The organism is Burkholderia singularis, from assembly GCF_900176645.1.
GTDB classification, from domain to species: domain Bacteria; phylum Pseudomonadota; class Gammaproteobacteria; order Burkholderiales; family Burkholderiaceae; genus Burkholderia; species Burkholderia singularis.
Genome location: NZ_FXAN01000032.1, coordinates 1 through 115,343 on the forward strand (window position 1 = coordinate 1; position 115,343 = coordinate 115,343).

Consider the following 115,343-nt stretch of genomic DNA (forward strand, 5'->3'; position numbering starts at 1 on the left):
CAGCGTACTGGATCAGCGGCTTGTCGACGACGGGCAGCATTTCCTTCGGGCTCGCCTTGGTGGCGGGCAGGAATCGCGTGCCCAGACCCGCGACCGGGAATACCGCCTTAGTGACTTTCAACATGATCGAACCCTTGTTCCTCTTTTGATTCCATTGAATCAAATGGTGATTGTTGCACGATAGCTGGCGCAAGCGACCTTACGGTTTGTTACGCCAGAATGCACGATCAAGCCGGCAGACGAGCGAGCTGCGCGCTGAGCTTCGACAGCGTGTTGCGAAACTCCGCGAGCCGCTTCTGCTCCTGTTCGACGACGGCGGGCGGCGCTTTCGCGACGAACGCCTCGTTGCCGAGCTTTGCATTGCATTTCACGATTTCTCCTTCGAGACGGGCAATCTCCTTCGACAAACGTTCGCGTTCGGCCGCGACGTCGATCTCGACCTTCAGCACCAGCTTGTTCTCGCCGACGATAGCAATCGGCGCGCCGTGCGCTTCGCTGTCGAGCGACGCCTCGTCGGCGAGCACGCGCACCTCGGACAGCCGCGCGAGCGCCTGTACGTAAGGCGCGAACGCCGTGAGCCGAGCGACGTTGCCCGCCGCGAGCAGCGGCACTTTGGTCGCAGGAGAAAGATTCATCTCACCACGCAGATTACGACATGCATCGACCACTGCCTTCAGTTCGGCCGCCCACTGTTCGGAAGCCTCATCGATCTTTGCGGGTTCGGCGATCGGATACGGCTGCACCATCAGCGATGCGTCGCCCTCGGCGCAGCCGGCGGGGTAGCGGCCTGCGAGCGGCGCGACCTTTTGCCAGAGCGCTTCGGTGATGAACGGGATGACCGGATGCGCGAGGCGCAGCACCGTCTCCAGCACGCGCAGCAGCGTGCGGCGCGTCGCGCGCTGCTGTTCGGGCGTGCCGTTCTGGATCTGTACTTTCGCAAGTTCGAGATACCAGTCGCAGTACTCGTCCCAAACAAATTTATAGATTGCGTTCGCGATATTGTCGAATCGGTAGTCGGCGAAGCCCTTCGCGATGTCCGCCTCGACCCGCTGCAACTGCGACACGATCCAGCGGTCGGCCGCGGAGAAATCCAGATAGCCGCCGGGGCCGCATTCGCCCGCGCCGCACGCTTGCGGCTTGTCGAAGCCGCAGTCGTGGCCCTCGCAGTTCATCAGCACGAAACGCGTCGCGTTCCACAGCTTGTTGCAGAAATTGCGGTAGCCCTCGCAGCGCGCGAGATCGAAATTCACGTTGCGCCCGAGCGTGGCCATCGACGCCATCGTGAAGCGCAGCGCGTCGGTGCCGAACGCGGGAATGCCGTCGGGGAATTCCTTGCGCGTTTTCTTCTCGATGGTGGCGGCCTGCTTCGGATTCATCAGGCCCGTCGTGCGCTTCGCGACGAGCGCATCGAGGCCGATGCCGTCGACGATGTCGATCGGATCGAGCGTGTTGCCCTTGCTCTTGGACATTTTCTGGCCTTCGGCGTCGCGCACGAGGCCATGCACGTAGACCGTCTCGAACGGCACCTTGCCGGTGAAGTGTGTCGTCATCATCACCATCCGCGCGACCCAGAAGAAGATGATGTCGAAACCGGTGACGAGCACCGACGACGGCAGGAAATGCTTGAGTTCCGGCGTGTCGTTCGGCCAGCCGAGCGACGAGAACGGCACGAGCGCCGACGAGAACCACGTGTCGAGCACGTCTTCGTCGCGCTTGAGCGGCCCCGTGTAGCCCTTCGCGGCGGCCTGCTCGCGCGCGGCCTGCTCGCTCCTGGCGACGAACACCTCGCCGTTCTCGCCGTACCAGGCGGGAATCTGATGGCCCCACCACAGCTGCCGCGAGATGCACCAGTCCTGGATGTTCTCGAGCCATTGGTAGTAAGTGGCCGTCCAGTTTTCCGGCACGAACTTGATCTGCCCGCTGCGCACGGCGTCGAGCGACACTTCGGTGATCGACTTGCCCGGATGGAACGTGTGTTGCGGCGCGGGCTTCGTCATTGCCACGAACCACTGGTCGGTGAGCATCGGCTCCAGCACGACGCCCGTGCGATCGCCGCGCGGCACCATCAGCTTGTGCGGCTGCACGGCTTCGAGCAGGCCGGCTGCGTCGAGATCGGCGACGATCGTGCGGCGCGCGTCGAAGCGATCGAGGCCGCGGTACGGCTCGGGCGCGTTGTCGTTGATCTTCGCATCGAGCGTCAGCACGTCGATCATCGGCAGGTGGTGGCGCACGCCGACCTGGTAGTCGTTGAAGTCGTGCGCGGGCGTGACCTTGACGACGCCCGTGCCGAACTCTCGGTCGACGTAGTCGTCGGCGATCACCGGGATTTCGCGGTCGGTCAGCGGCAGCTTCACGCGCTGGCCGACGAGATGCGCATAGCGCTCGTCTTGCGGATGCACCATCAGCGCGACGTCGCCGAGCATCGTCTCGGGGCGCGTCGTCGCGACGCACAGGTGGCCCGAGCCGTCGGCGAGCGGATAGCGGATGTGCCACAAATGGCCGTTTTCCTCTTCGCTCGCGACTTCGAGATCGGACACCGCGGTCATCAGCACCGGGTCCCAGTTGACGAGCCGCTTGCCGCGATAGATGAGACCTTGCTCGTACAGGCGCACGAACACCTCGCGCACGACTTCGGACATCGTGTCGTTCATCGTGAAGTACTCGCGCGACCAGTCGGTCGACGCGCCGAGGCGGCGCATCTGGCGCGTGATCGTCGAGCCGGACTGCTTCTTCCATTTCCACACGCGCTCGACGAACGCGTCGCGGCCGAGATCGTGGCGCGATACGCCTTGCGCATCGAGCTGGCGCTCGACGACGATTTGCGTCGCGATGCCCGCGTGATCGGTGCCGGGCATCCACAGCGTGTTGTGGCCGAGCATCCGGTGATAGCGCACCAGCCCGTCCATGATCGTCTGGTTGAACGCGTGGCCCATGTGCAGCGTGCCCGTCACGTTCGGGGGCGGCAACTGGATCGAGAAGTCCGGGCGGTTGGGATCGAGCGCGGGCGTTGCGTAACCGCGCTTTTCCCATTCCGGCCCCCAATGGGATTCGATTGTCTGGGGCTCGAAACTTTTCGCAAGCGTGCTGTCGCTCATGGTGGGAATTCGCCGAAAGAGAGGGAAGATTGATGCGGAAACCCATCATTATAAATGGATGCGTATCGCGCCAAGCGGCGTTCCGTCGACTGCGATTTATAATGTCCGGCCCGCGCTCATGCCGTTTTTTTCGCTTCGTCCTCTATGCCTGATCTGCTCGCGAACCTGAACCCCGAACAACTCGCCGCTGTCACCTTGCCGAACGAGCCGGCGCTGATCCTCGCCGGGGCGGGCAGCGGCAAGACCCGGGTGCTGATCACGCGGATTGCGTGGCTGATCCAGCAGGGCTATGCGTCGCCGCCGACCGTGCTTGCCGTCACGTTCACGAACAAGGCCGCGCGCGAAATGATGGCGCGCCTGTCGGCGATGATGCCGATCGACACGCGCGGGATGTGGATCGGCACGTTTCACGGCCTCTGCAACCGGATGCTGCGCGCGCATTACCGCGACGCGGGCCTGCCGCAGACGTTCCAGATTCTCGACACCGCCGACCAGCTTTCCGCGATCAAGCGGTTGATGAAGGCCGCGAACATCGACGACGAGAAATATCCGCCGAAGAACGTCCAATACTTCATCAACAACGCGAAGGAGCAAGGGCTGCGCCCGGACAAGGTCGATGCGACCGACAACTTCAACCGCAAGTTCGTCGAGCTTTACCACGCTTACGAGCAGCAGTGTCAGCGCGAGGGCGTCGTCGATTTCGCCGAGCTGCTGCTGCGCTGCTACGAACTGCTCGCGCACAATCCGCCGCTGCGCGCGCATTATCAGGCGCGCTTCAAGCAGATCCTCGTCGACGAATTCCAGGATACGAACAAGCTGCAATATGTATGGCTCAAGCTGCTTGCGGGCGGCCAGAACGCGATCTTCGCGGTCGGCGACGACGATCAGTCGATCTACGCGTTTCGCGGCGCGAACGTCGGCAACATGCGTGACTTCGAAGACGAATTCCGCGTGCGCAACCTGATCAAGCTCGAGCAGAATTACCGGTCGCACGGCAATATCCTCGATGCGGCGAATCACCTGATCTCGCACAACGCGCATCGGCTCGGCAAGAATCTGCGCACCGATGCCGGCCACGGCGAGCCGGTGCGCGTCTATGAGGCCGCTACCGATGCGCAGGAGGCGGCGTGGATCATCGAGGAGATCCGCTCGCTCGTGAACACGGGGCTGGCGCGCAGCGAAATCGCGGTGCTGTACCGGAGCAACGCGCAGTCGCGCTCGATCGAACATACGCTGATGACGGCGGGCATTGCGTACCGCGTGTATGGCGGCCTGCGCTTCTTCGAGCGGCAGGAGGTGAAGCACGCGCTCGCGTATCTGCGCCTCATCGACAATCCGAACGACGATACCGCGTTCGCGCGCGTCGTCAATTTTCCGACGCGCGGCATCGGCGCGCGCTCGATCGAGCAACTCGCCGACGCCGCACGTCTGTACGATTGCTCGATGGCCGCCGCGATTCCATACGTGACGGGCAAGGCGGGCACGAGCCTGGGCGCGTTCGCGAACCTGATCGCGAAAATGCGCGCCGAGACCGCGCAGATGAGCTTGCCCGAGACGGTCGAATATGTGGTGCGCGCGAGCGGCCTCGCCGATTTCTATCAAGGCGAGCGCGAAGGCCAGGACCGCCTCGAAAACTTGCAGGAACTGGAGAACGCGGCCACCGCGTTCGTTGCCGAGGAGGGGTACGGGCTCGACACGCCCGCCCGTTCGATTCCGCTCAACGCACGCGCGAGCGCGGCGCCGGAGCTTGCGTCGCCGGACGCGGGCGATGCGGTGCTCGAACCCGCGAGCTTGGCCGATCCGGCGCAGAACCCCGATGCGATGACGCCGCTCGCCGGTTTTTTGTCGCATGCGTCGCTCGAGGCGGGAGACAACCAGGCGCAGGCGGGTCAGGACGCGGTGCAACTGATGACGGTGCACGCGGCGAAGGGGCTGGAATTCACGGCGGTGTTCATCACCGGCCTCGAGGAGGGGCTGTTTCCGCACGAGAACAGCGCGCTCGAGGCCGACGGCCTCGAGGAGGAGCGCCGGCTAATGTATGTGGCGATCACGCGTGCGAAGGAGCGGCTTTATCTGTCGTTTGCGCAGAGCCGGATGTTGCACGGCCAGACGCGCTACAACATTCGCTCGCGCTTTTTCGACGAACTGCCGCAGCACGTGCTCAAATGGCTCACGCCGAAGGCCGAGGCAGGCGCGCGCTGGGGCGGCCGCTCGGACAACGCCGGCTGGGGGCGCGACTGGTTCGCGCGGCCGGGCGCGGCGCGCGACAGTGTGGTCGACGCGGCGGTGTCCGCGCCGCTGCCCGCGTTCGCGAATCAGCAGCGCGCGGCCGAGAACGGCTTCAGGATCGGCCAGCAGGTGTTCCACACGAAGTTTGGAGAGGGCACGGTGACGGCGCTCGAGGGCAGTGGCGCGGATGCGAAGGCGCAAGTCAAATTCAAGCGGCACGGCGAGAAGTGGCTCGCGCTCGCGGTAGCGAAGTTGCAAGCCGTCGAGTGAGCGGGCTGGCGTTTCGAATGGCCGCCGGCGATCCGGCGTGCCCGGCGCAGCCGGCACGGCCGCCGATTAGCCGCCGATGAGCCGCCCCTCGACCGGACGCCTTCGCGCCGGCCAGGTGCCCCGCATGTCAGGAGATCGAATGAAGCAGTGGATGGACGCGGACCGGCCGCTCGGCATTCTTGCCGCGCTGCCGGAGGAGCTGGGCGACCTCGTCGCCGCGATGCGCGCGAGCGGGCCTGTCGACGCGGTGCGGCTTGGCCCGCGCGATTATCACGTCGGGCTGGCATACGGCGTGCCGTGTGTCGTCACGCTTGCGCGCGTCGGCAAGGTCGCGGCCGCCGCGACCGCGAGCGCGCTGATCCATCGCTTCGACGTGCGCGGGATCGTGTTTACGGGCGTGGCGGGTGGCATTGCGCGTGACGTGTCGGTCGGCGACATCGTGGTGGCCGATGCGCTGCTGCAACATGATCTCGACGCGTCGCCGCTCTTTGCGCGTTTCGAGGTGCCGCTGCTCGGCGTGACGCGCTTTGCGGCCGATGCCGCGCTTGCCGGCCAATTGAAGGCGGCTTGCGAGCGCTTCGTGGCCGACCACGGCGCCGCGCTGAACGCGCGCTTCGGGCTGCGCGGCGCGCGCGTGCACGAAGGGCTGATCGCGAGCGGCGACCGTTTCGTGTCGAGCGACCGCGAGGTGAGTGCGTTGCGCGACGCGCTGCCGGACGCGTTGGCCGTCGAGATGGAGGGCGCGGCGCTCGCGCAGGTCTGCTATGAATACGGCGTGCCGTGTGCGATCGTGCGCACGATCTCCGATGCCGCGGACGATCATGCGAGCGCTTCGTTTGTGACGTTTCTCGCCGATATCGCCAGCACGTATTCGTCGGGGATTTTGCGGCAATTCCTGCTCGCGCACGCGAACGGGATGTGATGCGCCGGCATGCTTGTCGGTGCGTGCCGGCATAGGGGCGCGGCGCATGAGTCGCCAAGCGAGATGGGCGGGCGAGCAATGTCGTTTGCGGCGTTGCGCATCGGCGAAAACCGGGCATCGCAAACGGGGCGCCGAGCAACGACGTTGAATCCCGCAAGGGGGAAGCGGCGCATCGCGAACGCGGCCGCCGCCCCGAGGGCTGCGCCCAGCGCCGCGCCCGGTCCCCTCGCACTAGGCGCGGCTGCCGTCACCAGCGCGCTTCGCGCCGCCGCTTACGCGCCGCGCCGGCTGCGCCGCATGCTGCTCTCGAGATCCGGCAGAAACACCGTCAACACGCCGATCAACGGCAGGAACGAGCAGACCTTGTAGACGAACGCGATGCTCGTCACGTCGGCAAGCTGGCCAAGCACCGCCGCGCCGACGCCGCCCAGCCCGAACGACAGCCCGAAGAACAGGCCGGCGACCGTGCCGACCTTGCCGGGAATCAGCTCCTGCCCATAGACGATGATCGCCGCGAACGCCGATGCGAGCACCACGCCGATCACGACCGTCAGCACCGTGGTCCAGAACAGGTTCGCGTAAGGCAGCAGCAACGTGAACGGCGCGACGCCGAGAATCGATACCCAGATCACGTATTTGCGGCCGATCCGGTCGCCGACCGGCCCGCCGATCAGCGTGCCTGCCGCGACGGCGGCAAGGAACACGAACAGGTGGATTTGCGCGGCCTGCACGCTCAGATGGAACTTGTCGATCAGATAGAACGTGAAGTAGCTGTTCAGGCTCGCGAGATACAGATATTTCGAGAACACCAGCATCACGAGCACGCCGAGCGCGAGGGCGACCCGGCGCGGCGGCAGCGTGGCGGGCGACGCCTGCGCGGCTTTTTTCTTCGACGCCGGATGACGCTTGTACCAGCGGCCGATCTGCGTGAGCACGACGATCGCGACGAGCGCCGCCGCGGAGAACCACGCGATGCTGCGCTGCCCGTGCGGGATCACGATCAGCGCGGCGAGCAGCGGGCCGAGCGACGAGCCGGCGTTGCCGCCCACCTGGAACAGCGATTGCGCGAGCCCGTGTTGACCGCCCGAGGCCATGCGCGCGACCCGCGACGATTCCGGATGGAACACCGACGATCCGCAGCCGACGAGCGCGGCGGCGGCAAGCAGCAGCGGAAAATTCGGTGCGACCGACATCAGCAGCAGGCCGGACAGCGTGAAGCCCATGCCGATCGGCAGCGAGTACGGTTGCGGCCGCTTGTCGGTATAGCTGCCGATGATCGGCTGCAGCAGCGACGCGGTGATCTGATAGGTCAGTGTAATCAGGCCGATTTGCGTGAACGACAGCGAGAACGTCGCTTTGAGCATCGGATAGATCGCGAGGATCAACGATTGGATCATGTCGTTGAGCAGATGCGCGAAGCTGATGGCGCCGAGCACCGGATAGGCGGTGCGCGCGGCGGTAGCGCGCACCGGGGCGGGGGGACGATGGTCGAGGCTGGTTTGCATGGTGATTCGGAGGTCTCTGAAGGGGCGCCGCGTGCAGTGCTGCCGCGTGCGATTCGTTGAATGTGTCGTCGGAGTGTAATGTGGCTTCTAAAAAGTGTCAGGACAATTTTTGTCGCAAAGCGGACAAATCTGGGCAGGCCAGGGATAAGTCCGGGGGCGCGGCCGGACAGCGGCCGTTCAGGCCGAACGGCCCAACGTTGCCGCCGGGCCCGAACGGCCAATCAGCGCTTGCGGGCGGCGCAGCGGTGAGAAGGTGTCGGGGGGCGGCGGCATGACTGGGCGTTGCCGCGCTGGCGCATGAGTTGATCCGCTAAAGCCGCCCGATCGGCGCGCGGCGACACGGAATAGAAAGCGCGGCACGGAAAGGCGGCCGGAAATGGACAAAAGGAACGGTTCTTCGCTCCGACACTGAGGGGGCGGGTGCGGCCGGCGTTCCCCTTTACGCTCGGAGGGCGGCGTTCGACGCTCGCCAATGGAGGCGCGCGGCGCTCCGGTGCGGCACCGAGCGGTTACCGAACCCCGCCTTCAATCAGGAGAGAAACGCGATGAATTTCCAAGAAACGCCTCAGGCGCTGCAAGTTCATCTGCAACGCAGGCTCGAGACATTCGCTGCCCGCGCGGGCGCAACGGCCAATGCCCGAGCAAACCGCGCAGAGGCCCCAGGGCCGGGCCGTTGGGTATCCGCCGGCACGCTAGGAGAGCCGGGCGCCTTTGGCAACTATCGGGCGGTATGTCTGGAAAGCGGCAAGATACTGGCGGTTGCCGGCAACGCGTATCGAGGCGATCCCGACCAGGCGCAGTGGGTTCCGGCCGGCAACTTTCCGCAGGGCACGTTCTTGACCGATGGCCTGACTTTATTGCGGGACGGCACGGCGCTGGCAATCGGCTTCGACCGCACGGCGATGCAATTCCGAGGCATTGTCTACGATCCCGCGAGTCCCGCCGATAGCGCGTGGCAGTTCACCGGTTATCTGATCGAAGCCCGCAGGGATTTCGCCCTGGCCTCGTTGCACGACGGCAAAGCGCTCGCGGCCGGCGGCGTGCATATGCATTACCTCGCGTCCGCCGAACTCTACGATCCGGTTTCGATGCAATGGCACGCCACGGTGCCGATGGCGGTCGCCAGGGCGAGCACCACGGCAGCCTGTCTTCGGCACGGCACAGCCGTTTTGGTTGCCGGTGGGATAACGCAAAGCGGCGATACCCTGCAACTGGTGGAGCGGTACGATGCCGATCCGGTCTCGCCAAGATGGACGACCGTTGCGCCGATGACGCACCCGCGCCAGGGCGCCAGCGCGATCGTCCTGCCTGACGGCAAAGTCGTGGTGGCGGGCGGCGTCCCCGCAAGCGGCACGCTCGAAGTATACGACCCGGACGGCGACCGCTGGGAAGCGCCCGTCCCGTTGAAGTACGACAGGCTTTACTATCCTGCGATGGCAATCGTGGACGGCGGAAAAGTGCTGATCGCGGCCGGCGGGAACGACAAAGCCGCTGAAATATACGATCCGGTGAAAGGCGAGTCGCAGCCGGCGGCCGCGATGAGCGAACTGCGGTATTTCCCTGGGTACTGCTCGACGAAAGGCGGCAGCCTTGTCGTGGTTGGGGGGCTCGATCCGACGCAGAATTACCGGTCGCTCGACACTGTCGAACGGTTCATCGCCGAATAAGCGCTGCCGCTTCTTCGTGCCTGGCCGGTCGCCAGGTGGCACCGGCCAGGCACGCTTCCGTATTTTCATTCCGCGCCGGAAATCATTGCGCCTGCTGATCATGCTCGGGTGGCGAGGGTTGTTCCTCGATTCCGCCAGTCCGTCCCCGGGCGGGCGACGCTTGCGCCGCGGCGAATTGAAAGCGGCAAACTGCTGCATGAACGCAAAAGCATTGGACCGACCTTCCATGCTCGACATCAGCCGCCCAAGCTCTCGGCGCAGTGCCTGGGCGCCCTGCTTCATGCGGGGCGAACTCGGGCGGGTGCCAACGGCGTCGCGCCACGGCCGGCTTTTCGCTGATGCGCGGGCCATTGCGTGTACGACGCAGACCGAAAAGTCAGACCATTGCATCATGTCCCCCTGTCTTTTTAATTTTCACGGTGATGCCATCATGCGCAGTTCTCTCAATTTTCCCGCTGGCCAATCGAGTTCTGCCGCTTCGAGCACTACCGACGGTGCGTCCGAGCCCAACGCCGGCGGTTCAGGCTCCTCCCCCGCGCGCGGGGCGGCGGAACCTGCCGAGGCGGGGCGTCAGCGGGATCCGGCAGACGTGCTGCCGCTTGCCGGTCAGGTGGTGCGCATATCCAGCCCCGCGCGGGCTTCGTTCCTTGCGGCTGCCTCCGCGCTGGCGGGGCTGCGCGGGGCGCGCCCGGGGCCATCCGGCGTGCAGATGGCGCAACGCAATCTGGAAGCGTTCAAGCGGCAGGTGGATCAGCTGCATCAAGACGCGCGGCGGCAGGCGGGGCAGCCGTTGCCGCAGCCCGAATTGATGGCCGATTTCATCATTTCGGTCGGTCAGGGGATAGGGCGGATGAGCCGGGAGGCTTTCGCAATGAAACACGGTATTTCCACGCATTTCGCCAGAGCCATCGGAAACGAGGATGGCACGCTGACGCAATTCGGGCGATGGCTGTTGCGGAACGATTCGTCCAACTAAGCGATGCGTTTGCGTGCGTTGTGCACGCAAACGCACGCAGAACCGGCGCGACGCGCGATCGGACGTCGAGCGGGCGCGCGCTGCCGGGCCGATGCGATCCGGCCGGCCCGGTTTGGCGCGGCGGCGCGGTAGCGGCGCACGGGATGCCGGCCGGCTTCTCAGGATTTCTTCCGCTGGCCGCCGTCGGGCTGGACGATCACCGTGCAGGTCGTGCCGGCCGACAGCACGAGATCCTTCGGCACCTCGTCTATATGGATGCGCACCGGCACGCGCTGCGCGAGCCGCACCCAGTTGAACGTCGGATTCACGTCGGCGACGAGATCGCGGCTTTGCGGGTTGTCGCGGTCGTAAATCCCGCGCGAGATGCTTTCGACGTGGCCTTTCAGCACTTCGCCGCTCATCAGCCGCATCTGCGCCTTCGCGCCGATCTTCACGTGCGGCAGCTTGGTTTCCTCGAAGTAGCCGTAGACCCAGAACGAATGGCTGTCGACGATCGCGAGCTTCGCCTGGCCGGCGTTCGCGTAATCGCCCTTGAACACCTGGAGATTCGTCACGTAGCCGTCCACCGGCGAGATCACGCGCGTGCGTTGCAGATTGAGCTTCGCGGCGTCGAGCGCGGCGAGTGCCTGCTGGTACTGCGCCTCGGCGCTCGATGCGGTGTGCGCGGCGTTCTCGCGGCTTTCCTTCGATACGACGAGCGCGTCGAGATCCGCGCGGCGCGCCGCGTCGTCGCGGCGCATCTGCAACTCGGCGCGGCGGGCGGCGACGGCGGCCTGCGCCTGCTCGACCGCGATCTGGTAGTGCGACGGGTCGATCTGCATGATCAGATCGCCTTTCTTTACGAACTGGTTGTCGCGCACCGGCAACTCGACCACCGCGCCCGACACGTCCGGCGCGACGTTGACGATCTCGGCGCGCACACGTCCGTCGCGCGTCCACGGCTCGTCCATGTAATGGACCCACAGCGCGCGCCCGATCAGGATCGCGACGATCAGGATGGCGGCTGTCGCGACGAAGCCGAAAAGTTTTCGCAAGAGCATGGTTCGATTCATATCAACGATAGACGGCGAGACTGAGCGCCCCGCAAATGCAGACGAGCAGGCTGGCCCGGAACAGCGACGGGTGCCAGACGACGCGGTAGAGCCCGGTGTACGCGAGCAGGCGGTCGAGCAGCCAGGTCGCGAAGCCGCCGATGACGAACATCAGCACGACAGTCGGGATGTACGCGTCGAATATCGCGAGGTCGCGCGGCATCATGACGAAGCTCCTTCGGCGGGTGGAACGGGCGCGCCGCCCAGCGCGGCGAGCGGCGATTCGGGGTCGAGCAGCGCGGTGCGCACGAAATGCAGGTAGGACAGGATGCGCTGCAATTGATGGCGCGTCTCGCGCGGCGGCGCGAACGTGGCGAGTGCCTGCTGGGCCGCGGCGATCGCGTCGACCGTCGCGGCGAGCGCCGCGTCCAGGCGCGTCGGCGCGGGCCGCGAGAACAGCGCGGCGAGTGCGTCGCGCGCGGTGTCGATCGTGCGCCGCCATGGCATCGTCGGCGCATAGCGCGGATCGTCCGGCAGCGCCGCGAGCGTTTCGCGCAGGTCGATCACCGCATTGCCGGTTTCGAGCACCGCGAACATCCAGCGCAACGCTTCGCGCTGCGCGCCCGGCTGATCGGCCGACAGCGCGTGCGCCTGGAACATCAGATCGCGCGCGCCGCTCTCGAAGCGCGAGCGCAGGCCGGCAACGCGCGCATGGCAGGCGGCCACCACCTGGTGGCGCAGGTCCGCGAACAAGCGCTTCTTGAGCCACGGCGCGCTCGGCGGGAACAGCACCGCAAACGCGATCGCCGATACGATCATCGACAGCACGAGCGCGATTGCATCGTTCATGAAGCCGACCGGATCGTAATGCGTGAGATTTTCCGGGCCGGCGAGCGTGCAGAAGAAGATCAGATAGCCGGCGCCGACGCCTGCGTATTTCGGCGAGATCGACATGAACACGCCAGGCAGCAGGAACGGCGCGAGCGACGCGCACAGCAGCACGAAGCCGTCGATGTGCGGATAGACGCCGAACATCAGAGCGAAGCCCGTGATTACCGCGAACGCCGTGCCGATCGCCATTTGCGCGGCCATCTTCGTCGGCTGCGGCGACGACGACGCGAGCGCGCACACGGCCGCCGAGTTCAGCACGAGCGTCACGCCGCTCGGCCACGCGCTGTAGATCCAGAACACGCTGAGCAGCAGCATCACGGCGGCGGTGCGGATGCCCGCGATCAGCGCGGCCGTCGCATTCGTGCGCGGCTCGTAGCGCTCGATCCAACGCTCGCGCTCGTGCGTGCTCGCGGCGAGCGAGCCGTAGGTGGCCGCATACGCGTGCAGGTCCGTGATGAAGCGGTACAGCAGTTCGGCCGCGGTATCGAAATCGAGCAACGCGGCGTCCGGTTGCGTCTCGAGCGTGGCGCGCGTCGCGCGAATCCGGCGCGGCAGCGCGTCGCGGTACGCGAGCAGTTGCTCGGCCGCGAACACGGCGTCGGCTGCCGTGCGCACGTGTTCGCCGTTGCGTGACAACAGCGGCGCGATCTCGCGGAAATACGGCTCGAGCGCTTCGACGGCCGGCGCGTTGGCCGCGTGCAGCCGGTTCATCAACTGATGCAGCGCGTGAAAGCGGCTTGCCGCCGTCATGAATTCGCTGTTCAACCGCGACAGCCGGCCGCTCCTCATCCGGGTGTCCGGGTTTTCGAACACGGCGATGCTGCGCGCCGCCTCGAAGCCGACCACGTCCGCGACGAAGCGCGTGTGGACGCTCTCGATCTTCGAACGATCGAGCGTGCCCGCGAGCGTCGATGCGACGTAGTCGACGAACGCGCCGAAGCGCTGGCGCACGGTGGTGCGCATCTGCTCGCCGGCGTAACGCGGAAACACCAGCGCGCTGACGATGCCGGCCGACAGAATGCCGATCGAGATTTCGGACACGCGCGTCATCGCGGTCATGAACGCGCCGCCGGGCGCCTGCGACGCGGGCAGGCCGATCAGCGCGGCGGTGTAGCCGGCGAGCAGAAAGCCGTAGCTGCGGAAATTGCGGTTGCGCGCGGCGCCCGCCGTGCAGAGCGCGACCCACAGCGCGACCGCGAGCACGAACAGCAGCGGCTGTTGCGGAAACAAGCCGACGAGCGTGAGTGTCGCGCTCAAGCCGACGAATGTGCCGATCAGCCGGTAGAAGCTTTTGGCGAACACCGCGCCGCTTTGCGGCTGCATCACGATGAACACGGTCGTCATCGCGGTTTTCGGTGCGGGCAGGTCGAGCACCATCGAGACGCCGAGCGCGACGAACGCGGCAGCGAGCGCTTTCACGAGATAGAGCCAAGCGGCGCCATCGGTGCGCGCCCAATCGCGCATCGCGTTGGCGAGCGGGGCGGCGGACGATGCGCTGGAGGCGGCTGGGGCGGCGGACATGATCGGCTGGCTCCGTGATCAGGGCGCCGCGGTTGCGGCGGGCGGCGTGAGCGGTACGCGCGGCGCGGCAGCGGGCGCGGGCCTGGCAGCGGGTATATGGGTGGCGGGCATGGCGGACGTGGCGGATACAGCCGATGACGTCGCCGTCGCCGTCGCCGCGGGCGCCGGGGCCGCTGCCGTCGGCGTGGCTGCCGATGCGTGCGGCATCGCGACTGACGCCGCTGCCGCCGGGCCCGCGAGCGCATTCGCCGCCGGCGCGTCGCTGTCGCTGTCGCGCGCCGCGTCGCCCTGCGGCTCGATTCCGCCGCCGAGCGCGACCATCAGCGACGCATGCGCGGCGAGCCGCTGCGCGTCGATGCGCGTCTGATTCTCCTGCGCGCTCAGCAACTGGCTTTGCGCGAGCAGCACGTTCACGTAATCGGTCAGCCCGCGGCTGAAGCCGGTATGAGACAGATCGTAGGTGCGCTGGGTGAGCGCAACCGCGCGCGCCGCGTCCTTGCGTTGGGTGTCGAGCGAGCGCAGCCGCACGATGCTGTCGGCGATATCCTTTAGCGCGCCGACGAGCGTCTGGTTGTACTGCTCGACCGCCATGTCGTAGCCCGCGGCCGCCGCGCCGAGCTGCGCGCGCAACCGGCCGCCCTCGAAGATCGGCAGCGTCAGCGCCGGGCCGGCGGACCAGCCGCCGTTCATCGCGCGCAAAAAGGTGGTGAACGCGCCGCCGACGGCCAGGCCGCCGAGCGATGCGATCAGGTTGACGTTCGGGTAGAACGCGGCCTTCGCGATGTCGATGCCGCGCGCCTGCGCATCGACCGTCCAGCGCGCGGCGACGACGTCCGGCCGCCGGCCGATCAATTCGGCCGGCAGCGCGGACGGCAGCCCCGCGCGCGCATTCAGCGCGAGCGTGGGCCGCGTGAGCGCGTCGCCCGCGCCGGGGCCCTTGCCCGCGAGCGCGGCGAGCTGATGGCGGCCGAGCTGAATCGCCTCCTCATAGCTGTCGATCTGCCGCGCGTAGTCGGGCAGCGGCGCCTCGGCCTGGCTGACTTCGAGCTGCGTGCCGATGCCTGCTTGCAGACGCTTGCGCGCGAGCGTGGCGAGTTCGTGCTGGCGTTCGTAGGCCGCGTGCGCGATGTCGAGCAGCGCGTAATTCTTCGCGAAATCGATATAGGCGAGCGTCACGTGCGTCTCGAGCGCGAGCTGCGCGGCGCGCGCGTCGGCTGCTCTCGCGTGCGCCGCGTCGAGCGCGCGCTGCGTGTTGTTCTTGTCTTCGCCCCACAAGTCGAGGTGATACGACAGGTTGAGCCCGCCCGTATTGTTCCAGGTGTTCGAATCGGCAAGCGGGCCGGGGCCGTAATAGACGTTGTCCGGCCAGTGCTGGCGCATCAGCGACAGCGAGCCGTTCAGTTGCGGCAGCTCGCCCGCGTGCGCTTCGCGCACGAGCGCCTGCGCTTCGCGCACGCGCGCCTGGGCGGCCGCGAGCGACGGGTTGCCGGCGAGCGCCGCGGCGATCCATGTATCGAGCTGAGGGTCGCCATACGCGTGCCACCAGTCGGCCGCAGGCCAGCCCGCGTCGCGCTCGGCCGCGGCGATTGCGGTGCCTGCGTCGAGCAGCGCCGGATCGAGCCGTCTTGCCTGAGGGGTTGCGTCTCCCATGCTCGCGCAACCGGTCATTATTAATGACATTGCAAGAACCGACAGTGCAAGCGCCCCACTGATTGCCGGAGACCGCACGATTTTCTCCCTTTTGAATAAAGATGAGTCGAGCGAAATTATATTTTTTTGCGAATTCTAGAATAAGCCAACAAGAATGCAACGCATTCTTACGGAATCCGAGATAATATTGTTGGGCGTATGTGCAACAATCTGGCCGGATTCGATAGGGAAACACCATGGATACGCTCCAAAACATGCGCGTGTTCGTCCGTGTGGTTGATGCGGGCAGCTTCACGGCGGCAGCGCAGCAGCTCAATACGACGACGGCCTACGCGTCGCGGGCGATCTCCGATCTGGAAGCGCATCTGCGCACGCGCCTGCTGAACCGGACGACCCGCCGCATCGCGCTTACCGAGGCGGGCGAGCGATATCTGCAACGCTGCGAGCAGATCCTCGCATATGTCGAGCAGGCCGAGGCGGAGGCAAGCGACGCGCACGCGCGCCCGTCGGGCAAGCTGAAAGTCCATTGCATGACGAGCCTCGGTCAGCATTACACGGTGCCCGCCGTGTCGCGCTACCAGCGGCGCTATCCCGACGTCCACGTCGATTTGACGCTCGCGCAGCGCTTTCCCGATCTGCTCGAGGAAGGCTTCGACGTGTCGCTCGTGGTCGGCCGCGATCTGCCGGATTCGGGGCTCGTGTCGCAGCGGCTCGGCGTGACGTTCAGCGTCGTATGCGCGTCGCGCGCGTATCTCGACAAGCACGGCGCGCCGCAGCGCCCGCAGGATCTCGCGAGCCACGTGTGCCTCGCGATGGTCGCGCCGGGTTTGTACTGGGACGAATGGAAGCTGACGGGGCCGAATGGCGACGAAGCCGTCACGCTGTCATCGCCGCCGTTTCGCGTCAATGTCGCCGAGGCGCTGGCGGTCGGCGTGCGCGAAGGGATGGGAATCGGCGTGCTGCCGCTTTATTCGGCGATCGCGGGGCTGCGCAACGGCGACTTCGTCCGCGTGATGCCCGAATACCGGTCGCACGTGATGAACATTTACGCGCTATACGCTTCGCGCCAATATCTCGACGCGAAAATCCGCACGTGGGTCGATTTTCTGCGTGACGAACTGCCGTTGGTTCTCGAAGCCGACGAGGCCGAACTCGAACGATTCACCCTTCAGACCTGAACGCCGAATGGGCGCGCGAAACGGGAAAAAAGCAAAAGGGCAATTCATGTCGCCAATCGGCGGAATTGACCGTGTTTGACGCTGGCGCAACATTTTTTAACGGTCGTTCGGCAATGGGTTTGCTACTGTCTTTTTTAGGCACTCGTTCAACACATTCGACGAATCGGGGAGAAATCGATGAATACGCAACTGCTGATGGGCCTGGGCGCGCTCGCACTGCTCGGCGTGGTGGGCGTTGCCGCATCGCGCGAGTTGCTGCGCGCGCTCGATGCGCAAATGCGCCGTGCGCCGGTGCCGGTGCCGGTGCGTGCGCGCCGCGTGCACCGCGACGGCCGGCGGACCGTGCTGTGAGCGGCATCGTTTCCCGTTGCGGCGAACGTGGCTTTCGTCGCTGCGAGCGCGGTTCCCGCCGAGGCGTGCGTCGCGCTTACCGCCGCATTCACCGCCGTGCGCTGAATGCGCGGGTCATCCGAGCGTGACGACTTTGTTCCATTCGAACGCCGGGTTTTCGTGTTCGCCGGTGCGCCGGCTCACGTAGCCGTGCGGGTTGCAGACGACGCGCGTGCCGTTTGCCGTCGTGTAATCGAAGGATGTGTGCGTGTGGCCGTGAATCCATAGCGAGACGGGCGGCCGCACGAGCGCGGGGAGATCATTGACGAAGCCGGACGACACGAGATCGCCGGCGTAGCGGGCGGCAAGGCTCGCGCGATGTGGCGCGTGATGCGTGACGACGATCGTTGCGCCTGCCCACGGCTTCGCGAGTTCGCGCTCGAGCCACGCGCGCGCGGTGCGGTGCAGCGCCAGCGCGTCGCGCGGCGTGAAGCAGCGGGGAGGCGGCGTGGCGGCGCACGGTAGCGTGGCGCCGGAAGCGGTCGCGGCGGATGCGCTCGGATGGAGCGTGCCGGGAACGCGGGCGATTGCCGGTTCGGCGGTCGTATCCGTGCCCGGCGGTTGCCGAGCGGCAAGCTTCGCGCCGTTCGCGCCGTCCGGCCAGTCGACCTGAATCAAGCCCCTGAAATCGAGCATCGCGCGCTCGCAAGCGGCGATCGCTTGCGTGTGCGTATCGGCGTCGGCGCCGAACAGCGCGAAATCGGTCCAGAGCGTCGTGCCGAGCACCCGGAAGCGTCCGGCGGGGTCGATATACGTATCGTTGTTCAGATAGTGCACGTGATCGAGCGCCGATGCGGTATCGCGCATCGCGGTTTCGAGCGCGCCGAATTCGCCGTCGTAGTACTCGTGATTGCCGGGCACGTAGACGACCGGCACGTCGGGGGCGAACGTCTGGGCCGCCCAGAGCAAGCCTTGCGCATGATTGTGAATATCGCCCGCGAGGACGACGAGATCCGCGTGCGCGAATGGGATCGTATCGGGCTCATGGTGTTCGAGATGCAGATCGGACAGCACACGGATCTTCACGGGCGGCTCCTTCGCGGCGCGGCGCCGACGCGTCGCGTCAGTGCAGCACCTTGCCGGGGTTCATCAGGTTCAGCGGATCGAGCGCGGCTTTCAGCGCGCGCATCATGTCGATTTCGACGGCCGGCTTGTAGCGCTGCGCGTCGTCGATCTTGAGCTGGCCGATACCGTGCTCGGCGCTGATCGTGCCCTGGTACTTATGGACGTTGTCGTAGACGATCCGGTTGATCGGCGCTTGATATTCGGCGAGAAAGGCCTTCGGATCGCCGCCTGCGGGCGCCTGCACGTTGTAATGCAGGTTGCCGTCGCCTAGATGTCCGAACGTGACCATCCGCGAGCCGGGCGCGGCGGCCTGGATCGCCGCGTCGGTTTCGTCGACGAAGCGCGCGATTGCCGAGATCGGCAGCGCGATGTCATGCTTGATGTTGAGCCCTTCGTCGGCCTGCGCGAGCGGGATGTGCTCGCGCAGATCCCAGAACGCGCGCGACTGCGCGAGATTTTCGGCGACCACCGCATCGACGACGAGCCCGGCCTCGAACGCGTCTTCCATCATCTTCTCGAACAGCGTTCGCGCGTGCGCTTCGCTCTCGTTGTCGGACAGTTCGAGCAGCACGGTCTGCGGGTGCGGCGCGTCGAACGGGTAGCGCAACTGCGGATAGTGCTGGCCGACCAGGCGCATGCAGAAATCCGACATCAGCTCGAACCCCGTCAGCAGCGGGCCGGCTGCGCGCTGCGCGAGCGCGAGGAAGTCGATTGCCGCGTGCGGCGATTCGAGCGCGGCCAGCGCGGTGACCTGGGCGGCGGGGCGCGGATGCAGCTTCATCACGGCGGCAGTGATGATGCCGAGCGTGCCTTCCGCGCCGATGAAGAGATCGCGCAGATCGTAGCCGGTGTTGTCCTTGCGCAGCCCGCGCAAGCCGTCCCAAATTTCGCCTTGTGGCGTCACCACCTCGAGCCCGAGGCACAGCTCGCGCGTGTTGCCGTAGCGCAGTACCGCGGTGCCGCCCGCGTTCGTCGCGAGATTGCCGCCGATCGTGCAGCTTCCCTCGGCGGCGAGGCTCAGCGCGAACAGGCGGTCGGCCTGCTGCGCGTGCGCCTGCACGTCGGCGAGGATCACGCCGGCTTCGACGGTGATCGTATTGTTGTACGGATCGAGCGCGCGCACGCGGTTCAGGCGCGCCAGGCTCAGCACGGCCTGTTGGCCGCTCGTGTCAGGCGTCGCGCCGCCGGCGAGCCCGGTGTTGCCGCCTTGCGGCACCAGCGCGACGCGATGCGCGAGCGCGAGCTTGACGATCGCAGCGACCTCGGCGGTGTTCGCCGGGCGCAGCACCGCGCACGCCGCGCCTTGATAGCGGCGGCGCCAGTCGGTAAGGAATGCGGCGGTATCGTGCGCATCGGTCAGTACGTGATCCGCGCCGATTGCGTCGCGGCAGGCGTCGATGAAAGCGGAGGAAGCGGTCATGGCGATGGTTCGAACTCGAAAGAGGAACGCGGTCGAAGAAATCAGGAGCGCGGGCGGCTGGGGGGCGGCGGGCATTGCGGCCGGATCGGCCGCCTGCTTGGCCGCTTGCTTCGCGACGCGCTTGAACGGCGCGACATAAGCGAGCGCGGCCCCGAAAAAGCCGAACGCGAGCGCGGCCTCGGCCCAGCCCAGCCGAGCGGACAGCCCGACGTCCGTCATCCCGCGCACGATGCCTTCCGCAAGATAGATCAAAATCAGCATCGACGCCCACTGCAGTGTATAGACATTGCGCCGCCATACGCCGGGCAGCGCAAGCGCGAGCGGCACGGCCTTCAGCATCAGCGCGGAGCCGCCGGGGCGCAGCGGCGCGAGCCGGGCCTCCCATGCGAAGCACAGCACGATCAGCAACGCTGCGCATAGCGCGGCAGCGCGCGCCGCGCGCGGGTTGGCCGCCGCCGCGCGCGCGCTCATGCCGATGCCGCGTCGAGCCGCGCCGCGATGCGCGCGAGCCGTGCGCCGAGCGCGATCGCGAGCGTTTTTTCGTCGACGGAGATAGACGCGTGCACGGCGTCGGCGGCGCGCGCGAAGTGCGACGCGCCATACGGCGTGCCGCCCGTTTGCGTGACAGTCAGCGTGCTTTCGGTGTACGGGATGCCGACGATCAGCATCCCGTGATGGAGTAGCGGCAGCATCATCGACAGCAGCGTCGATTCCTGCCCGCCGTGCAGGCTGCCCGTGGACGTGAACACACACGCCGGCTTGCCCGCGAGCGCGCCCGAGAGCCATTGCGGCGTCGTGCCGTCGAGAAAGTACTTGAGCGGCGCGGCCATGTTGCCGAAACGGGTCGGCGAGCCGAGCGCGAGGCCCACGCACTCGTCGAGATCGCGCGGCTCCGCATACGGGGGGCCGTCGTCGGGAATGTCGGGCTGGGTGGCTTCGCAGAGAGTCGATACCGGCGGCACGGTGCGGATGCGCGCCTGCATGCCGGGCACGCCGTCGATGCCCGTCGCGATCGCGCGCGCGAGTTCGCGCGTCGCGCCGTGACGGCTGTAATAGAGCACGAGGATGTCTTTCATAGGCCTCTTGAATGAGCGGCTATTATAGGGGCTGAAGCTGGCGCGCCGCGTGGGGGTTTGTCCCGCCGCGCGGCACAGGCCGTTCCCCAGTCGTAATAGGAGATAGGAGAGTCCGCCGTTGCTGAAGAAGTTGAGCGTCGATCTCGATGCCGTCAAGCGTCTCGCGCGCTTTGCCGCGAAGCGCAGCGCCGAAGACCGCATCCCGCAAGTCGCGGGCAGCCTCACGTTCACGACCATGCTCGCGCTCGTGCCGCTCGTGACGGTTGCGTTCGCGCTGTTCACCGCGTTTCCGATGTTCGCGTCGTTCCAGAACTCGCTGCAGGGATTTCTCGCCGATCACCTGATGCCCGCGCAGTTCAACAGCCAGATTTTCAAGTACCTGAACCAGTTCGCGTCGAAGGCGAAAGGGCTGACGACCGCTGGCCTGATCGTGCTGGTCTTCACCGCGGTGATGACGATGATGACGGTCGAATCGGCATTCAACGTGATCTGGCGGGTGCGCAAGCCGCGGCCGCTCGCGCAGCGCGTGCTCGCGTATTGGGCGCTGATCACGCTCGGGCCGTTGCTGTTCGGCGTGAGCTTGTCGATTTCGTCATATCTGTTCACGCAGTCGCTTGCATTCACGGGCTCGACGGGCGCGACGACCGTGTTCGAATGGCTGCTGACCGCGGCCTCGCTGCCGCTCACGGTGCTCGCCTTCACGCTGCTTTACGTTTATTTGCCGAACTGCACGGTGGCGTGGCGCGACGCGGTGGTGGGCGGAATTTGCGCGGCGGTCGCGTTCGAGCTGGCAAAGCGCGGCTTCGGCTACTACGTGCGGCGCATCCCGACCTATACCGCGGTGTATGGCGCGTTCGCCGCGCTGCCGATGTTTCTGCTATGGATGTATCTGAGCTGGTTCATCGCGCTCGCGGGCGCGATGATCGCATCGTCGCTGCCGGCGATCCGGGTCGGCCAGTTCCACCGGATCCACTATCCGGGCAGCGATCTGCTCGATTCGCTCGAATTGCTCGCGCGGCTTGCCGATGCGCAGAACGCCGGCAAGCGCGGCTATACGGCCGCGCGGCTCGCGCTGTTGACGCGCTGCGACATGGAAACCGCGCAGCGGTTGCTGTCGACGCTCGAGGAGCGCGGCTGGATCGCGCGGCTGCAAAACGGCAACGATGCGATGCCGCGTTACGTGCTGCTCGTCAATCCCGAGCGGCTGAGCGTCGCGGATTTGTTCGACGTGCTCGTGATCGACCGTTCGGAGTTGATTTACCAGGCGCAGCGCGGCAAGACCCAGATCGATTGCGCGACACTCGTCGATGCGCTGGCCACCGACAAGCTGAGCGTCTCGCTTGCCGAATTGATCGCGCGCCGCAAGGCGGGCGCGGCGCGAGGCGCTCAACCCGCGGCGCAACCCGCGCCCGCGCTGCCGCCGCGCACCGCCTGAGGCGGGCGGCAGGCAGCGTCGGGCGGCCGGTCAGATCGGCAGCTTGCCGGTGCAGATGTCCTTGAACATGACCCAGTCGCCCATCAGGCTGTAGAGCGGGTGCCGGAATGTCGCGGGGCGGTTTTTTTCGAAGAAAAAATGGCCGACCCACGCGAAAGCATAGCCGCAGACGACGGCGGCGGGCAGCCACGCCCACCGGCCGGTGGCGAGCGCCATCGCGACGCAGCCGATCACGCCGAGCGAGCCGATGAAGTGCAGCCGCCGTGACACGAGATTGCGATGTTCGCCGAGATAGAACGGGTAGAACTCGGAGAAATTCGCGAAATGCTCGGTAGGGGAGGAATCGGAGTGTGTCATCGTGATCTCCTGTGTCGATCGGAGTGCGTGCTTCGGCACTTACTCCGGTCCCATGCCGCGGCCGCAAGCAGTTGATACTGCCGCGCCCATGCCGGCCGGAATGCGCGCGTGAGCGTTTGCCCGGAGCTTTTGCCCCATCTTCTCCGAACTGACGCCCGGTCCTGCGCTGCGGCCCATGCGCCCGCCCGACGCGCCCGCACCGAGCCTCGCACGGCGCGGCGTGCATGCCGTTCATTTTGCGGCGAGCCGTGCCAGGCTGCAACTGCGACCCGGGCGCGGCGCACGCGCTTTCTTTTTGACAGGCTTTCCGTTAGGATCGAAAGCCAGTCTTGCACGAAGCAAGTTGCAATAGGGGACAACGATGCGCGTCAGCGATATTCTGAAAGTCAAGGGCAACACGCTTTTCACCGTGACGCCCGATACGCCGCTGCGCAGTGCGGTCGATACGATGGCCGAGCACGATATCGGCTCGCTCGTCGTCATGGAATACGGCGATCTCGTCGGGATTTTGACGTTTCGCGAAATCATCCTGCGCTTGAAGGCAAACGGTGGCAACCTGGGCGACGCGCTCGTGCGCAAGGTGATGGACGACGAACCGCTCACCTGCACGCCGGAGACCGATCTCGACGAAGTGCGCCGGATGATGCTCGAGCGCCATGCGCGTTACATGCCGGTGCTCGACAAGCGGGTGCTGATGGGCGTGATCTCGTTCTACGACGTCGCGAAAACGGTGGTTGAGGCGCAGAGCTTCGAGAACCGGATGCTCAAGGCCTATATCCGCGACTGGCCGGAGCCCGACGGCGAAGAACACAAGCCGCTGGCGAGCTGAGTTTCGTGCGACGCGCGTGCCGGCCGCGGCCGGGTGCGCCGCACAGCCGGCCCGGCATTTCCGTTTATTTTCATTCGCCCGCTTACGCGATCGTATCGATGCGTCGAGCGGGCGTTTTTATGTATGAGTGATCCGTCGGTGGTATCCGCTGCGCGTCGTGAGCCGCGCCGCACGCACGCGTCGCAGTTCGATCTGTTGCGCGAGCGCCGTTTCGCGCCGTTTTTCGCGACGCAGTTTCTCGGCGCGCTGAACGACAATGTTTTCAAAATCGGTTTCACGTCGCTCGTCACGTATCAGACGGCGAAATTCAGCGGCGTCGATCCGAAAACGGCCGCGTTCCTGATCTCGGCGGTCTTCATCTTGCCGTTCGTGCTGTTTTCGGCAACGGCGGGCCAGATCGCCGATAAATACGATAAGGCGCGGCTCACGCGTTTCGTGAAATCGTTCGAGATCGTGCTGATGGCAATCGGCGCGGCGGGCTTCGTCACGCATAGCGCGCCGCTGCTCTATTTATGCACGTTCATGATGGGCATGCATTCGACGCTGTTCGGGCCCGTCAAATACTCATACCTGCCGCAGCATTTGAGCGATCGCGAACTCGTCGGCGGCAACGGATTGGTCGAGATGGGAACGTTCGTCGCCATCCTGATCGGCACGATCATCGGCGGGGCGGCGGCGGGTATCGCGGGGCGCGGCGAATGGCTGCTCGCCGTTAGCTGCGTGGCCATCGCGGTCGCCGGGCGCGGCGCGGCGGCTTGCGTGCCGATCACGCCCGCGCCGCAGCCCGATCTGATGATCAACTGGAATCCGTTCTCGGAGACGGCGCGCAACCTGAGGCTCGCGCGCGAGAACCGCACGGTGTTTCTCAGCCTGCTCGGCATCTCGTGGCTGTGGTTTGTCGGCGCGACATTCCTCACGTCGTTTTTCGGCTTTGCGAAGGATGTGCTGTCGGCGAATCCGGACGTCGTCACCGTGCTGCTCGCCACCTTCTCGATCGGTATCGGCTTGGGCTCGCTATTGTGCGAGCGATTGTCACGGCGGCGCGTGGAAATCGGGCTCGTGCCGCTCGGCTCGCTCGGCATCAGCGCGTTCGCGATCGAGCTGTACTTCGCGAGCCACGCATTGCCGGCGCAAGCGCATCTGTTGACGATCGGCGAGTTTCTCGGCGCTGCCGCGCATTGGCGCATCCTCGCCGATCTGTTTCTGCTCGCGATGTTCGGCGGCTTCTATAGCGTGCCGCTCTACGCGCTGATCCAGAGCCGCAGCGCGCCGACGCATCGCGCGCGGATCATTGCCGCCAACAATATCCTCAATGCGCTGTTCATGATCGTGTCGGCATTGATGGCGATGTTGCTGACCAAGGCGGGCGTCAGCATTCCGGGCATTTTTCTGGTGACCGGGCTGTTGAACGTCATCGTCGCGGGCTACATCTATTCGCTCGTGCCGGAATTTCTGCTTCGCTTCGTTGCATGGGTGCTGGTGCACACGTTTTACCGCATCCGTCTGGTGCATCCGGAGCGGCTGCCGGAACAAGGCGCGGCGCTTCTCGTGTGCAATCATGTGAGCTATGTCGACGCGCTTGTGCTTGCGGCGGCAAGTCCGCGACCGATCCGTTTCGTGATGGATCACCGGATTTTCCACACGCGCGTCGCGAACTGGGCGTTTCGTCATGCGAAGGCGATACCGATCGCACCGCGCCACGAGGATCCGGCATTGCTCGAGCGTGCCTACGATGCGTGCGAGGCCGCGCTGCGCGAAGGCGAACTCGTCTGCATTTTTCCGGAAGGCAAGCTCACGCGAACGGGCGAGATCAACCCATTCCATCACGGGCTCACCGAGATCCTGCAGCGCGTGAGCGTGCCCGTTCTGCCGATGGCGTTGCGCGGGTTGTGGGGCAGCGTGTTTTCGCGGCATGAGGATGCGCACTGGCCGCGTCCCGTCAGGCGTGGGGTGATGAGCCGGTTGACGCTCGCGGTCGGCGAACCGATTCCTGCCGCGGCGGCAACGCCACAGGCTTTGCAGGAGGCGGTGGCCGCGCTGCGCGGTGCGCGCAAGTAGGCGCGCAAACAGGCACGGTTTGCTTCGTTTTGATGGCGCAAAGCGTGCACGGCGGTCCGCGGCCGTGCGCGGAGCCAGCCGCTCGTTACGGCCATGCGCGGCGCAAGCTCGCGAGCCGCTGGCATAATGACGGTTTCCGCGAATTTCTTTCTTTTGGACGGCATTATGTCCGGCAATACCCTCGGTACGCTTTTCACTGTCACGACCTTCGGCGAGTCGCATGGCCCCGCGATCGGCTGCGTGGTCGACGGTTGCCCGCCGGGCCTCGCGCTCTCGCAAAACGACGTGCAGCTCGAACTCGACCGTCGCAAGCCCGGCACGTCGCGGCACGTCACGCAGCGCCAGGAGCCCGACGAAGTCGAAATTCTGTCGGGCGTGTTCGACGGCGTGACGACAGGCGCGCCGATCGCGTTATTGATTCGCAATACCGATCAGCGCAGCAAGGACTACGGCAATATCGCGGAGACTTTCCGCCCAGGCCACGCTGACTACACGTACTGGCAGAAGTATGGCGTGCGCGATTACCGGGGCGGCGGCCGGTCGTCCGCGCGATTGACCGCGCCCGTCGTCGGCGCGGGCGCGATTGCGAAGAAATGGCTGCGCGAGCGTTTCGGCGTCGAGGTTCGTGGCTACATGAGCGCGCTGGGCGGGATCGAGATTCCGTTCGTCGATTGGGTGCACGTGCGCGGGAATCCGTTTTTCGCGCCGAATGCGGACATCGTCCCGCAACTCGAGGCGTATATGGACGAGTTGCGCAAAGACGGCGATTCGATTGGTGCGCGGATCGACGTCGTCGCGTCCGGCGTGCCGGCCGGGTGGGGCGAGCCGCTTTTCGACCGGCTCGATGCCGACATCGCGCACGCGATGATGGGGATCAATGCGGTGAAGGGCGTGGAGATCGGCGCGGGCTTCGCCAGCGTCGCGCAGCGCGGCTCGGTCCACGGCGACGAACTGACGCCCGAAGGTTTCGTCGGCAATCACGCGGGCGGTGTGCTCGGCGGGATATCGACCGGGCAGGACATCACCGTATCGATCGCGATCAAGCCGACGTCAAGCATCCGCACGCCGCGCCGTTCGATTACGAAGACGGGCGAGGCCGCTGTCGTGGAGACGTTCGGGCGTCACGATCCATGTGTCGGGATTCGCGCGACGCCGATTGCCGAAGCAATGCTCGCGCTCGTGCTGATCGATCACGCGTTGCGCCACCGCGCACAGTGCGGCGACGTTGCGACCGCGACGCCGAAGATTGCGGCCCGCGCGCCGGATACGAAATAAGCCTCGCGCGGAAACGGCGGCAGCGCGCGCCGGGCGGTTCGCTCCTCGCAGCAGGCGGGGCTGCCCCGGCCGGTTGCGGTACAAAAAAACGGGCGCCCAAAGGCGCCCGTTTCGTTTGAATGCCGGGGCCGGACGCCCAAGTCCGGGGCCGGACCCGGCACACGGCGCGTTCGTGCGCCCCTGCGTTACATGTTCGGATAATTCGGCCCGCCGCCGCCTTCGGGCGTGACCCAGACGATGTTCTGCGTCGGATCCTTGATGTCGCAGGTCTTGCAGTGCACGCAGTTCTGCGCATTGATCACCAGTCGCTCGCCATTTTCGTCGTTGACGAATTCGTACACCGCCGCCGGGCAAAACCGGCTTTCCGGGCCCGCGTACTTGTGCAGGTTGACGTTCACCGGCACGCTTGCGTCTTTGAGCGTCAAGTGCGCCGGCTGATTCTCCTCGTGATTCGTGTTCGAAATAAACACCGACGACAGGCGATCGAAAGTCAGCTTGCCGTCCGGCTTCGGATAATCGATCGGCTGACATTGCGACGCGGGTTTCAGCATTTCGTGGTCCGCGTGCTGATGGTGCAGCGTCCACGGCACGTTGCCGTTCATCAGCTTCTGCTCGACGCCGACCATCAACGTGCCGAGGTACAGCCCTTTGCTCATCCATTGCTTGAAGTTACGCGCGCGGTACAGCTCGGTGTGCAGCCACGAAGTCTTGAACGCGTCCGGATACGCGTTCAGTTCGTCGTTCTGGCGGCCTGCCTGCACCGCGTCGAACGCGGCTTCGGCGGCGAGCATCCCGGTCTTGATCGCCGCATGGCTGCCCTTGATTCGCGATGCGTTCAGGAAGCCCGCGTCGTCGCCGACGAGCGCGCCACCAGGAAACACGGTCTTCGGCAGCGACAGCAGCCCGCCCGCCGTGATCGCCCGCGCGCCGTATGACACGCGTTTGCCGCCCTCGAGGAACGGCCGGATCGACGGATGGGTCTTGTAGCGCTGGAACTCCTCGAACGGCGACAAATATGGGTTCGAGTACGCCAGCCCGACGACGAAGCCGACCACGACCTGGTTGTTGTCCAGGTGATAGAGGAACGAGCCGCCATAGGTATCGGACGACAGCGGCCAGCCCGCCGTATGGATCACGAGGCCCGGCTTGTGCTTGACGGGGTCGATCTCCCACAGCTCCTTGATGCCGATCCCGTAGGCTTGCGGGTCGCTCTGCGCGTTCAGCTTGAACTTGTCGATCAACTGGCGCCCGAGGTTTCCGCGGCAGCCTTCCGCGAACAGCGTGTACTTCGCGTGCAATTCCATGCCCAGCTGGAAGTTCTCGGTCGGCTCGCCGTTCTTGCCGATACCCATGTTGCCCGTCGCGACGCCCTTGACCGAGCCGTCGTCGTTGTACAGGATCTCGGCGGCGGGAAAGCCCGGGAAGATCTCGACGCCGAGCGCCTCGGCCTGCTGGCCCAGCCAGCGCGTGACGTTGCCGAGACTGATCACGTAGTTGCCATGGTTCTTGAAGTTGTCCGGCAGCGCCCAGTTCGGCACCTGGAACGCGCTTTTCTCGGTCAGGAACAGGAAGCGGTCTTCAGTCACCTCGACGTCGAGCGGCGCGCCTTGCGCTTTCCAGTCGGGAATCAGCTCGTTGAGCGCGCGCGGGTCCATCACTGCGCCCGACAGAATGTGCGCACCGATTTCCGAGCCTTTTTCGAGCACGCAGACGCCGATTTCCGTGCCTTTTTCCGCGGCCAGCTGCTTGAGCCGGATGGCCGCCGACAGGCCCGCCGGGCCGCCGCCGACGATCACGACGTCGTATTCCATCGATTCGCGAGGGCCGTATTGCTCGATGAGGCTTGCGGGGGTCATGAACGCTCCTCTAACCATTAGAATGCTTTTATTCGGGACCGTATTGTCGGCTAAATAAAACGCTTGCCGCAACAGCGAACCTGTAGATTAGCACGATCGTTCTATTTTTGAGGTTGGGATGCGTGCCGGAACGCATGATACTGTTGCGGCATTGCATCATTGAAAACAATAGGAGTCGGCATGGGCCGATCGATCAATCTGGAAGGAAAAGTTGCGCTCGTCACGGGCGCATCGAGCGGCCTCGGCCAGCGTTTTGCGCAGGTGCTGTCGCAGGCGGGCGCGAAAGTGGTGCTCGCGAGCCGCCGCGTCGAACGGCTCAAGGAGCTGCGCGCGGAGATCGAGGCGGCGGGCGGTGCCGCGCATGTGGTGTCGCTCGACGTCACTGACTATCCAAGCATCAAGGCGGCCGTCGCGCATGCGGAAACCGAGGCGGGCACGATCGATATCCTCGTCAACAATTCGGGCGTATCGACGATGCAGAAGCTCGTCGACGTGACGCCCGCCGATTTCGAATATGTATTCGATACGAACACGCGCGGCGCCTTCTTCGTCGCGCAGGAAGTCGCCAAGCGAATGATCATGCGCGCGGGCAGCGGCAATGGGAAGCCGGCGTTCCGGATCATCAACATCGCGTCGGTGGCGGGTTTGCGGCCGTTTGCGCAAATCGGCCTCTATGCGATGAGCAAGGCGGCCGTCGTCCACATGACGCGCGCGATGGCGCTCGAATGGGGGCGCTACGGGATCAACGTGAATGCGATCTGCCCAGGCTATATCGATACCGAGATCAATCATTACCTGTGGGAAACCGAGCAGGGCCAGAAGCTGCAGTCGGCGTTGCCGCGCCGGCGGGTCGGCAAGCCTCAGGATCTCGACGGTCTGCTGTTGCTGCTCGCGGCCGACGAATCGCAATTCATCAACGGCTCGATCATTTCGGCCGACGACGGTCACGGGCTCGCGTGAGCAGGCGCCCCGCCGGATAGTCATTTTGTAGAAAAGAAGCGTGCAATGAGCGATTACACCCCTGTTTTCGAGATGTCGATGCCGATTCGTTGGGGCGACATGGATGCCTTCGGCCATGTGAACAACACGGTCTATTTCCGCTACATGGAGCAGGCGCGAATCTCGTGGTTCGAGACCCTCGGCATCGCAGGCGGCAACGGCGAGGGGCAGGGGCCCGTGATCGTCAATGCGTCGATGGAGTTTTTGAAGCAATTGCACTATCCGGGCGATGTGGTGGCGCGCATGTCGGCGGCAAAGCCCGGGCGCAGCAGCTTCGACACCGGTTTCGAACTGACCCGCGCGGACGATCCCGAGCACCTGTACGCGCGCGGCAATGCACGCTGTGTGTGGATCGATTACGCGCTGGGTAAATCGGTGCCGCTGCCGGATGCGCTGCGTCAGATGATCGAAAGCGCGCTGGCGAAAACAGCGGGAATAGAGGGGCGCTGATTTCGGCCTGGCGGCGTATTTGCCGCACGGTGGGCTGTTCGTGCAACCGGCGCTCGTCCGTTCGTCGGCGCTTGCCGCCCAGCATGCGGCGGGATTCCGGCTTGCGGGGCGGCATTTGCGTCGATCAAGCGGCAAGCGTGGCGGGTTCCCGCGAATGCCGCCGGCTAGTGCATGCAAGGCAGCGAGCGCCGCGCGTGCGGCTGCCCGCCTTTGCCTCGATGTTTCGAGATGTTTACCAACCCGGACCAACCGGCGCGTAACCCGGCGTCTGGCTGGCGGCCGCCTTGGCGGCGGCGCCGAAGTTGGGCCACGCCGGATAGTAAGGGCTCGACGTGGCTTGGTACGTCCCGGCGATCTTGGGCGCGCCCACCGTGCCTGTCGCGCCCGTCGACGAGGTGATCGTCACCAGGCCGAAATACGGTTCATAGATATCCCCGCTGTACGGCGACGACAGGGCCATGTCCGAATACGAATACGCATACACGGGCCCGTACTGGCCATAGGGCTGATTGCTGATCCACGCCATCAACTCCCGGTACTCGCGCGCCTGATTGGCTTGCGTCAGGTACGGCGGCGCCATCGTCTGAAAATTGGCGTTCGTATATTGCTGCGGGCTGCCGCCCAGTTGGCCGGTGAAATTGGTCGCGCCGTCCGACGCCGTGGTCGGCGCGCCGAATTCGGTGATCGCGATGGACTTTCCTGCATCGCCGTTCGCGTTCATCAGGTCGCGCAGGCTGGTGCCGGTGTAGCTCGCGAAAGTCTTGCCGGTGGGCGACGGCCACGCATAGGACGGCGACGAGAACGTGTGCCACATGATGTTGAACGCGTTCGAGTAATCCGGGTACTGCGAATTGAGCGTGGTGTTCGGGCACTGATTGCCTGGCGCCTGCCAGTCGTCACTGTGGCAGTGCGGATGATGGGCGAGCGCGTCGAAGTACCCGTGCGCGCCGTTCGCATACATAACGGCCAGCCAATCGCGCGGCTCCCATTGCACCGGAGCCGGATATTGCGGATTCGTGGAATTGACCAGGCCCGCCACGCCGTTCGCCGGCAGGGCGCCAGTGCCGTTGTTCGGCGCGGTGATGCAGCTCGAGCTGCCACCCGCGTAGACATAAGCGGACGGATTGACCTGCTTGATCGCCGGATAGACGCTTTTCAGAATTTGCGTGTACGCCACGGGATCGTGCGGGATGAAGTCGGGGCCGCAATTCGGTTCGTTCCAGATTTCCCATGCGTCGATTCGCCCGCCGTAGCTGTCGTTGCCGTAGTGGCTGGCGGCCGCCTTCGCGAAATTGGTATAGGACGTGGGGTCGGGCGCGCACAGCGTGTACATGCCGCTGCGATAGCTGCTCGGACATTGCGCGCCGACTGCCCATTTTGGCGTGGACGTGATCACGCCGAGAATTCGCAGGCCATTGTTCCGGGCGGCCCGGACGACGGCGTCCGTGACGCCCCAGTATAGGCCGCTGGTCGGGCCGGGATTGGGGTCGCCGGGGATGATCCAGGTCTTCGCCAACTGGATGTTTGCCCAATTGATATGAATACGGACCCAGCGCACGTTCATTGCCGCAATGCCAGCCATATAGTTATTGATGGCTTGTGTCGGGTTCTTGGAGTTCTGATTGATAATATCGAGGATTTCGCCGCCTACATCGACTCCGGTTACCGGCGTATTGGTTTGGGCGAAAGAGGAGCGGCAGCCAATCAAACCCAATATCAAAATAAGGAGGAAGGGTCTTATTCTCGCGATAATCATGAAAGCACCTGGTCTTAAGGTTTGGTTGTAGTTGATTGGAAAATCGTTGTTGTTTGATTTATGCGAGAAAACATGCCGCGGCCCCGCGCTGACGCACGGTCGCTTTTGTCGCGTGATTGCTCGACTGTTCGGTTGCTTCGTCGCTCAGCGTTGCGCGATATCCGCGCGCCATGCCGGCGGTCCTGCCGCAGGCATGGCACGGCTGAGTCCGGCGTCAGCCGCGAAGCGGCGCCACCGGATCGCGAGTCGGTCCGATCGAAGGATGGACGCGGTCGAAGCGTCCGGCAGAAAGGTTGGCATCCTCGTTCAACTATCTATTAAATATTATTACCCGGACAATGCAGATGCATTGCTTTTCGTCTGATATTACTGTGCGCTTGTTCTAGGTCTGGTTACCGGGCATAAGGGTAAATAAATTCCGCGGAAAAGTGTAGACCCGAATTTTGATTGAATCGGTTTTCAGAGATGGGATTATTGAATTTTGGATGTGAATTAATTTGAGATGAATAATGGGATAGGCCGATTCCATTATTTTTCGAATTTTGACCGCGGCTAATGGCGGTCCGGTTGTTTTGCGTTTTCTTTTTCCGCTGCTGCGGCCGATTTTGCGGGCCGCTTACCGCCCGAGCAGGCGTTGCACCAACTCGGCTGTATTGCCCGTTTCGTATTTGCGCATCAGCCGTGCGCGGTAGATATCGACCGTGCGGGAGCTGATGTCGAGCAGGCGGCCGATTTGCTTGCTCGTTTTGCCTGTCACGAGCTGTGCGGCGATTTCTCGCTCGCGCGGCGTAAGCTCGATCGCGACTCGCCGCGTCGCGCTCAAATCCTCGAATGTCCATACGCCGGCGGCAAGTGGCGCGGTGCGCTCGAGCGCGCGGCCCGTCACGTGGCACCAGAATAGTTCGCCGCTTGCGCGTTTCATGATTCGGTCGTCGGCGTAGCTGCCGTGCGCGATCATTGCCGGCGCGATCCGCTCCGCGATCCGCTCGAACTCGTCGGACGACGGATAGAGCGCTTCGAACGATTGCCCGATCAGGTCAGTGCGCGCCGCGCAGCGGAAGATGGCGGCCAGCGCGTCGTTACAGTCCTCGATCACCCGGTCGCGAGACAGGACGAGGCCGATCGGCGCGAGGTGGAATGCGGTCTGATAGTCGATGGCAGGCATGGAAGCGGGTGGGCGGTGGCGGGACGCCGTGCGGGCTACGGTGAACACTTATGCATTTTTGCGTATTGTGCCCCATGTCGAGCGCATCGTACCCTTTCGGGCAGGTCGCGGCTCTCGGGCTGCGGCGATGAGAACAAGCGCATCGCGGCAGCATGGGCCGCGCGTGCCTAGAATGTGGTGTGACGGAGCAGGCGGACGGGCGCGCCGCATGAGCCGTCGAACCGTTTTCCATAGAGGAAGGGACACAGATGAACAAAATCTACCCCAGTGCGGCTGCCGCGCTCGAGGGCATCGTGAGCGATGGACAGACCTTTGCGGTGGGCGGCTTCGGCTTGTGCGGGATTCCCGAGGCGCTGATCACCGCGCTGCGCGATTCCGGCGTGAAGGGTATTACCTGTATCAGCAACAATGCGGGCGTTGACGGCTTCGGTCTTGGCCTGCTGCTCGAAACCCGGCAGATCAAGAAAATGGTTTCGTCATACGTCGGCGAGAACAAGGAATTCGAGCGTCAGTATCTGGCCGGCGAACTCGAGCTTGAATTCACGCCACAAGGCACGCTTGCCGAAAAGCTGCGCGCGGGCGGCGCGGGCATCCCGGCGTTCTTCACGCAGACGGGCTACGGCACCGTGATCGCCGAAGGCAAGGAGACGCGCGAGTTCGGCGGCAAGCAGTATGTGCTGGAGCCGTCGCTGACCGCCGATGTCGCGCTCGTGAAGGCGTGGAAGGCCGACAAGTCGGGCAATCTGATTTATCGCCGCACCGCTCGCAACTTCAACCCGATGTGCGCGATGGCGGGGCGCATCACGGTCGCCGAGGTCGAGGAGATCGTCGAGAACGGCGAATTCGATCCGGATCAGATCCATACGCCGGGCATCTTCGTGCAGCGGCTCGTACTCAATGCGACGCCGGAAAAACGCATCGAACAACGCGTCGTGCGCGCGAAAGGAGACTGAGATGGCTTGGAATCGTGATCAGATGGCCGCGCGCGCGGCGCAGGAACTGCAGGACGGTTTTTATGTGAATCTCGGTATCGGGTTGCCGACGCTCGTCGCGAATCACGTGCCGGCGGGCATCGAAGTCTGGCTGCAATCGGAGAACGGTCTGCTCGGCATCGGGCCGTCGCCGACCGAGGACGAAGTCGACGCCGATCTCATCAACGCGGGCAAGCAGACCGTGACGACGCTGCCGGGCTCGTCGATTTTCTCGTCGGCCGATTCGTTCGCGATGATTCGCGGCGGCCACATCAACCTCGCGATCCTCGGCGCGATGCAGGTCAGCAAGAACGGCGATCTCGCGAACTGGATGATCCCGGGCAAGATGATCAAGGGGATGGGCGGCGCGATGGATCTCGTCGCGGGCGTCAAGCGCGTGATCGTATTGATGGAACATGTTGCGAAGGGCGACCAGCACAAGATTCTCGATACATGTTCGCTGCCGTTGACGGGCGTTGGCGTCGTCGACCGGATCATCACCGATCTTGGCGTGATCGATGTGACGAAGGACGGGCTGAAGCTCGTCGAACTGGCCGACGGCGTGAGCGTCGACGAGATCCAGGCGAAAACCGGCGCGCCGCTCGACGTGAGCGCGTTCGCGTAGTGGATATGGTGGGCGGCCGGCGCGGTGCGGCGGCAGTCTTGTTTGTGTTGCCGAGTAGCCGTTGCCTGGCGGGCATGCGCTGAAACCCGGCCGCCGGCCCATGCCGTAAAACGCGGGGCGTTTTGCTGTGCGCGGCCGTGCTGGCCCAGGACGGCCGCGCGCTCGCTTGCGGTTGACATTGCCGCTGTGGCCGGCAAAGGGGGCTCATGCCGGTATGAATGACGTCAGGCTTCGCATGAAGGGCGTCGACGGGGGGGGGCGCAACGTGCCGCATCGGCCGAATGGCCGATCTGCGGATCAAGCCGGCGCAACGCGGATTACAATCGATCCGTGTGCCCGGTGGCCCGTCTCCTTCGGCGCGACGGGCGTTCTTCATGCCGATTGTTCGTCAGGATGCGCAGATGTCATCGAACCTTGCCCCTTCCTCTTTGCGGCGGCCTCGCGAGCGCCGTGTCCAATGCGCGAGCCCCGTGGGTCTGCACCATGTCGCCTATACCGAATGGGGCGAGCCGGACAATCCCCGCGTGCTCGTCTGCGTGCACGGCCTGACCCGCTCGGGGCGCGATTTCGACCGGCTTGCCGCGGCGCTCGCCGATGTCTACCGCGTCGTGTGTCCCGACGTCGTTGGGCGTGGCCGCTCCGACTGGCTGGCCGACCCGAAGCTCTACGGCATACCGCAATACGTCGCCGACATGGTGACGCTGATCGCGCGGCTCGACGTCGAACGGGTCGACTGGTTCGGCACGTCGATGGGCGGCTTGATCGGGCTCGCGCTTGGCGGGTTGCCGGGCACGCCGATCGGCAGGATGCTCGTCAACGATATCGGCCCGCATATCGAGCCGCCGGCGCTGGCGCGGATCGGCGAATATCTCGGGCTCGACAAGCGTTTTGCGACCGAGCAGGAAGGGGTCGATTATTTGACTTCGCTGTCGCTGCCGTTCGGCCCGCTCACGCCTGACGAGTGGCGCGAGATCAACCGGCCGCTGCTCAAGCAGGACACGGACGGCGGTTGGCGCACACGCTACGATCCGCGGATCGTCGAGCCGTTCGCCGCCGCGACGCCCGAGGCGAATGCGCTAGGCGAAGCGCTGCTGTGGTGTGCACTCGAAGCGTTCGGCGGCCCGCTGTTGGTCGTGCGCGGCGCGCAGTCGGATTTGCTGTCGAGCGAGACGGTGGCTGCGATGAAGGCGCGCGGGCGCGAGGTGTCGAGCGTCGAGATCGCGCAAGCGGGCCATGCGCCGGCGTTCGTGAGCGCCGATCAAATTGCGATTGCGCGTCGATTCTTCATCGCATAAGCGCGGCACGCGTCATAATATGCGGTTCGGCGCAGCTTGGCCGTCAGCGTGCGCGGTTCATCCGGATGCGGGCCGCGCCGTGTTTCGATCAACTTTCCAACCGGGATTTCTCATGGCAGTCATTCGTCACCACGTCGGCCCCCGTCTTTCCGAAATTGCTATCCACAACGGCACGGTCTATCTCGCGGGCCAGATCGCTGAGGACACCGCCCAGGACATCAAGGGCCAGACGCGCGAAGTGCTCGGCCATATCGATCGCCTGCTCGCCGAGGCGGGCAGCGACAAGTCGCATCTGCTGTCGGTGCAGATTTTCATCTCCGACATGGCGAACTTCCCGGGCATGAATGAAGTGTGGGACGCATGGGTCGCGCCGGGCGCGACGCCGCCGCGCGCAACCGTCGAGGCGAAGCTGGCCGATCCGGCCTGCCTCGTCGAAGTCGTGGTCGTCGCCGCGCAACGGAGCTGAAGCCCAAGCCGCGTGGTTGGGCAATACGACGTACCGATGAAGCAGGGCACGCCAATGACAGCCGAATCGGCTTCTGCCGCCGTTGCGGCGCCGTCGTTCGACGACGCGCTCGCATTCGTGCGCGAGCACGCGGGCGATGCGCGGCTGTCGTCGGGCGAGCCGCTCGTCGAGCATGCGGCGGGCACGGCGTCGATCATGCAGCGGCTGAACGTCGATCCGCCCGCGGTGAGCGCGGCCGCGCTCTTCGCGCTGACGCCGCATTTGAACGATCCCGAGACGCAGATCGCCGCGCATTTCGGCAACGAGGTCGTGCAACTCGTCAACGACGTGCGCAAGCTGTTGCGCCTGGGCACCGTCAGTCTGCGCGCCGCGCAGAATGCGGGGGCCGATGCAGGCCGCGACGCGCAGGCGCAGCGGCGCGCGCAGATCGAGGCGCTGCGCAAGATGCTGCTCGCGTTCGCGCAGGACATTCGCGTCGTGCTGATCCGGCTCGCGTCGCGGTTGCAGTCGATGCGCTACTACGCCGCCGCGAAGATCGCGCCGCCGCCGGATTTGGCGCGCGAGACGCTCGAGATCTATGCGCCGCTCGCGAACCGGCTCGGTATCTGGCAGCTCAAGTGGGAACTGGAGGATCTCGCGTTTCGCTTCGAGGACCCCGTTACCTATAAACGCATCGCGAAACTGCTCGACGAGAAGCGCGCCGAGCGCGAAGCATACGTCGCGGAAGCAATCGGGCGTCTCGAGCGCGAGCTGGCCGCCGCGCAGATCCACGCCGACGTGAGCGGCCGGCCCAAGCATATCTACAGCATCTGGCGCAAGATGCGCGGCAAGGAACTCGATTTCTCCGAGCTTTACGACGTGCGCGCGTTTCGCGTGATCGTGCCGGACATCAAGGATTGCTACACGGTGCTCGGCATCGTCCATCACCTGTGGCAGCCGGTGCCGAAGGAGTTCGACGATTACATCTCGCGGCCCAAGCCGAACGGTTATAAATCGCTGCACACGGTCGTCATCGGCGACGACGGCCGCGCATTCGAAGTGCAGATCCGCACGCAGGAGATGCACAACTTCGCCGAATACGGCGTTGCCGCGCACTGGCGCTACAAGGAAGCGGGCGCGCGCGGTTACGGCGGTCAGTTCGAGGCGAGTGACAAATACGACGAGAAGATCGCATGGCTGCGCCAACTGCTCGCGTGGAAGGACGACGTCGCGGAAAGCGGCGGCGAGGCGAGCGGTCGCGACGCGTGGGCGCAATTGCGCGAAACGTCGCTCGCCGACGATCACATCTACGTGCTGACGCCGCAGGCGCGCGTGATCGCGCTGCCGCAGGGCGCGACGCCGGTCGACTTCGCGTATCACCTGCACAGCGAGCTTGGCCACCGCTGCCGCGGCGCGCACGTCGACGGGGCGATGGTGCCGCTCAACACGCCGCTTGCGAACGGGCAGACGGTCGAGATCGTCACGGTGAAGGAGGGTGGTCCGTCGCGCGACTGGCTCAATCCGCAGCTTGGTTATCTGCGCAGCGCGCGGGCACGTCAGAAGGTGCGCGCATGGTTCAACCTGATCGACCAGCAAGAGAACGTTGCGCGCGGCCGCGCGCTTGTCGAGAAGACGCTACAGCGCGAAGGCAAGACGTCGGTGAATCTCGAGCAGCTTGCGGCGAAGCTCGGCTTCAAGTCGTCCGACGAACTGTTCTCGGCGGTCGGCAAGGAAGAGTTCAGCCTGCGCAACGTCGAGCAGGCGCTTTCCGATGCGCCGCAACCGGAGCCCGAGCCCGAAGCGCCCGAGAATTTCGAGAAGCGCAGCAGCGGCGCGAGCGTCACGCAAGGCGCGTCGACGGGCGTACTCGTCGTCGGTGTCGACGCGCTTCTCACGCAGCTCGCGCGCTGCTGCCGTCCGGCACCGCCGGACGCGATCAGCGGTTTCGTCACGCGTGGTAAGGGAATGTCGATTCACCGCAGCGATTGCGCGATGTTCCGGCGGATGGCCGAACGCGCGCCCGAGCGCGTGCTGCAGACGACGTGGTCCGCCGACGTGCTGGGCGGGCGCGGCGTGTCGGTCTATCCGGTCGATCTGATGATCGAGGCAACCGACCGGCAGGGGCTGTTGCGCGATATCTCCGAAGTGTTCGCGCGCGAGAAGATGAACGTGACCGGCGTGAAGACGCAGAGCCGCCGGAACACGGCGTTCATGCAATTTACGGTCGAAGTGTCGAGTTCGTCGCAGGTGCAGCGCGCGTGCACGTTGCTCGGTGAGGTGGCGGGCGTCGTGCGGGCGGCGCGCAAGGCATGAACGCCGCCGAGGGGCGGCTGGCGATAGCAATGGGGTGCGAATTTTTCTGAACAAAATGCACGAAAGCTATTGCCAAGCCTAAAAAAGCTCCATATAATCTCAGCTTCTTCAGGCTCGTAGCTCAGTTGGTTAGAGCACCACCTTGACATGGTGGGGGTCGTTGGTTCGAATCCAATCGAGCCTACCAATGACACATCGCAAAAGGCGAATACGGTTATGACACCGCGAACGTTGACCGAAATTCATTCGGAGCGGCGCTAGTCGAGGAACGTTTTCGCCTTGTGGTTTTGAAGTATCAGAATGCGGCCCCTCGAAAGCGGGGCCGCATTTTTTTTGTCGCGCGTTCGGGGCATTTCCTCGTGCGCGGCTCAATCCGCCGCTCACTGTCGGCATCACGGAGATTGCCAATATGGTTTCGATACGCCTGCCCGACGGCTCGATTCGCCAGTACGAGCATCCGGTGACGGTCGCCGAAGTCGCGGCGTCGATCGGTCCCGGCCTCGCGAAGGCTGCGCTCGGCGGCAAGCTGGACGGCGAACTCGTCGATATGTCCGCGCTGATCGATCGCGACGCATCGCTTGCGATCGTCACGGACAAGGATGCGGACGGTCTCGACATCATCCGTCACTCGACGGCCCACCTGCTCGCCTATGCGGTCAAGGAACTGTATCCGGAAGCCCAGGTAACGATCGGCCCCGTGATCGACAGCGGTTTCTATTATGACTTCTCGTACAGCCGGCCTTTCACGCCGGAGGATCTCGAGAAGATCGAAAAGCGGATGCAGGAGCTCGCGAAGAAGGACGAACCGGTCACGCGCCGCGTCGTGTCGCGCGACGAGGCCGTTGCGTACTTCCGGGGCATCGGCGAGAAATACAAGGCCGAGATCATTGAATCGATTCCGTCGAGCGACGAGATCAAACTGTATTCGCACGGCGGCTTCACCGATTTGTGCCGCGGCCCTCACGTGCCGTCGACCGGCAAGTTGAAGGTCTTCAAGCTGATGAAGGTGGCGGGCGCGTACTGGCGCGGCGATTCGAGGAACGAGCAGTTGCAGCGGATCTACGGCACCGCGTGGACGAAAAAGGAAGACCAGGACGCGTATCTGCACATGCTCGAAGAGGCGGAAAAGCGCGATCACCGCAAGCTCGGCAAGCAGCTCGATCTGTTCCATATTCAGGAAGAGTCGCCCGGCATGGTGTTCTGGCATCCGAAGGGATGGACGCTGTGGCAGCAGGTCGAACAGTACATGCGCCGCCGGCTGAATGACGCGGGCTATCTCGAGATCAAGACGCCGATGATCATGGACCGCTCGCTGTGGGAGGCGTCGGGCCATTGGCAGAACTATCGCGACAACATGTTTACGACAGAGTCGGAGAAGCGCGACTACGCGATCAAGCCGATGAACTGTCCGGGGCACGTGCAGGTGTTCAAGCACGGGTTGCGTTCGTACCGCGATCTGCCGCTGCGTTACGCGGAATTCGGCTCGTGCCATCGCAACGAGGCGTCGGGCGCGCTGCACGGGCTGATGCGCGTGCGCGGCTTCGTGCAGGACGATGCGCACATCTTTTGCACGGAAGGCCAGATCAATGCCGAGGCGATCGCGTTCAACAAGCTTGCGATGAGCGTCTACGACGATTTCGGCTTCGAGCGCATCGACATCAAGCTGTCGCTGCGTCCGGAGCAGCGGATGGGCTCGGACGAGACTTGGGATCACGCGGAAGAAGGCCTGCGCAACGCGCTGAAGGCGTGCGGCCTCGAGTGGGAGGAGCTGCCGGGCGAGGGCGCGTTCTATGGCCCGAAGATCGAGTACCACATCAAGGACGCGCTTGGCCGTTCGTGGCAGTGCGGCACGCTGCAGCTCGACATGCTGCTGCCGGAGCGGCTCGGCGCGGAGTACGTCGCCGAGGACAATAGCCGCCGCCGGCCGGTGATGCTGCATCGGGCGATTGTCGGTTCGATGGAGCGTTTTCTCGGCATTCTGATTGAGCACCATGCTGGTGCAATGCCGATTTGGCTTGCCCCGGTGCAGGCGGTTGTGCTGAATATCGCTGAAAGTCAGGCTGAATATGCGCAATCTGTTGCTCAAACATTGCAAAAACAAGGGGTTAGAGCGTCGGTTGATTTGCGCAACGAGAAAATTAGCTATAAAATACGCGAGCACACGCTCGAAAAAGTTCCCTACCTGCTCGTCGTAGGCGATAAGGAGCGTGAAGCGCAAACGGTAGCCGTGCGTGCCCGTGGCGGCGTCGATCTGGGGGTTCTCCCGGTCGAGGCCTTTGTTGAGCGCCTGCGTGGAGAAATCCAGGCGTTCAAGTAACCGCCCTGGCAGCGCGGCTCGTTTTTTTAATTTTTAGAGGAAACGTAACATCGCTACTGATAAGTCGTCGCATCGCATCAACGGTGAAATTACTGCGCCGGAAGTGCGTCTGGTCGGAATCGAGAACGAACCGCTCGGTATCGTAAAGCTCGCCGATGCTTTCCGTAAATCGGAGGAACTGGATGTTGATCTGGTGGAAATCGCGCCGCAGGCGGTTCCGCCAGTTTGCCGCTTGATGGATTACGGCAAGTTCAAGTACCAGGAAGCCAAGAAGCAGCATGAGGCGAAGCTGAAGCAGAAGGTCATCCAGGTCAAGGAAGTCAAATTCCGCCCGGGTACCGATGACGGTGATTACAACGTCAAGCTTCGCAACCTCGTGCGCTTCCTCGAGGAAGGCGACAAGACGAAGATCACGTTGCGTTTCCGCGGCCGCGAAATGGCTCACCAGGAAATCGGCATGCGCATGCTCGAGCGTTTGCGCACCGATCTCGAGGAAGTGGGCCAGGTCGAGCAGATGCCGAAGATGGAAGGGCGCCAGATGATCATGGTGCTCTCGCCGAAGAAGAAGAAGTAACCGGCCTGCGCGCGACATGCGCGCGGCTTTGCAGTGGTTCGGCGTGTCGCCCTGTCGGGGCGGCACGCTAGAAACGACGGCGGCTGCTTGCAGCGCGCCGTACACAAGTGGACTGGGTTTCGAAGGGCGGGTCAGGGGCGAAGAGCCAACCGCACACCCATCTCCATCAAATAAACTGGAGTTGTTCGTCATGCCTAAGATGAAGACCAAGAAGAGCGCTGCCAAGCGCTTCGTGGTGCGTCCGGGCGGCACCGTCAAGCGCGGTCAAGCCTTCAAGCGCCACATCCTGACCAAGAAAACCACGAAGAACAAGCGCCATCTGCGCGGCGCCACGGCAGTTCATGATTCCGATCTGAACTCCGTCCGCGCGATGCTCCCGTTCGCGTAAGCCCTCAACCGATACTCACAGGAGAGAAACATGCCTCGAGTCAAACGTGGGGTAACCGCACGGGCCCGCCACAAGAAGATCATCAACCTGGCCAAGGGTTATCGCGGCCGCCGCAATAACGTCTACCGCATCGCCAAGCAGGCGGTGATGCGCGCGGGCCAGTATGCGTATCGCGATCGCCGCAACAAGAAGCGTGTGTTCCGCGCACTGTGGATCACGCGTATCAATGCGGCCGTGCGTCAGCACGACATGACCTACAGCGTGTTCATCAACGGCCTGAAGAAGGCGTCGATCGAACTCGACCGCAAGGTGCTGGCCGACATGGCGGTGTTCGACAAGGCTGCTTTTGCCGCGATCGTCAAGCAGGTGAAAGCCGCCGTTGCAGCCTAATTGCGAGATTAGCACTGCGTGGTCAGTTGCAGCGATGCTCCGGTAATCTCGGCCGCTGCAGCGAAAACGGGGCTCTTCCGAGCCCCTTTTTTGTTGGGTCGGGCGCTTTCGTGTCGTCGCGGATGCGCGCTGAACCCTTGACGTGGGAAGTGAAGGGACCAATGGATCTGGATCAGATTGTCGCCGATGCGAAGCAGTCGTTCGAAGGGGCTGCCGATATCACCACGCTCGAGAACGAAAAGGCGCGCTTCCTCGGTAAGTCGGGCGTGTTGACCGAGCGGCTGAAGAACCTCGGCAAGCTCGATCCCGACGCGCGCAAGGCGGAAGGCGCGCGAATCAACGTCGCGAAGCAGCAGGTCGAGGCCGCGCTCAACGCGCGCCGCCAAGCGCTCGCCGATGCGCTGTTGAATCAGCGTCTTGCCGCCGAGGCGATCGACGTCACGCTGCCCGGCCGCGGCGCGGGCACGGGCAGCCTGCATCCGGTGATGCGCACCTGGGAGCGCGTCGAGCAGATTTTCCGCTCGATCGGCTTCGACGTGGCCGACGGCCCCGAGATCGAAACGGATTGGTACAACTTTACTGCGCTGAACAGCCCGGAGAACCATCCAGCGCGTTCGATGCAGGATACGTTTTACATCGACGGCAAGGACGCCGACGGCCGTCCGCTGCTGCTGCGTACCCATACGAGTCCGATGCAGGTCCGCTACGCGCGGATGAACCGGCCGCCGATCAAGGTGATTGCGCCGGGCCGCACGTATCGCGTCGACAGCGACGCGACGCACTCGCCGATGTTCAACCAGGTCGAAGGGCTGTGGATTGACGAGAACGTCAGCTTCGCGGATCTAAAAGGCGTCTACACCGATTTTCTGAAGAAATTCTTCGAGCGCGACGATATTCTCGTGCGTTTTCGCCCGTCGTACTTTCCCTTTACCGAGCCGTCGGCCGAGATCGACATGATGTTCGAGCACGGCAAGAACGCGGGCAAATGGCTTGAGATCTCCGGTTCGGGGCAGGTGCATCCGACCGTGATCCGCAACATGGGCTTCGATCCCGAGCGCTACATCGGCTTTGCGTTCGGCAGCGGCCTCGAGCGGCTGACGATGCTGCGCTACGGTGTGCAGGATCTGCGTCTGTTCTTCGAGAACGATCTGCGTTTCCTGCGGCAATTCGCCTGACCCGCGCGACCGCCTCGCTCCGCGCCCGGCGGACCGCGCCGAATGCCGCGCCGGGCCTCGATCCAACCTGTTTCGAACGTGGACTTCCATGCAATTCCCTGAATCCTGGCTGAGAACCTTTGTCGATCCGCAACTGACGACGGACGAACTGTCGCATGCGCTGACGATGGCGGGGCTCGAGGTCGAATCGCAGCGCCGCGCGGCGCCGCCGACCGAGAAAATCGTCGTCGGCCGCGTGCTCGAGGTGGTCAAGCATCCGGATGCCGATAAGCTCAACGTCTGTCAGGTCGATGCGGGCACCGGCACGGCGCTGCAGATCGTCTGTGGTGCGCCGAACGTCGCGCCCGGCATCAAGGTGCCGGTCGCGCTGGTCGGCGCGAAGCTGCCGCCCGCCGAAGACGGCGGCGCGCCATTCGCGATCAAGCTGTCGAAGCTGCGCGGCGTCGAAAGCCAGGGGATGCTGTGCTCGGCGCGCGAACTCAAGCTCTCCGAGGATCACAGCGGCCTCATGATCCTGCCGGAAGACACGCCGATCGGCCAGGACATCCGCGACGCGCTGAATCTCGACGACACGATCTTCGAAATCAAGCTGACGCCGAACAAGGCGGATTGCCTGTCGGTGTTCGGCATCGCGCGCGAGACAGCCGCGATCACCGGCGCGCCGCTCACGGCGCTCGAGATTCGTCCGGCTCCGGTGGCGCTTGCCGAGACGCTGCCCGTCACGATTTCCGCCCCCGATCTGTGCGGCCGCTTCTCCGGCCGCGTGATCCGCGGCGTGAACGCGCGCGCGAAAACGCCACAATGGATGGTCGAGCGTCTCGAACGCTCGGGGCAGCGCAGCGTGTCCGCGCTCGTCGATATTTCGAACTACGTGATGTTCGAGCTTGGCCGCCCGTCGCACGTGTTCGATCTCGACAAGATTCACGGCAGCATCGACGTGCGCTGGGGCAAGCGCGGCGAGTCGCTGAAGCTCTTGAACGGCAATACGGTCGAGCTCGACGAGACGGTCGGCGTGATTGCCGACGAGCGGCAGGTCGAGAGCCTCGCGGGCATCATGGGCGGCGACAGCACGGCCGTCACGCTCGACACGACCAACATCTATGTCGAAGCCGCGTTCTGGTGGCCGGACAGCATCCGCGGCCGGGCGCGCAAGTACAACTTCTCGACCGACGCCGCGCACCGCTTCGAGCGTGGCGTCGATTACTCGACGACCGCCGAGCATCTCGAGCGGATCACGCAGTTGATTCTCGACATTTGCGGCGGCGAGGCGGGCCCGGTCGACGACCAGGTCATCAACGTGCCGCAGCGCGCGCCGGTGTCGATGCGCGTGTCGCGCGCGAACAAGATCATCGGCGTCGAGATCGGTGCCGATGAAGTCGCGCAGATTTTCACGCGCCTGGGGCTTGCGTTCGAGCGCGACGGCGACGTGTTTCGCGTGAGCCCGCCGCCGCACCGCTTCGACATCGAGATCGAGGAGGATCTGATCGAGGAGGTCGCGCGCATTCATGGCTTCGAGAATATTCCCGCGCGGCCGCCCATCGCGAGAAACGAGATGCGTGCGACCGACGAGACGCGCCGCTCGATTCACGCGCTTCGCCACGCGCTTGCCGCGCGCGATTACGCGGAAACCGTCAATTTCAGCTTCGTCGATGACGAATGGGAGCGCGATTTCGCCGGCAACGCCAATCCCGTGCGGCTGCTGAATCCGATCGCGAGTCAGCTGTCGGTGATGCGCTCGACGCTGTTCGGCAGCCTCGTTGGCGTGCTGCGCCATAACCTGAACCGCCGTGCGGATCGCGTGCGGGTATTCGAGGCGGGGCGCGTGTTCGCGGCGGAGCCGGCCGCGCAGGCGGGCGAGCTGGCGCTTGCTGGTTATGCGCAGCCCAAGCGTATCGGCGCACTGGCCTACGGCCCGGTGCTCGACGAGCAATGGGGCGCGGCAACGCGTCAGGTGGATTTCTTCGACGTGAAGGGCGATCTCGAGGCGCTGCTCGCGCCGGCCGTGGCGCGCTTCGTGAAGGCCGAGCATCCGGCGCTGCATCCGGGGCGCAGCGCGCGGATCGAACTCGATGGCCGGGCGGTCGGTTGGATCGGCGAGCTGCATCCTCGTTTGATGCAGAAGTACGAGCTGCCTCATCCGCCGGTCATGTTCGAGATCGACGCCGATGCGCTCGTGCCGCGGGCGCTGCCAGCACTGTCCGAAGTCTCCAAATTCCCGCCGGTGCGGCGTGATATCGCGGTTGTCGTCGACCAACAGGTCGAAGTGCAAGCGCTCTTCGACGAGATCGACAAAGTGCTTGCGGAGGATGCGTGCAAGTTTGTCCAGAAGGTTGCGCTCTTCGATGAATTTCGTGCAAAATCAAATACTTCTGGTGGGTTGTCCGCCCACGAGAAAAGCCTCGCGTTTCGCGTGACGCTCCAGGATGCGGCCGGAACCTTGCAGGACGAGACGGTTGATCAGGCGATCCAGACCCTCGTGGACCGCATGGCTCGAGCTTATGGCGCGCGTTTGCGCGGATAGTGCGCAGGAAGTGGCGTGTAGCCGCTTTCGGCCGATGTTTTATCCCAGTTTGACGCGCTGGTTTTGCAGAATATGAACGACATGAACTCGAGTGAATTCGAAGCCCTTCTGACGGCGCAACGCAGCGCCATGACCCGCGACGTGCCTGCGCCGTCGGCGCCGGGCGATACGCCCACGCTGACGAAGGCCGAGCTGGCCGAACTGCTGTTCGACAGCGTCGGCCTCAACAAGCGCGAAGCGAAGGACATGGTCGAAGCGTTCTTCGAGGTGATCCGCGATGCGCTTGAAAACGGCGAAAGCGTGAAGTTGTCGGGCTTCGGTAATTTTCAGCTCCGCGACAAGCCGCAGCGGCCGGGGCGCAATCCGAAGACGGGCGAAGCGATTCCGATCGCCGCGCGCCGCGTCGTGACGTTTCATGCGAGCCAGAAGCTGAAGGCGCTCGTCGAAAACGGCGCCGAGTCGAATCTAGTGCGCTGAAACTGGCGCTTCGCCCACGCGCGACGCGCCCGCGCGCCCTTACCGACGGTTAACTGACGATGACGTCGACGGTTGAAAAAGTCGTGTTGCCACCGATTCCCGCGAAGCGCTATTTCACGATCGGGGAAGTGAGCGAACTGTGCGGCGTCAAGCCGCACGTGCTGCGGTATTGGGAGCAGGAGTTTACGCAGTTGCGTCCGGTGAAGCGGCGCGGAAATCGCCGCTATTATCAGCATCACGAGGTATTGCTGATCCGGCGGATTCGCGAACTGCTCTACGAACAAGGGTTCACGATCAACGGGGCGCGCAACCGCCTCGACACCGTCGGCAGCGGGCGTGGCGCGAGCGATTCGGCCGCGGCGGAGGGGCAGCCGGAGTCGCCGGTGCACCATGCGCCGGCGGCGGATGAAACGGTCGATGTCGCGCAGTTGCGCAATGCGCTGCTCGACGTGATCGAGAGTCTGAAGCGCGGCAGCTGATCCCATCGATCCGATCCGCCCCCGGTACGATTGACCGGCCCGCCGCCACGGTTACGGCGCGAGCGGGTCCTTCTTGCCGAGGTCGACGAGCAGCGTGCCGTCTGCCGCCATCTGCACCGAACCCTGTGAAACCTGATCGCGATAGCCGTAAAGATCGAAGCGCACACGCGCTTGCGTCGAGTTCCGGATCAGTGCGCGCGCGTTCAGCTCGAGCACGTTGAACATTTTCATGTCGCCGTTTTCCAGCCACATATAGCTTGCCGGCAACGAGGCGGGCGGGTGCAAGACGGGAGTGTCGGTTGCCGGGCTGAACGTCAGGCGCAGCCCATCGGGCTCGACCGTCGCTTGCGACATGCGGCCGGCCAGCACAGGGGGCGGAAACACCATGTATTGGTCCAGCACGAGCTGATCGCCGCGCAACTCGGCGCCGCGGCGCTTGAGCGGCGCGAGCGTCGACAACTCGATGCCGAGCGCCCGCAACAGCTTCGCCTGCGGCACGCCGAGCACGCTTACCTGCGACGGCGTGAACGCGAGATGGCGTTCGTCGACGAGCGTCAATGTGCCCTCCATATCAGCCGGCAGCCACACACCGGGCGGCACCTGGTTCCACAGCTTGAGGCCGCCTTGCACGCGCAGGTTGCCGCCGTTGGCGCTCAGCTTCAGATCGTTCAGCGAGCGCGGCGAATAGTCGAGCAGATACCGGTTGAAGAGATCCGACATCGCTTGCCACGGCGCGAGCACCGAGCCGCTCAGAATCCGGATGTCGTATTGATTCGGATCGTCGAGGTCGACCGGTTCGCCGGCACGTTTTGCGGTGAGCTGTACGACGAGATCGTCGACGCGAAAGCCGATGTTGTCGGCGATGTAGAAATCGGCGTTGTGCAGATGGATGGTGGTCGGGCGGCTCGATACGCGGCGCTCGGTCGGCCGCGCCGGTGCGCCGGCGTTGCGGTTGACGGCGATTTTGCGAAAACCCGGTTGCGCGGCGGGGCCGCGCGCGTCGACGAGCGCGAACGCCTGCCATTGCCGGCGCGCGGCTTCGAGGTCCGTTTGCTGATCGGCCAGCAGGCTGTCATTGAGCCGGGCGGACGCGGCGCCGAACGTCGGCGCGCTGCCCGGCCGGTTGAGTTTCGCGTAGGACGGCATCCGGATGGTTATTGCCCCCGTATTGTCGAAATTGAAATACCCAGCGCTGACCTGGTCGCGATAGTGATAAAGATCCAGTACGAACGGCTCGTTTGCGCTGGCGTCGCGCATCGGGCCGATCACCAGGTTCGCGTTCATCGGCATCGAGCGCATGAATTTCACGTCGCCGCCGCGGATATACATCGCCTGCTTGGGGGCGGAATCGGGTAAGGCGAAGCCGGCCCGCGAGCCGTCGTCGAGCGAGAGATCGACGCCGCCCGGCGTGATCCTGAGCGCGGTGATCGTGAGGTTCAGGCGCGGCGGCGGCATCAGTTTGCCGATGTCGAGCACGAGATCGTCCCCGGTCAGCCGCGCGATCGGCGTATCGATCTTCAGCAGATCCGACATCTTCACGTTCGCGGCGCGCATCACAGGATTCGCGTTGATTCCCGACACGCGGATCGAGACCGGACGGAACACGAGCTTGGTTCGATCCACGATGTCGAGGCGGCCCGTCAACGAGAACGGCACCCAGCCGTTGCGCTGCATTTCGCCCTGCAGGTGGATGACGCCGTCGCCGGCCGATACGTGCAGCTTACGCAGCGGCGCGTTGCGGTAGCCGAAGATGTAGCCGTTGAAGAGCGTGGTGAGTTTGGCGTCGTCGAGCGTGACGGCGCCGCGATGCACGTCGATCTCGAAGCTGGTCGGATCGTCGAGCACGATCGGCGCGCCGGCCTGCGTCGGCACGAGCGTTGCCGACAATCGATGCACATAGAAGCCGATGTCGCCGACGATGCGCAAATCGATGTCGCGCAGGAACGTCAGCGCTGCGCTTTGGCCGGAGTCGCGTAACGTCAGCGGACGCGGTTGGGTGAGCTTGATGGATGCGAGCGATGGCACGGTGCGGGCGATTTGTTGCTCGCGTGCAAGGCGATCGGCTTTCGCGCGTTCGATCGACGTGGCCGCCTGCGTGCCGTTGCCGTCGCTCGTCGCGGATTGGGCGCATCCGGTGCTGAGCAACGCGAGTGCGGCCGCCGTTGCCGCGCATGAGCGTAAGAATCCGTGAGAAACCGAAACGGCGCTGCGCGGCATGCGCGGTGGATGCACAGTGCGAAAGACGTGCGTGCGCTCGACGCACTGGACCGATGTGCGCATGGTTGCTGTCTCCCTGTATTTGTCGTGGCGGCCGTCGCGCGGGTGCGCGCATCGGCCGCCCTGTGGGGCAAGTGTGACACGATGGGGTAGAGGAGCAGCACCAAACGTGGGGGCGTCGTGTTGCATTGCGCAAAGGGCGCGCCGCGGCGGAGCATGCCGGAACTCTGTCTAGGCAGCTTAAACACGCGGCCGATGCGGGGCGAATCGTCGTGCGTTTAGCGGGCGAAGCTCCCGCCGGGCGGCTCGCGCGCATGACTGGGGCATGCGATTTGGCACGCGTTATCGTCCAGTTCTTCGCACGTCGTTTTGCAAGAATGTCTCACGCGCGCATGCTTTAACATAACGACTATTCGCCCCCGACATTTGATGCCGCATTCCCTCTACCGTCTAAAGAGCAGACGCTGTTTTTCTGAATGATCGTGTTTTGTTTCTCTTTCATTTTTCTTGTAATTGATAAATGAATTTCTGAAATCCCACGTCGAATGCGATATCGGCGGCGTATGACGCGCGACGGGCCGTGACTGAATGCGGGCGAGCGCGCGGGATATGCCGCGGACGGCCGTGTTGTACGGATCGCGGAAACCTTATAATCTCTCCCCGGTGAGTGGCGGCACCTCTCGTAGCAGTTTCATTGAAACGTAACAAGAGCGAGGATGCAGCATGGCCCGCATTACCGAATCCGAAGTGCTCAGCGCTTACCGCGCTATTTTGAAGCGCGACCCCGAAAGCCGGGAAGTGATCGATTATTGGACGGGCAGCCGCTTTCCGTTGGAACGGCTGCTCGAACATCTCGTGAACTCAGCGGAATTCGCGATGAGTTTTACGCCGATGCCTGCCACTGCCGTTTCCGACTTCAGGCAGCACAACAACCGGTTCTACACGATACCGCAGGATTTGCGCCGCACCGATTCCAAGCTCGGCCGCGTCCTGCTGCAGGGCTCGTGTCTGATGGAGGCATGGATACCGGCGCTGCGCAAACATGGCATCGAGACGCCGATCGACCTCGTGTTGTTCGCCTCCGATATGCCGGACACGCTGCCTCATCCGTTCGACGCCTACTCGTTCCATATCGCGCAGATTCCGCTGCGCGGCGTCCTGCTGGAGGGAAGCTACGCGGAGTGGCTGCGCGCGCCGTACTCAGATGAGCAGGCAACCGACAGGCTGCTCAACGAAGCCTGTGAGATCATCGATTTCTGGATCGAGCGCATTTTGCGTTGGGCGCGTGAAATTCCGACGTTCGTCGTCAATTACATGACGCCGCAGTACAACGTGAACGGCCGGCATTTCCACCGCTCGGATGCGACGAGCAACCTTTATCTGATGGAGCAGATCAACCGTCACATCGAGCGCCGGGTGTTCGAGCATCCGAATCTGTACCTGATGGATATGAATCATCTCGCGTCCATTTACGGGCGCCGTTTCATTCAGGACGACAGCATCTGGCATTACGCGCACGGCGGCTTCATCGGCGACCATGATTTCACGCTGGATCAGGACCGCATCGTCAGGGTGCCCGCGCCTTCGGCCCACTATTCACACCAGGTGGGCGAATTCATTTGCGGGCTGTGGCTCGAGGCGGAGGCGATGTATCGCAGCCTGCGGTCGATCGACAGCGTCAAGATGGTCTGTGTCGATCTCGACGATACTCTTTGGCGCGGTGTGCTGGCAGAGGCCGACAATCCCGACTATCAAAGCGCCGTCGAAGGATGGCCGCTTGGCATCGCGGAGGCGTTGCTGTCGCTGCGAAGGCGCGGCGTGATTCTCGCGCTGGTCAGCAAGAACGATCTCGAGCGCATCAAGGCGATCTGGCCTCGCGTCTTCCAGCGCCGGCTGCTTCTGGAGGATTTCGCGATCCTGAAGGTCTCGTGGAACAACAAGGTGCAGAGCATCAACGAGGCCATGCAAGAAGCGAATTTGTTGCCGCGAAACGTGATCTTCGTCGACGACAATCCGCGCGAGCGCGAAACCGTCGAGGAGGCGATTCCCGATCTTCGCGTGGTGCATGCGTCGCACTACTACTGGAAGCGCATCCTGATGTGGAGCGCCGAAACGCAGGGCGTGACGATTACCGCCGAATCCACGCGGCGCACGGAGATGATCAAATCGCAAATTCAGCGTGAGACGGAGCGCAAGACATTGTCGCGCGAGGAATTTCTGGCGAGGTTGAATCTGAAGGCCGCATTCGGCCGGATTACGGGGCAGAGCGATCCGCGTTTTCCGCGAACGCTCGAGTTGTTGAACAAGACCAACCAGTTCAATACGACCGGCCGCCGCTGGAGCACGCAGGAACTCGACGACATCTGCAGCAGCGGGCTGGTGCTCGTCGGCGAGGTGACCGACCGGCATGCGGAATATGGTCTCGTCGTGATTGGCATCGCATCCGCGCAGCGCATCGAGCAAGTGGTGATGAGTTGCCGTGTGGTCGGCCTGGACGTGGAAATCGCGATGGTCTCTTTGCTGACTGAAGCCTTGTTGCGGGACAACGCTGCTGCCGTTGCGGTTTCGAAGCATACCGATGCGAATCTGTTGTCGCGCGATCTGTTCGAGAAATGCGGTTGGTCGGTTGACGGCGACTTGTGGCGCACGACTCGGGCGGTTCCGCTGCCCGCGCATGTCGAGGTTGCGTATCCGGGGGCGATCGCGTAACGCGTGTCGCGGCAATTGCGCTTCAACTGTTCTCTTGAGAGAAAGTGTCTGTTATACTTTAACGCTTTCGGGGCGTAGCGCAGCCTGGTAGCGTACCTGCATGGGGTGCAGGTGGTCGGAGGTTCAAATCCTCTCGCCCCGACCAGATCAAAACCCGCACAGCGTAGGGCTGTGCGGGTTTTTTAATGGGCGCTTGATTGTTGAGTAAATCGAAAACCATATTGGTGGAAACTTTCTCATATCGAGCCTGGGCGCCACGCCGATTTGCGCACAGACAGGTGACGACCAACATTCGCGCGCAGCGTGTCGCGCGACTGACTTGACGAATGTACGCGCTTCGATCATCGCCGTGTCGGCGTCTTTCTTGTTCCGGCTCACCGGGTTTCTCCGGCAGCAACGAGATGTCGGCCGAGGATGGGGTGTTGCGCATTTCCGGTTTTTTACGGCAACTCCACGGCATGGATTCGTCCGCATTCGCTTCTTGCAAGCCTCATGTCGACGCTTCAACGCCGTCCGTGACGATACCGATGTTTGCTTTTTGCACGGTCTTGCGCTGGACCGGTAAAATGGAAAGTTGACTCACGGAAAAGTCGCCGTGAGCGACCTAGCGGAAGGATTCCCTGAACATGACTGATCTTCGTCTTACCACGCGGTTTGCGGTATTGCTCGCGACTGGCGCGTTCGTCGCCGGTTGCAGTTCGCCGTCGCCTACGAAAATCGACTATAAGAGCGACTCGAAATCGAAGGAGGTGTCGCTCGCGGTGCCGCCCAATATGCTGGACGAGACGCCTGATCAGCGTTCGCTGCCGCCGCAGGGGGGCGCGACCTCGCTTTCGAGCCTGCAGCAGGTGCAGCAGGCTGCGCCCGCGACCGATACGGTCGTGCCTGCCGTACCTGGGATGCACATTCAGCGTGACGGCACCGAAAGCTGGCTCGTGATCGACGACAAGACGCCGGCCCAAATCTGGCCGCAGATTCGCCGGTTCTGGCAAGAGCAGGGTTTTCTGCTCGTGGTCGAGCAGCGCGACAAGGGCGTGATGGAAACGGACTGGAACGAAACGCACCCGCAGATCAACGATGGTCTGATTCGCGGCGTGATTTCGAAGGCGATGGGCAATTCCTATGTGACGGCGGAGCGCAACAAGTACCGCACGCGCCTCGACGCCGCGCCGAATGGCGGCACCTATGTGTTCGTCAGCCAGAAGGGGATGCGCGAGGCACTCACCGGGCCGGGCAATGATTCGAGCAAATGGGAGCCGAAGCCTAATGATCCTGGACTCGAAACCGAATACTTGAAGCGTCTGATGGCGGTGCTTGCGCAAAACGATGCGCGCGTGAAGGCCGGCGGCGTGCCGATCGTCGACGATGCCGCGCCGAGCAATTCAAAATCCGCGAGCGACAAGAGCAAGGCGGCTGCCGCGGCGATCGCTGCGCAGAATGTGGCGAACGCGTCGGCGTCGCGCAGCCCGGCCGAACCGGCGGCGGATGTGCCGTCGGAGGTGACGCTTCCCGAGTCGTATGACCGCTCGTGGCTACGTGTCGGTATCGCGCTAGATCGTGCGAATTTCACGGTGGACGACCGCGATCGGGCGAAGGGGCTGTACTACGTTCGTTATGTTGATCCGAAGGATTTCAGCGCCGAGGAGCAGGGCTTCTGGAATCAGCTTTTCCACGGCAAGAAGGAAAAGAAGGCGAAGCAATATCTTGTCAACGTGAAGGCGCTTGCCGAAGATCAAACCCGTGTCGCGATTGTCGACGACAAGGGGGCAGTCGATACGTCGGCGCCTGCGCGGCAGATCATGGCGCTTCTCGTCAGCCAGATGCGTTGACGCGTGCATCCTGCGGCATTCGCCGCATCAAGCATCACCGGGCCCGCCTTTCGGCGGGCTTTTTTTTGCGCTGCGGACGGCGGACGTCGCACATTCGGCGTCTGCGGCCGCGTGCCGGCTAGTGGCGGCGTTACGTAACGTCACCCCCGTAACGGATAGCTCGAAATCGCACTTTCCGCAGACCGCGGATGATTAATCTTTTTAAATCAAATATTTAAAAAATATTTCCAGATTGGCACGAAAACTGCTCCCATTTCCGGGGGTAATCAGGGAGGGTATTTCGAATACAGCGAGGTTCGGTCTCGCATACCCCCTGCCTGATGGGATGTCGACGCATCGGGTGGCTGCCGGCGATCGGCGCGCTACCCAGTCTGAACGATGATCCGCGTTTGCGCGGATCTCGGTGGCCCCGTCGCCTATCCTCGTAGGGCGACGGTTTTGCCCGCGCTTCGTATGAAGCGCGGGCTATTTTTTTGCTGCGCCGGCCGACGCCTGGGGGCACGCCGACAGTCAGTGCGAGGCGTTCGGGACGTCGAGAATCAGAATGATGGTCCAGTCTGCGTCGCCGTCGTGGTGATATTGCCGTTCCGCGACGATGAACGGGTGCTGCTTGCCTTGCGGGCCAAGGAAAAGCACGTCGCCCTCCATCGGCAGGCATTCGATCGGCGGCAGTGCGAGAAACGCCTCGTCGGAGCCGCGCGGCATCAATTGCTTGATTTTGCGGGTTGCGGCGTCAGTCCATTCGATATCCAACTGGATGTTGCTCATTCAGTCCTCCGCACCAGGGTGCGCACGGGTGGAAAAGTTCGGTGCGCGACTTTAGCACAACGCACGGCGCGCTCATCGGGACACACGAATGAAAAAGCCGAATCCGGCAACCCGGATTCGGCTTTGCGTGCAGCGAGATGAGCCGGACTTACTGAGCTTTCTTTGCGGCCTTATGGTGTCCCTTCTTGCCGTGATGCTTGCGCTCATGAGCCGGCTGCGCTTCGGTTGCCGGCGGTTGCGCGGCTTGCTGCTGTTGCAGCGCTTGCGCGCGCTGCTCGATTTCAGCGATTTTTGCCGGATCGGTGATCGTCTTGATTTCGGTGCTTTCTTGAGCGTATGCCGCGCCAGCCAGAGCCGACATCGAAACCAGGATAGCCATGGTCATTTTCTTCATTGCTTACCTCCGCTAAGTGGTGATGGACCCGAGTGTTGCCGATTTGTCTGGCGTCTGCAATCGAGTGAGCCGAGTTTATCAAAAGTGACGGATCAGTGCATTCGATTGCATCGCGGCGATCGGCCGCGTGGATCGGGCGCAACAGTCGTTTGCCCCGTCATGCCGCCGCCACACGCTTGCCCGGAAAGGCTCGGGCGTCGGATCGGTTCGCCGGGGCGGCACCTTGCGGTGCGCGAAAGACAGTCGAGCATTGATCAAAACCAGCCGAGCTGACGATACACGTAAAACTGCGCGATGCCGAGAATTTCGTGCAGCGCCTGCTCCGCGTTGGCAAGATTGTCGAAGCGCGGCAGCCACCCGAGCTGCGCGTCGCGGCGGTTCGAGTAGACGGGCTGCGGCGCGATGCCGAAGTGGTCGAAGTCCAGGAGCGCGCGCCGCATCTGGTATGACGTCGTCACGAGGATCAGCGCGTCGTAATGTTGAGCGCGTAATATGGAAGCGGTGAAGCGCGCGTTTTCGTAGGTGGTGTGACTGCGCGCTTCGCGAATCAGCGCGTCGTTCGCCACGCCGCGTGCGAGCAGATAAGGCGTGTATGTAGCGGCTTCGCTGACACCGGGCCGCTGCGGATCGCCCCCCGATACGATCACGGTGCAGTGCGCGGCCGTTCGTATGCACGTCGAATAGAGTTCGGCCGTTTTTGCGATGCGGGCGAGGGCGTCGCGCGTGGGGACGGCGGCGCCGTTGCGCTGCTCGATGCCTGCGCCCAGCATCACGATCGTGGTGTCGCCTGTCATGGCCGGATGCTCGACTGGCCGCACGCCCAATTCAGCGAGTGCGACAAGTGGCGCCGCGAGCCATCCGGATGCGATGAGCCAGAAGAGCGCGGCTATCGTAATGGCGATGGCGCGCGCGCCACGGTGCTTGCGGTAGAGCACCAAAGTCGCAAAGAGTAGGGCAAATGAATTGAACAGAATCAATTTGATTGGGGTAAGGTAGCTTTTCGGGAATGGAGAATGATCCGCCCCTGTTTCGTAAGAACAAAACGGCCGGGTACGGGTCGGAAGAGACTGGGGAGGGACAATCAAAGATCCCTCATGAGCTGCGTGGTGGCGTCGGTGGGCGGAGATCTCGGCCGGCGAGGCCGCTTTGCAATGTCGCTGCCCTTTAAGAAAGAATCGAGATGGCCACGTATTCCAACGAAGCAGTACTCGACGCGCTCAGGCGTGTCCAGTACCGTCAAGTTCCGTGGGCGAGGCGTCCGGGCGTGTTCGAATACCTGCGTTCGCTGGGGTTGATGGATACGGTTCGGCAGAAGACCGTCGCGCCCGCGCCGGGCTTTCACGCGCCTGTCGACATCGCAGTGCTGACTGACAATGGCCGTGCTGAATTCGCGCGGCTCGAGCGGGATGAGAAGCGCGCCGATTGGGAGGATCGCAAGATGGCGGACTACGCGCTCAGCGAGGCAAGCGCCGTATCGATCCTGGAGAGTCGTCTGTAGCACAGATTGCATGAGTTGGGCCCAAAAAAAAGCCCGTATCACGAGGATACGGGCGGTACCGGGTTCATTGCTGCTGCCACGCTGTGCTCATGGCAATGCTGAGACTCGGCCAGTGCCGCGCAGTTCCCGATCTGACCGATTTTTCCTGGTACCGGCGATTTATTGACGATTCGGATTGCGTGGCCGCTGCGCGTCGTCACGTTCGCGCGCATTGCTCGCAATGTCGCCGCGCAGGTCGCCGCGCGGCACGCTGGACTGATTGCGATGCGCCGCTGCGTCTGCCGGAGAAAGCGCGACCTGATCCCGCCGTTCGTGCGGCTTCGATAAAGGTGGGCCGGCTCGCGCAGCAGTGGCGAGCGCCAGCGAAACGACAACGCCGCATGCCGCGAGAAGTGGCAAGGGTTTCATCGTTGAAGGCTCCCTTCGAACCGATAGACGGCTCGTTCCGTGTACCGGTAAAGGTATGCGGGAGAGCGAAAGTGCGCTGTAAATATTGGTAAGCGGATGTGTCGCCCAATCGCATCGTCGGCACGGCGTGCGAAAGGGAAGCCGGCATCCCGGCGCGTTGTCCGGGCGGCGCTGCGGGCCGCCCGGAGACAGGATTCACGCCATTTTGACGGGCGCGCGCCAGGATTCCGGATTGGTCCAGAATGCGCCGCGCAGGCGGTCGCGGCTCGGCGGGGCGGGCGGCTTGACCGCGCTTGCGCCGATACGGCCGCGCAGCGAGATCTGGCGGCCGTTCGAGCCGAGACGCTTCACCACCTCGGCGAGCGTGCCGTCGGCCTGCCATTCGTCGAAGCGTCGACGGCAAGTCGGCGGCGACGGATAGCGGCCAGGCAGTTTCGACCAGCCTTCGCCCGTCGACAGCACCCAAAGAACGGCGTTCACGACCGAACGCGCCTCCACACGAGGGCGGCCGCGGCGCTCGTTGCGCGCAGGCTCGGCGCAGAACAGCCCCTCGAGCAGCGCCCACTCGTTATCTCTCAAATCGTCGAACAGCATCATGTCCTCACCTCAGCGAAGCTATTTCCGGTGCGCCGCCCCGCGCTGCGCACTCCACACGTCGGGCACTCGTTGAGCGAGTGCCGGGTGAGGGCGCCGGCTTCACGCGACGGCGGATGCGGTGTAATCCGCCGCGGGAAGGCCAACCCCCGCAGCCCTGTGCGCCTGCTTATGCAGGAAGCGTGCCATGTCAACGGCAATCGCTGCAGAGCCGCTAGACGGCGCGCTGATGGCCGCGACAACTAGGGGCGTATAAGACGCCAAAACGACCCTCGCGCAAATCAGGACAATCACCAATCTTGTGCAGCGTGGCCCGTGAGACGTGCGTTTCAGCTTGTGTTGCACCGCACCGACACACGACGGCGCGAGGGCGAACGCATACAATTGCGCATCGATGCGTCCGATTAATGAGGCAATGCTATGAATATCACGCTGCGGCAGTTGCGCGTGTTCATCGAGGTGGCGCGGCTCAAGAGCTTCAGTCGGGCAGGTGACGAGATCGGTCTCACGCAATCGGCCGTCAGCCGCTCGGTGCGGGAGTTGGAAGGCGAGATCGGGCTCAAGCTGATCGACCGCACGACGCGCGACGTGCAGCTCACCGACGTCGGCGTGAATCTGATCGCGAGCGTGTCGCGCCTGCTCGGCGATCTCGACGACACATTGCGCGAAATTCGCGAGATCGGTGAGCAGCGGCGCGGGCGCGTGATCGTCGCGGCAAGTCCGACGGTCGCTTGCCGGCTGATGCCGCGTGTGGTTGCCGCTTGCGAGCGGCGCTTTCCGTTTGTTGCGCTTGGCTTGCGTGACGACGTGCAGAGCGACGTGTTGCGCAAGGTCAAGTCGGGCGAAGTGGATTTCGGCGTCGTGATCGGGCCGCTCGCGACGGGCGATCTGATTGCCGAGCCGTTGATGACCGATTCGTTCTGTCTGGTCGCGCGCGACGATCATCCGCTCGCCGAGCGCGATCCCGTGCCGTGGACCGCGCTTTCCGGCGAACGGCTCGTGTTGCTCGATTACGCGTCGGGCAGCCGTCCGCTGATCGATGCGGCGCTCGCCGCGCATCGGGTCGCAGCCGGTGTCGTGCAGGAACTCGGTCATTCGGCGACCGTGTTCGGGCTCGTCGAGGCGGGCGTCGGCGTGAGCGTGCTGCCGTGGCTTTCGTTGCCGCTGCCTGCCGGCTCATCGCTGGTCGCGCGGCCGCTTGCGCCGCGTGCGGAGCGCACCGTCGAGCTGGTGCGGCGGCGCGAACGCTCGCTGTCGCCGGCGGCCGACGCGGTCTGGGGGCTCGTGAAGGAGATGCCGGCGCGTGTCGAGGATCTCGATTGACGCCTGCGGCGCATGTTCGCGGATGAGGGGTGTTTGCGCAAAGTGTCCTTTGCCGCACGCTTTTTTATCCGCTCTTTATCTTTACGCACAGGGTAATTTTGCGTAAGATGGCGCTCAGTCACGCGGCTCCGACGTAGGTTCCGCGCTGTTCCGTCCGGTTCGGGTTGGGCTTGAAAGCGGTTTCGCCACCCCCGGTTCGTGCTCCCATCAATATGACCGATCAGAATCGGGCGAGCGCGTCTTCCGTTCCTTACGTCTGTTCGATTGATCCGGTTCGTTTGACCACAGGGTCTGACTTAGCTGCATGAATACCCAAGAGGCGAAAATCGTCCTCGAGACTGCTTTGATCTGCGCGCAGGAACCGCTGAAGCTCGGCGATTTGCGCAAGCTCTTCGTCGACAGCGTGTCGGCGGATACAGTCCGAACACTGCTCGAAGATCTGAAACAGGAGTGGTCCGGCCGCGGCGTGGAACTCGTTGGGTTGGCGTCGGGCTGGCGCTTCCAGAGCAAGCCGGCGATGCGCACTTATCTCGACCGGCTGCACCCGGAAAAACCGCCGAAATATTCGCGGGCGGTGCTGGAGACGCTGGCGATCATCGCGTACCGGCAGCCGGTGACGCGCGGCGACATCGAGGAAATTCGCGGTGTCACGGTCAACACGCAGGTTGTCAAGCAGTTGGAGGATCGCGGCTGGATCGAGGTGATCGGTCATCGCGACGTGCCGGGGCGTCCGGCGCTCTACGCGACGACGAAGCAGTTTCTTGACGACCTCGGCCTGGCGGCGCTCGACGATCTGCCGGCCCTCGAAGAACCCGCCGCGCATCTGGAGGCGAGCCTGCTCGCGCAGCAGGCCATCGATTTCCCGGATGACGATGCACAAGGCGGCGCGATTGCGGAAGCCGACGAAACGGCGGCACCGGGTGGCGACGCGCAGTCCGATATTGTTGGCGGCGCGGCGGGCCGCGCCGGTTCGGCCGGGCTGGTGGAGAACGCCGGCTCGGGCGTATCGGACGACATGGTCGAGGATGCCGCCGTTGCCGACGGCAGCGGCGCGGTGCCAGCCGGGCCGGCTGGGGCCGAAGATACCGGTCGTCCCGCCCTCGGCGGTGAGTCGGCTGCATCGGTTGAGACGGCGGTGCATGGCGGCGGGCCGGCGAATGCGCAACCTGTTGCCGGCGATGGTGCGGCGGCGCATGTCGAAGATGAAGAAACGATTGCGCATGACAGCACCTCGTCGTCGATCGAATTTGCGGGCGGCGGGGTAGCACTCCTGCGCGCCGAATCGGCTGGCGCGCCGGCGGATGCGCCCGCGCATCGGGGCGCCGCGGCGAATGAGGATGGCGTCGCGGCGACGGATACAGCCAATCGCGAGGTGACCGCCGAGCCGGCGGTAGGCCGAGTGAAGCAGGAAGAAGACCCAGGCCAGATCGGCGGCGTCCGCAGCGACGCCGGGCCGGTCCAGGCGCACGTGCAGCAGGCGTTGGACGATTCGTCCGGCAGTCTTGCCGACGCCGTGCGCAGTTCAAGCGAGGCGGCCCCCGGGCACGCGCAGCAGGACGGCGAGGCGCCGCGCATCGATGATGCGCCGAACGTCGAGGCGCCCGAGCAACACCGCGCGTGAAAACGGGCGACCAACCCTAGCCGTGCCCGTGACGGGCGCGAGACCTGACATTTTGAGGTTGTTTTGACAGATATCCACGACATCGATTCGTCTGAAGCCGCGCATGCCGTCGCGGTGGCGCGCGCCGACGATGCGCGCGAGCAGCCTGCTCAGACCCAGGATGCGGGCGGCGAAGAGCGTCCGCGCCGCGGTCTGCGGCGCGGTCCGCGCAGCTTGATCGCACGCCGTCGCGCGGCTGCAAAATCGAAGAATGCCGATAGCGCGGAGCAACCCGACCCAATGGCGGCGGGCGATGCCGGCGCGGCGAAGGCGCCGGCGCGTGCGCCGCGCAATCAGGATGTGGCCGCGAAAGCGCCGCGCAAACCGGCGGCAGCCGGCAAGCGCGAAGGTGTCGCGCGGCAGCAGGGCAAGCGCAGCGCGCCGGCGTCCGCCGAGGCGAGCCAGGACGATTTGTTTGCGTATGTGATTTCGCCCGCGTTCGATGCCGATAACAATTCGCAGGGCGGTGGCGTGCGCGCGCCGATGCTGCGCCGTGGCCGCCAGGGGCAGCAGCCGAAGCGCGTGCTGTCGCCGGATGACGATGCACCGAAGTTGCATAAGGTGCTGGCGGAGGCGGGCATGGGCTCGCGCCGCGAGATGGAGGAGCTGATCATCGCCGGCCGCGTGTCGGTCAATGGCGAGCCTGCGCATATCGGCCAGCGGATCATGCCGACCGACCAGGTTCGAATCAACGGCAAGCCGGTCAAGCGCAAGCTTCCGAACAAGCCGCCGCGTGTGCTGCTCTATCACAAACCGACCGGCGAGATCGTGAGTCATGCTGATCCGGAAGGGCGGCCGTCGGTGTTCGACCGGCTGCCGCCGATGAAGACTGCGAAGTGGCTCGCGGTCGGCCGCCTCGATTTCAATACCGAAGGTCTGTTGATGTTGACGACGTCGGGCGATCTCGCGAACCGCTTCATGCATCCGCGCTATAGCGTCGAGCGCGAGTATGCGGTGCGGGTCGTCGGCGAGCTGACCGAGGCGTCGCGCCAAAAGCTGCTGCATGGCGTCGAACTCGACGATGGCCCGGCAAACTTCCTGCGCATCCGCGACGGCGGCGGCGAGGGGACGAATCATTGGTATCACGTCGCGCTTGCGGAAGGGCGCAATCGCGAGGTGCGCCGGATGTTCGAGGCGGTTGGCCTGATGGTGAGCCGTCTGATCCGCACGCGTCACGGCCCGATTCCACTGCCGCGTGGCCTGAAGCGCGGCCGCTGGGAGGAGCTGGATGACGCACAGGTGCGCCGCCTGATGGCAGCGGTCGGACTGAAAGTGCCGACCGACGACAAAGGCAAGCGCGGCGGTCCGGCCGAGCGCCGCCAGCCTGATCCGATGCAGACGTCGATGGGCTTTATCAGCCGCGAGCCGGTGCTGACGGCGCACGGTTAACTCGACCAGCCTCGCCGAGGCCGGCGCGGCCTGGCGGGCGGCGGCGGTTTCGGCGCCGGTCTCGGCGGTTACTCGAGCCTGCCGGCATATGGCGGTGGCGCGCGCCAAGGCGGCCGCGATATCGACGGCAATCGCGCGTCCTATGGCGCCGGTGGCAACAAGCGCGGCGCCAGCGGCAAGGGCGGCCGAAACGCGAATGGCAATCGGGCCGACGGGAATGCGGGCGGCGGCCGCAATAATGGCCAACCGCATATGCCGCCGCGTAATCGCTCGCGCGGCCGGTAAGCGACAAAACTGGCGAAAGGCCGGCGCAAACTCGTTGAGTGGCAGCGGCACTCCTGGCCGCGCGCCGAAGGGCGGGGCAAAGCCCTGAAACCGGCTGCTCAGCTCATGCCGGCCGGTTCCGCCGCGCTTGGCGCAACCGGCCCGGCCCATTTCTCCATGTGCTGCTGTGGCTCTGCGCTGCCGAACATGCCGTGCGATCGGCGCTGGGGATCTCGAGTCTCGTCGAATTTCATGCATAATTTGCCGGCGCGTTCGATGCCGTGAACCGCGTCGTCGCACGCGATTGCCACACGTTTTTCGTCGTGCCTGCGATGCCGAATACGGCTAAGGACTGCCTCGCGATGCTCAATCACGAGGGTTCGCAATACATGTCTATGCAGCACCTTCAGTCCGGAAATGTGGCGCTCGAGCAAGGCTCGCGTTGCCGCTTGGAAGGAAATCGTGGTGTCGCGACTGCGTCGGTTGTACCGGTTGCTGGAACGGCGGGTGCAGGGCGCACGCTGATCTTGCGGCTTGCTCACCGCCGCTTTCGCGGGAGCCTTGCGCGGTTCGGGTGCTCAAAGGCCGGCAAGTCGTTGCCGGCAGTCACGGTGATACTGACGAGGCGCGCGGCGGCGCATTTCATTTCGTCGGGTTTTTAATCGTTTGTCTGGCCGGCAGGCTGCGCAAATCGCCGTCCGCCACGCTTTGCCATAATCCCGGATGTTGCAAATGCCCCGCAAAATTCCCATTTCGGGCCGATTTTGCGCCGAATTGGCGGGGTGGCGCTTTGCGTCCGGCCCAGAACTCGCTATAATCGCAAAGTCGCTGGGCGTACGGATTCGATGTGCAGCTCAGGTGCGACCACCGGTAACAAGATGGGCGTTGCGCCCATTTTTTTTTGCCGAAACGGTTGGGCATCTCGGGTAGCGCTTCCTGCGCCGGCTAAGGCGCGCGTTCAGCGGGTGAATCGCGAGGGGCGGGCGCGGACACCTGAGAGGACACTGTGCAACTGACGGAACTGATAGAAACCACGGTCACGGGGCTCGGCTACGAGCTCGTGGATCTCGAGCGCACCGGGCGCGGCATGGTCTGCGTCTACATCGATCAGCCCGCCGGCATTACGATCGACGATTGCGAGAAGGTCACGCGTCAGCTCCAGCACGTACTGACGGTCGAAAACATCGATTACGAACGGCTCGAGGTCTCGTCGCCGGGGCTCGACCGGCCGTTGAAGAAGCTGGCTGATTTCACGCGTTTCGCGGGCAGCGAAGCCGTCATCACCCTGAAAAAGCCGTTGGACGGACGCAAGACGTACCGTGGCATTCTGCATGCGCCGAACGGCGAGACGATCGGTTTGGAATTTGAGAGGAAGAAAGGCGAGGCCGCGATGCTGGATTTCACGCTGGCCGATATCGACAAAGCTCGCCTGATTCCGCACGTTGACTTTAGGAGCCGCAAACAATGAGTCGCGAAGTGTTGATGTTGGTGGATGCGCTGGCGCGCGAAAAGAACGTCGACAAGGACGTCGTGCTGGGCGCGCTCGAAGCCGCGCTTGCATCGGCATCCAAGAAACTGTTCGATGAGGGCGCCGAGATCCGCGTCCACATCGATCGCGAAAGCGGCGAACACGAAACCTTCCGGCGCTGGCTGGTCGTGCCCGACGAGGCCGGGCTGCAGGAGCCGGATCGCGAGATCCTGCTGTTCGAGGCGCGTGAGCAGAAGCCGGACGTCGAGGTGGGCGACTACATCGAGGAATCGGTGCCGTCGATCGAATTCGGCCGCATCGGCGCGCAGGCGGCCAAGCAGGTGATCCTGCAGAAGGTGCGCGATGCCGAGCGCGAGCAGATCCTGAACGACTATCTGGAGCGCGGCGAGAAGATCATGACCGGCACGGTGAAACGGCTCGACAAGGGCAATTTCATCGTCGAATCGGGGCGCGTCGAGGCGCTGCTGCGCCGTGACCAGCTCATTCCGAAGGAAAACCTGCGCGTCGGCGACCGTGTGCGCGCGTACATCGCGAAGGTCGACCGCACCGCGCGCGGCCCGCAGATCGAGCTGTCGCGCACCGCGCCCGAATTCCTGATGAAGCTTTTCGAGATGGAAGTGCCGGAAATCGAGCAGGGTCTGCTCGAGATCAAGGCGGCGGCGCGCGATCCCGGCGTGCGCGCGAAGATCGGCGTCGTCGCATACGACAAGCGGATCGACCCGATCGGCACCTGCGTCGGCATCCGCGGCTCGCGCGTGCAGGCGGTGAGAAACGAGCTTGGTGGCGAAAACATCGACATCGTGCTATGGTCGGACGATCCCGCCCAGTTCGTCATCGGCGCGCTTGCGCCGGCGGCCGTCCAGTCGATCGTCGTCGACGAGGAAAAGCATTCGATGGATGTGGTCGTCGACGAGAGCGAGCTGGCCGTCGCGATCGGCCGTAGCGGCCAGAACGTTCGCCTTGCCAGCGAGCTGACCGGCTGGCAGATCAACATCATGACGCCGGACGAATCCGCGCAGAAGCAAAACGAAGAGCGCGACACGCTGCGCGGCCTCTTCATGGCGCGCCTCGACGTCGACGAGGAAGTTGCCGATATCCTGATCGATGAGGGCTTTACGAGTCTCGAAGAGATCGCCTATGTGCCGTTGAACGAAATGCTCGAGATCGAGGCGTTCGACGAGGACACCGTCCACGAGTTGCGCAACCGCGCGCGCGATGCGCTGTTGACGATGGCGATCGCGAACGAGGAGAAGGTCGAGAATGCCGCGCTCGATTTGAAGAGCCTGGAAGGCGTGACGCCCGAGCTGGTCGCGAAGCTTGCCGAGCACGGCGTGCAGACGCGCGACGATCTCGCGGAGCTGGCGGTTGACGAACTCACCGAGATGACGGGCGTCGACGAGGAGGCGGCGAAGGCGCTGATCATGAAGGCGCGCGAACACTGGTTCCAATGAGACACGATCATGGCGAACTGATTTGCTGGCGGCCGGAAGGCCTGACCCGATGCTAACCGCAAGGAATCGGTCCTTGCACTAAGAGGAATGAATGGCGAGTAACAACGTAGCCCAATTTGCCGCGGAACTGAAAATGCCTGCTGGTGTGCTGCTCGAACAACTGCAGGCTGCGGGCGTCCAGAAAGCGAGCGAGGACGATGCGCTGTCGGAGACGGACAAGGCGCGTCTGCTCGATCATTTGCGCAAGTCGCACGGTGCGACCGATGGCGACAAGCGCAAGATCACGCTGACTCGCCGACATACGTCCGAGATCAAGCAGGCCGATGCGACGGGTAAGGCTCGTACCATTCAGGTCGAAGTGCGCAAGAAGCGCACGTTCGTCAAGCGCGACGACGTCAACGAGGCGGGCGCCGAGCAGGCGCACGCCGACGAGCAGGCGGACGCCGAGCTCAAGCGTCGCGAGGAAGAGGCGCGCCGCGAGGCCGAACTGCTCGAGAAGCAGGCGCAGGAGCTGCGCGAGCGCCAGGAGCGCCTCGAGCGCGAGGAGGCCGAGCGCCGTGCCCGCGAGGAAGCCGCGGAGGCCGAGCGACGTCGCGCGGAAGAGGAGGCGGCGGCCAAGCGCGCGGCCGAAGCCGCGCAGGCCGCGGCCCGGGAAGAGGCGGCTGCGGCGCAGCGCGCGCAATCCCAACAATCCACGCAGGAGGAAGAGCGCGCGGCCGCCGAGCGCGCCGCGCAGCGGGAAGCTGCGAAGAAGGCCGAGGATGCTGCGCGCGAGGCTGCCGAGAAGGCGCGCGCGGAGCAGGAGGAAATTCGCAAGCGCCGCGAAGCTGCCGAGGCGGAAGCGCGCGCGATTCGCGAAATGATGAACACGCCGCGCCGCGCGCAGGTGAAGGCGCCCGAGCCGAAGCCGGCCGCGGCGCCGCCTGCCGCGAAGGCTGCGGAGGCGAAGGGCACGCTTCACAAGCCGGCAAAGCCGGCCGGCGAGGCGTCCGCTGCCGCGCGTCCCGCGCCGAAGAAGGCGGCGGGCGGCGGCGCACCGGCCGCGCCCGCCACGTCGGCGCCGGCAGGCGATCGCAACAAGAAGCCGGGCGGCGGCAAGGGCGGCTGGCAGGATGACGCCGCCAAACGCCGCGGGATCAAGACGCGCGGCGATTCGAGCGGCGGCGTCGATCGCGGCTGGCGCGGCGGCCCGAAGGGGCGCGGCAAGCACCAGGACAATGCGTCGTCGTTCCAGGCGCCGACCGAGCCGATCGTGCGGGAAGTGCACGTGCCGGAAACCATCTCGGTGGCCGATCTGTCGCACAAGATGGCCATCAAGGCATCGGAAGTCATCAAGGTGATGATGAAGATGGGCCAGATGGTCACGATCAATCAGGTGCTCGACCAGGAAACGGCGATGATCGTCGTCGAGGAGCTGGGCCATCGTGCGGTCGCGGCGAAGCTCGACGATCCGGAAGCGCTTCTCGTCGAAGGCGAGGCCGGCAGCGACGCGGAGCAACTGGCGCGTCCGCCGGTGGTGACCGTGATGGGTCACGTCGACCACGGCAAAACGTCGCTGCTCGACTACATCCGCCGCGCGAAAGTCGCGGCGGGCGAAGCGGGCGGCATCACGCAGCACATCGGCGCGTATCACGTCGAAACGCCGCGCGGCGTCGTCACGTTCCTCGATACGCCGGGTCACGAGGCGTTTACGGCGATGCGCGCGCGTGGCGCGAAGGCGACCGACATCGTGGTTCTGGTGGTGGCAGCCGATGACGGCGTGATGCCGCAGACGAAGGAAGCGATCGCGCACGCGAAAGCGGGCGGGGTGCCGATCGTCGTTGCGATCAACAAGATCGACAAGCCAGAGGCGAATCCGGACCGCGTGAAGCAGGAACTCGTCGCGGAAGGTGTCGTGCCGGAAGAGTACGGCGGCGATTCGCCGTTCGTGCCGGTGTCGGCGAAGACGGGCTCGGGTATCGACGATCTGCTCGAAAACGTGCTGCTGCAAGCGGAAGTGCTCGAATTGAAGGCGCCTGTCGAGGCGCCGGCAAAGGGCCTCGTGATCGAAGCGAAGCTCGACAAGGGCAAGGGTCCGGTCGCGACGGTGCTTGTGCAGTCCGGCACGCTGAACCGCGGCGACATCGTGCTTGCGGGCACGGCCTACGGCCGCGTGCGCGCGATGCTCGACGAGAACGGCAAGCCGACGAAGGAAGCCGGCCCGTCGATTCCGGTCGAAATCCAGGGCCTGTCCGAAGTGCCGGGCGCGGGCGAGGAAGTGATCGTGCTGCCGGACGAGCGCAAGGCGCGCGAAATCGCGCTGTTCCGTCAGGGCAAGTTCCGCGACGTGAAGCTCGCGAAGCAGCAGGCAGCGAAGCTCGAAAGCATGCTCGAGCAGATGGGCGAAGGCGAAGTGCAAAACCTGCCGCTCATCATCAAGGCGGACGTGCAGGGCTCGCAGGAAGCGCTGGTGCAGTCGCTGCTCAAGCTGTCGACCAACGAAGTGCGCGTGCAGATCGTGCACAGCGCGGTGGGCGGCATCAGCGAAAGCGACGTCAACCTGGCGACCGCATCGAAGGCCGTCATCATCGGCTTCAATACGCGCGCCGATGCGCAGGCACGCAAGCTGGCCGAAGCGAACGGCATCGATATCCGCTACTACAACATCATCTACGACGCCGTGGATGAGGTGAAGGCGGCGATGTCGGGCATGCTCGCGCCGGAGAAGCGCGAGGTCGTGACGGGCATGGTCGAGGTGCGCCAGGTGTTCAAGGTGCCGAAGGTCGGCACGGTCGCCGGCTGTATGGTGACGGACGGCATCGTCAAGCGCTCGTCGTCGGTGCGCGTGCTGCGCAACAACGTCGTGATCTTCACGGGCGAACTCGAATCGCTCAAGCGCTTCAAGGATGACGTGAAGGAAGTGAAGCAAGGCTTCGAGTGCGGTATGTCGGTCAAGAACTTCAACGATATCGTCGAAGGCGATCAGTTCGAAGTGTTCGAAGTCACCGAAGTCGCGCGGACGCTGTAAGACGGCGCGCAGGCTCATGGGCGGGGCAGGCGCGGGCCTGTCCCGCCCATTTTCATGGCGGCGTGAGCCGCGCATGGCCGGCTGCTCCAAGCAATGACGGATTCATCATGACGAAAAAACGTACTTCTCCCAATCGCAACGTGCAGATCGCCGATCAGATCCAGCGCGATTTGTCCGAGCTGATCATGCGCGAGGTGAAGGATCCGCGGATCGGGATCGTGACGATTCAGAGCGTCGAACTCACGCCCGATTACGCGCATGCGAAAGTGTTCTTCACGACGCTGACGGGCGACCCCGCCGGCACGCAGGAAGCGCTCAATCACGCGGCGGGCCATCTGCACAATCTGCTTTTCAAGCGCCTGCACATTCATACGGTGCCGACGCTGCATTTCCATTACGACCAGACGATCGAGAAGGCCGTCGCGATGTCGCGCCTGATCGACGAGGCGAACGCGACGCGCGCGAAGGACGATTGAGCGACGATTTCTTGCGCGTTGACCATGACGACTGTTTCACCTCGCCCCCGAATCGCGCGCCGTGCGCTCGACGGCGTGCTGCTGCTCGACAAACCGGTCGGGCTGTCCAGCAACGATGCGCTGATGCGCGCCAAGCGCCTCTATCTGGCCAAGAAGGCAGGCCACACGGGCACGCTCGATCCGCTCGCATCAGGGTTGCTGCCGCTGTGTTTCGGCGAAGCGACGAAGTTCTCGCAGGATTTGCTCGACGCCGACAAGACTTATGAGGCGACGATGCGTCTCGGCGTGCGCACGGCGACGGGCGACGCCGAAGGCGAGGTGCTCGAGACCCGCGACGTGCGTTGTGCGCCGGCCGATGTCGAAGCGGTGCTCGCGCGGTTCGTCGGCGATATCGTGCAGGTTCCGCCGATGTATTCGGCGCTCAAGCGCGACGGCAAGCCGCTTTACGAATATGCGCGGGCCGGCCAGACGGTCGAGCGGGAGGGGCGCGCGGTGTCGATCCGCGCGCTCGACATGCTGTCGTGCACGCTGCCCGACGTGACGTTTCGCGTGACGTGCAGCAAGGGCACCTATGTGCGCACGCTGGCCGAGGATCTCGGCGGCGCGCTCGGCTGCGGCGGGCATCTGACGATGCTGCGCCGCACGGCTGTCGGCGCGCTGACGCTCGAGCATGCGGTGACGCTCGATGCGCTGGCGAACGCGACGCAGCACGAGCGCGATGCGTGGCTGCAGCCGGTCGACGCGCTGCTGTCGACTTTTCCGCGCGTGAAGCTCGATGCGGCGCTCGCCGAGCGCTTTGTGCACGGTCAGCGTTTGCCGCTTGCCGAACTGGCCGCGCGGCCGGACATCGGTGACGGCGCGCGCGTGCGCGTCTACGACGGCGACGATCGCCTGCTCGGCGTCGCGCGCGCGGCTCACGGCGTGCTTGCGCCGCAGCGGCTTGTCGTGACGGGCGAATAGCCGCGCCGCCGGGGCTTTTCGGCCATCCGGCGATTGAATATCGCGATGTGTGCGTGAAACGAAACGCCCGGCTCGAAGGCCGGGCGTTTTCACAAGCAATACACGGCGCGCGCCGCGTCTTTCAGTGCGCCGCCGACGCCGCGGCGCTCGAATCGCCGCCGCCCGCCCGCTCAGGCTTCGTGATCCAGATGAGCCCGATCAGCAGCACGAAAATCGCCGCCGAGATGTAGAACAGATCGTTGACGCCCAACTGCGCGGCCTGCTGCGTCGCGAGATTGTTGATGAGCCCGTGCGCCTGCGATGGCGTGAGGCCGAGCCGCCCCATCTGATCGACCGCCTGGTTGAATGCCGGATTGTACGGATTGGCCTGCTCGACGAGCTGCGCGTGGTGGAAATTGTTCCGGTGATCCCACGCGGTCTGGAAGATCGACGTGCCGATGCCGCCGCACATGATCCGCACGAAGTTCGACAGCCCCGATGCGGCCGGAATCCGGTGACCGGGCAGGCCCGACAGCGTGATCGATACGAGCGGAATGAAGAAGCCCGCCATCGCGATGCCCTGAATGAAGGTCGGCACCATCAGCGACCATTCGTCGACGCCCGTCGTATAGCGCGAGCGCATCCAGAAGCAGAGTGCGAAGAACAGGAACGCCGCCGTCGCGATATAGCGCGGATCGGTGCGCGGCAAGATCTTGCCCGTCAGCGGCGACAGCAGGATCGCGAAGAAGCCGACCGGCGCCATCACGAGGCCGGCGTCGGTCGCGGTGTAGCCGATCTGCGTTTGCAGCCACAGCGGCAGCAGCACCAGATTGCCGAAGTAGAGCCCATAGCCGACCGATAGCGAAATCGTGCCGCCCGTGAAATTGCGCATCCGGAACAGCGACAGATCGACGACCGGATGCTCGGCCGTCAGCTCCCAGATCACGAAGAACGCGAACGCGATCACGGCGGTCAGCGCGAGCACGATGATCGTCGTCGATGCGAACCAGTCGAGATCCTTGCCTTTGTCGAGCATGATTTGCAGCGAGCCGACCCAGAGAACGAGCAACGCGAGCCCGACGCCGTCGATCGGCGCATGGCGCACCGGCGACTCGCGCTTGCTGTAGATCATCCACGTCACGCCCGCGGCCGCGATACCGACCGGGATGTTCACGTAGAAAATCCACGGCCACGTGTAGTTGTCGGAGATCCAGCCGCCGAGAATCGGCCCGGCCACCGGCGCGACGAGCGTCGTCATCGACCACAGCGCGAGCGCCATCGGCGCTTTCGCGCGCGGGTAGCTCGACAGCAGCAGCGATTGCGACAGCGGAATCATCGGCCCGGCGACCGCGCCTTGCAGCACGCGCGACGCGAGCAGGAACGGCAGCGTCGGCGCGAGCCCGCACATCCACGACGAGATCACGAACAGGATGATCGACGCGAGAAACAGCCGCACCTGGCCGATGCGCTCGGTGAGCCAGCCGGTGAGCGGCACCGAGATCGCGTTCGCGACCGCGAACGACGTGATGACCCACGTGCCTTGGTCGGACGAGACGCCGAGATCGCCCGAGATCGTCGGGATCGCGACGTTCGCGATCGACGTGTCGAGCACGTTCATGAACACGGCGAGCGACACCGCGATCGTGCCGAGCACGAGTTGCCCGCCTTTGAGCGGGGGATACGGAGCTTGTGGCTGTGCCATGCTGGGTTATCGGATCAATGTGCGGATCATGCGTTTACATCAGATTCGGCATACGGTTGCCGGCGGTCTTCGCCGCAGCGGCCGGTGCGGGAGCCGCGCTCGCCGCCGCGCCGCCGGCGTTCGCGGCGATGATGCGCGCGATCTCGGCATCCGCCTCGTCGCCATACTTCGCGAACACGTCGGTCTCGTAGACGGTGTTCTGCACGTTGCCGAGCTGGCCGCCGCTTTCGTCCTTGATGTCGACGTCGACTTGCATCGACAGGCCGATGCGCAGCGGATGGTCCTTCAACTGCTTGGGATCGAGCTCGATGCGCACCGGCAGGCGTTGCACGACCTTGATCCAGTTACCCGTCGCGTTCTGCGCGGGCAGCAGCGAGAACGCCGCGCCCGTGCCCGCCGAGAAGCCGACCACCTTGCCTTGGTACTTGACCGACGAGCCGTAGATATCGGCCGTCAGCTCGACCGGCTGGCCGATCCGCATATGCTTCAATTGCACTTCCTTGAAATTCGCGTCCACCCACACCGCATTGAGCGGCACCACCGACATCAGCGGCGTGCCCGGCGACACGCGCTGGCCGACCTGCACCGAGCGCTTCGCGACATAGCCGGTGACGGGCGCGGGCAGCGTGTTGCGCGCGTTGTTCAAATACGCGTCGCGGACCTTCGCGGCGGCGGCGAGCACGTTCGGATGATTGGCGATCGTCGTGTTCGCGGTCAGCGCGCGGTTCGACGCGAGCTGCTGCTGCGCGGCGTCGAGCGACGCCTGAGCGGCTTTCACCGCATCGCGCGCATGCGAAATTTCTTCTTGCGACACGGCGCCCGTCTGCGCGATCGCGAGCCGGCGGCGCAGGTCGTCCTGCGCCTTCGACAGATCGGACTGGCGCAGCGCGACTTGCGCGCGATATTGATCGTCGTTGACGAACAGGCCGCGCACCTGGCGCACGGTTTGCGCGAGATTTGCCTCGGCCTGCTGCAGCGCGACCTGTGAATCGGCCGGATCGAGCACGACGAGCGGGGTGCCGGCATTGACTGTCTGCGTGTCGTCCGCCTTCACCGCGATCACGGTGCCGGTCACCTGCGGGGTGATCTGCACCACGTTGCCGTTCACATAGGCGTCGTCCGTCGTTTCGTGGAAGCGGGCGACGAGGAAATAGTAGAGCCCATAGGCAATCGCGGCGATCACGATCACGGCAATGAGCAGCGTCATCATCCGCTTGCGCTTGCCGTTGTTCTGCGGCTGCGCGCTCGCTGCCGCGTTTTGTTGTGGGTCGCTCATGGCGAGTTCTCCGTCCTTGATTTAAAGCGGGTGGTTTTCGAGAGTCGTCGATCTGGAGTCGGCCGGCTTTAGTTCGATGCCTGCTGCGCATCGGCCGGTTTCGCGGCCGGCGCGGGCGCTGCGAGTCGCGAACCGGCCGCGTCGAAGCCGCCGCCAAGCGCCTTCACGAGGCCGATTTGCAGATCGCGGCGGCGCATCTTCAGGTTCGTTACCGTCTGTTCGGCGGCGAGCCGGCTGCTGTCCGCGTTCAGCACCTGCAACTGCGGCGACAGGCCCGCCTTGTAGCGGATCACCGCGAGTTCGTATGCGCGTGTCGACGCATCGAGCGCGCGCTGCGCGTCGCTCATTTGCGCGTCGATCGCGCGGATCGACGAGACGTGGGTCGCGACGTCGGACAGCGCGTTGACGATCGCCTGGTTGTAGTTGGCGACGCTCAGATCGAAGTCCGCGTAGCGGCCTTTCAACTGCGCGCGCAACGCGCCCGCGTCGAACAGCGGCAGATGGATCGCCGGGCCGATTTGCGCCTGACGGCTCGCGAAATTCAGGAATTTGCCCCAGCCGAACGCATCGAAGCCGAAGCCCGCGGCGAGGTTGATGTCCGGGTAGAACTCGGCCTTCGCTTCCTTGACGTCGTGCAGCGCCGCTTCGACCTGCCAGCGCGCGGCGACGATATCCGGCCGGCGCGACACGAGATCGGCGGGCAGGTTGTCCGGCAGCGCGACTACGTCGCCCGGACTCAGCACGGGCGCCGCGATCTGCAGCCCGCGATCGGGGCCTTTGCCGAGCAGCGCGGCGAGTTGATAGCGCGTGGCGGTGATCTGGCCGTCGAGATCGGACAGCGTTGCCTGGCTCGTCGCGACATTGCCGCGCGCGGTTTGGCGCTCGACATTCGTATCGAGGCCGGCGCCGACGCGATCGTCGGTGATCTTGCCGACCGACTGGCGGTTGCCGATCTCGCGCGAGGCGATGTCGCGCTGCGCATAGAGTTGCGCGAGCTGGTTGTAGGTGCGCGCGACCGAGGTCGCGAGGGTGACGCGCGCCTGCTGCATGTCGGCTTGCGCGGCCTTTTCCTGCGACACGGCTGCATTCAGGCGCGCGCGATTCTTGCCCCACAGATCAAGCTCCCAGGACGCGCTCGCGAGCACGTTGTTCTCGCTGTACCACTGGCCCCCGTAGGGCGGCGGAAAGAGGCCGTTACCGGAGTACAGCTCGCGGGTCCACGAATACTTGAGGTCCGCGCGCGGCAGCAGCGCCGAGCGCGATGATTCGATATACGACGACGCCTGCGCGATGCGCGCCTGCGCCTGCGCGATCGTCGGATTGCCTTCGAGGGCCTCGTCGATCAGCTTCGGCAACTGAGGATCGCCGAATTGGCTCCCCCAGTCGAGCGTCGGCCAGCGGCCGCCCTGCGCGGGCAGGCTTTGCGCGCTTTCGAATTGGGTGGCCGGCGCGATCGTCTTATCGCTCTTGATGCCGAAATAGTTCGCGCACCCCGACAGTACGAGCACGGCAGCCGCGACGGCAATGGCGCTGCGACTGGCGGACAACGGAAGGGTTTTCATCGCGGATTTTCCTGACTCGGAATCGGATTCTGAAGAGATCATGGACACTGCAAGAATTTCCTTACATTTATTTGTCGAAAATGCCTGTTATGACAATGGTTGTACAGTGGTGCTGGCAGCGGCTGGGCACTCGCCGAAATTCGACAGGATGCGACGCAACATGCTCTTCAGAAAGCCGACTTCCTCAGGCGTGAAACCTTCGAGCACCTGATCGAGCACGCTGCGGAAGATGGCCGGCATGCGGCTTGCGAGCGCATGCCCTTCGTCGGTCAGCTCGAGCCGCACGACCCGCCGGTCGTTGTTGCAGCGCACGCGCCGCAGCAGCCCGCGTTTTTCGACGCGATCGAGCAGGCGCGTCACAGCGCTCGCATCGATGCCGAATTCGCGCGCAAGTTCGGCGGCCGTCGAGCAATGGCCAATGGCAAGCTTGAACAGCATGCTCGCCTGGGTGCCGGTGATGCCAAGCTCGGTTTGCGTGCGCTGCGTGATCAGGCTGCTCATCAGTGATTTCACGCGGGACATCAGGTAACCGACGCTATCGTTCATCTGATACTCGAACAGCTCGCGGTCGAACGAAGGAGAAGGGTCCGCCATAAGTTCCCTGAGACTACAATAATTGACTAGGCAGCATTATAGATCCAGATAATTGCTGCGGCAAATATTAATCGAAGCCGAATTCATCCGCTGACGCGCAAAAATAGCCCTGCTGCAAGTGGGTTCATCGGGCGGCGCGCGGCCGCCGTGCCGCGGCGCGGCCCCGGTGGGGTGGGCGACATGCCGGCGTGCTATAATTTGAGGCTTTCCAAAGATGCAAACGCGCGCGCATCGCCCGATGCGCGCGCGTTTGCGCGTTTCCTTCGTATCCAGGTTTCTATGACCCGCGCCCTTCGCAACATCGCCATCATCGCTCACGTCGACCACGGCAAGACGACGCTCGTCGATCAACTGCTTCGCCAGTCCGGCACCTTCCGCGAGAATCAGCAGATCGCCGAACGGGTGATGGATTCGAACGACATCGAAAAGGAGCGCGGAATCACGATTCTCGCGAAGAACTGCGCGGTCGAATATGAGGGCACGCACATCAATATCGTCGACACGCCGGGGCACGCGGATTTCGGCGGCGAGGTCGAGCGCGTGCTGTCGATGGTCGATTCGGTGTTGCTGCTCGTCGATGCGGTGGAGGGACCGATGCCGCAGACGCGCTTCGTCACGAAAAAGGCGCTGGCGCTCGGCCTGAAGCCGATCGTCGTCATCAACAAGATCGACCGCCCGGGCGCGCGGATCGACTGGGTGATCAACCAGACTTTCGACCTGTTCGACAAGCTCGGCGCGACCGAGGAGCAGCTCGACTTCCCGATCGTTTATGCATCGGGCCTGAACGGTTACGCGTCGCTCGATGCGGCCGCGCGCGATGGCGACATGCGCCCGCTGTTCGAGGCAATCCTCAAGCACGTGCCGGTGCGTCCGGCCGACCCGGATGCGCCGCTGCAACTGCAGATCACGTCGCTCGACTACTCGACATACGTCGGCCGGATCGGCGTCGGCCGCATCACCCGCGGGCGCATCAAGCCGGGCCAGCCGGTCGCGATGCGCTTCGGGCCGCAAGGCGAGGTGCTGAACCGCAAGATCAACCAGGTGCTGTCGTTCAAGGGCCTCGAGCGGGTGCAGGTGGAATCGGCCGAGGCGGGCGATATCGTGCTCATCAACGGCATCGAGGACGTCGGCATCGGTGCGACGATCTGCGCGGTGGACGCGCCCGAAGCGCTGCCGATGATCACGGTCGACGAGCCGACGCTGACGATGAACTTTCTCGTCAACTCGTCGCCGCTCGCGGGCCGCGAAGGCAAGTTCGTCACGAGCCGTCAGATCCGCGATCGCCTGATGAAGGAGTTGAATCACAACGTCGCGCTGCGCGTGAAAGATACGGGCGACGAGACGGTGTTCGAAGTGTCGGGCCGCGGCGAGCTGCATCTGACGATCCTGGTCGAGAACATGCGTCGCGAGGGCTATGAGCTTGCGGTGTCGCGTCCGCGCGTCGTGATGCAGGAGATCGACGGCGTCAAGCACGAGCCATACGAACTGCTGACGGTCGATCTCGAGGACGAGCATCAGGGCGGCGTGATGGAGGAACTGGGCCGCCGCAAGGGCGAGATGCTCGACATGGTGTCGGACGGGCGCGGCCGCACGCGCCTTGAGTACCGGATTCCGGCGCGCGGGCTGATCGGTTTTCAGAGCGAATTCTTGACGCTTACGCGCGGCACCGGCCTGATGAGCCACATCTTCGATTCGTATGCGCCCGTCAAGGAAGGCTCGGTCGGCGAGCGCCGCAACGGCGTGCTGATTTCGCAGGACGACGGCGCGGCGGTGGCGTATGCGCTGTGGAAGCTGCAGGATCGCGGCCGCATGTTCGTGAAGCCGGGCGACGCGCTGTACGAAGGCATGATCATCGGCATCCACAGCCGCGACAACGATCTCGTCGTCAATCCGATCAAGGGCAAGCAATTGACGAACGTGCGCGCATCGGGCACCGATGAGGCGGTGCGTCTCGTGCCGCCGATTCAGATGTCGCTCGAATACGCGGTCGAATTCATCGACGACGACGAACTCGTCGAGGTGACGCCGCAGTCGATCCGTCTGCGCAAGCGCCACTTGAAGGAGCACGAGCGCCGCCGCGCGAGCCGCGAAAACGCGGTCGAGTAAGCCGCGCCCGTCGTGGCGGCGCGTGCGTCGCGCGCGCCGCATGACGCCGCATCGCCGCCCGCATTGCCGCCAAGCCGCCCGAGGCAGTTGTCTCGGGCGGCTTTTTTGCGCGCTCGGCAAGATCCGTCCGTTTCCCGGAAAAACTCTGTTGCGCACAGCCGACGCAATCTGTGCGAAACCGTGCGAAAGCCCGTCACGACGGGCTTTCGGCCGCTTTGTCTCCCCGCTTGACACAAGGGTTTTGTGATATGCTGCGCGCACGCAAGTTTTAGGTCCTTCCAAGCAAGACTTGATTCGCGCAATCCGCTAAACGGTCAGGCCGTGTCGCGGAAGGTTGAGTAACCCGCTATTTCTCGAGAAGCTCGAAGAAAGGTGAGCGTCAAATGTCAGATGTAATGAAGCAGTTCCAGCTGAACTCGTATTTGTTCGGCGGCAACGCTTCGTATGTTGAAGAACTGTACGAAGCCTATCTGGATAATCCGGCGTCGGTCCCCGACAATTGGCGCGAATATTTCGACGCACTGCAAAACGTCCCCGCGACAGACGGTTCCAACGCGAGCGACGTGGCCCATAACCCGATCGTCGAATCATTCGCGCAGCGCGCGAAGGCCAATGCCTTCATTCCGCGCGAAAGCGGCAGCAATTTGGCTACCGCCCGCAAGCAAGTCCACGTTCAGACGCTCATCAGCGCCTATCGCTTCCTCGGCTCGCAATGGGCCAACCTCGATCCCCTGAAGCGCCGCGAGCGTCCCGCGATTCCCGAGCTGGAACCCGCGTTCTACGATTTCTCCGAAGCCGATCTCGACCAGACGTTCAGCGCGAGCAACCTGTATTTCGGGTTCGAGCAGGCTTCGCTGCGCGATATCGTGAAGGGCCTGCGCGACACGTATTGCGGCACGATCGGCGCTGAGTACATGTATCTCAGCGATCCGGAGCAGAAGCGCTGGTGGCAGGAGCGCCTCGAATCGATCCGCGCGACGCCGAATTTCTCGGCCGACAAGAAGAAGCACATCCTGAACCGCCTGACGGCCGCCGAAGGCCTCGAGCGCTATTTGCATACGAAGTACGTCGGCCAGAAGCGCTTCTCGCTCGAAGGCGGCGAGAGCTTCATCGCGTCGATGGACGAGGTGGTGCAGCACGCGGGCTCGAAGGGCGTGCAGGAGATCGTGATCGGGATGGCGCACCGCGGCCGTCTGAACGTGCTCGTGAACACGCTCGGCAAGATGCCGGCTGATCTGTTCGCCGAATTCGAAGGCAAGCACGTCGACGATCTGCCGGCGGGCGACGTGAAGTATCATAAGGGCTTCTCGTCGGACATCGCGACGGAAGGCGGCCCGGTTCACTTGTCGCTCGCGTTCAACCCGTCGCACCTGGAAATCGTCAACCCGGTCGTCGAGGGCTCGGCGAAGGCGCGGATGGACCGTCGCGGCGACGCGGACGGCCTGCAGGTGCTGCCGGTGCAGATTCACGGCGACGCGGCGTTCGCGGGTCAGGGCGTCGTGATGGAGACGCTGAATCTCGCGCAGACGCGCGGCTACGGCACGCACGGCACGCTGCATATCGTCATCAACAATCAGATCGGCTTCACGACGTCGGACCCGCGCGACGCGCGCTCGACGCTGTATTGCACCGACGTCGTCAAGATGATCGAAGCGCCGGTGCTGCACGTGAATGGCGACGATCCGGAGGCCGTCGTGCTCGCGACGCAGATCGCGATCGATTACCGGATGCAGTTCCACAAGGATGTCGTGATCGACATCGTCTGCTTCCGCAAGCTCGGCCACAATGAGCAGGACACGCCGGCCGTCACGCAGCCGCTGATGTACAAGAAGATCGCGCAGCATCCGGGCACGCGCGCGCTGTACGCGGAGAAACTGGTCCAGCAAGGCGTGATCACCGCCGAAGAAGCGGATGGCTATGTGAAGGCGTACCGCAAGGCGATGGACGACGGCCATCACACGGTCGATCCGGTGCTGTCGAACTACAAGAGCAAGTACGCGGTCGACTGGATGCCGTTCCTGAACCGCAAATGGACGGATGCGGCGGACACCGCGGTGCCGCTCGCCGAACTCAAGCGTCTGGGCGAGCGCATTACGACGGTGCCGGAGAATTTCAAGGTTCACCCGCTCGTCGAGCGCGTGATCAACGATCGCCGCAACATGGCGCGCGGCGAGCAGCCGCTCGACTGGGGCATGGGCGAGCATCTCGCGTATGCGTCGCTGGTCGCATCGGGCTATGCGGTGCGTCTGACCGGCCAGGATTCCGGCCGCGGCACGTTCACGCACCGTCATGCGGTGCTGCACGACCAAAACCGCGAACGCTGGAACGACGGGACGTACGTGCCGCTGCAGAACATCGCCGAAGGCCAGGCGAAGTTCACGGTGATCGACTCGGTGCTGTCCGAGGAAGCCGTGCTCGGCTTCGAATACGGCTATTCGACCGCGGAGCCGAATACGCTCGTCGCATGGGAAGCGCAGTTCGGCGATTTCGCGAACGGCGCGCAGGTGGTGATCGACCAGTTCATCTCGTCGGGCGAAGTGAAGTGGGGCCGCGTGTCGGGTCTCACGATGCTGCTGCCGCACGGTTATGAAGGCCAGGGGCCGGAACACTCGTCGGCGCGCATCGAACGCTATCTGCAGCTTTGCGCGGAGCACAACATGCAAGTCGTTCAGCCGACGACGCCCGCGCAGATCTTCCACCTGCTGCGCCGCCAGATGATCCGCCTGTTCCGCAAGCCGCTCATCGTGTTCACGCCGAAGTCGCTGCTGCGTCACAAGGAGGCGGTGTCGGATCTGTCGGAACTCGCGAAGGGTTCGTTCCAGCCGGTGCTGGGCGAAGTCGACGACAGCATCGACGCGAAGAAGGTCAAGCGCGTGATCGTCTGCTCGGGCCGCGTGTATTACGACCTCGTCGCGCATCGTCGCGAAGCGAAAGCGAACGACGTCGCGATCGTGCGGATCGAGCAGCTTTATCCGTTCGCGCACAAGCAGTTCGAAGCCGAACTGAAGAAGTACGAGAACGTGACGGAAGTGGTCTGGGTGCAGGACGAGCCGCAAAATCAGGGCCCGTGGTTCTACATCGAACACCACCTGAAGGAAGGCTTGAAGGAAGGGCAGAAGCTCGCGTACAGCGGCCGCCCGGCTTCCGCCTCTCCGGCTGTCGGCTATTACGCGAAGCACTACGAGCAGCAGAAGGCCCTCGTTGAGGGCGCATTCGGCCGCTTGAAGAGCGCATCGATCGTGAAATAACAGACGTTGCGACACGCAGGGGCGCGTCGCGCACCCTGCGTGCGCGGCCGGCCGCGTGCGCTCGAACAAACGAACGCGTTCGAGCGCGCCGCCGCCGGGTGGCGTTCGCAAGCGTCTCGTCGTTACCCAGATTAAGCATCCAGGAAAATCACATGGCTATCGTAGAAGTCAAAGTCCCCCAGCTTTCGGAGTCGGTTTCGGAAGCCACCATGCTGCAGTGGAAGAAGAAGCCCGGCGAAGCCGTCGCGCAAGACGAAATTCTGATCGAACTCGAAACCGACAAGGTCGTGCTCGAGGTGCCCGCACCCGCGGCGGGCGTGCTGTCGCAAGTGCTGCAGAACGACGGTGACACGGTCGTCGCCGATCAGGTGATCGCGACGATCGATACCGAAGCGAAGGCCGGCACCGCTGCCGCGGCGGCCGGCGCCGCCGACGTTCAGCCCGCCGCGGCGCCGGCCGCTGCGGCAGCGCAGCCGGCTGCCGTTGCGTCGAGCTCGGCGGCCGCATCGCCTGCCGCGGCAAAACTGCTCGCGGAGAAGGGGCTCGACGCGGCCCAGGTCGCGGGCTCGGGCCGCGACGGCCGCATCACGAAGGGCGACGCGCTCGCCGCCGGCGCCGCGCCGGCGAAGGCCGCGCCTGCTGCCGCCGCGCCCGCTGCCGCACGCAAGCCGGCGTTGCCGGACGTGAAGGTGCCGGCGTCGGCGACGACGTGGCTCAACGACCGTCCGGAGCAACGCGTGCCGATGTCTCGCCTGCGCGCGCGGATCGCCGAGCGTCTGCTCGAATCGCAGCAGACCAACGCGATCCTGACGACGTTCAACGAAGTCAACATGCAGCCGGTGATGGATCTGCGCGCGAAGTACAAGGACAAATTCGAGAAGGAACACGGCGTGAAGCTCGGCTTCATGTCGTTCTTCGTGAAGGCGGCCGTGCATGCGCTGAAGAAGTTCCCGCTCGTGAACGCGTCGATCGACGGCAACGATATCGTCTATCACGGCTACTTCGACATCGGCATCGCCGTCGGCTCGCCGCGCGGCCTCGTCGTGCCGATCCTGCGCAACGCGGATCAACTGAGCCTCGCGGAGATCGAGAAGAAGATCGCCGAGTTCGGCCAGAAGGCGAAGGACGGCAAGCTGTCGATCGAGGAAATGACGGGCGGCACGTTCTCGATCTCGAACGGCGGCGTGTTCGGCTCGATGCTGTCGACGCCGATCATCAACCCGCCGCAGTCGGCAATCCTCGGCGTGCATGCGACGAAGGAGCGTCCGGTCGTCGAGAACGGCCAGATCGTGATCCGTCCGATCAACTACCTCGCGCTGTCGTATGACCACCGGATCATCGACGGCCGCGAAGCGGTGCTGTCGCTGGTCGCGATGAAGGATGCGCTCGAGGACCCGGCGCGCCTGCTGCTCGACCTGTAACGCGCTTTTTCGCATCGAACCGCTGCGGCTGCCCGCGGGCTCCGGACAACGGGAGCGCCGTTCGGCGCGCCGCAGCCAGAACAAAGGATTGTCATGTCGAAGGAATTTGACGTCGTCGTGATCGGCGCCGGCCCTGGCGGCTATATCGCCGCGATCCGCGCCGCTCAATTGGGCAAAACGGTTGCCTGTATCGAAAAATGGAAGAACCCGGCGGGCGCGCTGAAATTGGGCGGCACCTGCCTGAACGTCGGCTGCATTCCGTCGAAGGCGCTGCTCGCGTCGTCGGAGGAGTTCGAGAAAACGTCGCATCACCTTGCCGATCACGGCATCACGGTCGGCGACGTGAAGATCGATGTCGCAAAGATGCTCGCGCGCAAGAATGCGATCGTCGAAAAGATGACGGGCGGCATCGAGTTCCTGTTCAAGAAGAACAAGATCACGTGGCTCAAGGGCCACGGCAAGTTCACGGGCAAGACCGACGCGGGCGTCACGATCGAGGTGAGCGGCGAGGGCGAAACCGAAGCCGTCACCGCAAAGCATGTGATCATCGCGACGGGCTCGAAGGCGCGCCATCTGCCGGGCATCCCGGTCGACAACCGGATCGTCTCGGACAACGAGGGCGCGCTGTCGTTCGAATCGGTGCCGAAGAAGCTCGCGGTGATCGGCGCGGGTGTGATCGGCCTCGAACTCGGCTCGGTGTGGCGGCGTCTGGGCGCCGAGGTGACGGTGCTCGAAGCGCTGCCGGCATTTCTCGGCGCGGCCGACGAGGCGCTCGCGAAGGAAGCGGCGAAGCTCTTCAAGAAGCAGGGCCTCGACATTCATCTCGGCGTGAAAATCGGCGACGTGAAGACGAGCGCGGACGGCGTATCGATCGCGTACACCGATAAGGACGGCAACGCGCAGACGCTCGATGCGGACCGCCTGATCGTGTCGGTCGGCCGCGTGCCGAACACCGACGGGCTCGGCCTCGAGGCGATCGGCCTCACGGCGAACGAGCGCGGCTTCATCGACGTCGACGATCACTGCCGTACCGCGGTGCCGAACGTCTACGCGATCGGCGACGTGGTGCGCGGTCCGATGCTTGCGCACAAGGCGGAAGACGAGGGCGTGCTGGTGGCGGAGGTGATCGACGGCCAGAAGCCGCATATCGACTACAACTGCATTCCGTGGGTGATCTACACGCAGCCGGAAATCGCGTGGGTCGGCAAGACCGAACAGCAATTGAAGGCCGAAGGCCGCGAGATCAAGACGGGCAAGTTCCCGTTCTCGATCAACGGCCGCGCGCTCGGCATGAACGAGCCGGACGGCTTCGTGAAGATGATCGCCGACGCGAAGACCGACGAGTTGCTCGGCGTGCATGTGATTTCGGCGAATGCGTCGGATTTGATTGCCGAGGCGGTGGTCGCGATGGAATTCAAGGCGGCCTCCGAAGACATCGCGCGGATCTGCCATCCGCATCCGTCGTTGTCTGAAGTGATGCGCGAGGCGGCGCTCGCCGTCGACAAGCGCTCGCTGAACAGCTAAGCGCGATACCGCGCGCGGGCGCTCGCGCCCGCGCGGCGGCCTTGTTTCGACGGAGGCGGGCGGGTTTTTCCGCTCGCCTTTGTTTTTGTCTTGCCGGTTTGCATGATGAACGTCACCGAATACTACGAGCACGAGCTGGGAACGCGCGGCTACCAGTCCGATGCCGCGCAGCGCGCAGCGGTCGAACGGCTGCAACAATGCTATGACGAATGGGTCGCATACAAGGCGCGGCGCTCGAATGCATTCAAGAAGCTCATCATTCGCCCCGATCTGCCGCGCGGCGTGTACATGTGGGGCGGCGTCGGGCGCGGTAAGAGTTTTCTGATGGACAGCTTCTATGCAGTCGTGCCGGTGCAGCGCAAGACGCGGCTGCATTTCCACGAGTTCATGCGCGAAGTGCATCGCGAGCTGGAGGAACTGAAAGGGCAGGCCGATCCGCTCGACGAGCTCGCGCGCCGGATCGCGAAGCGCTATCGCCTGATTTGCTTCGATGAGTTCCATGTATCGGACATCGCCGATGCGATGATTCTGTATCGCCTGCTCGACAGGCTGTTCACCAATGGCGTGCAGTTCGTGATGACGTCCAATTACCAGCCCGACGATCTGTATCCGGACGGGCTGCATCGTGACCGGATGCTGCCCGCGATCGCGCTGCTCAAGGACAAGCTCGACGTGCTGAACGTCGACGCGGGCGTCGATTACCGGCAGCGCACGCTCGCGCAGGTGCAGGTGTATCACACCCCGCTCGGCGCCGAGGCGGATCGCGCGCTGCGGCATGCGTATGCGCAGCTTGCAGCCGTGCCCGACGAGAGCCCGATCCTGCATATCGAGAAGCGCGAGCTGAAGGCGCTGCGCCGCGCCGATGGCGTGGTCTGGTTCGATTTCGCGACGCTTTGCGGCGGCCCACGCTCGCAGAACGACTATCTGGAGCTGGCGAGCCGTTTTCATGCGATCGTATTGTCCGACGTGCCGCAGATGTCGCCGCGGATGGCGTCGGAGGCGCGCCGCTTCACGTGGCTCGTCGACGTGCTGTATGACCACAAGGTCAAGCTGCTGATATCGGCGGCGGTGCCTGCGCAGGCGTTATATGTCGAAGGGCCGATGGTCAACGAATTCAGCCGGACGATTTCACGCATTGTCGAGATGCAATCGAAGGAATATCTCGAAACACCACGTCGTTTGGTTAATACTTCGCTAACCTGATTCGATTGTTCCGGTGCGATTAAATTATGGTGCAATGCGGCATTTACATTAAAATGATTGAGTTCGATTAAATTTGATTTATGTAATCCGGCTAACATAAGTGTCCGTAAGGCTGCTCAGACAAGGATGGGAAACAGTTAATTTCAGTTAATTCGGTATTAACTATTCATAAATCTTCGGTCGCCTTATATTCAACGCCAACTCGACTCGATATCGTTGTGTCATGTTCTTCCAGAACGGAGAGACTCATGACGCCGTATCACGACATCACCGATGAGGAGTGGCAACGCGTTGCCACTCTATTGCCCGAGCTGCGTCCTCGCAAGGAGTTGCGTGGACGGCCGCTCGCCGATACGCGCGCGGTGCTCAACGGTGTGCTGTGGGTGATTTATAGCGGCGCAAATTGGTCCGCGATGCCCCGCCGTTTCCCTGCTTATCAGACTTGTCACCGTCGTTTCAAGGCATGGCACGAGTCGGGGGCGCTTAAACGCGTGCTGGCCGAACTGTTCGGCACCGAAAGCGAGGATTTGTGCGAGCAAATGGCGCAGCGTATGCGCACGCATTTGCGTACGAAAACGGCCGATGCAGGTAATGCCGCGCCGTCGTCGCCCAGCGTGCCGCGTCACGAACCCGTGCCTGCGCTCGAACAGGCTGCATAAAAAACCGGCGTCGATTTCGGCGGCTTCATTAGGCGGCTTCGGCCACAGTGTGGTCAATCGTGGCTTCGCCGCCGCCGACGACGGCCGATCGGATAACGACGCTTGTCTTGCGCGCGGGCGCAAAGCAGCTTTTTCAGCGTTTTCCGACCACGCGAGCGGCGCGATGCGCAGTCTGCGCTCACTGCCGACGGACCCAGATCCGCGAACATGCCGTGCCGCGACACGCCGATGCGCCAATGCGTGGCGTGTCTCCATCCTCCGTCTTCAAGCGATATCCGGGCGGTCCTTAGACCTCGCCGCTTTGCGGGGGAGACGATGTTGTCGCCATCCCGATAACCGTTTTTTTCCTTCGCCGCTTTGATGATCGTCAAATTTCCGACGATTGGATCTCGATATCGTTGCGTCATATTCGTCCCGAGCGGAGACAGCCATGGCGCCGTATCACGACCTCTCCGATGAACAGTGGCAGCGCGTTGCCGCTCTGCTGACCGAGTGGCGCTCGCGCAGCGAATTGCGCGGCCGGCCGCCTGCCGATGCGCGCGCGGTGCTCAACGGCGTACTGTGGGTGATCTACAGCGGCGCGAACTGGTCGGCGATGCCGAGCCGTTTCCCTGCCTATCAGACCTGCCATCGCCGCTTCAAGGCGTGGCACGAGTCCGGCGCGCTCAAGCGCGTGCTGAACGAACTGTTCGGCATCGACAGCAACGACTGGTGCGAGCAGATCGCGCTGCGCATGCGGCATGCATCCGCGCGCGAAGGGCGTCGAAGCGTCGGGTCGTCTGGAACCGGCGGCTTGAAGCGGCCCGGGCTTTGATTGGACAGCGCGAAGCGCTGCGCCTCATCGATGGAAAAACCGGCCTCGCGGCGGCGCAGGCCGGCTTTCTTTTGGCCGCGTGCGGCACGCGGGTTGCGCTTACTGCTGGCGAACCCAGGTCTGCGAGCGGCCGAGCAGCGACACGCCGATATAGCCGCGCACGACGAGCTTCTGGCCGCCGTCTTCGAGCGACATCTTGCATTTGTAGACCTTGCCGTTTTCCGGGTCGAGGATGTTGCCGCCGTCCCAGTGATCGCCTTCCTTCTTCATCGCCTTGATGATCGTCATGCCTTTGATGAGCTGGTCCTTGCGCTCGTCGGTGCACGCAGTACAGCGGCGATCCGGCGTATCGTTCTCGCCGAGCCCCTTGATGACCTTGCCGGACAGCTCGCCGCTCGCGTCCTCGCTGATCTGCACGAGCGCTTTCGGTTTGCCGGTGTGATCGTCGATCGTCTGCCAGACGCCGACGGGATTGCTTGCCTGAGCGAGCGCGCCGCCCGCGCAGAGGGCGAGTGCGCCGGCGATCGTGATCGAGCGCAGGGAGCGGGTCAGTTGGAACATGTCTTCCTCCTTGGGTTACACAATGTCGTTGTCGTCGATTGCCGGTTTGCGGCTGGCACGCCGTGTTGCGTGGCGATGCGCGCGAGCCCTGGTGAGAATACGTGAAACCGGATGTCTCGTTTGATACAAGTGCTTCTAATCGAAGCGGGCCGCGGTTTGTCGGCACGCGCGTGTGCTGCTTTTCACTTCAATAAAGTTGATACGAGAACGATGCGTTCACGCGCGGGCCGCGCGACGCGCTTTCGATCGGCGCATCGCCGACGGGCTTCGCGACAGACAGATCGAGGTTGTAGAAATGGCTGTCGGTCAGCCGCACGCCGAGCCCGACCGACGACAGCTTGCGCGGCACCGGCGTGCCCGAATGCAGGTACACGCGCGCCATGTCGCACGACACATACGGCGTGATGGTCTTCAGATACGCGAAGCCCGGCGAGAACGCGCGATTGATTTCGAACGACGCGCCCCAGCCTGAATCGCCCGACGTTTCGCCCGGCTCGTAGCCGAGCGCGAAGCGCTGCGCGCCGAACGAGATCTGCTCGCTCGTCGGCAGCGAATCGGGGCTGTACTGGCCCGTGAGCTGCACGGTGGTGCCGATCTTGAGCGGCCATTCGTTCGTTTGCACGAAGCTCGCGCCGGTGCGCCAGAACGTCGTCGAAACCGGATTCAGCGCCGAGATGCCCGGCACGTTCGTGATGCCCGATTTCGACGCGCCCAGGATATCGAACGCCTTGGCGACATTGAAGCTGATGCGTTGGACCTGCTTGGGCTGCACGTTGGCGTAATCGAGCTGCATTTGCAGCACGCGCACTTGCGAGCGCGTGCCGATGTAGCGGCCGGACTGCTGGTTCTGATAACGGTCTTCGTTGTGCGATGCATAGCCGGACAGCGTGCCCAGCAGGCTGCGCTGATTGCTGAGCATCAGCGGATAGGACGCCGATAGGCCGAGCTTGTCGTTGATGACGGTGCGCCGCACGCCCGGCAGCGCCGTCTGATCGACCGACGGATTGCCGTGATAATGGCTCGCGTCGACGCGCGTGACGAGCCCGTTGCTGCCGATCGGCACGGCGCCGCTGAACGCCACGTAGGTTTGATCGTTCGGGCCTTTCGGGAACAGGGCGGAAAGGCTCAGCTGCTCGCCGAGCGACGTGAGCCCGTTCTCGGTTACCGTGAAGAGCCCTTGCAGACCGGGATTGCTCGTGTTGAGTCCGGCGCTCACGTTGAACGGCTTGCGATCGACGTTCAACTCGAGCGTCGTTGCGCCGTCGGTGTTCTGCGGTGGCGCGACGTTCGCCTTCACGCTCAGGCCCGGCAGCAGCCCGAACGTGTTGACGTAACGCTCGAACGTCGCGCGGTGCAGCGGCCGGTCGTCGGTGATGTGCGCGGCAATCGCGCGAATCTTCGGCTCCATTGCGCCGGGCCTGCCGGTGATTTTCACATTCGACACGTAGCCTTCGACCACCGTCACGCGCACCACGCCGCCTTCGAACGTCTGCGCGGGAATGAACGCGAACGACAGCGCATAGCCGCGATCCTGATACAGCTTCGTCACGCCGTTGGCCGTTTCGATCAATTGGCCGATCGTGATGTCGCGGCCCACGAGCGGTGTGAAGCGTTGCGAGATTTCGGCAAACGGAATCGACTTCACGCCTTCGACCTGGAACGAAGTCGGCGTCAAATGGCGGGCGAGCAACGTTTGTATCTGTTGCTCCTGCGGCGTGACTTGCACGGTGACGCTGGGCCGTTGCGGGGTGTTGATCTGCGGCAAGGCTTCAAGCGGATTGCCGCCCGAGCGCGTTTGCGCGTGCGCGATGCCGGCCGTCGCGGCGAGCGCGAGCGCGAGCATCCAAGATTCTTGTCTGGATTTCATGGTGACTCCTCGTAGGCCGTCCTGCTTCTGATCTTCTAGTGTCGATACGCGGCGCGCCGTGCCCCGTGCGCCGCGTATCGCGGCATGCCGTCGTTCCGGTGGCGCCGGAAAACGACGCCGCGCGCGTTCGCACCCGCGCGCGGTATTTCGGATTACTTATTGCCGATGCCGCCGATACTTCCGAGCGAACCGAGCTGGCCCGTGACGGGCGTGAGCAGGCCGGTGGAACTGCCGGGTGATGCCGCCGCGCCCGTCAGCGTGCTCGTGACGGTATTGAGCAGGCCCGTGATGGGCGCAAGCGGGTTGCTCGAGCCGCCGGGCGTCGCGCCGCCGAGCGTGGACAGCGCGCCGTTCAGCGGATTGCTGAGTGGCGCGCTGGCGCTCGAGCCGGTGCCGCTCGCGACGCTCGCCGTGGTGCCGCCGACGATGCTCGTGATGAGGCCGGGAATCGGCGCCGCGCCGTTCGGCGCAGCCGGATTGACGAGGCCGCCCGCATTCGTCACGGTGTTGCCGAGCGCCGATACGAGCTGGCCGGCGTCGCCGGCGAGCGGTTGCGACGACGAGCCGGAAACCTGCTGACCCGCCGAGCTGATCGCGCCGCCGACTTGCTGCAACAGACCCGATACCGGTTGGCCCGCGCCCGTCGTCGTGCCGATCGTCTGGGTGGCCTGGCCGGCCGTGATCAACAGCGGCGTGATGGCCGCGCTGAGCGGCTGCGTGGCTTGCTGGACGGGCCCGGTCGACAGGGCGTTGCCAAGGGTCGTGCCGCCCGCGGTCACGGCGTTGGCTGCCGTCGACAGCGCACCCGCGAGAGGCGTCGTGACGGGCGCGAGCGGCGCGAGCGGGCCCGTGCCGAGCGCTTGCACCGTCTGGCTCGCGCCTTGCAGCGTGCCGCCTGCCGCGCTCACGACGCCGCCGAGCCCGGCTACCGTCGTGCCGACCGGATTCGGCGTGGAGCCGGTCTGCCCCAGGCCGTTGCTCACGGCATCGGCCGCGGCCGTCAGAATGCCGCCAGTGCTGCCGAGCGTCGCGCCGACGCCTTGCGAGACGCCGCCGCCGAGGCCCGGCACGCTGGTCGAGCCGATCGTGTTGCCGAGATCCGTCGTGGTTTTGCCAAGCGTGCTCACGACGCCCGGGGTGCCGGTTGCGGTCTGCGTCGAGCCGGAGCCCGAGCCGGAGGTCGTGGTCGACGGCGTGCCGCCGTTGCTGGCCGACGGCGGCGCGCTCACGCCGCTGCCGCCGCACGCCGCGAGCGCGCACGCGGCGGCCAACGCGGTGAGCGGAGCGCGCCAGACTCGGAGCGCGAACGACGGGGCCAAACGTTGCTGATTCATGATGCTGCTCCTCGTTGTCTTCTTCGATTCCTCGATGCCGGATGGGGGCTTGCTCTTCAATTGCGGTGGCCGCCGCCGAGCAGCCCGCCGATGAGGGACGTGACGGGCGCGAGCGGGTTGCCGGCCGCGCCGGCCGTGCTTGCCGCGCCGCCGCTCGAGCCGGTCAGCGGCGCCGTGAGGCCGGCCACTGGATTCGTCGACGCCGCGCCGGTCGCGCTGGACAGCGCGCCGGTGACGGGCGCGAGCGGATTGCCTGCGGCCGCGCCGCCGCCGGCCGCGCCGGTCAACGCGCTGGTGACGGGGGCAAGCGGATTGCCGCCAGCCGCGCCGCCGGCGGCATTCGTCAGCGCGCCCGTGGCGGTCGATACGATGCCGCCGACCGGCGCGAGCGGCGTACCTGCCGTCGCGTTGCCAAGCGCATTGGTCAGGCCGCCCACGGCCGTTGCGACCGGCGCGAGGGGGTTGGTCGGCGCAGAGCCGCCCGTTACCAGGCCGCCCAGCGAGCTGATCGTGGCGCCCGTCGACGACACCGTCGAGCCGAGGCCCGTTGCGACCGGATTGCCGCCGCCCGTTTTGGTGATCAGCGCGCCGGCCTGATTCACTCCGCCGCCGATCACGCCAAGCAGCGTATTGGCGGGCGCGCCGAGGCCCGTCGCGTTGCCGACCGTCTGCGTGGTGCCCGCGACGGCCGTGGTGATCGGCGTGATCGCCGAGCTGACCGCTTGCGTGACTTGCTGAACGGGGCCGGTCGACAGTGCGTTGCCGAGCGTCGCGCCGCCGTTGGTGACCGCGTTGCCGGCCGTGGTCACCAGGCCGCCGACCGGCGACGTGATCGGCGCGAGCGGCGACAGGGGGCCATTGCCGAGACTGGTGACGAGATTGCCGGTTTGCGTGAGCGCGCCGCCCAGTTGACTGACGACGTTGCCGGTGCTCGCGACCGTCGTGCCGATCGGATTGGCGTTCGGCGAACCGAGCTGGCCGAGGCCGCTCGATACGCCGTTGCCCAGCGCGCTGAGCGCGCCGCCCGCGCTTTGGACAACCCCGCCAAGCGATTGCGTCGATTGCGGATTCGCGCCGGGCAGCGGCGTGCCGCCGATGACCGAGCCGACGCCGGAGACGGTCGAGCCCGCATTGCTGATGACGTCGCCCGCGTTGCCGGCGACCGTGCCGATTGCATTGGCGCTTGAAGCCGAGGTGCCGCCCGAGGTCGAGCCGCTGCCGGAGGTCGAGCCGCCGCCCGCGGTGGTCGTCGAACCCGAACCGCCGCTCGCACCGGAGCCGCCGTTCGCGCTGCCCGCGCCGTCCGTGCCCGCACCGCCGCCCGTCGTGGAGATTGCGCCGCCGCCGCTGCCGGCGCCCGAATCGCTGAGGCCTTTGCTAATCGAGCCGGAGCCGCCGCACGCGGTGAGGGAGAGCATGGCTGCGACGGTGGCCGCGATCAAAGTCGTCCGGAGCGTGCCATGAGCAATCGTTTGGGTGTTCATCGTGTCCTCGCATGGGGTTTGTCTGTTGATTGCGTTGCTGCTGCGGTCACATCTCTGCAACAGTCATGCCATTGCGTCGGACGATGCAACGAACCGGTGCGAGGGCCTACCGGAAAGCCTTACTGGATGAGGAGGGCGGGCAGGGCGGTAAGGGTTTCCGATAGGGGGCCGGATGGCATGCGGCGCTCGCGTTTCGCGGCGTGTCGTAACGTAACGTCGCGCGCTCGGCGTTACGTGCACGGCGTAACAGACAGTAAAGGCGTGGACTAGTGAATCGTCTGTTTTACTGATGATTAGGTATGTATATCTAACCTATCGTAAATCCTGATAGGTAAGGACTACCGATCGGTCGTAAAAATACACATCAGACGGCTATATATGGCCGGGTAAAGTTGAATAAAAAAGTGGAAGAAAAAAAGGTTCGGATATATGATGTTGCGCTCGTGCGTAGATTGAAAGATTTGTACATCGGGGAACGCGAAGCGACGTAAGCCGCCGGATCGTCAACTTGTATCAAATTGTTAACGACTCATGAAAAAAGAGTTATAACAAAACTGTCTGGTCCGGCCGGTTAAAATCGGCCGGCGGGCGAGGCGGGCCGATAGCGTCAAGTGAAGGCCAACGAGAACTCAAGGCACGAGGATCGATTATGAAAGCACTGATCAAGCGCTTCCTGAAGGACGAGGCAGGGGTGACCGCGATCGAATACGGGCTGATCGCGGGGCTGCTGGCGGTGGCTATCGTAGCGGCCGTTGGGGGAGATACTGGGCTGACCGGCAGTCTGAAGGACGCGTTTGCCGGTATTGCCAAGCAAGTCCAATCCAACGCGCCGGCAAAATGAACTGATTCCGTTTCCTTTCGCATTATTACAGCCGTATGGATTGTCGCCGGCAATCCATACGACGTTTTCATGCGGCTGGAGCTGAAATGATTCAATTATTCAGTATCGGACTTTTTTTCATCTGGTCTGCGGGCGTTGCGATTGCTGATTGCCGTGATCGCCGTATCCCTAACCAATGGGTGCTCGCCGGGCTTGTGGCCGGTATCGTTTTTACAATAAGCCGACATAATCCATTTGGTACGACATTATCCGGTTCATTGATCGGCGGGTTGGCCGGTTTTGCTTTTCTTTTTCCGTTTTTTATTCTGCGCGTGATGGGTGCCGCGGACGTGAAAATCTTCGCGGTGCTCGGCGTATGGTGCGGTTTGCCGGTGCTGCCGTGGCTGTGGATTGCCGCGAGCATCGCCGCGGGCGTGCATGCGCTCGGCGTCGTGCTGTCGAGCCGTCTGCCGGCCGGCGCGCCTGCGCTCGCGCTCGGCGCGCGGCGGGCGACGCCTTACGCCGCGTTTCTCGTCGCGCCCGCCGCCGCGTGGCTCGCGTATCTCGTCCATATCGGAGGCGTGCGTTGAGCGCCAAGCGCACGCCGGCCGCGCAAACGTTCGTAACGCCGCGGCGGCAGCGCGGCGCGACCGCCGTCGAATTCGCGATCCTGTTCCCGCTGTTTTTCATGATTCTTTATGGGCTCGTGACATACGGGATGATCTTCGCCGCGCAGCAGACGCTTACGCTCGCCGCGACGGAAGGCGCCCGCGCCGCGCTCGGCTATCAGGCGGCCAGCACGCCGACCGCCGCGCTGGCCGCGAGAGCGGACGCCGCATGCACGGCCGCGAAAAATCTGACGGGATGGTTGGCGGCGAAGGGCAGCGAATCGGCATGCGTGTCGATGAGTTGCGCGTATGCGCCGTCGATGGACTGCATCCAGGTGACGGTCACGTATCCCTACGCCGCGAACCCGCTGCTTCCGGCGATCCCGTTGTTCGGCGCGGCGCTCGTTCCGTCGACGCTGTCGAGCCAGGCAACGGTGCAGCTCAACCCCGCCAATCTTCTATGACCTTCGCGATATAAGCCCGACATTGCCGTGCCTTGGCGCTGGCGCGGTTTTTTTCAACCCGGTTCTTTCGCTGCCGTTTCGACGACTCGACGATAACAAAACATGGCCACTCATCTGACCAAGATCATCGCGGGATTGCTGATCGGGCTCGCGATCCTGCTCGGCATTTACGCGTGGCTGCTCGCGCGGCAGCCGGCGAGCGTCGCGCCGAGCGCCGCGAGCGCGGTCGCGATCCGAACCGTGCCCGTGGTCGTCGCGGCGCGCACGTTGCCGGCCGGCCAGCCGATTCCGGCCGACGCGTTGAAGGTGCAGCAAGTGCAAACGCCGCTCGCGGGCGTGTTCTCGAATCCGGCGCTGGTCGCGGGCCGCGTGCCGGCGGCCGATATCGCGGCGCAGTCGCCCGTGCTCGAAGGCGGGCTGATGTCCGGCCTCGCGGATCAGATCGCGCCCGGCGAGCGGGCGGTCGCGATCAAGGTCGACGAGACCAACGCGGTGGGCAGCCGCCTGCGTCCCGGCAATTTCGTCGACGTGTTCGTCAATCTGAAGCGTGACGGCGGCTTTGGCGCGACCGGCGCGGAAATCGCCAGATCGCAGGCGCGGCTCCTGTTGTCGCGCGTGCGCGTGCTGGCGTTCGGCGATGCGACGCCGGATCGCGACGGCGCGCCGGGGCCGGCCGGCGTCAGCGTGCGCACCGCGGTGCTCGCGGTGCCGACCGCGCAGGTCGACGCATTGACGCTTGCCGAGGCGAGCGGCCGCCTCGTGCTCGCATTGCGCAGCCCGCGCGACGCCGAAGTGGCCGCCCAGACGGTGGCGGCGCGCACGGCGAACGGCGCGGGACCGTCGGATCTCGCGGCGAGCGGGCTGTCGCTCGCCGAGCTGTCGCGCAGCAACGGCGCGGCCGCGGCCGTCCGCCCGGCCGAGCCCGCGCGCGCGCCGGCAGCGCAGCAGCACGCGGGCGGCGGCATCGAAGTGATACGAGGCGGGCGGGTCGAAACGCTCGCCTATTGAAAGAAGCGCATTCGCACAGTGACGGCAGGGAGAAGGCCGGCTCGCACCGGTTTCCGACACGATGAAAAATAGATTGATTGGATGGGGCATCACGATGCTCGTCGCGTGGCTGTCGTTTGCCGCGCACGCCCAGCAGCCTGGCACGATCGAGCTGGCGGCGGGCGGGCAGCGGCAGATCGCGGCCGGGCGCAGCTTGCAGCGGGTGGCGATCGGCGATCCGGATGTGGCCGACGTGCTCGTCGTCAAGGGCGGCCGCGGCGGCGTACTGCTTGTCGCAAAGGCGCCGGGCTCGACCAGCCTGATGGTGTGGGAGCGCGGGCGCGACGAGCCGTCCGTCTATACGGTCAACGTCACGAGCGCGGCGGCGCGCGCGGTGCTGGGCGGCGGCGCGCCGAGCGTGAAGACGTACAACGGCACGACCGTCGTGTCGGGCGAGGCCGCCACGCTCGACGCGCACGAGCGCGCGCTGGCGCTCGGCAGGGGGATGACGGGCAAGGACGGCGGGCTGATCGACACTTCGTCGATCAGTGGCAAGAATGTCGTGCAAGTGGATGTGCGGGTCGTCGAGTTCAGCCGCTCGGTGCTCAAGCAAGCGGGCCTCAATATCTTCAAGCAGAACAACGGTTTCACGTTTGGCGCGTTTTCGCCAAGCGGGCTCACGTCGGGCGGCGTGAGTTCGTCGGTCACGACCTCGACGCTGGCGAACACGGCGGCGGCCACCTCGACGCAGGCGCTGTCGAGCGTGGCGCCGATCGCGTCCGCGTTCAACCTGGTGGTCGGCTCGATGTCGCGCGGCATTTTCGCGGACCTGTCGATCCTGGAGGCGAACAATCTCGCGCGCGTGCTCGCGCAGCCGACGCTGGTGGCGTTGTCCGGGCAGAGCGCGAGCTTTCTCGCGGGCGGCGAGATTCCGGTGCCGGTGCCGCAGGGGCTCGGCACCACGTCGATCGACTGGAAGCCCTACGGCGTCGGCCTCACGCTCACGCCGACCGTGCTGAGCCCGCGCCGGATCGCGCTGAAAGTCGCGCCGGAATCGAGCCAGCTCGATTTCGTGCATTCGATCACGATCAATAGCGTGACGGTGCCGGCGCTGACGACGCGCCGTGCGGACACGACCGTCGAGCTGGGCGACGGCGAGAGTTTCATGATCGGCGGGCTGATCGATCGCGAGACGACGTCGAACGTCAACAAGGTGCCGTTTCTCGGCGATCTGCCGGTAATCGGCACATTCTTCAAGCAGCTTAGCTATCAGCAGAACGACAAGGAGCTGGTGATCATCGTGACGCCGCACCTGGTTGCGCCGATCGCGAAGAACGCGCCGCTGCCCGCTACGCCGGGCGAGCTGTCCGAGCAGCGCGACGGGCCGGTGTGGCGCTCGTACCTGGGCGGCGTGCTGTCGCCGGACGCGGGGCCGGGGTTCTCGAAATGAGCGCGCCACCGGGCGGGCGCGTGGGGGCCGCGATGCGGCGTGCAACAGGGGCGCTTCAACATGAATGCGAGAACGCAATCCTTGGCTGAACCTGCCGTGACCGATTATTTCGTCTGCGCGTCGCCCGACCGGGAGCACGTGCGGTGGCTCGCGCAGACCCTCGTGGCGGCGGGCGCGGTCGAGGCAGCATCGCTCGAGCCTGCCGCGCTCGCGCAGCGCATCGCCGGGGTGAATCCGGCGATCGTCTTCGTCGATTTCTCGGGCGGGCACGCGCAGGCGGCGAGCGCCGCGGCAGCCGCGGTGCGCGTCGCGCAGCCGATGCTGCCGATCGTCGCGCTCGGCTCGCTCGCCGAGCCGGAAAGCGCGCTTGCCGCGCTGCGCGCCGGCGTGCGCGATTTCATCGACATTTCCGCCAGCGCCGACGATGCGCTGCGCATCACGCGCGGGCTGCTCGATCACGTGGGCGAGCAGCCGAGCCGTCACGGCAAGCTCGTCGCACTGCTCGGCGCGCGCGCCGGGATGGGCACGAGCACGCTCGCCGCGAATCTGGCCGTGCTGCTGCAAAAGCGCACGGCCGCGCACGGCAGGCAAACGGCGCTCGTCGATCTCGGGCTGCCGGCGGGCGACGGCGCGCTGTTCCTGAACACGCGCTGCGAGTTCGATTTCGTCGAGGCGGTGCGCAACCTGCGCCGCTTCGACCGCACGTTCGTCAACACCGCGCTCGCGCGTCATGCGAGCGGCGTCGCGCTGACGACGCTGCCGCCCAGCCTCGCCGGGCTGCGCGACGTGTCGTATGCGTCATGCGTCGGTCTTCTGAACCGGCTGCGCGCGTTTTTCGATCATCAGATTGTCGATCTCGGCGGTTTCTCGAACCGCGATTTCGTCGCGCAGGCCGCAGGCGCCGCCGACGAGGCATGGCTCTTGTGCGACCAGGGGGTCGCGTCGGTGGTCTCTGCGGTGGAGCTGCTCGAATCGCTGCGCGATGCGGGCGTGTCCACCGATGCGTTGCGCCTCGTCGTCAATCAGTACGATGCGGCGCTCGGCCTGTCGCCGGCGCAGATCGCCGAGCGGCTCGGCATCGCGCTCACGGCGACGCTGCCGTCGCGGCGCGTGCCGATCGGCCATGCGGCCAACCGCGGCCGGCTGATCGTCGACGACGCCGAGCGCGATCCCTACGTGCGCGCGCTCGAGCCGCTCGTCGAGCGGCTCGCGGGCCGCGCCGGCGCGGCCGCACCGCGTTCCGCGGGCGGCTTTGCCGCGCTGCGCCGCCTCATTCAACCCACCTCCAAGCGCTCGTAACCGATGGGACACGACATTCAATTCGCCGATGGTGCGACGCCGTTCTCGCAGACGCAGCAGTTCCATGACGTCAAGAACGCCGCGCACGAGCATCTGCTCACGCGCATCGAGGAGCTGGGCGCGGAATTCGGCCGCTGGTCCCGGCAGGCGATCAACCAGTTCGTCGATCTCGAAATCGACAGCTTCGTGCGGCTGCGCCGCATCCCGCTCAACGAAAACGAGGTGCGCACGATCGCCGAGGCGCTGACCAAGGAGCTGGCGGGTTTCGGGCCGATCGAGGATCTGCTGGCCGATCCGCATGTCGAGGACATCCTGATCAACGGCTACAACGACGTGTACGTGTCGCGGCACGGCATGCTGACGAAACTGCCGGTGCGTTTTGCCGACAACGCGCATTTGCTGCGGATCGTGCGGCGGATTCTCGCGCCGATCGGGCGGCGTCTGGACGAATCGAATCCGATGGTCGATGCGCGGCTGCCGGACGGCGGGCGCGTGAACGTGGTGATCGAGCCGCTGTCGATCGACGGCCCGGTCGTGTCGATCCGCAAGTTCCGCAAGGACCCGCTCAAGCCCGCGGACCTGCTCGCAAACGCTACGTTCAACGCGGAAATCGGCGCGCTGCTGCAAGCCGCGGTCGATGCGCGCTGCAACATCCTGGTGTCGGGCGGCACGAGTTCGGGCAAGACCTCGCTGCTCAATGCGCTCGCGTTTCATATTCCCGAAGCCGAGCGCGTCGTGACGATCGAGGACACGGCCGAGCTGTCGCTCAATCATCCGCATGTGGTGCGGCTCGAGAGCCGGCCGGGAGGCTTCGACGGCAGCGGCGTGGTGACGATCCGCGATCTGCTGCGCAACACGCTGCGCATGCGGCCGGACCGCATCATCGTCGGCGAAGTGCGCGGCGGCGAGGTGCTCGAGATGATGCAGGCGATGAACACCGGCCACGACGGCTCGATGGGCACGGTTCACGCCAGTTCGCCGCGCGAGTGCCTGTACCGCCTGGAGATGCTCGCCGGCTTCGCGGGCTTTCAGGGCACCGAATCGAGCCTGCGCCGGCAGATCGCGAACGCGATCGATTTCATCGTGCAGATCGGACGGCTGTCGAACGGGCGGCGGCGGATTCTGTCGGTGACCGAGGTCACCGGGCTGTCCGACAACATCATCGCGACGCAGGAACTTTACCGGTACGAACCGCGCGTGAGCGCCGACGGCGAGGAGATCGATCACTGGGAATCGCTCGGCATTCATCCGCATTCGCCCAAGCTCGCGCGCTTCAGGCAGACGCTCGCGAGCGGCGGCTTCGGCGGCGAGCCGTTCGGCCGCGGCGGAGGCTTCAATGTCTAGCGCGGCGCTCTGGGCGCTGGCTGTCGCGCTGTTGTGCGCGGCGGCGGCGCTCGCGCTGTGGCGGCGTGGCCAGACGCATCGGGAGCGCGCGCATGCGGCACGCTTTGTCGACAGCCGGCTTCAGCCGGCGTCGCGGTCCGGCGCGACGCCGCCGGCCGAACCGAGGCGGGCGGCGGGCACTGGAGGCACTGGGGGCACTGGGGGCGCGACGGGAGCGAAGCCCGTCGAAGGGTTCGCGCGTTGGCGCGAGCGCGTGGCCGACCAATGGCTCAACGTATCGAGCCGCGCGGGCGTGCCCGAGATCCGCAAGCCGCTGACAGCGTTCGTCGCCGTCATCGCCGTCGCGGGCTTGTGGGCGGGCATGCGGGGCGGCCTGCTCGCGATGGCCGCGGCTTGGATGGCCGGCGCGGCGGGCGTCGCGTTCTGGCTCGTCGCGCGAATCAACCGGCGGCGGCTGCGCATCGTGCGCCAGCTGCCGTCGTTTCTCGACGGCATCGTGCGGCTCGTCACGCTCGGCAACAGCGTGCCGGCTGCGTTCCAGGCGACGCTGCAGACGACCGAGCAGCCGCTGCGCGATTGTCTGGACCACGTGTCGCGGCTGCTGCGCTCGGGCGTCGAGATCGACCGGGCGATGTTCCATGTCGCGCGGCTTTACCAGATCGACGAGTTCGAGCTTGTCGGCTCGGTGCTGAAACTGTCGGTGAAGTACGGCGGCCGGGCGGACGTGATGCTCGACCGGATGGCCGTCTTCATGCGCGATCTCGAGCAGGCCGAGCGGGAGCTTGTCGCGATGTCGGCGGAAACGCGGCTGTCCGCGTGGGTGCTGAGCTTGCTGCCGGTTGCGCTGGGCGGCTTCGTGATTGCGACCAACCCCGGCTACTTCAGCGCGATGTGGTTCGATCCGACGGGGCGCGAGCTGGTCTATCTCGCGTTTTTTCTGCAACTCGCCGGCGGCTATTGGCTGTACCGGCTCGCCCGGCTGAGGTGACGACGATGGAGCCCGCTCGCATTGGAGCAATCGCGCTCATGCTGGGCGCACTCGGCGTGCTGATGCTGGCCGTGCTCGCGGTGCTGCGCGTGCTGCTTGCGCAAAAAAGCGGCCGCACGCTTGCCGATGCGCTCGAGCAGCGCGCCGCCGCGCTCGAGGCGCTGGCGGCGCGCACGGCGGCGCCGAGCGCGGCGGGGCCGCGCGCGTCCGATGTGCAGCAGGCGCCGGACGGCGGGCATGCGCGTTTCTCGGCATTGCTCGAGCGGGCCGGCCGGTTCGGAATGCGTCTGCTCGACACGCCGCTCGGCAAGCAGATCGTGGCCGACGAGGATCGATTGCTGCTCGAGCAATGCGGATACGTCGACGCGCGCACGCGCGGCATTTTTCTGAGCGCGCGGATCGGCTGCGCGTTGGGCGTGCCGATCATCGTGATGCTGATCGGCGGCGCCCGGGTCCACAAATATCTGGTTGCGTCGATCGCACTGTCGGCGATCGTCGGCTTCATGCTGCCGAAGCTTTACGTGCAGCGCCGCGCGGCGGCGCGGCGCCAGGCCGTCGTCGACGAGATGCCGCTGCTCGTCGACATGCTCAGGCTGTTGCAGGGCGTTGGGCTGTCGCTCGATCAAAGCATCCAGGTCGTCACCAACGATTTCAAGGGGATGCTGCCCGTGCTGTCGTCGGAGCTTGCGATCGCGCAGCGGCAATTCGTCGCGGGCCGCACACGCGAGCAGTCGCTGCAGCGGCTGGCAAGCGGCTTCGACAACGAGGATCTGCGCGCGATCGTGCGTTTGCTGATCCAGGTCGACAAGCACGGCGGCGCGGTGCAGGAGCCGCTCAAGCAATTCGGCGACCGCCTGCGCGAAGTGCGCCGCGCGATGCTGCGTGAGCGCATCGGCCGCCTCACCGTGAAGATGACGGGCGTGATGATTGTCACGCTGCTGCCCGCGCTGTTCATCGTGACGGCCGGGCCGGGGATGCTGGCCGTGATGCATGCGCTCGCGGGCGTGCATCGCTAGCGGGCAACGAAGGAAGGAATCACATGGAACGAGCGGGTTTTTCGACGGCGATGGCGGCACTGGCGGCGTGCACGCTGCTGCTCGGTGCATGCGCGTTCAAGGAATCGGGATACGGGATCGGCGCGCAGGCCGAGCGTGCCGCGCTGATGCAGGCCGCGGCCGACAAGAGCGCGCCTCCCGATACGCCCGGCATGTATCTCGGCCTGATTGGCCGGATGCAGGCGCAGGGGCTCTATTACGCATCGCTCGCGCATATCGACGCTTATGAGAAGCAGTATGGCGCATCGCCCGACACGATCCTGCTGCGCGCGGATGCGTTGCGCGCGACCGATCAGCCGGCCGCGAGCGCCGTTGCATACCGGCAGTTGCTCGACACGCCGCTCGCGTCGCGCGGCCATCGCGGGCTGGGGCTGCTCGCCGGCGCGTCGGGCGATTTCGAGCGCGCGTCGCAAGAGCTTGCGCAGGCGGTGGCGCTCGCGCCCACCGATGCGCCGACGCTGTCCGATCTCGCCTATGCGCGCATGCGCAGCGGCGACGTGACGGGCGCGCGCGTGCCGTTGATGAAGGCGGCGGAACTCGATCAGCACAATTCGAAGATCCTGAGCAATCTCGCGCTTTTTCTGCTTGCGACGGGACAAACGCGTGAAGCGCTTGGGCTGATGGATCAACAGAAGTTGCCGAGCGCCGTGCGCACCGAAATTCGTAGCGATGCGGCGAAGATCGCCGCCGCCGCGCGAGTGCGGCAGCGCAATTTGACGCGGCCGGGCAGCGCGCAGGCGGCAAGCGCGGCAGGTACGGCGGGATCGGCGAATGCGTCGAGCGCGCCGGCCGCGGGCGGATCTGCGGCAGCGGCCAATGATGCTGTGCCCGTGGCGGTGGCCGCGGGGCTGGAGCCGGCGGCGGCGCCCGCGCGCCAGCACTCGCAATAACAGACGTTTTACGGAGTCGATATGACGACGCATGACCCCATCCAGATTCCGGCTGCCGGTTCGTCAAGCGGGCGGCCGGTCCGCGCGGCGTTCGCATTTGCCTTGGCCGGCGCGCTCGCGTGCGTGACCGCCGCGACAGCCGCGCACGCGCAAGTGCCGCAATCCGCCGCGCCCGATGCATCGGAGGTCGGCCACGCGACGCAGGCGTGGGCCGAGCTTCAGCGCAGCAACCGCGAGGCCGCCGCGTCGCAGCCGCTGCTGGGCGACGCGGCGTCGCACGCTTACCGGCGTTACATCGATTCGTTCAAGACGAAGATTCCGCCGTTTTATGGCTCGGCCGCAGGGATGGGGCATGGGAGCAGCGGTGGTGGAGGCGCGAATTATCTGTTGACGCCGACATCGGGATCGCAGTGATAGAGCAATGCCGTGACGCAGCGAGGAAACGCATGCCGTTAGCCCATCGTCCATTCGAGCGCTCGCCGCGTGTTCGCCCGCCCGCGCACGCAACGCCGGCGCGCCAGCGCGGCTCGTTTGCCGTCGCCGCGGTGGCATGGCTGCTGGTTGCGATCGCCACGCTCGGCGCGATCGATATTGGCCATGTGTTTTTCGTGCGCCGCGACTTGCAGAAAGTCGCGGATATGGCGGCGATCGCAGCCGCACAACGCATCGTCAACGATGCGTGTACCGAGCCGGCCAAGGCAGCGGCCAGTAATGCGGCGGCCAACGGTTTCGATCCGGCTGCGTCCGGCAACACGCTGGTTGCGCCCGTGTGCGGCCGCTGGGACCCGCAGCGCTTTCCCAGCGTGCAAGGCTATTTCGTCGCGCAGGTCGAGCCTTTGAACGCGGTGCAGGTGACGGTGGAGCAGGACGTGCCGTTTTTCTTCGTCGGCCCCAGGCGCACGCTGTCCGCGACGTCGATCGCGAAAGCCACCAACACCGATCAGTTCACGGTCGGCACGACGCTCGCGAGCCTGCAGGGAGGTCTCGTCAACGGCTTGCTCGGCGCGTTGCTGCATACGAATCTGAGTCTGACGGTGGGGGCGTATCAGGCGCTCGCGGCCACGCAGATCAAGATCAGCGATTTGGTGGTGGCAGCGAACGTCACGACCGTCGATGCGCTGCTGAATACGCAGATTACGGCCGCTCAGTTCATGCAACTGATGATCGACGCGCTGACGAGGACGCAGGTCGTCAATGCAAGCCGGCAGATCAGTCTCGACGCGATGCAGTCGATGCTTTCGGCGGGCATCGGCGGCGGCAATCTGATCAATCTCGGCAGCCGGCCGGGCGCGCCCGGCGTGATTTCGCTCGGCCTGTCCGACAAGCAGGCCGCGCTCGACGCGAAGGTCAATCTGTTCGACATGCTGATGGTCGCGGCCGAGGTCGGTCAAGCCGGGCAGCCGGCGATCAATGTGCCGGTTGGCTTGAATCTGGGCATAGTCCACGCGACGCTGAATCTGCAGATCAACACGCCGCCGTCGATCGCGCTCGGCGAGGCCGGAATCGATCCGGCGACGGGCGATTGGCGCACGCAGACAAGCAATGCAATGGTTCGGCTTTATTTGGATATCGCGCTTGATACTGAGCACAATCAAATATCGGCAGGATTGTTGGCGCCGGTCTTGAGTTTGCTGCAGTTTCTCTTGGGCAATTTGGTGCAGATCTCGGTGCATGTGCCGATAGTCTTGGAGGTTTCGACGGGCCGGGCGTGGCTGGAACAGACGAATTGCGAATCCACTGCTTCGGCAAGCACGGCAGTCGTTGGCGTGCAGCCCGGGCTGGCGAACCTCTGCATTGGACAATTGCCGTCTGGCGATCCCAATACATCGCTGAACTCCGTCTGCAGCCAACCCACGACGATTTTGTCGTTGGGCGTGTTGCATGGTCGCAAGCTGATCGAACTCAAGACGAAGGGCACTCAATTGCCCGTCGAAACGCCGCAATCCGACGCGGTGAAGCTCACGTTTAATGGCGTCACGGGCGATGCGGACGATTATCAGTCCGCCAATTCAAACGCCGTGGGTTCGCAGCTCGCGAACGCGTTGTCGCAGCTTGCGTCGTCATGGTCGCAGCCGAAGGGGCTTGACATATCGATCCTCGACGCGTCTCTTCCTCTCGAATTCATCCTCAATCCGCTCCTCAATCTACTGACCGGCGTTCTCACGCCGATTCTTGGCGCACTCGACCAGGTGGTCGTCCCGCTGCTGAATCTGCTGGGCGTGCAGGTCGGCGTTGCGACGGTCCATAACGAGGCACTGACCTGCGGCGCCGCGCAAACGGTTTACTGAATTGATTCACATATAACGATGAGAAACGCGAACGCAATCGAAGGACTCGACCTCTACGTGTGGGAGGGCAAGGCCGACATCGTCGAGCGGGTCGCGCGCTGCATGTCGAGCTTCGACGTCGAGGTGATCCGCGCGGACAATGCAACGCTTTCGCCCGAGCGCACGGCGCTGCGCCCGTCGCTTGCGATCATCAGCGTCACGATGATCGAAAACGGCTCGGCGTTCCTGCGCTCGTGGCAGGCGGACATGGGCATGCCGGTGATCTGGGTGGGCTCGGCGCGCGATCACGATCCGTCGCAGTATCCGCCCGAGTACTCGCATATCTTGCCGCTCGATTTCACGGGCGCGGAGTTGCGCGCGATGATTTCGAAGCTCGCGGTGCAGCTTCGCGCGCATGCGGCGCAGACGCTTGCGCCGACGACGCTCATCGCGCATTCGGAATGCATGCAGACGCTGCTGCAGGAAGTCGACACGTTCGCCGATTGCGATACGAACGTGCTGTTGCACGGCGAGACGGGCGTCGGCAAGGAGCGGATCGCGCAGCTTCTGCACGAAAAGCATTCGCGCTATTCGCAAGGCGAGTTCGTTGCCGTCAACTGTGGCGCGATTCCCGACGGCCTGTTCGAATCGCTGTTCTTCGGGCATGCGAAAGGGTCGTTTACGGGCGCGATCGGCACGCACAAGGGCTATTTCGAGCAGGCGGCGGGCGGCACGCTGTTTCTCGACGAAGTCGCGGACCTGCCGCTTTATCAGCAGGTCAAGCTGCTGCGCGTGCTCGAGGACGGCGCGGTGCTGAGAATCGGCGCGACGGCGCCCGTCAAGGTCGATTTCCGGCTCGTCGCGGCGAGCAATAAAAAGCTGCCGCAGCTCGTGAAGGACGGCCTGTTTCGCGCGGATCTCTATTACCGGCTCGCGGTGATCGAGTTGAACATTCCGTCGCTCGAGGAGCGGGGCGCCGTCGACAAGATCGCGCTCTTCAAGACGTTCGTCGCGTCGGTGGTCGGCGACGCACGGCTTGCCGAGCTTCCGGAGTTGCCTTACTGGCTTGCCGAGTCCGTTGCCGATTCGTATTTTCCCGGCAATGTGCGGGAATTGCGCAACCTCGCGGAGCGCGTCGGCGTGACGGTCAGGCAGACGGGCGGCTGGGACACCGCGCGGCTGCAACGGCTCGTCGCGCATGCGCGCCGGGCGCAGCCGGTGCCGGCCGAGAGCGCGGCGGACGTGTTCGTCGATCGCAGCAAGTGGGATATGGCCGAGCGCAGCCGCGTGATCGCCGCGCTCGATGCGAACGGATGGCGCCGTCAGGATACCGCGCAGCACCTTGGAATCAGCCGCAAGGTGCTGTGGGAGAAGATGCGCAAATATCAGATTTTTGACGAAGAACCCGAAACCCGCGAAAGCGAATGATCGGGCGCTCGCGCCGGCAAACGCGAAATTGCCGAAATGGTGGCGCAAATACGATGCAGCTGGCCGTGGAGGCCGGTTGGCGGCGTGCGATGGCCGGTCATGCGCCGGTGTTTGGTGCGGTGGCGTGAGACGCGACGCAGGGGCGAGACGCGGCAAAAAGCAAGCCGGCCACGGCTTGCTTTTTTTCAGCGCGACGGGGTTCGATCAGCGCTTATTGGCCGTCGGTCGGGCCGAGCGAACGCCGGCGGCGCGTAACGATCACGGGGCCGCTCGTATTGCGCTCCGACGTGGACGGGGTCGTCACACCTTCTTGCGGTTCGCGCGGCATGCCGTAATCGCGCGGTTCGCGGGGCTCGCGCGGCTCGCGGGAGTAGAAACTGTCGCCGCGCTGCTCGCGATGGCCGCCGTGCGAACCGTAAGGGCCGTGGCCGCCGCCTTCGCGCCCGCCAGGCCGGCCGCCGCCGTGGCTGCCTCCGCCGCCGTGGCCGCCACCCGTGCGCGGGCCACGCGGCCCGCCTGGGCGGGAGCCGCCCGTATCGAGCTGGATCGTCGAGATCGCGCGTTTATAGATGCCTTGCAGGCCGACGGGCGTGCGCAGCATCACCAAGTACTGATCGAACGATTCAATGCATCCCGTCAGGCGAATGCCGTTGACAAGATAAATTTCGACGCGCTTGCGTTCCTTGCGCGCGGCATTGATGAAATCGTTTTGCGGATGGGATTCTGCAGGATTGGCCATTCAAAAGCGGCAGATGCCGGCGTTAAATAAGAGTTATGCGTTTCGCCGCATGCGAGTTTTCACAGCGTATGGCGGGATTTTACCCTGTTCGAAGGCGACGCGTGCGCGAGCGTTTGTGTCCAACCGTTACCCACTATAGACGGTTCGGCCCGTTTGTGCGACGCGGCCGATCGGCCAACGTGCGTTTCGGCGGCCTCTGACACCATTTCGTTACGTTGCGTTACAGCGCTCGTACATCCGTTGCACCTGTTGACGTCCGGGCTCGCTAGAGTACTGGCATCGAGCCGGCCGACGCCGGCGAACCGAGGTGACAACATGAAAAAAATGCTGACCATGACGCTGCTGGCGAGCGTCGCGCTGGGCGCGTCGGCGGGCGCGATGGCGGGCGTGGATCTGTCGATCGGGCTCGGCCTGCCGGCTGCGCCGGTCTACGTCGCGCCGCAACCAGTGTATGTCGCGCCGCAGCCCGCCGTCGTCGCTTATCCGGCATACGGCGGCTACTGGCGCGGCGATGAGGGCGATGACGATCACGAGCGCTGGGAGCATTACCGCAAGCACTGGCGTAAGCGGCATCATCACGACGACGATTGAGCCGCAGCCCGAATGCGCCGCGACCGGGCCCGGCCGCGGCGTCAGCCGCCGGCCGGCTGGCAGGCCGCGTCGAGCCGCCGGTGTGCGGTATCGGCCGGTAAAAACGCGCGTCGGGCCCGCGCCGTTTGGCGTGCGCGCTTCTGTCATCGATCGGTGGCAGGGTGGACGGCACGATGCGCCGCTCAGAAGTGATAGTCCGGATTTTTGGAATCAAATTCGGAATCGCCTAGTGATTTCGGTGTGATTTTCTCGAATATCACGCGCTCGAATATTCGCCCGTCGTTGTCATACGATTCGACGGTACGAAAATAGGGCTGCCGCAGATCGAGGCCGAGCGTCGCCCGTTTTGCATAAAACGGCGGACGGCCCGGGGTTTCGTAGGTAAGCGCGATGACGCGCACGCCGCCGATCGTTTTCGCTTCGATGCGCGTGGGTTTTTGCACGCCCGCGTCACGATATTTTCGCGCTTCGCTCAGATAAAGATTCGCGATGAATTCGGTGCCGAGATCGCGCACCTGATGGTTCGATTGCGCGCGGGCGAGCGTGCCGTCGAGCGCCGTCCACATCGGCAGCTTGCCGAGCAGCCCGCCGAGGTGCCCGTACATCTCGTCGGCGCGCTTGGTCGAATCGTAGATCACTTCCTGGCCGCCGTGCGCGCCGTCCGGCAACCATTTCGCATAGACGCGCAGCGGCTCGCGCGTCACCTTGACAAGCATGTGATCGGGCTTGTCCGACCATTTGCCGTCGATGCGTTCCTGCCGCAGCATTGTAAATTCGTATGACGGATAGCCGATCGGCCCCGCCGCGATGTAGTCCGGCACTGCTTGCGGATCGAGCGACTGGAACAGCGCGGTGAGCGTCGCGTCGTCGAGCTTCTCGAGCGCACCTTGGCGTGCGGCGGCGCGCAACCCGCGCGCTTGCTGGCTGGCGGGCAGCGTTGCCAATTTCGCCAACTCGGCAGGCAGTGCCGCTGCCGCGCCGGCTTCGGCGGCGGCCGGCGCCGCAGCCGCTTCGCGTGTTTCGTGCGGCTGGGCTTGTGTGGGCCGAGGGCCGTCCGGCAAGCCCAGCCACAGCGCGGCAAACGCCGCGGCGTTCGCGCAGAGCCGCGCAACCTGCGCCACTCGCGCCACCGGCTGCCACGGCGATCGCGGCCGATGCGTCGGCGCGCAGCCGATGCGGTAATCATTGAGTCTCTTCATGAATATCCGGTTCGTTTCGAGCCAAGCCGCTCAGAGTCCGCAGGCAGGCCTTTCGTGCCCCGAACGGCATATTGCCGGGCGAAGGTGCCGCGGCCAAAGCACGAGCGGGCGCGCGCCGTTTCCGCGTGACGGGCGCGCTCATTTGCGATCGGCCGGGCCGTTGGATGCGCGCTTGGCCAATTCCTCGTCGCGCAGCACGCGGCGCAACGTTTTGCCAACGTTGGATTGCGGCAGTTCGTTGCGGAATTCGACGAGCTTCGGCATCTTGTAGCCCGTCAGATTTTTGCGGCAATACGCGAGCACGTCGTCGGCGCTCAGCGACGCGTCGCGCGGCACGACGAATACCTTGATGAGTTCGCCGCGCGACGGGTCGGGAATGCCGATCGCCGCCGCCTCGCGGATGCCGGGATGCGCGGCCAGCACTTCCTCGATCTCGTTCGGATAGACGTTGAAGCCCGATACGAGAATCATGTCCTTCTTGCGATCGATCAGGCGGATGAAGCCCTGTTCGTCCATCACGCCGATGTCGCCCGTGGCGAGCCAGCCGTCGGCGTCGAGCACCTTCGCGGTTTCGTCCGGACGCTGCCAATAGCCGCGCATGACTTGCGGCCCTTGCACGCATAACTCGCCCGGTTCGCCGACGTTTGCCCACGTGCCGTCGTCTTTACGAAAGCGCACGAGCGTCGACGGCGCGGGCAGTCCGATCGTGCCGCTGAACGCGCGTTTTTGCTTGGCGTCGTAAAGGTTCATCGTGACGATCGGCGAGCACTCGGTGAGCCCGTAGCCTTCGACGATCGGGCAGCCGGTCACCGCCTCGAAGCGCTCGGCGACGGCGCGCTGCATGGCCATTCCGCCCGCCATCGCGAGCTTGAGTTTCGAGAAGTCGCGCCGGCGGAATTCCTCGTCGTCGAGAAATGCGTTGTACAGCGTGTTGATGCCGGTGATGCCGGTGAACGTCTCGTGACGCAGGATCTTCATCATCGTCTTCGTATCGCGCGGGTTGGCGATCAGGATGTTGCGCCCGCCCAGGCCGAGGAAGATCAGCGCGTTGACCGTCAGCGAATAGATGTGATACAGCGGCAGCGGCGTGAGCACCGTCTCGATGTCGTCCAGCAGTTGGCCCTCGACCCATGCCTTGGCTTGAAGCAGGTTCGCGATCAGGTTCGAGTGCGTGAGCATCGCGCCTTTCGCGATGCCCGTCGTGCCGCCCGTGTATTGCAAAAATGCGAGATCGTCGCGCTTGATCGCCACGGGCGCGGCGGGATGGCGCGCGCCCGCCGCAAGCGCCGCGCGCAGGCGCACGGCATTCGGCAACTGATAAGCGGGCACCAGCTTTTTGACGTACTTGAGCACGAAATTGATCAACCGCCCTTTCGGATTGAGGCCGTCGGCGAGCAGATCGCCGAGCGCGGTTATCACGATGTGCTCGATTTGGGTTTCCGGCATCGCCTCTTGCAGCGTCTTCGCGAAATTCTCGAAGACGACGATGGTTCGCGCGCCACTGTCCTTGAGCTGATGCGCAAGCTCGCGCGCCGTGTAGAGCGGATTGACGTTGACGACGATCGCGCCTGCTTTCAACGCGCCAAACAGCGTGACGGGATACTGAAACGAATTCGGCAGCATGATCGCGACGCGCTCGCCCGGCTTCACGCCGATGCTTTGCAGATACGACGCGAATGCGTCGGCCTTGCGCGCGAGCGCGGCATAGCTCAGCCGCGCGCCCGCGCTGATGTATGCGATGCGCTGCGCGTAGCGCGTCGTGCATTCGTCGAAGTACTGAACAAGGGAATCGTATTGCGTGATGTCGATTTCATGCGGCACGCCGGCGAGGTACGACGCATACCAGCGGCCGTCCGTATTGGGCGCATGGGTCGACGTGGACGCAACAGAGGCGGTCATCGCTTGTCTCCTGGGTTTTATAGTCATTGCCGCGGAATCGGCGGCGATGCGCGCGGCCGGGGCGGCCGCGCCGGCCGTGTCCGGCGCCGTCGCGCGCGCACCCTGCGCGCCGCTCGTCGCGGCGTCAGCTTGCCTGAATCTCGTGCGCGTCGGCGTCGTGGGCAACCGGCTCGACGAACGGCGTGGCCGCGGCGGCCGAGGCCGGTTCGTCGGCGCATGCGTGTGCGGGCGCCGATGTCGATGCCGGCGGCGCTTCGGTCAACGGCGCGACGATCATCGACTCGCGACTGGCCGGCGGCGGCTCGGTGGCCGCTTGCGCGGCGCTGAGCCGGCTGTTCGACGAGAGGCTCGAGAGCACCAATTCGAAGACGGCGAACTCTTCTTTGCCCGGCATCGGCGCTTTCAGCACCGCGACGATCAACGACGCCAGCCGCGCGATCATTTGCACGTCGTTCAGCGTGCGGCCTTGCGTGAATTCGTCGATCAGACTTTCGGTTTCCGTTCCCGCGAGCGCGCCGGCGAGTGCGCCGATCGCGTAATGCAGCCGCCAGCCAAGCTCGGCGCGCGGCAGATTCGGCAGCGTGCGCTGGAACGCATCGAAGAAGCGGCCGGCGACGGGCGCGTAGTGAGCGGTCAGAAAGTTGCGAACGAACGCCGACGAATCGGTGTACGCGCGGCCGATGAGCCTCAACAGCGCGCGGCCGCCGCGTTGCGGATCGCGCGACGCATGCAGTGCCGGAATGAACATCGCGCCCAGTATGTGCTCGCACGTGACATTCGCGCCGAGTTGTTCATCGAAGCGATCGAGAATGAGCAGCCGCTCGTCGTTCAGCTGATCCAGCCGCCGCGACAGCATCGCGTGGATCAATGCTTCCTTGCTGCCGAAGTGATAGTTGACTGCCGCTAGATTCACCGCCGCACGCGACGTGATTTGCCGCATCGACATTGCTTCGTAGCCATGCTCGATGAAAAGATCTTCGGCTGCATCGAGGATGCGCGCCTTCGTCCCGCCGGATTGCCGGCTGGTTTGTCGAACTGCCATGTTCCGCCTCCCTTGCCGGTTTCCCGGTACGCGAACAAGCGATTCAAATCTGTAATTGAAACAACCGTTTGCCGATAAGATAAGAAGCAGGGCGGGGAGGCGGCAAGCACTCTTTGTCGATAAAGTCCTCTAGAGTCCGGTGCGCTGTCGCACGGATCATACGCGGCGCGTCGCGCCGATGGCGTCTGCGCGATGATGCGCCGCCGCGCAAACGGCTATCTGGCCGCCGGTGCCGCGGTGGCGGCCTGCGTCATGTCGATACCGCGCCGTTCCCGGCTGAACAGGATCAGCACGGCGATCACCACGGCAACCGTACCGGCGACGGCGGCGAGCGCGAGGCCGTAGTTGTTGCCGTGATCGACGGCGAACTGTGCCTGCATCGTCGCGTTGCCGGATGCGAGCAGATTGCCGAACTGGTAGACGAAGCCGGGGAACGTCGCGCGAATTTCGTCCGGGGAAATTTCGTTCAGATGGACCGGGATCACGCCCCACGCGCCCTGCACCGAGATTTGCATCAGGAACGCGCCGGCTGCGAGCAGCAGCGGGCCACTGGAAAACGCCCATAACGGCAACACCGGCAGCGCGATCAATGCGGCGATGCAGATCGTGCGGCGGCGGCCGATTTTTTCGGATAACGATCCAAATGTCAGGCCGCCGACGATCGCGCCCACATTCAGCACGATCAGAATCCACGAAACGGTGTGCGGATCGAAATGATGCTGCTCGCGCAGGAACGTCGGATACAGATCCTGCGTGCCGTGCGAGAAGAAGTTGAACGCGGTCATCAGCACGATCGCGTAGACCGACAGCTTCCAGTTCTGCTTGAGCGTGGCGACGAGCCCTGCGCGGGGGCGTTTTTCCATCTGCCGCCAAGCCGGCGATTCGGGCACTTTTGCGCGAACGTAGAGCACCAGGAACGCGGGCAGCACGCCGACCATGAACATCCCGCGCCAGCCGATGTACTGATAGAAGAGGCCGAAGACGACCGACGCGAGCAGATAGCCGCTCGGATAGCCGGCTTGCAGCAGCCCTGAGACGAAGCCGCGCGCGTGCGTCGGGACCGTTTCCATCGTCAGCGCCGAGCCGACGCCCCATTCGCCGCCCATCGCGATGCCGAACAGTGTGCGCATCACGAGCAGCGCGGCCAGGCTCGGCGCGAAGCCGGAGGCCAGTTCGAGCAGCGAGTAGCATGCGATGTTGATCATCAGCGTCGGGCGGCGGCCGAAGCGGTCCGCGAGCCGGCCGAAGATCAGCGCGCCGACCGGGCGCGCGGCCAGCGTCAGCGTGACGGCGAACGCGACGGCGGGAATTTTCGTGTTGAATTCGGCGGCGATATCCTTCAACACGAAGACCATCAGAAAGAAGTCGAATGCGTCGAGGGTCCAGCCGAGATAGGCGGCGATCGTGACGTTGCGTTGCTCCCGGGTCCAGCTCATGGCGACAGTCTCCTCGCGAGATCGAAGCGCCGTGGCTCGTTTGCACCGCCCGGCTGGCGCCGTGCGCGGACGGTCAACCGGAGTGTACGCTGCTCGTCGCACGCTTGAGCGCTGGCTCGGAGCCGATCCGGATTAATCCCTAGGCAGCGGCCCGTGGCGAACTCCGCCGGCGCAGCCTGGGCGTTCCGTGACGGCGCGACGCGGCGATGCTAACGTGTTTGCGTCGCCATGCTTCCAGATGCTTACATTGACACAGACCTGCCATCCATGGAACCTCGCTTGCCGCTGCCGACGCTTGAAACCGAACGCCTGTGGCTGCGTCCGCGCGCGCTGACCGATCTCGACGCATGTATCGCGATGGATCGTGATCCGGACGTCACCCGCTATATCGCCGGGCCTTGGAGCGATCCTGTCGAGCATCGCCGCTTCGTCGAGCATCGGATCACGCGTGCGTATCCGCCGGGGCTCGGCTATTGGTCGATCTTCGAGAAAGCGCGGCCCGCGCAGTTCGTCGGCTGGGTGTTGCTGATTCCGGATGATTCGGCGCTCGGGCGCGATGTCGAGATCGGCTGGCGGCTCGTGCGCGCCGCCTGGGGGCGCGGGATTGCCGGCGAGGCCGCGCGGCGCGTCGTCGCGCATGCATTCGGGACGGTGCGGCTGCCGAGGATCGTCGCGGACATCGCCGCCGAAAACCACGCGTCGCTGAACGTGGCGCGCAAGCTGGGGATGCGGCGCGTGAGCATCGTGCGCGAGCCGGCGTATGCCGGCGGCGCGGCGCCCGGGCTGGCCGCGACGAGCGTCGGCGCGCCGCGCGAAGTCTCGTATGTCCGCCATCGGCTCGAGCGTGCCGATCTCGCCGTGAACGACCGCTGACGCGGCTTTTGCCGCTTGGCCTGCAGGCCCGCGCATCGCGTTCGATCATGCGGCCGCGGCGCACCGGTCGGCTGCACGCATGAGCGAATCCGGCGCGTGCTCGATGAGCGATGCGCGGATTCGCGTATCCCGTGCAATGCCGTATTAACGCGCGCGCCGATCCCATGTATCGTTGCCGAAATCGTTTTCGGGAGCAAATGTCATGACGATCAGCAAGGACACCCCACTGATTCCGGCGAAGCTCGACGCGCTGCGGCCCACGCAGCTTACGGTCGGCTATCGCGAGGTCAAGGCCAAGCGCAAGCATTGGAAGTCACTCGGCAAGAAGGCGCGCAAGGCCGCAATCGATTCGCACTGGTTTCCGGCCGTGCTCGGGCCGGGCGGCGAATATTTCATCGTCGATCACCATCACCTCGGCCTCGCGCTGATCGAGGAAGGCGTGACCGAGGTCAAGGCGATGCTGCTGAAGGATTTGTCGTGGCTCGACGAGACGATCTTCTGGCGGATGATGGAGCACAACCAGTGGGTCCATCCGTTCGGCGCGAACGGCGCGCGTCATGACTATTCGAAGCTGCCCAAATCGCTCGTCGACCTGAAGGACGATCCTTTCCGAAGCCTTGCAGGGGAGTTGCGCACGGCGGGCGGTTACGCGAAGGACGCGACGCCGTTCAGCGAATTCCTATGGGCCGACTTTCTGCGCCTGAAGATTCCGGCTGCGCAGATCCGCAGGGATTTCGCGAAGGCGCTCGAATTGGCGCTCGGCTATGCGCACACGCAGGAAGCGCGTTATTTGCCCGGCTGGTCCGGCGTGGTTGCGACGGCACGTTGACGCGCGGCGCTTTTCGATAAGCGAGACAGCAACATGGACAGCCATTCGAGCCGCCCCGACACGGCACCGCAGCAAGCCGAGCATTTCGCCGCGCTCGACGCGCCGCCCGCGCCGCGGGGTGAGCGCGCTGCGCGTGACGCGCTCGCCGGGCTGTCGATCGCGGGTTTGCTGATTCCCGAAGCGGTTGCATATGCGGGGCTCGCGAGCCTGCCGCCGCAGGCGGGGTTGATCGCGCTGCTGGTCGGGCTCGTCGTGTATGCGCTCGTCGGCAGCAGCCGCTTCGCGATCGTGTCGGCGACGTCGTCGTCGGCCGTCGTGCTTGCGGCAACCGTGGTTTCCGACGCGGGGCCGCACGCCGCGCCGCTGCTGATGGCCGCCGCGCTCGTCGCGACTACGGGCGTGATCTTCATCGCCGCGGGCGCGGCCCGCCTGGGCGGGATGTCGGACTTCATCGCACGGCCGGTGCTGCGCGGCTTTACGTTCGGCCTTGCGCTCACGATCGTCATCAAGCAATTGCCGAAGATTCTCGAGTTGCACGTCGCGCATAGCGATACGCTGCGCGTCGCGATCGATCTGCTCTCCGGGTTGCCGCATTGCAACCCTTATAGCGCGGCGCTCGGCGCGGCGGCGCTCGCGATTCTGTTCGTGCTCGGGCGGCGTTCGCGCGTGCCGGCGACGCTCGTGGTGATCGTGCTCGGCATCGCGGCAGGTTACTGGATCGACTGGCACCGCTACGGGATCGCGGTGGTCGGGACGATCGATCTGCAGAACTTCGCATTCGGATTGCCGCCGTTGAGTCGCACCGCATGGATGCAGACGGCCGAGCTGGGTGTTGCGCTGATGTTGATTCTGTACGCGGAATCGTATGGCGCGATCCGCAATTTCGCGCTGAAGCATGGCGATGCCGTGTCGCCGAACCGCGATCTCGTCGCGCTCGGCTGCGCGAACCTCGTATCGGGGCTGCTGCACGGGATGCCCGTTGGCGCAGGCTATTCGGCGACGTCGGCGAACGAGGCAGCGGGGGCGCAATCGAAAATGGCGAGCCTGATTGCGGCGGCCGTGATCGCGCTGATCGTCTGGCTGCTGCTGCCGCAGCTCGCGCGGATTCCCGAGCCGGTGCTTGCCGCGATCGTGATCTTCGCGGTCAGTCATTCGCTGCATCCGGACGTGTTCCGGCCGTATTGGATCTGGCGCCGCGACCGGCTCGTCGTGATCGCCGCGCTCGGCGCCGTGATCGTGCTCGGCGTGTTGCACGGGCTGCTTGCCGCGATCGGCGTGAGCCTGCTGTTGACGCTCAAGCAATTGTCCGAACCGAAGGTGAGCGTGCTCGGGCGGTTGCGCGACAGCCACGATTTCGTCGACGCGTCGATCCATCCGGATGCGAAACCGATGCCCGGCGTGCTGATCGTGCGGCCGGAGGCGCAACTCTTCTTTGCGAACGCCGAGCGCGTGCTGAACATGGTGCGGCAGCTTGCGCGCGGCGCTCAGCCGAGCGTGCAGACCGTGATGCTGAGCCTGGAGGAGTCGCCCGATGTCGATGGCACGACGATCGAGGCGCTGAAGACTTTTGCCGCCGAATGCGAGGCGCGCGGCTGGCGGCTCGTGTGCGTGCGCCTGAAGCCGAACGTGTTGCAGGTGTTGCAGCGCGCGGCGGATTCGGCATTGCGCGCGGATGCGTTATCGGAGCTGAGTGTCGACGAAAGCCTGCAACTGTTGGCGGCCAAGCGCGGCGCGTCTGCTTGACCGGTGCGCGGTGTGCGGCATGCAGCGTTCGCGCGGCCGGGGTCGAAGGGGCGCGGCGGCTCACGCAATGGCTCGGCGGTGGCCGGATCGATGCTCAGGAACGCGAAAGAACTGACGCTCGACAGGCAGCGCAGTCGCGCGGCCACGGCGGTGCAGGCGAGCAACGCGTCGATCAGACGAGCAGACGAGCAGGCGGGCGGCGCGCGGAAGATTCGCGGTTCCGCGCGCGCAGCGGCTGACAGCCGGCCCGCATGCGCTGGCATTGCCGCAATCCGTTTCCCGGCGCGGCTTGCCCGTACGCCCGCTTGGCAGCGCGTGCGTCGGCCAGACCGTCCGCCGCCGCTTGCCGCCCGGCGAGCCATCGCCTGGCAGCGGTCAGCGTTTTTTTCCGCGCGTGGCTTGCCGCGACCGCTCCTGCCGTCGCTGTTGTAGCCGCTGGCGGTGCTGGCTCCAGGCCGCGCCGCGATTGCGAATGAAGTCGGATAGCTCGGCACTCGACGTGAGCGGCGGGTCGGCTTGCTCGTAATGGCCTTTTTCGTTGCGCAGCGGCAGCGCCGCGATGCGCGCCGCTTGCAGTTTGTCGAGC

92 protein-coding genes, 2 tRNA genes and 5 pseudogenes (1 of these 99 running past the window's edge) are annotated in these 115,343 nt (G+C 64.8%); 62 read left to right on the top strand and 37 right to left on the bottom strand.

From position 1 onward, the window contains the following. Both BSIN_RS24910 and BSIN_RS02615 read right to left on the bottom strand, forming a co-directional pair. A partial coding sequence (locus BSIN_RS24910; RefSeq protein WP_369828109.1) for a sugar phosphate nucleotidyltransferase occupies window positions 1–124 on the bottom strand: 124 nt, incomplete at its 3' end. 103 nt (window positions 125–227) lie between these two features. Next, window positions 228–3,095, bottom strand: coding sequence for a valine--tRNA ligase (locus tag BSIN_RS02615; protein ID WP_089339429.1), 2,868 nt, complete (start codon window positions 3,093–3,095; stop codon window positions 228–230). A gap of 144 nt (window positions 3,096–3,239) precedes the next feature. Between BSIN_RS02615 and BSIN_RS02620 the strand changes: the two genes are divergently transcribed. Then, a complete protein-coding gene (locus BSIN_RS02620) occupies window positions 3,240–5,594 on the top strand; it encodes a UvrD-helicase domain-containing protein (protein WP_089339430.1) in 2,355 nt (784 codons plus the stop codon). Between the two features lie 139 nt (window positions 5,595–5,733). Continuing rightward, window positions 5,734–6,516 (top strand): 5'-methylthioadenosine/adenosylhomocysteine nucleosidase, encoded by a 783-nt coding sequence (locus tag BSIN_RS02625; RefSeq protein WP_089339431.1) that lies wholly within the window; start codon window positions 5,734–5,736, stop codon window positions 6,514–6,516. 272 nt (window positions 6,517–6,788) lie between these two features. On the opposite strand, the gene BSIN_RS02630 is transcribed toward BSIN_RS02625, so the two are convergent. Next, window positions 6,789–8,021, bottom strand: a complete 1,233-nt coding sequence (locus tag BSIN_RS02630; RefSeq protein ID WP_089339432.1) for an MFS transporter — start codon at window positions 8,019–8,021, stop codon at window positions 6,789–6,791. A gap of 545 nt (window positions 8,022–8,566) precedes the next feature. Here BSIN_RS02630 and BSIN_RS02635 point away from each other — a divergent pair. Next, window positions 8,567–9,688, top strand: a complete 1,122-nt coding sequence (locus BSIN_RS02635) for a Kelch repeat-containing protein (protein WP_089339433.1) — start codon at window positions 8,567–8,569, stop codon at window positions 9,686–9,688. A 226-nt stretch (window positions 9,689–9,914) separates the two neighbouring features. Further along, window positions 9,915–10,664 carry a hypothetical protein gene (locus tag BSIN_RS25050; protein WP_143757296.1) on the top strand — a complete coding sequence of 250 codons (750 nt, stop codon included), beginning with the start codon at window positions 9,915–9,917 and terminating at the stop codon, window positions 10,662–10,664. Window positions 10,665–10,822: 158 nt separating this feature from the next. On the opposite strand, the gene BSIN_RS02645 is transcribed toward BSIN_RS25050, so the two are convergent. The 4 genes from BSIN_RS02645 to BSIN_RS02660 are packed head-to-tail and all read right to left on the bottom strand — an operon-like array spanning window position 10,823 to window position 15,820. Then, complete coding sequence (locus BSIN_RS02645) at window positions 10,823–11,704, bottom strand: efflux RND transporter periplasmic adaptor subunit (protein ID WP_173678612.1); 882 nt, start codon at window positions 11,702–11,704, stop codon at window positions 10,823–10,825. Window positions 11,705–11,717: 13 nt separating this feature from the next. Beyond that, window positions 11,718–11,921: a DUF1656 domain-containing protein gene (locus BSIN_RS02650; protein ID WP_059518612.1), complete on the bottom strand. Its 204-nt coding sequence runs from the start codon at window positions 11,919–11,921 to the stop codon at window positions 11,718–11,720. Then, window positions 11,918–14,107 carry an FUSC family protein gene (locus BSIN_RS02655; RefSeq protein ID WP_089339436.1) on the bottom strand — a complete coding sequence of 730 codons (2,190 nt, stop codon included), beginning with the start codon at window positions 14,105–14,107 and terminating at the stop codon, window positions 11,918–11,920. Before BSIN_RS02655 ends, BSIN_RS02650 begins: the two co-directional genes overlap by 4 nt. 18 nt (window positions 14,108–14,125) lie before the next feature. After that, a complete protein-coding gene (locus tag BSIN_RS02660; RefSeq protein WP_173678615.1) occupies window positions 14,126–15,820 on the bottom strand; it encodes an efflux transporter outer membrane subunit in 1,695 nt (564 codons plus the stop codon). A gap of 173 nt (window positions 15,821–15,993) precedes the next feature. Here BSIN_RS02660 and BSIN_RS02665 point away from each other — a divergent pair, with 173 nt between their 5' ends. Next, complete coding sequence (locus BSIN_RS02665) at window positions 15,994–16,935, top strand: LysR family transcriptional regulator (RefSeq protein WP_089339438.1); 942 nt, start codon at window positions 15,994–15,996, stop codon at window positions 16,933–16,935. Window positions 16,936–17,112: 177 nt separating this feature from the next. After that, window positions 17,113–17,286 (top strand): hypothetical protein, encoded by a 174-nt coding sequence (locus tag BSIN_RS25950; protein ID WP_173678613.1) that lies wholly within the window; start codon window positions 17,113–17,115, stop codon window positions 17,284–17,286. A gap of 114 nt (window positions 17,287–17,400) precedes the next feature. On the opposite strand, the gene BSIN_RS02670 is transcribed toward BSIN_RS25950, so the two are convergent. The 4 genes and pseudogenes from BSIN_RS02670 to wrbA all read right to left on the bottom strand — a co-directional run bounded on the left by BSIN_RS02670 (window position 17,401) and on the right by wrbA (window position 20,886). Next, window positions 17,401–18,351 carry a metallophosphoesterase gene (locus tag BSIN_RS02670; protein WP_089339439.1) on the bottom strand — a complete coding sequence of 317 codons (951 nt, stop codon included), beginning with the start codon at window positions 18,349–18,351 and terminating at the stop codon, window positions 17,401–17,403. Window positions 18,352–18,388: 37 nt separating this feature from the next. Beyond that, window positions 18,389–19,810: an FAD-binding oxidoreductase gene (locus BSIN_RS02675; RefSeq protein ID WP_069234605.1), complete on the bottom strand. Its 1,422-nt coding sequence runs from the start codon at window positions 19,808–19,810 to the stop codon at window positions 18,389–18,391. A gap of 192 nt (window positions 19,811–20,002) precedes the next feature. Further along, window positions 20,003–20,281, bottom strand: a pseudogene (locus BSIN_RS26345) (DUF2069 domain-containing protein); the annotation flags it as partial. Next, window positions 20,278–20,886 (bottom strand): NAD(P)H:quinone oxidoreductase, encoded by a 609-nt coding sequence (gene wrbA / locus BSIN_RS02685; protein ID WP_069234604.1) that lies wholly within the window; start codon window positions 20,884–20,886, stop codon window positions 20,278–20,280. The gene wrbA and the pseudogene BSIN_RS26345, both read right to left, overlap by 4 nt. 121 nt (window positions 20,887–21,007) lie before the next feature. Between wrbA and BSIN_RS02690 the strand changes: the two genes are divergently transcribed. After that, entirely contained in the window at window positions 21,008–22,321 is a 1,314-nt protein-coding gene (locus BSIN_RS02690; RefSeq protein WP_059518668.1) for a YihY family inner membrane protein, read from the top strand. Window positions 22,322–22,351: 30 nt separating this feature from the next. On the opposite strand, the gene BSIN_RS02695 is transcribed toward BSIN_RS02690, so the two are convergent. Further along, entirely contained in the window at window positions 22,352–22,678 is a 327-nt protein-coding gene (locus tag BSIN_RS02695) for an Mpo1-like protein (protein WP_069234603.1), read from the bottom strand. A gap of 361 nt (window positions 22,679–23,039) precedes the next feature. On the opposite strand from BSIN_RS02695, the gene BSIN_RS02700 reads away from it, so the two are divergent. The 3 genes from BSIN_RS02700 to aroC all read left to right on the top strand — a co-directional run bounded on the left by BSIN_RS02700 (window position 23,040) and on the right by aroC (window position 26,840). After that, on the top strand, window positions 23,040–23,507 hold the full coding sequence (locus BSIN_RS02700) for a CBS domain-containing protein (RefSeq protein WP_059518595.1): 468 nt from the start codon (window positions 23,040–23,042) through the stop codon (window positions 23,505–23,507). Between the two features lie 123 nt (window positions 23,508–23,630). Beyond that, complete coding sequence (locus BSIN_RS02705) at window positions 23,631–25,565, top strand: MFS transporter (protein WP_089339440.1); 1,935 nt, start codon at window positions 23,631–23,633, stop codon at window positions 25,563–25,565. A 165-nt stretch (window positions 25,566–25,730) separates the two neighbouring features. Next, window positions 25,731–26,840, top strand: coding sequence for a chorismate synthase (aroC, locus tag BSIN_RS02710; RefSeq protein ID WP_089339441.1), 1,110 nt, complete (start codon window positions 25,731–25,733; stop codon window positions 26,838–26,840). Between the two features lie 185 nt (window positions 26,841–27,025). On the opposite strand, the gene BSIN_RS02715 is transcribed toward aroC, so the two are convergent. Beyond that, a complete protein-coding gene (locus BSIN_RS02715) occupies window positions 27,026–28,696 on the bottom strand; it encodes an electron transfer flavoprotein-ubiquinone oxidoreductase (protein WP_059518590.1) in 1,671 nt (556 codons plus the stop codon). 180 nt (window positions 28,697–28,876) lie between these two features. On the opposite strand from BSIN_RS02715, the gene BSIN_RS02720 reads away from it, so the two are divergent. Both BSIN_RS02720 and BSIN_RS02725 read left to right on the top strand, forming a co-directional pair. Next, entirely contained in the window at window positions 28,877–29,656 is a 780-nt protein-coding gene (locus BSIN_RS02720; RefSeq protein ID WP_059518588.1) for an SDR family oxidoreductase, read from the top strand. Between the two features lie 45 nt (window positions 29,657–29,701). Beyond that, window positions 29,702–30,145 (top strand): acyl-CoA thioesterase, encoded by a 444-nt coding sequence (locus BSIN_RS02725; RefSeq protein ID WP_059518586.1) that lies wholly within the window; start codon window positions 29,702–29,704, stop codon window positions 30,143–30,145. 232 nt (window positions 30,146–30,377) lie between these two features. On the opposite strand, the gene BSIN_RS02730 is transcribed toward BSIN_RS02725, so the two are convergent. Continuing rightward, a complete protein-coding gene (locus BSIN_RS02730) occupies window positions 30,378–31,901 on the bottom strand; it encodes a glycoside hydrolase 5 family protein (RefSeq protein WP_173678614.1) in 1,524 nt (507 codons plus the stop codon). Between the two features lie 616 nt (window positions 31,902–32,517). Then, window positions 32,518–33,066, bottom strand: a complete 549-nt coding sequence (locus BSIN_RS02735; protein ID WP_089339443.1) for a LuxR C-terminal-related transcriptional regulator — start codon at window positions 33,064–33,066, stop codon at window positions 32,518–32,520. Window positions 33,067–33,314: 248 nt separating this feature from the next. Here BSIN_RS02735 and BSIN_RS02740 point away from each other — a divergent pair, with 248 nt between their 5' ends. From BSIN_RS02740 to BSIN_RS02810, 14 genes and pseudogenes are all read left to right on the top strand, one after another. Next, a complete protein-coding gene (locus tag BSIN_RS02740) occupies window positions 33,315–34,019 on the top strand; it encodes a CoA transferase subunit A (RefSeq protein WP_059518577.1) in 705 nt (234 codons plus the stop codon). 1 nt (window position 34,020) lies between these two features. Then, entirely contained in the window at window positions 34,021–34,662 is a 642-nt protein-coding gene (locus BSIN_RS02745) for a CoA transferase subunit B (RefSeq protein ID WP_059518574.1), read from the top strand. A 288-nt stretch (window positions 34,663–34,950) separates the two neighbouring features. Further along, a pseudogene (locus BSIN_RS02750) lies at window positions 34,951–35,957 on the top strand (alpha/beta fold hydrolase). A 112-nt stretch (window positions 35,958–36,069) separates the two neighbouring features. Continuing rightward, entirely contained in the window at window positions 36,070–36,423 is a 354-nt protein-coding gene (locus tag BSIN_RS02755; RefSeq protein ID WP_069234599.1) for a RidA family protein, read from the top strand. Between the two features lie 54 nt (window positions 36,424–36,477). After that, entirely contained in the window at window positions 36,478–38,715 is a 2,238-nt protein-coding gene (locus tag BSIN_RS02760) for a RelA/SpoT family protein (protein WP_089339487.1), read from the top strand. Between the two features lie 110 nt (window positions 38,716–38,825). Further along, window positions 38,826–38,902 (top strand) — tRNA-Val (locus BSIN_RS02765). Between the two features lie 222 nt (window positions 38,903–39,124). After that, window positions 39,125–41,032 carry a threonine--tRNA ligase gene (gene thrS / locus BSIN_RS02775; protein ID WP_089339445.1) on the top strand — a complete coding sequence of 636 codons (1,908 nt, stop codon included), beginning with the start codon at window positions 39,125–39,127 and terminating at the stop codon, window positions 41,030–41,032. A 49-nt stretch (window positions 41,033–41,081) separates the two neighbouring features. After that, window positions 41,082–41,606, top strand: coding sequence for a translation initiation factor IF-3 (gene infC, locus BSIN_RS02780; protein WP_082710295.1), 525 nt, complete (start codon window positions 41,082–41,084; stop codon window positions 41,604–41,606). A 190-nt stretch (window positions 41,607–41,796) separates the two neighbouring features. Further along, window positions 41,797–41,994 (top strand): 50S ribosomal protein L35, encoded by a 198-nt coding sequence (rpmI, locus tag BSIN_RS02785; RefSeq protein WP_004191477.1) that lies wholly within the window; start codon window positions 41,797–41,799, stop codon window positions 41,992–41,994. Between the two features lie 30 nt (window positions 41,995–42,024). Next, window positions 42,025–42,384 carry a 50S ribosomal protein L20 gene (rplT, locus tag BSIN_RS02790; protein WP_004192938.1) on the top strand — a complete coding sequence of 120 codons (360 nt, stop codon included), beginning with the start codon at window positions 42,025–42,027 and terminating at the stop codon, window positions 42,382–42,384. A gap of 161 nt (window positions 42,385–42,545) precedes the next feature. After that, window positions 42,546–43,559, top strand: a complete 1,014-nt coding sequence (gene pheS / locus BSIN_RS02795) for a phenylalanine--tRNA ligase subunit alpha (RefSeq protein ID WP_059518567.1) — start codon at window positions 42,546–42,548, stop codon at window positions 43,557–43,559. Between the two features lie 88 nt (window positions 43,560–43,647). Continuing rightward, window positions 43,648–46,080, top strand: coding sequence for a phenylalanine--tRNA ligase subunit beta (pheT, locus tag BSIN_RS02800; RefSeq protein ID WP_089339446.1), 2,433 nt, complete (start codon window positions 43,648–43,650; stop codon window positions 46,078–46,080). A gap of 72 nt (window positions 46,081–46,152) precedes the next feature. After that, window positions 46,153–46,557 carry an integration host factor subunit alpha gene (locus BSIN_RS02805; RefSeq protein ID WP_089339447.1) on the top strand — a complete coding sequence of 135 codons (405 nt, stop codon included), beginning with the start codon at window positions 46,153–46,155 and terminating at the stop codon, window positions 46,555–46,557. Window positions 46,558–46,616: 59 nt separating this feature from the next. Next, window positions 46,617–47,036 carry a MerR family transcriptional regulator gene (locus BSIN_RS02810; RefSeq protein WP_059518561.1) on the top strand — a complete coding sequence of 140 codons (420 nt, stop codon included), beginning with the start codon at window positions 46,617–46,619 and terminating at the stop codon, window positions 47,034–47,036. A gap of 51 nt (window positions 47,037–47,087) precedes the next feature. Here the strand turns inward: BSIN_RS02810 and BSIN_RS02815 are convergent, their stop codons facing one another. After that, the gene (locus tag BSIN_RS02815) at window positions 47,088–49,253 is read right to left on the bottom strand and encodes a hypothetical protein (RefSeq protein WP_089339448.1); all 2,166 of its coding nucleotides are present in this window, start codon (window positions 49,251–49,253) and stop codon (window positions 47,088–47,090) included. Window positions 49,254–49,976: 723 nt separating this feature from the next. On the opposite strand from BSIN_RS02815, the gene BSIN_RS02820 reads away from it, so the two are divergent. The 3 genes from BSIN_RS02820 to bamC all read left to right on the top strand — a co-directional run bounded on the left by BSIN_RS02820 (window position 49,977) and on the right by bamC (window position 53,791). Further along, a complete protein-coding gene (locus tag BSIN_RS02820) occupies window positions 49,977–51,962 on the top strand; it encodes an HAD-IIIC family phosphatase (protein ID WP_089339449.1) in 1,986 nt (661 codons plus the stop codon). Window positions 51,963–52,030: 68 nt separating this feature from the next. After that, window positions 52,031–52,107: transfer RNA gene (locus BSIN_RS02825), tRNA-Pro, on the top strand. Window positions 52,108–52,588: 481 nt separating this feature from the next. Beyond that, on the top strand, window positions 52,589–53,791 hold the full coding sequence (gene bamC, locus BSIN_RS02830; protein ID WP_059518544.1) for an NlpB/DapX family lipoprotein: 1,203 nt from the start codon (window positions 52,589–52,591) through the stop codon (window positions 53,789–53,791). 510 nt (window positions 53,792–54,301) lie between these two features. On the opposite strand, the gene BSIN_RS02835 is transcribed toward bamC, so the two are convergent. The 3 genes from BSIN_RS02835 to BSIN_RS02845 form a co-directional block, all read right to left on the bottom strand. After that, window positions 54,302–54,559 carry a hypothetical protein gene (locus tag BSIN_RS02835; protein ID WP_059573392.1) on the bottom strand — a complete coding sequence of 86 codons (258 nt, stop codon included), beginning with the start codon at window positions 54,557–54,559 and terminating at the stop codon, window positions 54,302–54,304. 148 nt (window positions 54,560–54,707) lie between these two features. Next, entirely contained in the window at window positions 54,708–54,953 is a 246-nt protein-coding gene (locus BSIN_RS02840) for a hypothetical protein (protein ID WP_089339450.1), read from the bottom strand. A gap of 254 nt (window positions 54,954–55,207) precedes the next feature. After that, window positions 55,208–55,930, bottom strand: coding sequence for a YdcF family protein (locus tag BSIN_RS02845; protein WP_089339451.1), 723 nt, complete (start codon window positions 55,928–55,930; stop codon window positions 55,208–55,210). Between the two features lie 203 nt (window positions 55,931–56,133). Here BSIN_RS02845 and BSIN_RS02850 point away from each other — a divergent pair, with 203 nt between their 5' ends. Continuing rightward, complete coding sequence (locus BSIN_RS02850) at window positions 56,134–56,451, top strand: hypothetical protein (RefSeq protein WP_059518535.1); 318 nt, start codon at window positions 56,134–56,136, stop codon at window positions 56,449–56,451. A gap of 159 nt (window positions 56,452–56,610) precedes the next feature. Here BSIN_RS02850 and BSIN_RS26350 read toward each other — a convergent pair whose 3' ends face one another. Together BSIN_RS26350 and BSIN_RS02860 are read right to left on the bottom strand one after the other, a co-directional pair. Further along, window positions 56,611–56,859 carry a hypothetical protein gene (locus BSIN_RS26350; RefSeq protein ID WP_069234593.1) on the bottom strand — a complete coding sequence of 83 codons (249 nt, stop codon included), beginning with the start codon at window positions 56,857–56,859 and terminating at the stop codon, window positions 56,611–56,613. Between the two features lie 198 nt (window positions 56,860–57,057). Then, window positions 57,058–57,453 (bottom strand): annotated as a pseudogene (locus tag BSIN_RS02860) (transposase); the annotation flags it as partial. Between the two features lie 420 nt (window positions 57,454–57,873). On the opposite strand from BSIN_RS02860, the gene BSIN_RS02865 reads away from it, so the two are divergent. From BSIN_RS02865 to rluB, 3 genes and pseudogenes are all read left to right on the top strand, one after another. Further along, the gene (locus BSIN_RS02865; RefSeq protein WP_089339452.1) at window positions 57,874–58,776 is read left to right on the top strand and encodes a LysR family transcriptional regulator; all 903 of its coding nucleotides are present in this window, start codon (window positions 57,874–57,876) and stop codon (window positions 58,774–58,776) included. A 304-nt stretch (window positions 58,777–59,080) separates the two neighbouring features. After that, complete coding sequence (gene scpB, locus BSIN_RS02870; protein WP_089339453.1) at window positions 59,081–60,397, top strand: SMC-Scp complex subunit ScpB; 1,317 nt, start codon at window positions 59,081–59,083, stop codon at window positions 60,395–60,397. Window positions 60,398–60,460: 63 nt separating this feature from the next. Then, a pseudogene (gene rluB / locus BSIN_RS02875) lies at window positions 60,461–62,110 on the top strand (23S rRNA pseudouridine(2605) synthase RluB). Between the two features lie 98 nt (window positions 62,111–62,208). Here rluB and BSIN_RS25060 read toward each other — a convergent pair. Next, window positions 62,209–62,631: a hypothetical protein gene (locus tag BSIN_RS25060; protein WP_143757302.1), complete on the bottom strand. Its 423-nt coding sequence runs from the start codon at window positions 62,629–62,631 to the stop codon at window positions 62,209–62,211. Between the two features lie 464 nt (window positions 62,632–63,095). On the opposite strand from BSIN_RS25060, the gene rimP reads away from it, so the two are divergent. From rimP to truB, 5 genes are all read left to right on the top strand, one after another. Beyond that, window positions 63,096–63,557, top strand: a complete 462-nt coding sequence (rimP, locus tag BSIN_RS02885) for a ribosome maturation factor RimP (RefSeq protein WP_004193908.1) — start codon at window positions 63,096–63,098, stop codon at window positions 63,555–63,557. After that, on the top strand, window positions 63,554–65,029 hold the full coding sequence (gene nusA / locus BSIN_RS02890) for a transcription termination factor NusA (protein WP_059518523.1): 1,476 nt from the start codon (window positions 63,554–63,556) through the stop codon (window positions 65,027–65,029). The genes rimP and nusA overlap by 4 nt, the downstream gene beginning before the upstream one ends. A 91-nt stretch (window positions 65,030–65,120) precedes the next feature. After that, window positions 65,121–68,036, top strand: coding sequence for a translation initiation factor IF-2 (infB, locus tag BSIN_RS02895; RefSeq protein ID WP_089339455.1), 2,916 nt, complete (start codon window positions 65,121–65,123; stop codon window positions 68,034–68,036). Between the two features lie 107 nt (window positions 68,037–68,143). Continuing rightward, window positions 68,144–68,512 (top strand): 30S ribosome-binding factor RbfA, encoded by a 369-nt coding sequence (gene rbfA / locus BSIN_RS02900; protein WP_059518519.1) that lies wholly within the window; start codon window positions 68,144–68,146, stop codon window positions 68,510–68,512. 24 nt (window positions 68,513–68,536) lie between these two features. Continuing rightward, the gene (truB, locus tag BSIN_RS02905) at window positions 68,537–69,472 is read left to right on the top strand and encodes a tRNA pseudouridine(55) synthase TruB (protein ID WP_089339456.1); all 936 of its coding nucleotides are present in this window, start codon (window positions 68,537–68,539) and stop codon (window positions 69,470–69,472) included. A gap of 121 nt (window positions 69,473–69,593) precedes the next feature. Here the strand turns inward: truB and BSIN_RS02910 are convergent, their stop codons facing one another. From BSIN_RS02910 to BSIN_RS02925, 4 genes are all read right to left on the bottom strand, one after another. Beyond that, window positions 69,594–71,153, bottom strand: a complete 1,560-nt coding sequence (locus tag BSIN_RS02910) for a DHA2 family efflux MFS transporter permease subunit (RefSeq protein ID WP_059518515.1) — start codon at window positions 71,151–71,153, stop codon at window positions 69,594–69,596. Between the two features lie 34 nt (window positions 71,154–71,187). Further along, on the bottom strand, window positions 71,188–72,429 hold the full coding sequence (locus BSIN_RS02915; RefSeq protein WP_089339457.1) for an HlyD family secretion protein: 1,242 nt from the start codon (window positions 72,427–72,429) through the stop codon (window positions 71,188–71,190). 68 nt (window positions 72,430–72,497) lie between these two features. Beyond that, window positions 72,498–73,991, bottom strand: a complete 1,494-nt coding sequence (locus BSIN_RS02920) for an efflux transporter outer membrane subunit (RefSeq protein ID WP_089339458.1) — start codon at window positions 73,989–73,991, stop codon at window positions 72,498–72,500. A gap of 87 nt (window positions 73,992–74,078) precedes the next feature. Next, window positions 74,079–74,585, bottom strand: coding sequence for a MarR family winged helix-turn-helix transcriptional regulator (locus tag BSIN_RS02925; protein WP_089339459.1), 507 nt, complete (start codon window positions 74,583–74,585; stop codon window positions 74,079–74,081). A 279-nt stretch (window positions 74,586–74,864) separates the two neighbouring features. Between BSIN_RS02925 and typA the strand changes: the two genes are divergently transcribed. The 6 genes from typA to BSIN_RS02960 all read left to right on the top strand — a co-directional run bounded on the left by typA (window position 74,865) and on the right by BSIN_RS02960 (window position 84,746). After that, window positions 74,865–76,691: a translational GTPase TypA gene (gene typA, locus BSIN_RS02935; protein ID WP_059518506.1), complete on the top strand. Its 1,827-nt coding sequence runs from the start codon at window positions 74,865–74,867 to the stop codon at window positions 76,689–76,691. 383 nt (window positions 76,692–77,074) lie between these two features. Further along, window positions 77,075–79,939, top strand: a complete 2,865-nt coding sequence (locus BSIN_RS02940; protein WP_059518504.1) for a 2-oxoglutarate dehydrogenase E1 component — start codon at window positions 77,075–77,077, stop codon at window positions 79,937–79,939. 152 nt (window positions 79,940–80,091) lie between these two features. Continuing rightward, complete coding sequence (gene odhB, locus BSIN_RS02945) at window positions 80,092–81,360, top strand: 2-oxoglutarate dehydrogenase complex dihydrolipoyllysine-residue succinyltransferase (RefSeq protein WP_089339460.1); 1,269 nt, start codon at window positions 80,092–80,094, stop codon at window positions 81,358–81,360. 93 nt (window positions 81,361–81,453) lie between these two features. Further along, the gene (gene lpdA, locus BSIN_RS02950; RefSeq protein WP_059518500.1) at window positions 81,454–82,884 is read left to right on the top strand and encodes a dihydrolipoyl dehydrogenase; all 1,431 of its coding nucleotides are present in this window, start codon (window positions 81,454–81,456) and stop codon (window positions 82,882–82,884) included. Between the two features lie 105 nt (window positions 82,885–82,989). Next, the gene (zapE, locus tag BSIN_RS02955) at window positions 82,990–84,087 is read left to right on the top strand and encodes a cell division protein ZapE (RefSeq protein WP_059518658.1); all 1,098 of its coding nucleotides are present in this window, start codon (window positions 82,990–82,992) and stop codon (window positions 84,085–84,087) included. Window positions 84,088–84,335: 248 nt separating this feature from the next. Further along, complete coding sequence (locus BSIN_RS02960) at window positions 84,336–84,746, top strand: transposase (protein WP_089339461.1); 411 nt, start codon at window positions 84,336–84,338, stop codon at window positions 84,744–84,746. A gap of 53 nt (window positions 84,747–84,799) precedes the next feature. Here the strand turns inward: BSIN_RS02960 and BSIN_RS25065 are convergent, their stop codons facing one another. After that, window positions 84,800–85,117 carry a hypothetical protein gene (locus tag BSIN_RS25065; RefSeq protein ID WP_143757304.1) on the bottom strand — a complete coding sequence of 106 codons (318 nt, stop codon included), beginning with the start codon at window positions 85,115–85,117 and terminating at the stop codon, window positions 84,800–84,802. Between the two features lie 59 nt (window positions 85,118–85,176). Between BSIN_RS25065 and BSIN_RS02965 the strand changes: the two genes are divergently transcribed. Further along, entirely contained in the window at window positions 85,177–85,560 is a 384-nt protein-coding gene (locus BSIN_RS02965; protein WP_089339462.1) for a transposase, read from the top strand. A 99-nt stretch (window positions 85,561–85,659) separates the two neighbouring features. Here BSIN_RS02965 and BSIN_RS02970 read toward each other — a convergent pair whose 3' ends face one another. The 4 genes and pseudogenes from BSIN_RS02970 to BSIN_RS02985 all read right to left on the bottom strand — a co-directional run. Beyond that, window positions 85,660–86,121 carry a DUF2147 domain-containing protein gene (locus tag BSIN_RS02970; protein ID WP_089339463.1) on the bottom strand — a complete coding sequence of 154 codons (462 nt, stop codon included), beginning with the start codon at window positions 86,119–86,121 and terminating at the stop codon, window positions 85,660–85,662. A gap of 187 nt (window positions 86,122–86,308) precedes the next feature. After that, complete coding sequence (locus tag BSIN_RS02975; RefSeq protein WP_173678616.1) at window positions 86,309–87,964, bottom strand: ShlB/FhaC/HecB family hemolysin secretion/activation protein; 1,656 nt, start codon at window positions 87,962–87,964, stop codon at window positions 86,309–86,311. A gap of 176 nt (window positions 87,965–88,140) precedes the next feature. Further along, entirely contained in the window at window positions 88,141–89,322 is a 1,182-nt protein-coding gene (locus BSIN_RS02980; RefSeq protein ID WP_089339465.1) for a collagen-like triple helix repeat-containing protein, read from the bottom strand. 140 nt (window positions 89,323–89,462) lie between these two features. Beyond that, window positions 89,463–90,806, bottom strand: a pseudogene (locus BSIN_RS02985) (collagen-like triple helix repeat-containing protein); the annotation flags it as partial. 649 nt (window positions 90,807–91,455) lie between these two features. Here BSIN_RS02985 and BSIN_RS02990 point away from each other — a divergent pair. The 13 genes from BSIN_RS02990 to BSIN_RS03050 all read left to right on the top strand — a co-directional run bounded on the left by BSIN_RS02990 (window position 91,456) and on the right by BSIN_RS03050 (window position 104,406). Continuing rightward, the gene (locus BSIN_RS02990; protein WP_089339467.1) at window positions 91,456–91,647 is read left to right on the top strand and encodes a Flp family type IVb pilin; all 192 of its coding nucleotides are present in this window, start codon (window positions 91,456–91,458) and stop codon (window positions 91,645–91,647) included. An 86-nt stretch (window positions 91,648–91,733) separates the two neighbouring features. Next, the gene (locus BSIN_RS02995; RefSeq protein ID WP_069234580.1) at window positions 91,734–92,216 is read left to right on the top strand and encodes an A24 family peptidase; all 483 of its coding nucleotides are present in this window, start codon (window positions 91,734–91,736) and stop codon (window positions 92,214–92,216) included. Continuing rightward, window positions 92,213–92,698: a TadE/TadG family type IV pilus assembly protein gene (locus BSIN_RS03000; RefSeq protein ID WP_256583550.1), complete on the top strand. Its 486-nt coding sequence runs from the start codon at window positions 92,213–92,215 to the stop codon at window positions 92,696–92,698. The genes BSIN_RS02995 and BSIN_RS03000 overlap by 4 nt, the downstream gene beginning before the upstream one ends. A 102-nt stretch (window positions 92,699–92,800) precedes the next feature. Further along, a complete protein-coding gene (gene cpaB / locus BSIN_RS03005) occupies window positions 92,801–93,706 on the top strand; it encodes a Flp pilus assembly protein CpaB (protein ID WP_089339468.1) in 906 nt (301 codons plus the stop codon). Window positions 93,707–93,767: 61 nt separating this feature from the next. Then, window positions 93,768–95,135: a type II and III secretion system protein family protein gene (locus tag BSIN_RS03010; protein WP_089339469.1), complete on the top strand. Its 1,368-nt coding sequence runs from the start codon at window positions 93,768–93,770 to the stop codon at window positions 95,133–95,135. 60 nt (window positions 95,136–95,195) lie between these two features. Next, entirely contained in the window at window positions 95,196–96,434 is a 1,239-nt protein-coding gene (locus tag BSIN_RS03015) for a fimbrial protein (protein ID WP_089339470.1), read from the top strand. 3 nt (window positions 96,435–96,437) lie between these two features. Beyond that, window positions 96,438–97,778 (top strand): TadA family conjugal transfer-associated ATPase, encoded by a 1,341-nt coding sequence (locus BSIN_RS03020; RefSeq protein WP_059518475.1) that lies wholly within the window; start codon window positions 96,438–96,440, stop codon window positions 97,776–97,778. After that, on the top strand, window positions 97,771–98,766 hold the full coding sequence (locus tag BSIN_RS03025; protein WP_089339471.1) for a type II secretion system F family protein: 996 nt from the start codon (window positions 97,771–97,773) through the stop codon (window positions 98,764–98,766). The genes BSIN_RS03020 and BSIN_RS03025 overlap by 8 nt, the downstream gene beginning before the upstream one ends. A 5-nt stretch (window positions 98,767–98,771) precedes the next feature. Then, on the top strand, window positions 98,772–99,782 hold the full coding sequence (locus BSIN_RS03030; protein WP_089339489.1) for a type II secretion system F family protein: 1,011 nt from the start codon (window positions 98,772–98,774) through the stop codon (window positions 99,780–99,782). A gap of 23 nt (window positions 99,783–99,805) precedes the next feature. Beyond that, entirely contained in the window at window positions 99,806–100,711 is a 906-nt protein-coding gene (locus tag BSIN_RS03035) for a tetratricopeptide repeat protein (protein WP_069234575.1), read from the top strand. 21 nt (window positions 100,712–100,732) lie between these two features. Further along, the gene (locus BSIN_RS03040; protein ID WP_059518467.1) at window positions 100,733–101,125 is read left to right on the top strand and encodes a DUF3613 domain-containing protein; all 393 of its coding nucleotides are present in this window, start codon (window positions 100,733–100,735) and stop codon (window positions 101,123–101,125) included. Between the two features lie 32 nt (window positions 101,126–101,157). Then, window positions 101,158–102,999, top strand: a complete 1,842-nt coding sequence (locus BSIN_RS03045) for a TadG family pilus assembly protein (protein ID WP_089339472.1) — start codon at window positions 101,158–101,160, stop codon at window positions 102,997–102,999. Window positions 103,000–103,017: 18 nt separating this feature from the next. After that, the gene (locus BSIN_RS03050; RefSeq protein WP_089339473.1) at window positions 103,018–104,406 is read left to right on the top strand and encodes a sigma 54-interacting transcriptional regulator; all 1,389 of its coding nucleotides are present in this window, start codon (window positions 103,018–103,020) and stop codon (window positions 104,404–104,406) included. Window positions 104,407–104,617: 211 nt separating this feature from the next. Here BSIN_RS03050 and hfq read toward each other — a convergent pair whose 3' ends face one another. Beyond that, entirely contained in the window at window positions 104,618–105,145 is a 528-nt protein-coding gene (hfq, locus tag BSIN_RS03055; protein WP_089339474.1) for an RNA chaperone Hfq, read from the bottom strand. A gap of 315 nt (window positions 105,146–105,460) precedes the next feature. On the opposite strand from hfq, the gene BSIN_RS03060 reads away from it, so the two are divergent. Next, the gene (locus BSIN_RS03060; protein WP_089339475.1) at window positions 105,461–105,736 is read left to right on the top strand and encodes a PXPV repeat protein; all 276 of its coding nucleotides are present in this window, start codon (window positions 105,461–105,463) and stop codon (window positions 105,734–105,736) included. A 182-nt stretch (window positions 105,737–105,918) separates the two neighbouring features. On the opposite strand, the gene BSIN_RS03065 is transcribed toward BSIN_RS03060, so the two are convergent. From BSIN_RS03065 to BSIN_RS03080, 4 genes are all read right to left on the bottom strand, one after another. Then, window positions 105,919–106,935 carry a DUF1571 domain-containing protein gene (locus BSIN_RS03065; protein WP_256583551.1) on the bottom strand — a complete coding sequence of 339 codons (1,017 nt, stop codon included), beginning with the start codon at window positions 106,933–106,935 and terminating at the stop codon, window positions 105,919–105,921. A gap of 138 nt (window positions 106,936–107,073) precedes the next feature. Continuing rightward, window positions 107,074–108,834: an AMP-binding protein gene (locus BSIN_RS03070; RefSeq protein WP_089339476.1), complete on the bottom strand. Its 1,761-nt coding sequence runs from the start codon at window positions 108,832–108,834 to the stop codon at window positions 107,074–107,076. Between the two features lie 124 nt (window positions 108,835–108,958). Continuing rightward, window positions 108,959–109,876 carry a TetR/AcrR family transcriptional regulator gene (locus BSIN_RS03075; protein ID WP_069234569.1) on the bottom strand — a complete coding sequence of 306 codons (918 nt, stop codon included), beginning with the start codon at window positions 109,874–109,876 and terminating at the stop codon, window positions 108,959–108,961. Window positions 109,877–110,091: 215 nt separating this feature from the next. Beyond that, entirely contained in the window at window positions 110,092–111,312 is a 1,221-nt protein-coding gene (locus BSIN_RS03080) for an MFS transporter (protein ID WP_089339477.1), read from the bottom strand. A 267-nt stretch (window positions 111,313–111,579) separates the two neighbouring features. Here BSIN_RS03080 and BSIN_RS03085 point away from each other — a divergent pair, with 267 nt between their 5' ends. From BSIN_RS03085 to BSIN_RS03095, 3 genes are all read left to right on the top strand, one after another. Beyond that, window positions 111,580–112,185, top strand: a complete 606-nt coding sequence (locus BSIN_RS03085; protein ID WP_089339478.1) for a GNAT family N-acetyltransferase — start codon at window positions 111,580–111,582, stop codon at window positions 112,183–112,185. A gap of 202 nt (window positions 112,186–112,387) precedes the next feature. Further along, a complete protein-coding gene (locus BSIN_RS03090) occupies window positions 112,388–113,014 on the top strand; it encodes a ParB-like protein (RefSeq protein WP_089339479.1) in 627 nt (208 codons plus the stop codon). Between the two features lie 33 nt (window positions 113,015–113,047). After that, complete coding sequence (locus tag BSIN_RS03095) at window positions 113,048–114,757, top strand: SulP family inorganic anion transporter (protein ID WP_089339480.1); 1,710 nt, start codon at window positions 113,048–113,050, stop codon at window positions 114,755–114,757. A 375-nt stretch (window positions 114,758–115,132) separates the two neighbouring features. On the opposite strand, the gene BSIN_RS03100 is transcribed toward BSIN_RS03095, so the two are convergent. After that, window positions 115,133–115,343, bottom strand: the 3' portion of a protein-coding gene (locus tag BSIN_RS03100) for an alkaline phosphatase family protein (protein ID WP_089339481.1). 1,274 nt of this gene lie beyond the right edge of the window; only the last 211 of its 1,485 coding nucleotides appear in the window; its start codon lies off the right edge, out of view; its stop codon occupies window positions 115,133–115,135.

What these genes read in the sequence shown, in the direction of transcription:
- BSIN_RS02615 (WP_089339429.1), bottom strand. Translation starts at nt 3,095, where the DNA reads ATGAGCGACAGCACGCTTGCGAAAAGTTTCGAGCCCCAGACAATCGAA.
- BSIN_RS02620 (WP_089339430.1), top strand. Translation starts at nt 3,240, where the DNA reads ATGCCTGATCTGCTCGCGAACCTGAACCCCGAACAACTCGCCGCTGTC.
- BSIN_RS02625 (WP_089339431.1), top strand. Translation starts at nt 5,734, where the DNA reads ATGAAGCAGTGGATGGACGCGGACCGGCCGCTCGGCATTCTTGCCGCG.
- BSIN_RS02630 (WP_089339432.1), bottom strand. Translation starts at nt 8,021, where the DNA reads ATGCAAACCAGCCTCGACCATCGTCCCCCCGCCCCGGTGCGCGCTACC.
- BSIN_RS02635 (WP_089339433.1), top strand. Translation starts at nt 8,567, where the DNA reads ATGAATTTCCAAGAAACGCCTCAGGCGCTGCAAGTTCATCTGCAACGC.
- BSIN_RS25050 (WP_143757296.1), top strand. Translation starts at nt 9,915, where the DNA reads ATGCTCGACATCAGCCGCCCAAGCTCTCGGCGCAGTGCCTGGGCGCCC.
- BSIN_RS02645 (WP_173678612.1), bottom strand. Translation starts at nt 11,704, where the DNA reads ATGCTCTTGCGAAAACTTTTCGGCTTCGTCGCGACAGCCGCCATCCTG.
- BSIN_RS02650 (WP_059518612.1), bottom strand. Translation starts at nt 11,921, where the DNA reads ATGATGCCGCGCGACCTCGCGATATTCGACGCGTACATCCCGACTGTC.
- BSIN_RS02655 (WP_089339436.1), bottom strand. Translation starts at nt 14,107, where the DNA reads ATGTCCGCCGCCCCAGCCGCCTCCAGCGCATCGTCCGCCGCCCCGCTC.
- BSIN_RS02665 (WP_089339438.1), top strand. Translation starts at nt 15,994, where the DNA reads ATGGATACGCTCCAAAACATGCGCGTGTTCGTCCGTGTGGTTGATGCG.
- BSIN_RS25950 (WP_173678613.1), top strand. Translation starts at nt 17,113, where the DNA reads ATGAATACGCAACTGCTGATGGGCCTGGGCGCGCTCGCACTGCTCGGC.
- BSIN_RS02675 (WP_069234605.1), bottom strand. Translation starts at nt 19,810, where the DNA reads ATGACCGCTTCCTCCGCTTTCATCGACGCCTGCCGCGACGCAATCGGC.
- wrbA (WP_069234604.1), bottom strand. Translation starts at nt 20,886, where the DNA reads ATGAAAGACATCCTCGTGCTCTATTACAGCCGTCACGGCGCGACGCGC.
- BSIN_RS02695 (WP_069234603.1), bottom strand. Translation starts at nt 22,678, where the DNA reads ATGACACACTCCGATTCCTCCCCTACCGAGCATTTCGCGAATTTCTCC.
- BSIN_RS02700 (WP_059518595.1), top strand. Translation starts at nt 23,040, where the DNA reads ATGCGCGTCAGCGATATTCTGAAAGTCAAGGGCAACACGCTTTTCACC.
- BSIN_RS02705 (WP_089339440.1), top strand. Translation starts at nt 23,631, where the DNA reads ATGAGTGATCCGTCGGTGGTATCCGCTGCGCGTCGTGAGCCGCGCCGC.
- aroC (WP_089339441.1), top strand. Translation starts at nt 25,731, where the DNA reads ATGTCCGGCAATACCCTCGGTACGCTTTTCACTGTCACGACCTTCGGC.
- BSIN_RS02715 (WP_059518590.1), bottom strand. Translation starts at nt 28,696, where the DNA reads ATGACCCCCGCAAGCCTCATCGAGCAATACGGCCCTCGCGAATCGATG.
- BSIN_RS02720 (WP_059518588.1), top strand. Translation starts at nt 28,877, where the DNA reads ATGGGCCGATCGATCAATCTGGAAGGAAAAGTTGCGCTCGTCACGGGC.
- BSIN_RS02725 (WP_059518586.1), top strand. Translation starts at nt 29,702, where the DNA reads ATGAGCGATTACACCCCTGTTTTCGAGATGTCGATGCCGATTCGTTGG.
- BSIN_RS02730 (WP_173678614.1), bottom strand. Translation starts at nt 31,901, where the DNA reads ATGATTATCGCGAGAATAAGACCCTTCCTCCTTATTTTGATATTGGGT.
- BSIN_RS02735 (WP_089339443.1), bottom strand. Translation starts at nt 33,066, where the DNA reads ATGCCTGCCATCGACTATCAGACCGCATTCCACCTCGCGCCGATCGGC.
- BSIN_RS02740 (WP_059518577.1), top strand. Translation starts at nt 33,315, where the DNA reads ATGAACAAAATCTACCCCAGTGCGGCTGCCGCGCTCGAGGGCATCGTG.
- BSIN_RS02745 (WP_059518574.1), top strand. Translation starts at nt 34,021, where the DNA reads ATGGCTTGGAATCGTGATCAGATGGCCGCGCGCGCGGCGCAGGAACTG.
- BSIN_RS02755 (WP_069234599.1), top strand. Translation starts at nt 36,070, where the DNA reads ATGGCAGTCATTCGTCACCACGTCGGCCCCCGTCTTTCCGAAATTGCT.
- BSIN_RS02760 (WP_089339487.1), top strand. Translation starts at nt 36,478, where the DNA reads ATGACAGCCGAATCGGCTTCTGCCGCCGTTGCGGCGCCGTCGTTCGAC.
- thrS (WP_089339445.1), top strand. Translation starts at nt 39,125, where the DNA reads ATGGTTTCGATACGCCTGCCCGACGGCTCGATTCGCCAGTACGAGCAT.
- rpmI (WP_004191477.1), top strand. Translation starts at nt 41,797, where the DNA reads ATGCCTAAGATGAAGACCAAGAAGAGCGCTGCCAAGCGCTTCGTGGTG.
- rplT (WP_004192938.1), top strand. Translation starts at nt 42,025, where the DNA reads ATGCCTCGAGTCAAACGTGGGGTAACCGCACGGGCCCGCCACAAGAAG.
- pheS (WP_059518567.1), top strand. Translation starts at nt 42,546, where the DNA reads ATGGATCTGGATCAGATTGTCGCCGATGCGAAGCAGTCGTTCGAAGGG.
- pheT (WP_089339446.1), top strand. Translation starts at nt 43,648, where the DNA reads ATGCAATTCCCTGAATCCTGGCTGAGAACCTTTGTCGATCCGCAACTG.
- BSIN_RS02805 (WP_089339447.1), top strand. Translation starts at nt 46,153, where the DNA reads ATGAACGACATGAACTCGAGTGAATTCGAAGCCCTTCTGACGGCGCAA.
- BSIN_RS02810 (WP_059518561.1), top strand. Translation starts at nt 46,617, where the DNA reads ATGACGTCGACGGTTGAAAAAGTCGTGTTGCCACCGATTCCCGCGAAG.
- BSIN_RS02815 (WP_089339448.1), bottom strand. Translation starts at nt 49,253, where the DNA reads ATGCCGCGCAGCGCCGTTTCGGTTTCTCACGGATTCTTACGCTCATGC.
- BSIN_RS02820 (WP_089339449.1), top strand. Translation starts at nt 49,977, where the DNA reads ATGGCCCGCATTACCGAATCCGAAGTGCTCAGCGCTTACCGCGCTATT.
- bamC (WP_059518544.1), top strand. Translation starts at nt 52,589, where the DNA reads ATGACTGATCTTCGTCTTACCACGCGGTTTGCGGTATTGCTCGCGACT.
- BSIN_RS02835 (WP_059573392.1), bottom strand. Translation starts at nt 54,559, where the DNA reads ATGAGCAACATCCAGTTGGATATCGAATGGACTGACGCCGCAACCCGC.
- BSIN_RS02840 (WP_089339450.1), bottom strand. Translation starts at nt 54,953, where the DNA reads ATGAAGAAAATGACCATGGCTATCCTGGTTTCGATGTCGGCTCTGGCT.
- BSIN_RS02850 (WP_059518535.1), top strand. Translation starts at nt 56,134, where the DNA reads ATGGCCACGTATTCCAACGAAGCAGTACTCGACGCGCTCAGGCGTGTC.
- BSIN_RS26350 (WP_069234593.1), bottom strand. Translation starts at nt 56,859, where the DNA reads ATGAAACCCTTGCCACTTCTCGCGGCATGCGGCGTTGTCGTTTCGCTG.
- BSIN_RS02865 (WP_089339452.1), top strand. Translation starts at nt 57,874, where the DNA reads ATGAATATCACGCTGCGGCAGTTGCGCGTGTTCATCGAGGTGGCGCGG.
- scpB (WP_089339453.1), top strand. Translation starts at nt 59,081, where the DNA reads ATGAATACCCAAGAGGCGAAAATCGTCCTCGAGACTGCTTTGATCTGC.
- nusA (WP_059518523.1), top strand. Translation starts at nt 63,554, where the DNA reads ATGAGTCGCGAAGTGTTGATGTTGGTGGATGCGCTGGCGCGCGAAAAG.
- infB (WP_089339455.1), top strand. Translation starts at nt 65,121, where the DNA reads ATGGCGAGTAACAACGTAGCCCAATTTGCCGCGGAACTGAAAATGCCT.
- rbfA (WP_059518519.1), top strand. Translation starts at nt 68,144, where the DNA reads ATGACGAAAAAACGTACTTCTCCCAATCGCAACGTGCAGATCGCCGAT.
- truB (WP_089339456.1), top strand. Translation starts at nt 68,537, where the DNA reads ATGACGACTGTTTCACCTCGCCCCCGAATCGCGCGCCGTGCGCTCGAC.
- BSIN_RS02910 (WP_059518515.1), bottom strand. Translation starts at nt 71,153, where the DNA reads ATGGCACAGCCACAAGCTCCGTATCCCCCGCTCAAAGGCGGGCAACTC.
- BSIN_RS02915 (WP_089339457.1), bottom strand. Translation starts at nt 72,429, where the DNA reads ATGAGCGACCCACAACAAAACGCGGCAGCGAGCGCGCAGCCGCAGAAC.
- BSIN_RS02920 (WP_089339458.1), bottom strand. Translation starts at nt 73,991, where the DNA reads ATGAAAACCCTTCCGTTGTCCGCCAGTCGCAGCGCCATTGCCGTCGCG.
- BSIN_RS02925 (WP_089339459.1), bottom strand. Translation starts at nt 74,585, where the DNA reads ATGGCGGACCCTTCTCCTTCGTTCGACCGCGAGCTGTTCGAGTATCAG.
- typA (WP_059518506.1), top strand. Translation starts at nt 74,865, where the DNA reads ATGACCCGCGCCCTTCGCAACATCGCCATCATCGCTCACGTCGACCAC.
- BSIN_RS02940 (WP_059518504.1), top strand. Translation starts at nt 77,075, where the DNA reads ATGTCAGATGTAATGAAGCAGTTCCAGCTGAACTCGTATTTGTTCGGC.
- odhB (WP_089339460.1), top strand. Translation starts at nt 80,092, where the DNA reads ATGGCTATCGTAGAAGTCAAAGTCCCCCAGCTTTCGGAGTCGGTTTCG.
- lpdA (WP_059518500.1), top strand. Translation starts at nt 81,454, where the DNA reads ATGTCGAAGGAATTTGACGTCGTCGTGATCGGCGCCGGCCCTGGCGGC.
- zapE (WP_059518658.1), top strand. Translation starts at nt 82,990, where the DNA reads ATGAACGTCACCGAATACTACGAGCACGAGCTGGGAACGCGCGGCTAC.
- BSIN_RS02960 (WP_089339461.1), top strand. Translation starts at nt 84,336, where the DNA reads ATGACGCCGTATCACGACATCACCGATGAGGAGTGGCAACGCGTTGCC.
- BSIN_RS02965 (WP_089339462.1), top strand. Translation starts at nt 85,177, where the DNA reads ATGGCGCCGTATCACGACCTCTCCGATGAACAGTGGCAGCGCGTTGCC.
- BSIN_RS02970 (WP_089339463.1), bottom strand. Translation starts at nt 86,121, where the DNA reads ATGTTCCAACTGACCCGCTCCCTGCGCTCGATCACGATCGCCGGCGCA.
- BSIN_RS02975 (WP_173678616.1), bottom strand. Translation starts at nt 87,964, where the DNA reads ATGCTCGCGCTCGCGCTCGCCGCGACGGCCGGCATCGCGCACGCGCAA.
- BSIN_RS02980 (WP_089339465.1), bottom strand. Translation starts at nt 89,322, where the DNA reads ATGAATCAGCAACGTTTGGCCCCGTCGTTCGCGCTCCGAGTCTGGCGC.
- BSIN_RS02990 (WP_089339467.1), top strand. Translation starts at nt 91,456, where the DNA reads ATGAAAGCACTGATCAAGCGCTTCCTGAAGGACGAGGCAGGGGTGACC.
- BSIN_RS02995 (WP_069234580.1), top strand. Translation starts at nt 91,734, where the DNA reads ATGATTCAATTATTCAGTATCGGACTTTTTTTCATCTGGTCTGCGGGC.
- cpaB (WP_089339468.1), top strand. Translation starts at nt 92,801, where the DNA reads ATGGCCACTCATCTGACCAAGATCATCGCGGGATTGCTGATCGGGCTC.
- BSIN_RS03010 (WP_089339469.1), top strand. Translation starts at nt 93,768, where the DNA reads ATGAAAAATAGATTGATTGGATGGGGCATCACGATGCTCGTCGCGTGG.
- BSIN_RS03015 (WP_089339470.1), top strand. Translation starts at nt 95,196, where the DNA reads ATGAATGCGAGAACGCAATCCTTGGCTGAACCTGCCGTGACCGATTAT.
- BSIN_RS03020 (WP_059518475.1), top strand. Translation starts at nt 96,438, where the DNA reads ATGGGACACGACATTCAATTCGCCGATGGTGCGACGCCGTTCTCGCAG.
- BSIN_RS03025 (WP_089339471.1), top strand. Translation starts at nt 97,771, where the DNA reads ATGTCTAGCGCGGCGCTCTGGGCGCTGGCTGTCGCGCTGTTGTGCGCG.
- BSIN_RS03030 (WP_089339489.1), top strand. Translation starts at nt 98,772, where the DNA reads ATGGAGCCCGCTCGCATTGGAGCAATCGCGCTCATGCTGGGCGCACTC.
- BSIN_RS03035 (WP_069234575.1), top strand. Translation starts at nt 99,806, where the DNA reads ATGGAACGAGCGGGTTTTTCGACGGCGATGGCGGCACTGGCGGCGTGC.
- BSIN_RS03040 (WP_059518467.1), top strand. Translation starts at nt 100,733, where the DNA reads ATGACGACGCATGACCCCATCCAGATTCCGGCTGCCGGTTCGTCAAGC.
- BSIN_RS03045 (WP_089339472.1), top strand. Translation starts at nt 101,158, where the DNA reads ATGCCGTTAGCCCATCGTCCATTCGAGCGCTCGCCGCGTGTTCGCCCG.
- BSIN_RS03050 (WP_089339473.1), top strand. Translation starts at nt 103,018, where the DNA reads ATGAGAAACGCGAACGCAATCGAAGGACTCGACCTCTACGTGTGGGAG.
- hfq (WP_089339474.1), bottom strand. Translation starts at nt 105,145, where the DNA reads ATGGCCAATCCTGCAGAATCCCATCCGCAAAACGATTTCATCAATGCC.
- BSIN_RS03060 (WP_089339475.1), top strand. Translation starts at nt 105,461, where the DNA reads ATGAAAAAAATGCTGACCATGACGCTGCTGGCGAGCGTCGCGCTGGGC.
- BSIN_RS03065 (WP_256583551.1), bottom strand. Translation starts at nt 106,935, where the DNA reads ATGAAGAGACTCAATGATTACCGCATCGGCTGCGCGCCGACGCATCGG.
- BSIN_RS03070 (WP_089339476.1), bottom strand. Translation starts at nt 108,834, where the DNA reads ATGACCGCCTCTGTTGCGTCCACGTCGACCCATGCGCCCAATACGGAC.
- BSIN_RS03075 (WP_069234569.1), bottom strand. Translation starts at nt 109,876, where the DNA reads ATGGCAGTTCGACAAACCAGCCGGCAATCCGGCGGGACGAAGGCGCGC.
- BSIN_RS03080 (WP_089339477.1), bottom strand. Translation starts at nt 111,312, where the DNA reads ATGAGCTGGACCCGGGAGCAACGCAACGTCACGATCGCCGCCTATCTC.
- BSIN_RS03085 (WP_089339478.1), top strand. Translation starts at nt 111,580, where the DNA reads ATGGAACCTCGCTTGCCGCTGCCGACGCTTGAAACCGAACGCCTGTGG.
- BSIN_RS03090 (WP_089339479.1), top strand. Translation starts at nt 112,388, where the DNA reads ATGACGATCAGCAAGGACACCCCACTGATTCCGGCGAAGCTCGACGCG.
- BSIN_RS03095 (WP_089339480.1), top strand. Translation starts at nt 113,048, where the DNA reads ATGGACAGCCATTCGAGCCGCCCCGACACGGCACCGCAGCAAGCCGAG.